This is a genomic window from Yersinia sp. J1 (genome assembly GCF_050586585.1).
GTDB lineage: Bacteria > Pseudomonadota > Gammaproteobacteria > Enterobacterales > Enterobacteriaceae > Yersinia > Yersinia entomophaga.
Genome location: NZ_JBOBDP010000004.1, coordinates 1 through 115,343, shown reverse-complemented (window position 1 = coordinate 115,343; position 115,343 = coordinate 1). Strand labels below are relative to the sequence as shown.

The window sequence follows — 115,343 nt, the reverse complement described above, 5'->3', positions numbered from 1 at the left end:
AGACATCGTGAGATTTCCCTTCGTCAGTTAACACCAAGTCACCGGCGACAACCGCAGCCAATGGCAGCAAATATTTCTCTCCGGTTACGGATTTACCTTCTGAATCGACAAATACTTGAGGCCGTTGTTTCACTTCGAATATAGTTAAATCGGCATCAAAGCCTGCGGCTAATACCCCTTTACCGGTCAAACGTAATGCCTGCGCGGCATTTTCTGTTACGCAGCGAATAACTTGTTCGAGGTTAAGACCAATGGTAAAGAATTTAGACATCACCGTTGCCAAGCTGTGCACCGGCCCGGTAATACGGTTGCGGCAGTAAATATCAGAACTGATGGTGTGAGGGTAAATTCCCTGTTTAATCGCCTGCTCAGCAACATCGAAACTAAAACTGGCGCTGCCGTGACCGACATCCAATAACACACCACGTTTTAATGCGCGTTGAATAGACTCCCGCAGCGTACCGGACGGGGTCAAAATACGGTTGGGTTTACCGTTATAGCAGTGGGTAATAATGTCCCCTTGGGTCAGCAAATCGGCAATTTCATCTAGATCCGGCGGATTATTGCCAATATGTACCATCAAAGGTAATTGGTTATTTTCTTGCTGGATTTCTTTGGCTCGAACCAAAGGCTTAATGCCGTTTTTCCCCACGACGCTACTGCTCATCCGAGCCTTAATCCCAATAATAAAGCCGGGATTGCGAGCGATTGCCTCGCTTACGCTGGATTTATCGATCTGCTCCATATCGGCTAATTCGTTTTGCGTCACAATGCCGGTTTTAGCGATATTTAAAAACGCGTAAACCTGTGTTTTCGCCGCTCGCGTCAAGGTATAAAAATCATCCACGTCATTGGCACCGGTACTCCCCGCGTCAATAACCGTAGTCACGCCGCTGGCCACGCCAATTAAATCCGCATCATCATGATAAATTGGCGAAGCTGGGTAGCAATGAACGTGTGAATCAATCCAGCCTGCGCTGACAAAGTACTGCCCCGCCAAATCTATGGTTGCCTTGGCAGAAAGAAAGTCGATAGGATTTTCATTACAGAGTGAAACTGAAGTAATCTTGCCGTCATCAATAACGATATCGACCTGATGCCCTTCAACCAACCTTGCCCGTTTGATAATAAAGTCATGCATTATCTTTATTCTCCGTTAAATATCCGGGTAACAAGATGTGAGTGGCTAAATGATGATGGGGCAAAATTGATCATTTAATTTCGCCCCGTAATATCAAGAAATAGCGACCGGGAATAGAGAACCTAAAATCATCGCGCCTAAAATCGCACCACCGGTAATTGGCTTGCTCCATAAATAGAACAATAATGCGCCAGCCAAAGAACCAATACCGATAGGAATAGAAGCTGCCATTGCAGAAAGAATAATCAAGGGTCCAAGAAAACGTCCGGATGAATTACCTGCGCCCATCATGACATCCGCGCCGTAAGTTGAATCACTCTGATTAATGGTGAATTTTCTAGCCAGAATAATAAGATAACCGATAGCAATGCCAATAACTAACCCAGTGACCAGTGAAGCTGCAAAATTGGCTACGGGGAAAACAAATCCAGCGCCCAATAATAATGCAGGAACCCCCAAACCTACTCCGGTTTGAATCGCCCCACCAATATCCAGAATACCTACCAGCGAGCCTTCGATAATGCGTGCGAATAAGAAGCTGGCACCGAATGCTGCTACTGCACCATAAACGCCGGTATCCATACCTGCTCGCAACATGGAAACGAAAGCCACTTCGTTAAATGCGCCAATCCCATAGAGATAATACATATGGGTACCAGCAAAAACGCCGGAAGATAATACGCCAACAAATATCGGGAATGACCAGTCGGCATACCAAAAACCGTCTTTGGTTTGTTCATCCATCATCAAGCTCCTGTAGAAATGTTATTTACCGCTTAATGCGTTATGAATGCTGTCGAGCCAGACTGGAACGCCCAGACTGAATGACTCCAGGAATTTCATGTCAAAGCCACGGAAGAAACCGCTCAAAACAAACAGTAAGACAATAACTGCCATCATGATTTTTGTGACTTTATTCCAACCGCTTTCTTCTACGCCTTTACCGATTAAAATACCCAGAACCAGACCTGGAACAGCGTTCCCCATAATTAACTGAGCCAGACCGCCAAAAATAGTGGCCCAGAAACCGGAACGACGACCGGCATCAATAGCCGCCAGCCAGAAAATAACCGGCATCACGGTATTCACCAGAATATTAGCCGCCGGTACCAATACTTTAATTGCGGTAACCTGCAATGCTTCCGGTACAGCCGAAGCGGTGGTATTTAAGAAGCTAACAACGATAACGCCAATAATGCCGCAGGCAATCGCCATTTTTTTCGGGTTATGCATGGTCTCGGCCACATTGCGATTTTTAATCATCAATGCTGCTGCACCCCAGTTAGGAATAATGCGATGGTCAACATCTTGCGTAAACGCACCCGCCGCAACGGAAGACGCCCATGCGTTAAAGAAGAAGCCCAAACCAAAGGAGAAATGCGAGGCTGGATCGCCTTCACAAGAGTTCAGTTCACCCAAGGTACGAAATGCGCCCATGCCCTGAACCGTAGGCGCATGAAACATTCGCGCTGCACCGGCACCGACGCCGACACCAACCAGTCCGCCGATGATAATCGACTTAAAAAGAATGATTAAAAACATCAGTATATCCTTTCATTTATAGCCAACGTTTTTATTTAGAGACGAAAACAACCTTATCTGTATTAATGATTGTTACGCTCACGGTAATATCTAAGGCTACGGTATAAGTCCTCTTTTCGCGGGGAAGAAAGAAGAACAGAAATTTCTCTTTTTTTACCGACTCTTCCGCGCTTAATACCTTCACGTCCTGGGGTTCAATGCGTAATAAGATATTTTGTGTCGACTTCAATACCGTATTCTGGACATGACCTAATGCGCTGGCGAAAGCCTTAGCTTTAGTATCCCCTTTCCCTTTGACCTGAACCTGGGTGGTATATTGTTCTTTCATTACGGATTGCCATGTTTCTTAATATAAGCTTCAACCAGTTTCTGACCGAGTTCTTCTTTATCCATAAAACCAAAACCTAATACTTTACAACCTTCATTTATTGCCGTTACGCCCTCTTCAATAGAGCGCATTCCGTATTTCGCTTTATAGCCATATTTAGTTTGTGCCGTAATAGCGCCTGCGCCACCGCTGCCGCAAAATGAAATACCGAGGTCAGCCTGTTCTTTATTCATCACATCGCCCAATTTCATATCTGCGGCAACGCCAGGAATCACAACAGATTTTGCCCCGGCCAACTCAATACCCTGACCGACTTTCTGACCTTTACCCAAACGGTCGCCAATCACAACGGTAATTTGACTCATAATTTTTTCTCCAAGGCTGAATTTATGAATTATTATCTTTGGCTACTTCAAAATGCACGGACAATAAATAGGCTTCCTCAATGGGCAAATTCCCCAATGAATCGACTACTTGCTGAGCCATTCTCATTGAATCTGCTGATATTTCGTCAAATAATGACTTATCCACTTCCGGCAGTGGTTCACCAGTAATAGAGCGCAGCACCATAGCCCGAATATGTGAGGTCAACATCTGCTGCTGAACATCATTGGTATAAATATTCTCGGCATTCAGCATGGCCATTATATCCGCCAATAACCATTGAGTTTTCTCAATGCCATCATCGACATCGAGTTTATTCTCAGTATTTACAGATACGGCTCCATCATTCACGCTAGCGTTCCTCTGTACTGTGCTGATTTATTTTCTGACTGCAAAGAAAAGTTCATGGCGTTAAATCTTATTCCTTTCCTTTACGCTATAGCCTTACCCTACCCCTAAGCGTAAAAAGTATGTAGCCTGTTTTTTTCCAGTTCGAAGTGGAAATAAAGTGAGCAATATTGATCCAATTCGCAAAATCCGCGGTACTGGGCCTTCCCAGTGAATTTTCACTTTTTTAAAGCTAGCGCTATCCATAAATGTTTATAAACGATAAAACAGAAAAAAACGCCGAAGAAATAACAGGAAAATATCATGCAAAATCTTAGAACTTGCGATGATTCAGCTATTTTATAAGAAGATTAAATAGGGAAAACAGGGTAAGAGAATAAATATCCTTATTTTATTTCAGCATAAAAAATGGCAATTATGGAAAATAACGAGATCAAGATCACCTTTTATCAAAAGATAAAGCAAGAAAAGCTTCGTGATCCGGATCTCTTTCTTTTCTCGCCAGAAGCGCCTAGTATCAGACTAATAATCTGATATTTTCTAACACCCCCTCTCCTATGGCGCGGGGGTGTTGTTTTTATGTTTTCTGTACTTGAATTGGAGAGTGGTATGACCAAGCCAACCATCACGATTAACGAGCTGGACGCCGAACGTTTGGATGCGTTGTTGGCACAACCTGCTTTTGCTGACACAGCGATTGCCGATGCACTGAATGAAGAGCTGGATCGCGCTGACATTCTGCCTCCGTCAGAAATACCTGCTGACGTAGTCACCATGAATAGCCGGGTTCGTTTTCGTGATTTGAATAATCAGGAAGAGCATATTCGCACGCTGGTCTACCCCGCATCGCTGAAAGATAGTAACGAACAAATCTCGGTTATGGCTCCGCTCGGCGCCGCATTACTGGGATTACATGTTGATAATGAGATTAACTGGAAACTGCCGGGTGGGGATGAAGCCCGCATTAAGGTATTAGAACTGCTGTATCAACCAGAAGCCGCCGGTGAATATCACCGTTAATACCTTCGCGTTTTAGCGATGAAGGGTGGTAGATCGTCGATCTCTCACCCTTTTATGCATCAAGTGTTAAATCCATTTACTTCTCAATACTCTTTATTCCTTAAGCGCACTCATTATTTAGCCTGACTCATTCTTTCAAGCTATAGCATCTTAACGGTATTTTTTATGGTAAGTGTTGCGGGTGTCTTTGAATTCCTGCGCCACCTTTCGCGCCTCTTCCAGCTTGCCTTGATCGGCTAAAGCCAGAGATTGATCGATTTGACCGATCAGTATGGTTAATCCATGACGATAATCTTGTACTTCTGCGCTATCTGGCGCCTTGCCCTTTAATTTAGGCGGAATGCCTTTCTGCGCATCCAACGCCGCGCTGCGCATCCCCTGTAGGCCTTGTTTGAAGCTTTCCAGCGAATCGGTTTTCAGAACCGCACTGTAATTGCTCGCAATGGTATCCATATCTTCCGCAATATCATTTGCCATTGCCAAAGTGCTAGCGCTTAGCAGTATGGCGGCCACTAACACTTTTAATTTCTGACTCATGCTCACGCTCCTTATAATTATTGTTAATAGTTTGTATCACTCATAACATAGGTGGCTAGCAGGGAAACAGGCAATAGAATTTTTGTAAAACACTGAAAATTTAATGGTAGCAGCAATGAGACATAAAAATGGCCGAGGGCATTAGCCATCGACCATTTTACTACAGATTTTTATGCCACAATATTTGAACCCATTCCCGCTAATCGAGCGTGATTAACGAAAAAAATCCAAAGGATTATTCACCAGCAATTTTCATTTCTGGAAGTAATATTGAACCGCACTGAATATTACTGCGTGTTTCAATATCACTGCCTGCGCTAACCATATTGCGCAGCATGTCTTTAAGATTACCTGCAATGGTAATTTCACTGACCGGATACTGAATTTCACCGTTCTCCACCCAGAAACCGGCGGCACCGCGAGAATAATCACCGGTTACGGTGCTTACGCCCTGACCCATCAGTTCCGTTACTACCAGGCCTCTGCCCATCTTCTTAAGCATTCCGGCGAAATCCAGCCCTTGCCCAGCAATACGCCAGTTATGGATTCCGCCAGCATGACCGGTGCTTTTCAGACCCAGTTTACGCGCCGAATAGCTGGTAAGCAGGTAGGTTTGCAGAACGCCGTCTTTCACAATTTCGCGACGCTGGGTACGTACCCCTTCGCTATCAAAAGGCGTAGAAGCCAACCCGCCCAACAGGTGCGGATGCTCTTCGATGGTCAGCCATTCAGGCAAAATCTGTTTGCCGAGATGATCGAGCAAAAAGGTAGATTTGCGATATATATTCCCGCCGCTAATGGCTGAAACCAAATGCCCAAACAGGCCGGTAGCGACTTCTGCAGCAAATAACACCGGAGCCTTCATAGTTGGCAGTTTACGCGGTGACAGGCGAGACAGGGTGCGACGAGCGCACTCTGCGCCGACCCACTCTGGGCTGGCCAGATCTTCCAACCGGCGGCTGATGCTGTAAGCGTAATCACGCTCCATATCACCGTCAAACTCTGCAATCACGCTACTGGATATCGAATGGCGACTTGAGCAATAACTTTTCAGCATACCGTGGCTGTTTCCGAAAACCTTGATGCCATAGTGACTGTTAAAACTACCGCCTTCGGTATTGGTAATGCGCTTATCGGCCTTTAATGCCGCCTGCTCGGCTCTAGCTGCCAGTTGAATGCCGCGATCGGCGTCCAACTCCGCGGGATGGAACAGATCCAACTCCGGCGCATCAAACGCCAGCAAGGATTTATCTGCCGGGCCTGCATAAGGATCCGGCGAAGTATAGCGAGCGATATCCAACGCAGCCTGGACGGTGCGGGCCACTGCGTCTGGATTCAAATCAGTGGTGGACGCGCTGCCTTTCCGCTGCTGGTGATAAACGGTAATCCCCAGCGCACCATCGCTGTTGAACTCCACGTTTTCCACCTCGCCAAAGCGGGTGCTGACGCTAATACCCGTAGTTTTAGTAACGGCGACTTCGGCCGCATCCGAACTGGCGCGAGCCAGTTCCAAAGCTTGTGCAACAGCTTGTTCCAGCGTTTTACGCTGTTCTGCAACTTGAGTGACTACTTTCATCGATCTGCCATAATTAATGAGATAATCGTTCAGGAAAGTGCCGTGACGGCGTAGTAATACGACGATTTACACGGATAAAATGTAGAGCGCCATGGCTTTGAGTCTAACAGGATCTGCGTACAATTTCGCAGAAAGCCAACAACCTGATAGGATTAGCCTCTTTTTAAGGAATGACACCATGAACAAACAGCCCGAAGACTGGCTAGACGAAGTCCCAGAAGATAAAAATGAAGATGATGATGAGATTATCTGGGTCAGTAAAAGTGAAATTAAACGCGATGCCGAAGCGCTGAAAGATCTGGGCACCGAGCTGGTAGAGCTGGGCAAAAACGCGCTGGAAAAAATCCCGCTGGACGAAGATCTGCTGGCTGCCATTGAACTGGCGCAGAAGATCAAAAAAGAAGGCCGTCGCCGCCAGATCCAATTGATCGGTAAAATGCTGCGCGCCCGTGATGTTGAACCCATTCAGATCGCACTGGATAAGTTAAAAAACCGCCATAATCAGCAGGTTTCGCTGTTCCATAAACTGGAAGTGCTGCGCGACCGATTGGTAGAGGAAGGTGATGACGCGGTGCCTACCGTGTTGGATCTGTATCCCGATGCCGATCGCCAGCAACTGCGTAGTTTGATCCGTAATGCCCAGAAAGAAAAGGCAGCCAACAAGCCGCCAAAAGCATTCCGTCAAATCTTCCAGTACCTGCGTGAACTTTCCGAGAAGCAGCTATGATCGGACGGAGCCGGGAGTCTGCCACAGACCCCGGTTCCGACTAACAAATATTAAAGCGTAAACTGCCAGACAATTCTTCTTCCGCCTCTTCGAACAGTAGAATAATCGCGCCAAAACGCCGTTTCCGGCGGTGATTGAGATGAATAAACTCAATTTCCACCGGTAAACTGATAGCTCCGGTTACCGTATCCCACAATGCATCCAGATTGGCGCCGAAATCTTCGCCCAAAGAAAACTTCTGCGAAAAATCGTGATAAAATGCGGGAAGATCCGCGATATGGTCAAAATCAAACGTCACTTTCACCATCTTCTCACTCCACCCGAACAAAATTCTTATAATGATCCTGAGTCAGATAAATCAGGCCATCATTGGAATAGAGCAGCCGATCCGTTCCCCGATGGCCACACTGATAGTTGACGTCCGCTTCACGCCATATCCGATTATTCGCCTTGGGTAACGAACCTTCACGGTTTGAAAAACGATCGCCACCGATAGCTTTCCCCGGTAATACCTGGCATAAATTGCCGTCTTTCGGATTCCAACCTTGCTCACGCGCCTGCTTTTTCGTGATATAAAAATCCGGCAACCGGTTGTTTTGTTTTAGGTATTTCACCACTTTTTCATGCTGGGTCAGTTGGTCGATAGAGTCAGTTCGGCTGACTTTATTACTCTGCTGATGGCTACGCGTCTGCTCCTGACTATCGGCCTGCGCTATCACCGGTGTTGACGTCGGCACAGAGGCCGGCGCTGTTCCCCGCTCGTTTCCCTGAATGACCGCGACAATTAATACCACCGCCGCCGCCAGAATTCCCACCAGACGTTTGTTCATGATTTTCCCAATCAATTTGCTCGGCTAAAAAAGAGAGCTGACGCCGATGAGCGCCAGCGCTTTTCCGTTGATTTATTGGCTATAAATTACCTAAATGTAAGGTTTTCACTTCCATAAACTCATCCAAACCCAGCACCGAACCTTCACGACCCAAACCAGATTCTTTCACACCGCCAAAAGGCGCTAATTCAGTAGAAACCGAACTATCGTTAATGCCGATCATGCCGCTTTCCAGCGTCTCGGACACGCGGAATACTCTTTTCAAATTTTGAGTATAGAAGTAAGCCGCCAGACCGAAAGGTGTGTTATTCGCGCGCTCAATCACTTCTTCTTCGGTCTTGAAACGGAAGCAGGCTGCCAGCGGGCCAAAAGTTTCCTCACTTGCTACTTTCATCTCTTCGGTAGCCTCGGCAATGACAGTAGGCTGGAAGAAGTTGCCACCCAATGCGTGACGTTCACCGCCCGCCAGCAGACTCCCGCCTTTCGCCAATGCGTCCTTGACGTGATCCTCAACTTTTTTTACGCCAGCAGAGTTGATTAGCGGCCCCAGGTTTACCCCTTCATCCATCCCGTTGCCGACTTTAAGTTTTTTCACTTCGGCAGCCAAACGGGTGACAAACTGTTCGTAAATACCATCCTGAATATAGAAGCGATTGACGCAGACGCAAACCTGACCAGCATTGCGGAATTTGCAAGCCATAGCTCCGGCAACTGCCGCATCCAGATCGGCATCGTCAAAGACGATATAAGGCGCATTTCCCCCTAATTCCATCGAGATTTTCTTCATGGTTTCTGCGGCGTTGCGCATTAGGGTTTTGCCAACCTCGGTGGAGCCGGTAAAGGAAATTTTACGCACTTTCGGGCTGGCCATAATGACATCGCTGATGGCGTGAGTGTCGCCAGCAACGCCATTTAACACGCCGGCCGGCACACCGGCTTTCTCTGCCAGAGCCAGCAGTGCGAAAGCAGAAAGCGGAGTGTTATTGGCAGGTTTAATCAAACCGGTACAGCCCGCGGCTAACGCAGGACCCAGCTTGCGAGTTAGCATCGCCAGCGGGAAGTTCCACGGCGTAATCGCTGCGACTACGCCCACCGGTTCACGAGTGGCAAAGATACGCGCGCCGGTTTTTGCCGGAGGAATAATTTCACCGTTGGCACGTTTAGCCTGCTCACTAAACCACTGAATGAAGCTGGCGGCATAATCTACTTCACCCAAAGCTTCTTTCAAGGGCTTACCTTGCTCTGCGACCATTAATTCGGCCAGATACTGACGGTTTTCGACGATAAGCTGATACCAGCGCTGTAGAATCTCGGCACGCTGTTTGGCCGGCGTTTTACGCCAGGCAGGGAAAGCCTCATGGGCTGCTTTGATCGCCGCCTCGGTTTCACTTTTACCGGCTTTAGCCACCTGAGCCACCAATTCACCCGTGGCTGGGTTCAATACATCAAAGGTTTCTGCGGCCTGATACCATTTTCCACCGACATAGTAGCCAGTTTTAAACAATTCATGTTTCTGTAACGGATTATCCAGATGTGTTGAAGCGGACATCTTTAGGCCTCCTGATCGGCAAAGGGCTGCCCACAATAGGCAACGAGGAAGGGGGGAGCGTGAGTTGAGTATAGCCCTTGATGGTGGCAGGAAAACAGGCTCCCTGCCGCCAATAGCTTATTGAATGAGCGCGTGCTGGTATCTGTGCAACATATCTGCAAGACGTTTGACCGTTTGAGTAACAGAGACAGGAGCATGATATTCAACCAGTTTTTGCTGGTAATCACTTAATTCCTGTAGCAGACGGAAAAAGTAGTGGCGTCGCTTTTGCTCGTTTTTCGACGTCATCACCCGATCGGCGGTATGGCGAATCTGTTTATGGAAGGCGCTTAACTCGGCGTTGACTGGAATCTCGGTATTATTCAGCCTTTGATGAGCGACAATCAGCAACAGAGCCAAACGGTACTTGGCGATATCACCGGGGAACATCATCAGCAATTGGTTGAGCTGCTGATATAACGCTGGCAAATGGTTATCGCTGCGGCGGGCTTGGTTAGTGGTCAGAGCCGCCACCGCGCTGTACACAAAACGGTTGAGCAACGTTCTACCGGTACGCACTTTAGCGTTATCACGAATCAGCAGCAGCACGATCAGAGAAACAAAACAGCCGACCATCTGGCCGAGGGCGCTATCCAGAAACAGGCTAACGTTGAATTCCATGGGGTTGCTGAGCACCAAAATGTTAATAGTACCCGCCAGCGTGCCCAAGGAGCCCAGCCGCCGTTTCTGCACTTCCACGCCGATAATAAATGCCAGTAACCCCAAGCTAATGCATAACAGCAGTAAACTTTGCTGAGTCGAAGGCAGAATAAACATGAAGTACAGCGCTCCCATCGGCAACGCCATTAACATACCGATGAGAAAGTCCATCGCCACCATGCGCGGATTGGGCGTTCGCATCGCCAGAGAGGTTACAACCGCTATCATGACCATACAGCCCGCCCCCGATGTCCAGCCGGTCCACAACCAGAACAGGCCGCCGATCGCAGTAGCAATACCGGTGCGTAGGCCATTGATCATCGCGTGATGGCCCTCCGCCGAGGTGTGTTTTATTTCAGGCTCGGTGGTTAACAGCTCTTCTTCAACGCTGCTAATACTGCTGTTGGTATGAATGCCCTTCGCCAGCAATAAATAGCGAGTGGCGGCACCAACCCAGCTACTGATGGTCAAAGGCACGGCACTACTGTGACTACCCGCGAAATGCTGACGTAACACTTTCATTTGCTTATGAATATCGCCGCAGTTATCTGCGGGTGTACTCAGTAGCGCTTTCAGTTCATCGGTTAGATAATCAGGATGATTAATCAAAATCAAATAGGTTTCACAGGCCTGAGTAATCATAGCGAGGGATTGGCCGTGTAACGCCTGTAAGCGGCGATCGCAGCGCTGCCAGCGTGAGGATTCCATCATCAGATAGCTACGCATCCCTTTCAATGCACTGGTATTTTTCACCAAATCATTCCACGCACGGTCGATATCTTCTTTATCCGCAGAGTGGATGCACAAATGCAGCAGGTGATACTGATCCACCAGCAGTTTATCGATCAGTCGATCGATATCCTGTTTGATGGATCGCGGAGAAAACAGCAGATCCGCGATCACCGCACAGACGATCCCCAGCACAATCTCGCTACAGCGTTCCACCGCAAACTGCGGCGTTAGCAACGGCGTTTCTCCGGTAGTCACAATGATGATCAATGCGGTGTAGCCAGCCAGACCGAAAGCGTAGGAATTCTCGACTTTCACCAGCGAGGAAATCCAGGTACAGACACCAGCCCAAACACAGCACAGTATTAGCGTCAGTACCGGTGCTCTTATGGTCAGAACGATAATGATCAGGCCACCAATACAGCCAATGAATGTGCCAATAATCCGCAGCCAGCCGCGGTGACGAATAGCGCCGGAAAAAGGTTCGCCACCGGCAGCAAAGGCTGGTCCAGCAGCAACAATCGCCGCCGTCATCACCGACCAACGCGGAGTTTCCAACTGAAAATGGAAGCCCAGAAACAGCGCCGCTATAATGGCAAAGCTCAGTTTGAACGCAAAGCGATAGCGGATAAACCTTTGGCTAGTGAACATACTTCCCCTTAGCCGAACTCACGCAGGCGATGCATTAGCTGAATCAAACCCGAAGCATGGCTTGGCTCGCGACCATTCGGCCCGGTAATCACTACGGTGGCAGTGGTGCCCGCAGGATACGGATGCTGTTGATCTTCCTCATCTAAACGAACTTTTACCGGCACACGCTGAGCTAAACGAACCCATTCCAGATTATTATCGATCGTCGCCAGCCCCTTACTATCGGCCTTGCTGCTGCTGTTAGTCACCCCTGCGGATACGCTATCGACGGTGCCGTGCATAATACGATGACTACCCAACGGGGTGATTTCGACGCGATCCCCTCTGCGTACACCTTCCAGCTTGGTTTCTTCCAGATAGGCCAGTACGTAAAACGTGTCTTTTTTCACTAGCGCTACCGCAGTAGCGCCTCGGGTAATAAATTCACCAGCATGAACATTCAAGTTAGTGACCCAACCCTGAGCTGGCGCACGCACCGTGGTTCTTTCCAAATCGAGTTTTGCCAGATCGCGCACCGCGATGGCTTTTGCCAGTTGGTGTCTGACGGTTTGCAACACGTTGGTGGACTGATCGATTTCTTCCTGTGACAAAGCCTGCACCCCTAAACGCAGACGACGGCTGGACTCACGCTGTTTCTCCGCCGCTAATGTTTGATAGTAGGCCACATCGGCTTCGGCACTGGCCAACGCCTGCTCGTAACGGGGACGATCGATAACAAACAATACCTGACCTTTTTCTACCAATTGGTTATCCACCACCGGCACATCGGTAATTAAACCGCTGACGTCGGGCGCGATGGCGACCACGTCGGCGGTAAATTTGGCATCACGAGTCCAGGGGGATTCGGTATAAAACGCCCAGATTTTAAAAATGGCCATTACGGCCAGCAGTACCACAACCAAGGTGATACCGATTCGGATTATTTTTATCAGAAATGTACTCACGGTAACCTCAGGAAAAGAAACGAGACGTTAAATAAAAAAGGCAACAGAACAGCGCCGTATTAAACAAAGCCGGGTGCCAGACAAATTCATAAATACCCGTCGGCTGTAAAACCCGACGCAGCAGAAAAAACAGCGCCAGAGAAATCAGCAACTCGAGAAATATCGGTGGAAAAGACAGACCGAAAACAACCATCACCGGAAGCAAACTCATTCTTTTATCCTTATTTTTTGGGTACCGGTTGGTTTACCCTACCGCTGGATTTATACCGTCGAGTGAAAGGTCACCGTTCGCTCGACCGATCGCGGCACTAACCTGAAATAACTATCAGGTGCCTGAAGTGTTAAACTTGCTGGTATCTGTCAGAGGAAGGTGCGAGGACAACTGAGGCGGTGCGTATTAACACCGAAGGTTATTTCTCCCGACCCCTTATATTAGCCTGCTTATTATCAACTGATCTACAATCTGTGATCTAAATCACTTTTAAGCCAGAGTTAACAATTCATTCAGAGAGAACAATGGAACGATTAAAACGGATGTCGGTTTTTGCCAAAGTCGTAGAGTGTGGTTCCTTTACCGCCGCCGCCCGGCAGTTAGGCATCAGCGTTTCTTCCATCAGCCAGACCGTATCCAAACTGGAAAATGAGCTACAGGTCAAACTGCTTAACCGCAGCACGCGTAGCATTGGGCTGACCGAAGCGGGTCGTATCTATTATCAGGGCTGTCGCCGCATGCTACAGGAAGTGCAGGAAGTGCATGAGCAGCTCTATGCTTTTAATAATACGCCAACCGGCACATTACGCATTGGCTGCTCCTCAACCATGGCACAAAACGTGCTGGCAACCATGACCGCAGATATGCTGAAAGCTTATCCTGGCCTATCGGTCAATTTGGTTACCGGGATTCCGGCTCCGGATCTGATCTCCGACGGGCTGGATGTGGTGATCCGCGTTGGGGCTTTGCAGGACTCAGGCCTATTCTCTCGTCGTCTGGGATCGATGCCGATGGTGGTTTGCGCCGCAAAAAGCTATCTGGCTCAACACGGTACGCCGGAGAAACCCGCGGATATGGCGAATTTTTCCTGGCTGGAATACAGCGTTCGCCCTGATAGCAACTTCGAACTGACCGCACCGGAGGGAATTTCCACCCAGATATCGCCGCAGGGACGTTTTGTCACCAATGATTCGCAAACCATGATTCGTTGGCTCAAAGCCGGAGCCGGTATCGCCTATGCGCCGCTGATGTGGGTTATTGATGAAATTAAACGGGGAGATGTGGAAGTGCTGTTCAACCGCTACCATTCAGAACCACGACCGGTTTACGCTTTGTATACCGAAAAAGACAAAATGCCGCTGAAAGTGCAGGTATGTATTGATTATTTGACGGAATACTTCAAGCGCGTGGCTGAAATTTATCAAGGATACCGCTGAGTAAATCTGGCCTCCCCAAGCGAGGAGGCCAGCGAAAATCAGGCCGTGCCGCCGACGGTCAGATTATCCAGTTTCAGCGTCGGCTGGCCGACCCCCACTGGCAGACTCTGCCCTTCTTTACCACACACGCCCACGCCTTTATCCAGCGCCAGATCGTTGCCAACCATCGAAATTTGCTGCATCGCCTCAATGCCCGAACCAATCAGCGTGGCACCTTTCACCGCGTTGGTGATTCGGCCATTTTCGATCATGTAGGCTTCCGAGGTAGAAAACACAAACTTACCGGAAGTGATATCAACCTGCCCACCGCCAAAATTCGGCGCATACAGACCGTATTCCACGCTAGCGATGATGTCTTCCGGCGTGGATTTACCAGCCAGCATGTAAGTATTGGTCATACGTGGCATTGGTAAATGCGCGTAAGACTCACGACGGCCGTTGCCGGTCGGCGCGACACCCATCAAACGTGCGTTCAGCTTATCCTGCATGTAGCCTTTCAGAATGCCGTTTTCAATCAATACGTTGTATTGACCCGGAACGCCTTCGTCATCGATAGCCAGTGAGCCACGGCGGCCTTGCAGAGTGCCGTCATCCACCACAGTGCATAGCTCTGAGGCCACGAGCTGCCCCATTTGACCGCTGAATACCGAGCTGCCACGACGGTTGAAATCGCCTTCTAGACCGTGACCAACCGCTTCGTGCAGCAGCACGCCCGGCCAGCCTGCGCCCAATACAACCGGCATAGCGCCAGCCGGAGCCGCCACAGCGAACAGATTCACCAAAGCCATACGAACAGCTTCTTTGGCATAGGCGTCGGCACGGACATCCCCATCAACCGGTTCTAAGAAATAGTCATAGCCGAAACGACCGCCGCCGCCGCTGGCACCGCGTTCACGTTTGCCGTTGTCTTCCACCAGCACACTGACAGACAAACGCACCAGAGGCCGCACATCGGCGGCCAGCGTGCCATCTGTAGCCGCAACCAGAATCAATTCATATACGCCGGTCAGACTGGCGCTCACTTCCTGCACCCGCGCATCTGCGGCGCGCGCCACTTTATCGACCCGATGCAATAGCGCGATTTTTTCTTCACGCGGCAAGCTTTGCAGCGGATCGAGCAGAGGATACAGCGAAGCGTGGGCAATCTCGCCCAAGGTGTGAACTTTACCGTTCCCATTATCACGCACAATACTGCGGGCAGCCTGCGCACTTTGGTGTAAAGCATTCAGGGTAATTTGGTCGGCATAGGCAAAACCGGTCTTTTCACCGCTGACCGCACGCACGCCAACCCCTTGATCGATATTGTAAGAGCCATCCTTGATGATGCTGTCTTCCAACACCCATGCCTCGTGATAGCTGGACTGGAAATATAAATCCGCATAATCCAGGCGGCGTTCAGCCAACTGACCCAGAACTGAGGAAAGATCCTGATGGGTCAGTTTGTTAGCAGCGAGTAACTGCTCACTGACAAACGAGAGGCTCATATTATTTTCACTCTTTATTGGATGAAACTTCATTGAATGGCGGCACCAGACTTGGCTGGAAGCGATTATGCTGCATCACCGGCATCTGCTTACGTATTTTTTGCAGGCCATTAGCCTCGACCCTCACTTTCAGGGCAGAAACGTTATCTGGATTCTCGATTAATACCTTGCCCCAAGCGTCAACGGCCATCGAATGACCCCAGGTTCGACGGGTTAACCCATGGCTGCCAACCTGTGCCGGCGCCAATATCATACATTGGTTCTCAATAGCCCGCGCCCGCAGTAACACTTCCCAGTGAGCTTCACCGGTAACTCGGGTAAATGCCGCCGGAACGGAAATAATTTCCGCCCCTTGCGCGCGCAACGCCTGGAATAACCCAGGGAAACGCAAATCGTAACAAATGGTCATGCCCAAACGCCCAACCGGCGTATCGACTACGGTTAGATGCTCTCCCGGCTGATAGGTATCAGACTCACGATAGTGTCCGTGTGTATCATTGATATCCACATCGAACATATGAATTTTGTCGTAGCGCGCCTGCAATTCACCCTGATCGTCAAACAGCAGGCTGCTCGTGGTAATGCGATCCGGAGACTCACGGCTAATCATCGGCATCGAGCCAACCAGCAGCCAGACGCCGTAACGGCGCGCCATTTCACGGATGGCCTGCTGTAACGGGCCATCATTGTGACGCTCGGCCTGTTTACGATAAGCCGCAGAATCGGCAAATAACAGCGCATTTTCTGGCGTCATCACCAATTTAATGCCCGAATTCAACTGCTTAATCTGTTGCTCTATCTGAGCTAGGTTAGAACGGGTTTGCTCACCGCTACAAAGCTGTAAAAGTGCAACATTGGCATTTTTCATGGTGCCTTATTCTCCTTTAGCTGGCGTAACACCTCATGGATATCCGGCTGATCCAGACTACCGGTTATCTGATATCGAATCAGAGATATTTTACTCCACAACGGCCCGAGCACTTTGGTGGCCGCAAAAACCGCCGCCCCAATCACCGGGTTAATCACAAATGCCGTAGCCACACCGACGGTCGCGGATATTTCCGGCGTAATAACGGCTTCCATGTTGATTTGGCGTTTCACCAAATCAACACTGCCGTTCATGGCGATATCTGCCGCCAGACCGTCGATCAAAAGATCGTTAGTATGCACCACGCCAGATTTCACGCTGGCGGTGCCGCGAATCGAATCAAAGGCAAAGTCACGGCTGAAGGTATCGCTGAAATCCAGCTGTAGTTTACGCAACAATGCGTCGAAGCTGACCAGCCGCAGCAGTTGCCCGGCGCGGCCTCCGCCCAGATTCACCATGGCACCTTTGCTTAGTTTGGCGCTCAAATTGCCATTAAGGGTTTCAATTCGCGGCTGCCAAGGCACGCCCTGCCACGCCAGCGTTGCGTTGCCGTCAAAAGGTGCATCTTTGAGCGGCGTGCTAATACCGAAGAATGACAGAGTGTCATCGATTTTACTGCCAGAAACCTTCATCCTAACCGACGTGTTATTGCCTTCCGCACTTTGCTGCCATTCGCCGTTAACCGCCATGCGAGCCTTAGCGACCTCAATCAGGCCATTCTTAAGACTTAACACTTTGTTGTTATGGGAGATATCGGCGCTCACTTTGCCAATATTCTGCCCCATAACCCAGCATTCTTGACAGCGAAGCTGCAACGCTGGCCAATCGCGGAACGAAACATCATGACTTAGTGGAGAATCTTGCAACGCCGCTTTTGACAAAGGTTTATCAACATCTTGCGCCGTCCACTGCGGGTTGTAGTAGAGATAGCGAATATCTGCCCGCCACGGCCCGCTGCTGGCTACGCGCACGCTGCCATCCACTTCGCGCCCTTTGGCGCTAATATTTGTCCCATTCAGCTGCGGCTCAATCCGCAGGGTCAGATTATGCCAAGCCTGGCCGCCTAGCAGCAGTTCTGGCGTTTGTAGCTCAATGCGAGAAGGTAATGTGAACTGGCTCTGGCTGGCCGATTTTTTACCGATCATGGATGACGCCTGCGGAGAGGCTGATGCTAGCGCAGGGCCAATTAGCGCCAGCCAACGTTCCCCATCCAAAGGGGGCAAATTCACCACCAACCCTTTTTCAGCAGGTAATGGCGGGACTTTTTTGCTGTCGGTTTGCCAGACCGCTTTACTCAATTCGACTTTCTGATCTTTTAACAACCATTGACTGTTAAAATGATTCGTTCCTGCCGCTGAACCAGAAAGCGTGAATCCATTGAGGCCACCTTTGGCCTGAACGCTCACCGGCAAAGATTCACCGCCTTGAGTATCTAGCGGCGGCGGTAAGCGACTGCTCACTTTCTTTAGGTCTGCGTTGACATCTACCAGATAACTTGGCTCCCCGTGCTTCGGCAACTGCACCGCAACTTTGCCCTGCCAACCGAAGCTACCCTTCAGCTGTTTGGCTATTTCAGCGGGAATCTCGGTGATTTTGGCTGGAATCCAGTCACCGCGCAGGTTAACCCCAACCTGAAAGTTGTCTTTTTGCTCTTCCGTGGTGAAATTTACCGTCAGCGGCTGACCAAACCAGTTAGCCGATATTTCATCGCTCGACAGATTGCCATCGCTAAAGCGGAATTTACCGCTGACATTTTCCAACTGACTTTGCAGTGGCTTAATCAATAAACTGTTGTTGTGCAGCGTCACTTCACCGGTAGCGTGCGTGATATTGCCTTCTACCAAGGGAATATCCAGATGTAAGCGCCCACTTACACCCCCACCAACCTGGAGTTCATCCAATGCACTCCCCACGGAATCATGTAGCGGCGTATCGTTAAAGTAATCATGAACATCCGAGCCTAGCCCCGCTACCTGCGCATCAACAAACAGGCGTTCTTTCAGATAATCAGGAATATTGGCGCTGATATTGGTGCCGGTGACATTCCCCAGCATTGCCCGCGGTGCATTCATCCACAGGCCGTCATTGAGGAAATTCAGGTCGATAGCCAGATTTTCCAGCGCTGGCCATTCCGGTTGGAACTGGAAGGTCGCATTACGCAACGGAACATAAACCTGGAATTGACCCTCGTTATGGGTATAAGGGAAATAATGTGGATTACCGTTATAGACCAACGTGGCGTTATCCACCTGCCCGCCCTGAATCGCGCCGGTCAGATAATCCACCAACGCTTTCCCCATCAAAGGCTGAGGGAAGTAACGCCAGGCATCTGCGCCGTCATACAGGCGGATACCGGCCAGAATATTCAGCCACGGCTGGCCTTTTTCCGGCTGTTGATAACGGAAACTACCGTTTGCCCACAAAGACTTGGCTTTTACATCCAGCTTATCGCTCCACAGCTCCCAGCCTTTATCATCCATGCGCCAGTCAATGTCGCCCTGAGCGCTGCTGACTTCCAGCGGTGCGCCAAACATGTCACCGTAAGGCAAAATGCTGTCGTGCAGATTTACCGCCAGACGCCCATGGCTGACGGAACCGCTCAATGTGCCAGAGAAATGATTCACGCCCGGTAAGAGTTCCCAATGCTGCCAGCTGACATCTTGCCATTTAGCCTGAAAACGGGTCAATTCTGGCTGTTTTAGAGGAATATCCAGCGCCAGCGCATTCAAATGCCCCTGCGGTTTTAAATCTCCCCAACGGGCCAGTAAATCCGGGGTAAACAAAGAAATGGTCGGTAACAGCGGCCCAATTCGCTCTAACTGAAGGTCTTTGGCACGAAGGCGTAATTCTTCCGGCTGATCAGGGCCCAGCAGTTTATTATTTTCCGGCAACCACAGCGCCGACAGGCTCCCTTGCGGCCACGCCTGGCCGTCAGTGGTTAAATTCAGCTGTGGGGCATCAATCTGCCAGCCATTTCCCTGACGGCGCGCGTCCACTACCAGTTGATCGACAGCGAGCTGATGGGGTTCACCTTGAGTAGTCCAAGCGGCTTGCCCTTGTTTTAGCAGCACATTCCCACTGTAAATATCGCCGCCTTTGAGCGTCAGCCAAGCTGCCAGACTAAATTCGGCGCTGTCTAATCCGGTATTATTATGCAACCAGCGGCTGATCCAAGGCTTCACGTCAATATTATCAGCCTGCATATATACAGTGCCGTTATTCAGAATGCCCTGATCGTCGTGTAAATCCATCCGTACCTGAACCACGCCGTGCTGGCCATTAATCGTCGATAGGCTGATCTGCCCTTCGGCGCGATGGCGGTTACGCGAGTTAAGCCAGGTTAACTGAGGAATTTCCAGCTCGGCGCTGGAACCAGAAGGGGTAAGAAATGAAATGCGGCTGTTACGCAGATCGAAATGATCCAACTGACGCAGAAAAATATCGGTGAAGTGGCTGGATTCAAAAGAACGGTTCTGATCACCCGGATTAATCAGCGGACGATCCAAATCCAGCTGTAGCTGATGGAACGTCATATCCCGTAGCTGCCAGCGCCAGTGCAGCAAAGATTGCCAGACATCCAGCGCTAGCGTGATGCGCTGAACCTGCAATTTGGTATCAGGCAACTGGGCGCGCAGATCCCGTACTTCCAGCGTCGGGCCAAAAGTTTCCCAACTGCCTTGAATAAAACCAATTTCCAGCGGAATTCCGCTGACGGCCTGAATCTTAGCCTGTAGCTGCGCACGATAGTCGTTGAGCTGCGGCAACATCAAACGAAGCCCACTCACCAACAATGCCACCACAACAATCATTGTGGCGCCTGTCGCTAACAAAATCCTGGGCAGTCGCCTCACGCATCTCTCCTTGCTTCCCGCTGCAAGGGGCGCAGCGGAAATTTATTACATCATCACCACGTCAAACTGCTCTTGGCTGTAGAGCGGTTCAATTTGAACTTTTACCTGCTTACCGACGAAAATTTCCACTTCGGCCAGCGCATGGGATTCTTCGCTCTTCAGCGCTTCCCCTACCGCAGGTGAGGCATAGACCAGGAATCTGTCGGTATCATAGGCATGGTGAACCCGCACGATTTCTCTCAGGATTTCATAGCATACCGTTTCGACGGATTTGACCGTGCCGCGACCGTGACAAGTAGGACAATCATTACACAGCACGTGCTCAATACTTTCGCGGGTGCGCTTGCGGGTCATCTCCACTAATCCTAGCTGAGAGAAACCGTTAATACTGGTTTTCACTCGATCTTTGCTCAGCGCCTGCTCTAATGAGTGTAATACACGGCGACGGTGCTCTTCATTACTCATATCAATAAAATCAATGATGATTATCCCACCGAGGTTACGCATTCGCAGCTGGCGAGCAATGGCCTGAGTGGCTTCGATATTAGTATTGAAAATGGTTTCATCGAGGTTACGGTGGCCGACAAATGCCCCAGTGTTGATATCGATGGTGGTCATAGCTTCAGTTTGGTCGATAATCAGGTAACCACCAGATTTCAATTCAACTTTACGCTCCAGAGAACGTTGAATCTCGTTTTCTACATCATACAGATCGAAAATAGGTTGTTTGCCGGAATAGTGCTCCAGCTTATTGGTCATTTCTGGAATATATTCGCGGGTAAATTCGATCAGTTGCTCATAGGTCTGGCGGGAATCGACCCGAATGCGATCCAAGGCCGCGCCCGCAAAATCCCGTAGAATTCGCTGCGCCAGAGCCATTTCGCCGTACAGTTTGCATTTAGTTTTATCACGTTTTTTACGCAGCTGTACTTTGGCCCACAGACGTTTTAAAAACGCCGCGTCCGCGGATAACTCTTCTTCACCAATACCTTCGGCGGCGGTACGGATAATAAATCCGCCCTGCTCATCGCAATAGCTGGCCACTGTATTTTTCAGACGATCGCGCTCAGCTTCGCTTTCAATACGCTGAGACACACCAACGTGCGCCGCTCCGGGCATCAACACCAGATAACGAGAAGGCAGCGTGATATCCGTAGTCAGGCGCGCGCCTTTGGTGCCCAGCGGATCTTTGACCACCTGCACCATGAGATCCTGCCCCTGACGTACCAGTTCAGCGATATCACGTACATTGAAATTCTTTTGCTCATCCCCAGCCACGCATTCGGTGTGGGGCATAATGTCTGAAGCATGAAGGAAAGCCGCCTTATCCAGGCCTATATCGACAAAAGCCGCCTGCATTCCAGGCAAAACCCGGCTAACGCGACCTTTGTAAATGTTACCGACGATGCCTCTTTTCGCTTCACGCTCAATGTGAATTTCCTGCAGGATGCCACCGTCGATGTAGGCAACCCGCGTTTCAGACGGTGTAATATTGACCAGTAATTCAGCTGTCATGTATTCCTCTCACATCACGTAGCGCGAAAAAATGACTCAGTAGTTCATGGGTTTCTACCAACGGCAGGCCGACAACGGCGTGATAACTGCCTTTAATCGCCCTGACGAAACAACCACCCTTGCCCTGAATACCGTAAGCGCCCGCTTTGTCCATCGGTTCACCGGTAGCAATATAGTCACTGATTTCTTGTTGAGATAACACGCGGAATGTCACATCTGTCACGACCATTGTGCCGAGTAAATCCTGTTTATCGGCTAATGCAACGGCGGTCATCACCTGATGCTGCTGCCCGGACAACGCACCCAACATTTGCGCGGCATGAACAGCATCTCGCGGTTTTTCCAAAACCTGTCCATTAAGCACCACAATGGTATCGGCACCGAGTACCGGTAAATCCCACTCGGCAACCGCCACTCCGGCGCGCGCTTTATCTTCAGCCAAACGTCGGACATAGTCCTCGGCGGCTTCCCCCGGATTACGCTGTTCCTCCACTTCCGTTTTCAGTATTTCAAACGGTAAATCGAGAAGCGCGAGCAGTTCACGCCGACGGGGAGAACCTGAGGCCAGATAAAGGGCTGTCATTGGAAAAATCCTTATTGCACCGCAAACTTACGGCGAATCTTACGCATTAATAAGAATAGCCACGGCCATAAGATACCGTTAATTAAACTACTCCAGAAAACTTCAGGTCGGAACGAAACGTTAATCACTAAGAATTCTGACCAGAACACCACAACATCCATGGTTAGCGACAGAAGCATCACGATTAATGCCTGCTGCCAGAGCGCCATATTGCGGAATAACTGAAACTTAAAGGCCACCAGATAGGCAATGATGCTCAATGCCAACGCACGCACGCCAAGAGTTGAACCTAAAATCAGATCCAAAATCAGGCCGAGAATAAAGCCGCTGCCAACGTTAACCCGATGAGGCAATGCCATAACCCAGTAAATCAGGATCAACGTCAGCCATGACGGGCGGAACATATAAATTTCTTTTGGCCACGGCATCACCTGTAGCACCATTGCAATCAGGAATGATAGCCAGATAACCCAGCGCCCATTACTGGTGTAACGGTTCATGGCGTCGCCCTTACCGCTGGCGCGTTCGCCGGAGGCGGATTCAAACTGGCTGGCGCCGGTGGGCCGACCATTTCGCTGGCGCTTGGCAATACCTGAGGCATCATCTGCATCAGACGCTCATTAGCCACCCGATGTACTTCATTCGGCGGCAACGGCAAATCGCCATTGCGATCCGCGCCCCACAGCAACAGCAAATAACGCAGACGCTGTAAATCGGCCATTGGACGAGCCTGAATAACGGTATAGGCGCGCTGATTATCGACTTTAACCGAAGAAACCACCGCCACCGGATAACCTTCTGGGAAACGTCCACCGAGGCCAGATGTCACCAAAACATCACCAACACGAATATCAGTATTGCTTGGCAAATGTTCGAGCAATAAGTCGTCGCTACAGCCGCCACCGGCAGCAATAACGCGAATGTCATTACGCAAGACTTGAATCGGTAGCGCGTGGGACGCATCGCATATCAACAGCACGCGGCTGGTGAATTTGCTGACCGCCACTACCTGCCCGACCACGCCTTTATCACTGATCACCGGCTGGCCTTCATACACGCCATTATCGGTGCCCTTATCGATCACCACCTGATCGCTATAAGGATCGGTGCCGCTGGAAATAACCTGCGTCACCATTTTTTGTTCGTCCTGACGCAGCGGAGAGCCGAGTAACTCGCGCAGACGTGAGTTTTCCTGCTTAAACTGGCCAAGCAACTGTAGATCGGTATTTTTAAGCAACAGTTCCTGACGTAACGCACGATTTTCCAGCTCAAGCTGTTGGCGCGTTGCGATGGTTTCTGAAACGCTGTCTAAAACTTTACGTGGCCCATTGGCCAGAAAATAGAAGGGGCTAACTGCGGTGTCCATATAGGTACGAATTTTAACGAACGTACCGAGCCGGCTATCGACAATAACCAGCGCAATGGCTGCAAGAACGGCGAAGAAAAGTCGCAGTTGCAGGGATGGACCCCGGCTAAAAATCGGCTTCATAAATTATGCGTATTCCTCGACAACAAAAAGGAGGCACTAAACCTGATGATGCAATACCTTCATCCGATCCAGCCCTCCTTTTTTGGCTGACTATTCTTCGCTGAACAAATCGCCGCCATGCATGTCGATCATTTCCAACGCTTTGCCACCGCCGCGAGCTACGCAGGTCAGAGGGTCTTCTGCAACCACAACCGGAATGCCTGTTTCTTCCATTAACAAACGATCCAGATTACGCAGCAATGCGCCGCCGCCGGTTAACACCATGCCGCGTTCGGAGATATCGGAGGCCAATTCTGGTGGACACTGTTCCAGAGCAACCATAACCGCGCTAACGATGCCGGTCAGTGGCTCTTGCAGAGCTTCCAGAATCTCGTTGGAATTCAGAGTAAAGCCGCGCGGAACACCTTCTGCCAGGTTACGGCCACGGACTTCGATTTCCAGCACTTCATCACCCGGATACGCCGAGCCGATGCTGTGCTTGATACGTTCAGCCGTTGCTTCACCGATCAGAGAGCCATAGTTACGACGCACATAATTAATGATCGCTTCATCAAAGCGGTCACCACCGATGCGTACAGAAGAGGAGTAAACCACACCGTTCAGTGAGATCACCGCCACTTCCGTAGTACCGCCACCGATATCCACAACCATTGAACCGGTTGCCTCGGAAACCGGCAGGCCAGCACCGATTGCAGCCGCCATTGGCTCTTCAATCAGGAACACTTCGCGAGCACCGGCACCCTGGGCTGATTCACGAATTGCACGACGTTCTACCTGGGTAGCACCGACTGGCACACACACCAATACGCGCGGACTTGGGCGCATAAAGCTGTTGCTATGAACCTGTTTGATAAAATGCTGAAGCATTTTTTCGGTCACGAAGAAATCGGCGATAACGCCGTCTTTCATCGGGCGAATCGCGGCGATATTGCCAGGAGTACGCCCCAGCATCTGCTTGGCATCATGACCCACAGCTGCAACGCTTTTGGGGGAACCGGCACGATCCTGGCGAATAGCAACCACCGAGGGTTCATTCAGTACGATGCCTTGTCCTTTTACATAAATCAGGGTATTGGCGGTACCCAAGTCGATGGACAAGTCGTTGGAAAACATGCCACGAAATTTCTTAAACATAACGAAAGGATAATCCTGCAAGCTGGGGGCGAAAAATAAAATCCGCCTACTTTACCAACCACACGGAGCAGCGACAAGGCGCAAAAACGTCCTACTCCGGTGAAAAAGTGGCTACGTTATTCCAATCAAGTTCCGCTGAATAAGGTATATGCACTAAAACCCTTGAATAAAGGCTCATTATACCCCCCAGTCGACGCGTCGAACGGTGTAACACAGCACATAAAATCTAACATTTAACCTGATTTACCGCCGGAAGTAAGTGCCTACCAACGGTCTACGGAAATGGCTGGGACATTCTACGTTAATTTTTGCTCAACGATCAGGCTAAACATGGCCCTGTTACGAATATTTTTTCTGCTCTGGGTTCAAAAGCATCGGCGCAGCAAAAAAATTGCCCTGTCCGCCATAAACCCCTTTCTGTAGCAGCGTTTCCCATTCTTCCCTGGTCACCACTTCTGCGGCAAAAACTTTAACATTCGTACCGGCACAGGCACCAGTAAGACTTTGCACAAATAGCTGATTTTCAAGGCGGACATCAATACTTCTTACCAATCCCGGATGTAACTTAATCATTTCCACCCGCAAAGACTTAATATATGAGGTACTGACCACCGTCAATCCGGCCTGCGAAACCATCAATCTACAACCTAACCCTAATAACAATCGAATCACAGGGCGTAGGGCCTCAATATGTTGGCAGACATCCGCCTCAGCCAGCTCAAAGATAATCCGCTGACGGTAACTTTTCCGGCACTGTAATAAGGTATCCCGTAGCCAACGCTTAAAGGAACGTTGCAATAATGAATCAACGCTTATGGAAAATGCCAGCGTTTCATCCGGCCACAGCGCCAACAAAGGAATTATCCGACCTATTTTCTGTCGATCATAACGTTCGGCCAACCCGAGCAAACGTACCAACGGAGTAAACTCCGCCGCTATCAGCTCTTGTTCGCCATCAAATATCCGGCTGATGATTTCACGGTGATGAATTTTTCCATCACAGGTAATGACCGGTTTCTGATACAACCTAGGGCCACCGTTAACCAGCGTTTTTTCCAGCAATGTTCGCCACTTAACGCTACCGCGTCCTTTCTCCGGCACCTGATTGTCATAGACATACCAGCTATTGCCTCCATACAACGCCGCATTTTTGGTAGCTTGTCCAGCATTATCCATAATTTGTTCCGCCGCCTGCCCGTGGCGATAGGCCACGATACCAATATTGAGCAAAGCGTCGCGATCGATAATCTGCGGCGCTGGCATGGCACCCGCCACATGAACCAACTGTGCCGCCATCACATCGGCGTCTTTCAGAGTTTTATGCGGTAATAAAATGGCAAAATCGCTGTTGGCGTAGTGAGCTAGCAGTGCGGAAGGATAACGGTCGACAAAAGTGGAAAGCAGATTCACCATCGAATGCATCAATTCCTGCACCCGTGATTTGTCGTAAACCTCACTTAACGCATCAAAATCGGGTAAGTGCACCATCATCACTACGCCGTGGGCACCGGGTTCTTCAAGCTGGGTAGTCAGCTGATTATCAAAAAACAGCGCGTTATTCAGGCCGGTTTTAGCGTCCTGTGCGGCATAGGAGCGAATCAAAGTATCCAATTGGCTGCGTTCTTCACGCATTTCCGCCAAATCCAGCAGCAAACGGTCGAGAGCATGGCTGGCATAAGGCGGCCACTCATGAGTTTCACCGCGCAGTACATTCTCACGCTCGCCGTTGAGAATACGTCGCGCTCGGTTCTCCAGTTGCTCCTCACCTGCCGTTTGTTCCCGCAGCCAGCGAAAACTTAAAAACAGAATGACCGCAATCATCGCCACCGCCAACGACAAAATCACCGCTGCATACATTGAACGAGTGTAACTGGTGAGCGGATCGATATAAGTCAGGCGCATCGAACTGCCGGGCTGCTGTAATAATGGAAGAGACAGTTCGCGATAGCCGCTATTGGTATCCCAGGCGGTATAAGTAGGAAGGACTTTCAGATAAAACAATTGATGCTGCGAATTTTCAACGCTGATTTCAACCACGCCAATAGCGCCCATCATCAACGGCAACCAGCTACGCGGAACTTCAGGTGGATCGGTTAGTAAGGATTGATCGTACGCGGTCACGATAGTATTAAGGCGATGTTCCATTTTTTTCTGGCATAAGTAGAAAAAACTGAACGTACTCCCTAACAACATTAAACACATGGCCAATACGACCAGTAATGCCATAAACGCAGAAAGTTTGGTTGTAAATCGCATCCCTCAGCCTTGCCTACCGCAGTTAAATGGAAAGTATTCCTCACTCCTTTAGGGCAGGTACTATATGATAAAACCGACCACGGACGCTGGTTTTTTAATGTTTTATACGACAAAAACGCAATTTTTTACGAAATTCGCATCCATTGCCTCATCCTTACCCTGCATAAAGCATAGTCACTGATATAAGCATCGAGGCCAAATTTGTCCTCGGTCAGCCTTCGAACTTGATGTTTCCGGTATAGTCACCCAACCTGATGAATACGAAATTTTCGATCGTTATTAGTCGATCGTTCGTTATTAGTCGATCATTGTTAACGGCACTTCTTAGGGAGCCTCTAATGCGCGCACTGTTACTCGAACAGCACGATGGCAAAACCTTGGCCAACGTCCGTGATATTTCACCGGAACAACTGCCTGCGGGTGAAGTCACGGTTGATGTCAGTTGGTCTAGCCTGAACTACAAAGATGCACTGGCGATCACCGGTAAAGGCAAAATCATTCGTCAGTTCCCTATGGTGCCAGGCATTGATTTCGCCGGAACCGTTCACAGCAGCGAAGATCCGCGTTTTCACATTGGCCAGCGGGTATTGCTGACCGGCTGGGGCGTAGGCGAAAACCATTGGGGCGGGCTGGCAGAACAGGCGCGAGTACAGGGTGAATGGCTGGTTCCGCTCCCCGCAGGTTTGGATGCGCGCAAAGCGATGATTATCGGTACCGCCGGTTTCACTGCGATGCTGTGCGTGATGGCGCTGGAAGAAGGCGGAGTCACACCAGAAAGCGGCGAAATTGTGGTGACCGGTGCCAGCGGCGGCGTGGGCAGTACTGCGATTGCTCTGCTTTCAGCTCTGGGCTATCAGGTAGCCGCTATCAGTGGCCGTGAAGCGAATAACGACTATTTACTGTCACTCGGAGCCAAACGGGTTCTGCCGCGTAGCGATTTCAGCGATGCATCTCGTCCGTTGGAAAAACAGCTATGGGCTGGCGCTATTGATACCGTCGGCGACACTTTACTAGCCAAGGTGCTGGCACAGATGAACTATAACTCTACCGTCGCCGCCTGCGGTCTGGCCGGGGGTTATAAACTGCCAACCACGGTAATGCCTTTTATCCTGCGCAACGTGCGTTTACAAGGTGTAGATTCTGTCATGACACCGCAACCGCGCCGTCGGGCTGCCTGGGAGCGTCTGTTGAAAACGTTGCCAGAAAGCTTCTATCAACAGGCTGGACGTGAAATTACGCTAGAACAGGCTCCTGCGGTAGCAGCCGAACTGATGGAAAATCAGGTTACTGGCCGAACCTTGGTTAAAGTTCGCTAATTAGCCCATTAAAATAGAGTCATTTCATTGGGCGGATGTTTCGTTCGCCCAATCTCAGAAATTTCATATTTTCTGCTAACCTCTCGCTTTTACAGCCTTTTCACACCATGCTTTATTCCATTACGGTCAGTATGACTTTCTCTGCCCGATGGAGTAATCACATGAGCAAACAACGCAAATTAACCGAATCTGACGTCACGCCGGAAAGCGTGTTTTATCAACGCCGCAAGGTGCTGCAAGCGCTGGGTATTACCGCCGCCAGTCTGGCATTGCCGGTTTCGGCTCAGGCTGACCTACTGTCTTGGTTTAAAGGTAAAGATCAGCCCAAGGCACCGGCAGGCAAGCCGCTCACCTTCAGTAAGCCGCCAGCCTATCATCCTGACTGGGAACTGACGCCGGAAGACAAAGTGACTGGCTACAACAACTTCTACGAATTCGGTCTGGATAAAGCTGACCCGGCCGCTAACGCCGGTGGATTAAAAACCGGCGATTGGCAGATTCGTATCGATGGTGACGTCGCCAAACCAATGACGTTGAGCATCGACGATTTGCTCAAACGCTTCCCGCTGGAAGAACGCATTTATCGTATGCGCTGCGTGGAAGCCTGGTCGATGGTGGTGCCTTGGATCGGTTTCGAGCTAGGAAAACTGCTAAAGCTAGTCGAACCCACCAGCAACGCGCGCTATGTGGCATTCCAAACCTTGTACGATCCGGATCAGATGCCGGGACAGAAAGATCGCTTTGTGGGCGGCGGGTTGAAATATCCCTATGTAGAAGGTTTGCGATTAGATGAAGCGATGCATCCGCTGGCCTTTATGACACTGGGCGTGTACGGCAAAACGTTACCACCACAGAACGGCGCGCCGCTGCGTCTGATCACGCCGTGGAAATACGGTTTTAAAGGCATTAAATCTATCGTTCATATTCGACTCACTCGCGAACAGCCGCCAACGACCTGGAATCTCAGCGCGCCGAACGAGTACGGTTTCTACGCTAACGTGAATCCCAATGTGGATCATCCGCGCTGGTCGCAGGCTACCGAACGCTTTATCGGTTCCGGCGGGATTTTAGACGTTAAGCGCCAGCCAACCCTGCTATTTAACGGCTATGCCGATCAGGTGGCTTCGCTTTATCGCGGCATGGATTTGCGGGAGAATTTTTAATGCGTCTGAGCCTGAAACAGGTCAAAGGGTTGAAAGTAGCAATCTGGCTGGCCGCCTCATTGCCCTTCTTCTGGCTAATTTTATCCGTCGATCAGGGCTGGTTCAGCGCCGATCCGTCCAAAGACATTCAGCATTTTACCGGGCGCATGACTCTCAAGCTGCTGCTGGCCACCCTGTTGGTGACACCGCTGGCTCGCTATGGCAAGCAGCCGTTGCTGATGCGCTGTCGCCGCCTGTTGGGAGTATGGTGTTTTGCCTGGGGAACCCTGCATTTAGCCAGTTATTCAGTGCTAGAGCTGGGGCTGTCCAATATCGGTTTGCTGGGGAAAGAATTAGTTACCCGCCCCTATTTAACTTTAGGTATTATTAGCTGGCTATTACTGTTCGCACTAGCAGTTACATCGACACAGTGGGCACAGAGAAAAATGGGACCTAACTGGCAAAAATTGCATAATTTCGTTTATCTCATCGCCATCCTGGCACCGATTCACTATCTTTGGTCGGTCAAAACTTTATCACCCTTGCCGATAATTTACGCAATCGCAGCAATTATTTTGTTAGCACTGCGTTATAAAAAATTTCGCCAATGGTGCCGCTAAATGCTGGGACTTCACCCTCTTCTACCCCAGATAATCCGTTAGGCTTTGTATAGTTCACCATGTTTCTTATTGAATATCTTCGCTGATAAGACCAGTATTTAGCTGCTAATTGCTACGATATCATTATAATGCTCCACCTTAGTTCCGATCGTAGTGGGAACTTCACCGTTAACAGGTGACAAATCGGTGGCATCAGGCTATTTTTGACGATGACGAACTAATTGCCGGAGATACCAGCATAATGGCGGACAAGTTTCACATTTTGCTTCTGAACGGCCCGAATTTAAATCTGCTTGGCTCTCGCGAGCCAGAAAAGTATGGTTACACCACGCTGGCAGAGATTGTTAACGGGTTGGAGACACAGGCTCAGAATTTGGGTGTTGCGTTATCCCATCTGCAATCCAATGCAGAACATGCGCTGATAGACAGAATTCATCAGGCACGGGGCAACACTGATTTCATCCTGATTAACCCGGCGGCGTTTACGCATACCAGTGTCGCTTTACGCGATGCTCTGTTAGGCGTTCAGATCCCGTTTATCGAGATCCATCTGTCTAACGTGCATGCTCGGGAGCCTTTCCGTCACCATTCATATCTCTCCGATATTGCGGTTGGCGTGATCTGCGGACTCGGCGCAGACGGCTACAACTTTGCTTTACAGGCAGCGGTCAATCGCTTGTCAAAATCCAATTAATTGCAACGCAAAAGAGTACGGAATCACACTCATGGATATTCGTAAAATCAAGAAACTGATCGAACTGGTAGAAGAATCTGGCATTTCCGAGCTGGAGATTTCAGAAGGTGAAGAATCAGTACGTATCAGTCGTGCTACAGCCGCACCAAGCTACCCAATGATGCAACAGCCTTATGCTTTTGCCGCGCCACAGCAGCCAGCATTGGCTAACGCTGTAGCACCGGCACCGGCTGCTGAAGCCGCTGCACCCGCAGCCATCAGTGGTCACATCGTGCGCTCCCCAATGGTCGGTACTTTCTACCGCACCCCGAGCCCAGATGCTAAAGCCTTCATCGAAGTAGGTCAGAAAGTTTCTGCTGGTGATACCCTTTGCATCGTTGAAGCGATGAAAATGATGAACCAAATCGAGGCAGACAAATCCGGTACTATCAAGGCCATTCTGGTCGAGAACGGTCAACCGGTTGAATTCGACGAGCCTCTTGTCGTCATCGAATAACGAGGCGTTCCATGCTTGATAAAATCGTTATCGCTAACCGCGGTGAGATCGCGCTACGTATTCTGCGAGCTTGTAAAGAGCTGGGCATCAAAACCGTAGCCGTTCACTCCTCTGCGGATCGCGATCTGAAACACGTTCTGTTGGCTGACGAAACCGTGTGTATCGGTCCGGCAGCGTCAGTCAAAAGCTATCTGAACATTCCTGCAATCATTTCAGCAGCAGAAATCACCGGCGCGGTGGCTATTCACCCTGGTTATGGTTTCCTGTCCGAAAACGCAGACTTTGCCGAGCAGGTAGAGCGTTCAGGTTTCATCTTTATCGGTCCTCGCGCCGAAACCATTCGTCTGATGGGCGACAAGGTTTCCGCAATCAGCGCCATGAAGAAAGCCGGTGTACCTTGTGTGCCGGGTTCTGACGGCCCGCTGAGCGACGACACCACGCAAAACAAAGCTTTCGCCAAACGCATCGGTTATCCGGTGATCATCAAGGCGTCCGGCGGCGGCGGCGGTCGTGGTATGCGCGTAGTGCGCAACGACAAAGATCTGGAAGAATCCATTAACATGACTCGTGCGGAAGCCAAAGCGGCTTTCAACAACGACATGGTTTACATGGAAAAATACCTTGAGAATCCGCGCCATATCGAAATTCAGATTTTGGCAGACGGTCAAGGTAACGCGATTTATCTGGCTGAACGCGACTGCTCTATGCAGCGTCGTCACCAGAAAGTGGTTGAAGAAGCGCCAGCACCGGGCATCACCAGCGAAATGCGTCGTTATATCGGCGAACGCTGTGCAAAAGCCTGTGTGGAAATCGGCTACCGCGGCGCAGGTACTTTTGAGTTCCTGTATGAAAACGGCGAGTTCTATTTCATCGAAATGAACACCCGTATTCAGGTTGAGCATCCGGTTACCGAAATGATTACCGGCGTCGATTTGATCAAAGAACAGCTACGCATCGCGGCAGGCCAGCCTCTCTCCATTAAACAGGATGAAGTGAAGGTTCACGGCCATGCGGTCGAGTGTCGTATCAACGCTGAAGATCCAAATACCTTCCTGCCAAGTCCGGGTAAAATTACCCGTTTCCATGCGCCGGGTGGCTTTGGTGTTCGTTGGGAATCTCATATCTACGCTGGCTATACCGTGCCTCCGTACTACGATTCCATGATCGGCAAACTGATCACTTACGGTGAAAACCGTGACGTGGCAATTTCCCGCATGAAAAATGCTCTGGCAGAGCTGATCATCGATGGCATCAAAACCAACGTTGAACTGCAACAGCGCATTATGAATGACGAAAACTTCCAGCACGGTGGCACCAATATCCACTATCTGGAGAAAAAACTTGGGTTGCAAGAAACCTGATTTTATTTCGCCTGAAAATCAAGGCCGGTTAATACCGGCCTTTTTTATTTTCTGATCAAACAGGGCTAGGCAAACGCCGCGCTTGCCGTAAAATCCCCTACCCTTGTTAAACTCAGAACCGTCAATACCCACGGGAGAATGAATGGACACGAGATTTGTTCAAGCCCACAAAGAAGCGCGCTGGGCCTTTGGTCTGACTCTGGCCTATCTGGCCGGCTGGTTATTGTGCGCCTATTTTCCTGGCGATGTGCCGGGGATGACCGGGTTACCCGCCTGGTTTGAAATGGCCTGTCTGGCCCTGCCACTGCTATTTATTGTGCTGTGCTGGCTGATGGTTCGCTTTATATTCCGCGATATTCCGCTGGAGGACAGTGATGCAAACTGATGTCGTCCTGCCATTAGTTGCCTATCTGGCATTGGTTTTTGGCCTTTCTATTTACGCATACACCCGGCGACAGACCGGTAATTTCCTCAACGAATACTTCATCGGCAACCGTTCGATGGGAGGGTTCGTATTGGCGATGACTCTGACCGCCACCTATATTAGCGCCAGTTCATTTATCGGCGGGCCGGGAGCTGCTTATAAATACGGCCTCGGCTGGGTATTACTGGCGATGATTCAGTTGCCAGCGGTGTGGCTGTCGCTAGGCGTACTGGGTAAGAAGTTTGCGATTCTGGCGCGTCGTTATAACGCCGTAACTCTGAATGACATGCTGTACGCACGCTATCAAAGTCGTTTACTGGTGTGGCTGGCCAGCCTGAGCCTGTTAGTCGCCTTTGTCGGTGCCATGACGGTGCAGTTTATCGGCGGAGCGCGTTTACTGGAAACCGCTGCGGGTATTCCCTACGATACTGGGCTGCTGATCTTTGGCGTTAGTATCGCGCTCTATACCTCCTTCGGAGGTTTCCGCGCCAGCGTATTGAATGATGCGCTGCAAGGGCTGGTGATGCTGGTAGGAACCATTTTACTGCTGGTTGCGGTGGTTCACGCCGCCGGCGGCCTGCATAAGGCGGTCGATACGCTACAACACATCGATCCGGCGCTGGTTTCCCCGCAAGGTGGCGACGGTATCCTCGATTTGCCGTTTATGGCGTCATTCTGGATTCTGGTGTGCTTCGGCGTCATTGGCCTGCCACATACAGCAGTACGTTGCATTTCCTATCGAGATAGCAAAGCGGTTCACCGTGGCATTATTCTGGGCACTATTGTGGTGGCGATTTTGATGTTTGGTATGCATTTGGCTGGCGCATTGGGCCGGGCGATCCTGCCAGATCTGAAAATTCCGGATCAGGTTATTCCTACGCTAATGATCACTGTGCTACCGCCGTTCGCCGCAGGGATCTTCCTCGCCGCGCCTATGGCGGCCATTATGTCGACCATCAATGCTCAGCTATTGCAGTCTTCCGCGACTATCGTCAAAGATTTGTACCTGAATTTCCGTCCGGAACAGATCAAAAACGAGCGTAAGCTGGCTCGTATTTCCAGCATGGCCACGCTGGTTCTCGGCCTGCTGCTATTGCTGGCAGCCTGGCGTCCGCCGGAAATGATTATCTGGCTGAATTTACTAGCCTTTGGCGGTCTGGAAGCGGTATTCCTCTGGCCGCTGGTTCTGGGGCTGTATTGGGAACGCGCTAACGCTCACGGTGCTCTTAGCTCAATGATCGTCGGTGCGGTATGCTATACGCTACTTGCCAGTTTCGACATTAAGATCGCCGGATTGCACCCGATCGTGCCGTCACTTGTGCTGAACTTGCTGGCGTTTTATATCGGTAACCGGTTTGGCGACAGAGCGCGGGCGCGACAGCCTGTCGTCGCCAACGCTGAATAAATCGCTATTTAACGGTATTATTTACCGAAACCTTATTGACAAAAACCGGTCCAAAAACGCAAGTTGCGGAGCGGTTTTAGAAGAGAAAAGCTATGCCTTGGATCCAATTAAAGTTAAACACTTCCGGTAATCAGGCCGAATCCCTCGGGGACGCGCTGGTTGAGAGTGGCGCAGTATCCGTCACCTTCCAGGATACCCACGATAATCCGGTATTTGAGCCGCTGCCGGGGGAAACCCGTCTGTGGGGCGATACTGATGTGATTGGCCTGTACGATGCCGAAACCGATATGGCTGAAGTGATCGCTATGCTGGAATACAACCCGCAGTTAGGCAAAGGCTTCGCCCACAAAATTGAACAACTGGAAGACAAAGATTGGGAACGTGAGTGGATGGATAATTTCCACCCAATGCGCTTTGGCGAGCGCCTGTGGATTTGCCCAAGCTGGCGCGATGTGCCAGATCCAACCGCCGTTAACGTGATGCTCGATCCCGGTTTGGCCTTCGGTACCGGTACTCATCCCACCACCTCTCTTTGTCTACAATGGCTAGACGGGCTGGATTTGGAAGGTAAAACTATCATCGATTTCGGCTGTGGCTCCGGCATTCTGGCCATTGCGGCTCTGAAGCTGGGTGCCAGCCGCGCTATCGGCATTGATATCGATCCGCAGGCCATTCAGGCCAGCCGCGATAATGCGCAGCGTAATGGCGTTTCAGAGCGTCTGGAACTGTATCTGCCGAAAGACCAGCCGACGGATCTGTCTGCCGACGTCGTTGTCGCCAATATTCTGGCTGGCCCACTGCGCGAACTGGCTCCGTTGATTAGCGTGCTGCCGAAAGTCGGCGGTCATTTGGGTCTGTCTGGCGTACTGGCGACTCAGGCTGCCAGCGTTGCTCAGGCTTATGAAGATAAATTCGCGCTGGACCCAGTGGCAGAGAAAGAAGAATGGTGCCGCATTACCGGCGTCAGAAAATAATCCCCACGCTATTTATCCCCGCTTACGGCCTCACTACGCCGCTGGCGGGGTTATTTCCCCCGTCGTCATACCCAAGCCCGCCTTTTACACTTAATCGCTGTGTGAGCTTTCTGCTGCGTTAACATGTCTTTGTTGCAGCTGATAGCGACGCGTCATGTTTTTTCCTCAAAGTGAGAGCTTTCTCACAGGATTTATGGGGTTATTACTGTGGTTTAACGCAGTTTTGCTTACTAAATCAGCAGTATCGATCGGTGTTAAAAGAAGTTTCCAGTCAATAATCAGGGTGTTTAGCAGAAAATATTGTCGTACATAAAACAACCAATAATCTATAACTGCATGTTTAATATGAATAAATAATTATTATTACAAGATTAGCTGGCTATTTATTGCTATTTTTAAGCCAATTGGTCAAAGTTTGGCCTTTCATCTGAACGTAAAAATGCGTAATATACGCGCCCTTGCGGACACAGTATGGTCATTCTTTGTCTATGCACATTGGACACTTCCAGCTTAAAAATTGCCTGATTGCCGCCCCGATGGCCGGTATAACAGACCGACCCTTCAGAGCCTTATGTCATGCGATGGGGGCTGGGATGGCTGTATCTGAAATGCTCTCCTCCAATCCGGAGGTGTGGCGGACGGATAAGTCGCGTCTACGCATGGTCCATAGCGATGAGCCCGGTATTCGTACCGTGCAGATAGCCGGTTGCGATCCGGATGATATGGCAGCGGCCGCCAGAATTAATGTGGCGGGCGGCGCTCAGATCATTGACATCAATATGGGGTGCCCGGCCAAGAAAGTGAACCGTAAGCTGGCAGGATCTGCATTGTTGCAGTATCCCGATCTGGTTAAACAGATCCTCTCCGCAGTCGTTAATGCGGTAGATGTGCCTGTCACGCTGAAAATTCGGACTGGTTGGGCTCCGGAACACCGTAACTGTATAGAGATTGCCCAATTGGCCGAAAGTTGTGGTATACAAGCCCTGACAATTCATGGCCGAACCCGTGCTTGCCTGTTTAATGGTGAAGCGGAGTACGACAGCATTCGGGCAGTTAAGCAGAGTGTTTCCATTCCGATTATCGCGAATGGCGACATAACTGACCCGCATAAAGCCAGAGCGGTACTTGATTACACTGGGGCTGACGCCCTGATGATAGGCCGTGCCGCTCAGGGGAGACCCTGGATCTTCCGGGAAATCCAGCATTATCTGGACACTGGGGAACTGCTGCCACCGATGCCACTTGGCGAAGTGCAGCGTTTGTTAAACGGGCATATACGGGAATTGCACGACTTTTATGGTCCAGGCAAGGGATTCCGTATTGCACGTAAGCACGTATCCTGGTATCTCCAGGAGCACGCCCCAAACGACCAGTTTCGGCGCACATTCAACGCCATTGAGGATGCCAGCGAACAGCTGGAGGCGTTGGAGGCATATTTCGAAAATCTTGCGTAAACAGAAAAAAGAGCTGACAGAACTATGTTCGAACAACGCGTAAATTCTGACGTACTGACCGTTGCAACCGTAAACTCACAAGATCAGGTGACTCAAAAGCCTCTGCGTGACTCGGTTAAACAAGCACTGAAGAACTATTTTGCTCAACTGAATGGTCAAGATGTAAGTGACCTGTATGAGTTGGTACTGGCTGAAGTTGAACAGCCATTGTTGGACATGGTGATGCAATACACCCGTGGCAACCAAACCCGTGCTGCCCTGATGATGGGCATCAACCGCGGTACGCTGCGTAAAAAATTAAAAAAATACGGCATGAACTGATACTAGTCAGTTAGGTTGTTGTTTAAAAAGGCGTACTCCACACGGAGAACGCCTTTTTTATTGCCTGTAAACTGCCCGCTGTTCTGAGATAAGGAGAACAACCTCGCAAAAAACAAATGATTCCTTCACTAATTAAATGGTCAATCATACTTATACAATCACAACCCTTCGTGGTAAGGTATTTTTTAGAAAAAGTTATCGCAATGTTCTGATTTTATTATTTAAATTGGTAAATATCATGTATTCTTTGTCGTCCCCGCCCATCGGGCAACCTGATAGTGCTGTATCAATCTTATCGATTCACTCAATCACTTTTCAGTCATTCAATAAGTTTCTGGTTACTAACGAGCTATATTAATTACAGCCCAAATTCTGCCTATAGCGCGGACTATCGAATATAAGGTAGATACTATAAATAATAACGCCGGTGGTTGGACTATTAATGAATCGCTGAAGGCCTGTGAATTACCTGCAAATATCAAAACAGGTTTTGCTGGCGTGACTAAAAACCTGGTTGGAGCGGAATGCGTTCCGGTATTATATGCTGCCAAGCAGAGAGGCAACGGTACCAACCCTACGCTGATTTGTGTGCAACCCCTTTCAGAAAAAGGCACGAGCAAACATCTTGTAACATTTATCCTTCAGGAATCCTTGGATAAAAAGTCAGCAGCGCCCTATCACGCCTATCGTTAAATAATTCAGTTTATTGATGGAGTTAAATAATGGAGTTAAATAATGCAGGTAAATAACAGAGATAAATAATAGAGATAAATAATAGAGATAAATAATAGAGATAAATAGTCATTTTTATATTTTCAATTTGATTACCGCAACTAAATACACCCGCCCCTCGACAATTATTTTTGTCGGAATGGCTGCTTATTTTATTTATTAATGAAAAATCACTGCAACGGCAGTCTCTTAGCAAATCAGACAACGTCATCCTAAATATCCTGCAATGGGTAGAACAGAACGTTATTTCCCCTTGAGTTTGATTAATTAATCTCTTTATTTCACTCAGGAGATATATGTTATACTTGCCCAAAGAGCCGCTTCTCGCCTGCCAACTGCCTCCGATTGAGACCCGAAACACCGCGCGATCCCCGCTTTTAATGTAAAGATTCTGTCAATTATTGGTTTGATGAAAACGATAAGCGACAACTGGTGTCTTAAATAATGTACCGCTAACGAGTTATTTCCTTATGCGTTACACATTCGCTCCTAACGCATAATGATTGAGTTAACATGATAAAACCCCAAAAGTTCCAGCTTTCGCTGCTTCATCCTCGCTATTGGCTAACCTGGTTTGGTCTCGGCGTCCTATTTTTACTGGTTCAGTTACCTTACCCACTGCTGCAAAAGCTCGGCGTGTGGCTGGGCCGGACTTCAATGCGTTTTCTGAAACGCCGCGTCTCCATTGCCCGCCGCAATCTGGAACTGTGTTTCCCGGATATGGATAAGCAAGTGCTGGAACGCACCATTGTCGGCAACTTTGAATCCCTGGGCATGGGGCTGATGGAAACCGGAATGGCCTGGTTCTGGCCTGATTCGCGGGTTAAACGCTGGTTCACCGTTTCAGGCCTGAATCACCTGAAGAAAGCGCAGGAAGGCAACCGAGGCGTGCTGGTTATCGGCGTACACTTTATGTCGCTGGAACTCGGCGGCCGCGTGATGGGCCAATGCCAGCCGATGATGGCGATGTATCGTCCGCACAACAACAAAGCAATGGAATTTGTACAGACCTGGGGTCGTATGCGTTCGAATAAAGCTATGTTGGATCGTAAAGATCTGCGCGGCATGGTACATGCATTGAAAAAAGGCGAAGCCGTCTGGTTTGCACCTGATCAGGACTACGGCCCGCGCGGTAGCGTATTTGCCCCGTTCTTTGCCGTCAATCAGGCCGCGACTACCAGCGGTACTTTCATGCTGGCTCGTCTGGCCAAACCGGCGCTGTTACCTTTGGTGCTACTACGCAAACCCGATGGCAGTGGTTATGACCTGCTGATTCAGCCAGCGCTAGAAGATTATCCGATTGACGATGAGCAAGCCGCCGCCTGTTATATGAATAAGGTGCTGGAAAAAGAGATCTTGCGTGCGCCAGAGCAATATCTATGGCTGCATCGCCGCTTTAAAACCCGCCCAGCGGGTGCGCCTTCGCTGTATTAGCACCATCTGAATAGCAAAAAACCGGCGGAGCCGGTTTTTTATTGTCTGAAGAACGCCAAATCGCGGCTACTTCGCCGTTTTATCTTCTACGCGATAGTCCGAAAGCGATGAGAACGTGCGGGTTGCTTCATCCAGCACATCAATAGAACCGGTTTCAATATCATAAACCCAACCGTGTAAGCGCAAACGCCCCTGCGCTGTCGCCAATGCCACCGACGGGTGAGTTTTAATATTCGCCAGCTGCGCAATCACGTTCTCACGTACCAGAGAATTCAGCCGATCTTTGGGTGAAACATGCGGCAACGCGGCATTGACCAGCTTGGCCGAATCCGCATGACGCAACCAGGCTGCGACCGCAGGCAGATGATCCAAACACTGACACTCGGCAATCGCGCTCATGGCACCACAGTTTGAATGCCCGCAAATTACCACATCGGTAACGCCTAGCACTGCCACAGCATATTCTACCGTCGCGGAAACACCGCCAGGCTCAGGCCCGTAAGAAGGCACAATATTTCCGGCATTACGAATGACAAACAGCTCTCCCGGCTCCCGTTGAGTCAGCAGTTCCGGCACCACGCGGCTATCAGAGCAAGTCACAAACAGCGCGCCGGGACTCTGTGTATCGGCCAGCTGTTTAAATAGCTCAGAACGCTGTGGAAACACTTCTCGTTGGAACTTCAGAAAACCGTCAATAATATCTTGCATCATATCTCTCCTCGCCCGTTCAACGCTGGCCCACGCCAGCACGCTGGCAAGTTTTGTCGCTTACCATAATAAATATCCTATCAGCGGCGCGCCTATTACGGTAATAATTCCAGCCAACATCATGACTAGGCTAGCGACTACCCCTTCCTGTTGCCCCATTTCATAAGCTTTGGCCGTTCCTGCACCGTGGGAAGAGGCGCCCAAACCGGCACCTTTTGCTAAACCGCTACGCACCGATAGCCGCAGAAACAGCAAATCGCCTACCGCCATACCGAATACGCCGGTAATCACCACAAACAGTGCGACCAAATCGGGCTGTCCACCCAACTGTTTCGCCGCTTCCAGCGCAAAGGGCGTGGTGATAGAGCGCACCGCCAGACTGCGCTGCACCTCTTCCGAGAGCGTCAGCAGCTTCGCTAGCCATACCGAACTGGCTACCGCAACGGTAATCGCAGTTATCACTCCTGCGCTGAGAGAAAGCCAGTGACGACGAATAATCGACAGATTCTCATACACCGGTACCGCAAAGGCGATAGTGGCTGGACCAAGTAGCCATAACAACCAATGGGTTTCTCCAATATAATCCTGATAGGAAATATGAGTAACCACCAGCAATAACACCAAAATCATGGGTGTCAGCACGAGTGGCATGAGCAGCAAGGAACGGCGACGAAGATAGAGTTTCTTATTGGCAAAATAAAGCCCCAGCGTCGCCAAAAAGCACAGGATACTGATAATAAAGTCATTCATGATGAGCTGATTTACGCCGCTGTAGCCAGATTTCAAACCGATAGACTCGATCGACCACTAACCCGGTAGCGGCCAGTGTCAGCATGGTACTCACGGCGATAACGGCAAAAATCTTCCAACCCTCAACCATTAATAGCTGGGAATAATTCACCACGGCTACCACCGCCGGAACAAAGAACAGCAGCATTTCTGCCAATAACCAGCGAGAACCGGCTTTAACCCAGCCCATCGGCATAATGCGTAATACGATCAGCGTCAGTAGCAACAACATACCTACGATATTGGCTGGCAGTGGCAAATGGAAAACCCGAACTAATTGATCGGCAATCACAAAGAGCCCAACGTATAACGCCACTTGAACCGGCACCTGTATGCGTTGGAGGAAAGACGGCGCAAAACTGCGTAACGCCAATGACATGAGTGAACCCCAATGGGAAAGATTTTACAGCATCCAGTATAGGCGCGCGGAAAGCTTGCCAAAAATGAATTAAAATTATCTTAATCATGCCAAATTGGCATACTTAGGGTGATGCTCAAGCTACCAGCCAATTTTTGGGGAATACAGATGGATATCCGTACCTTACGCTACTTTGTCGAGGTCGTACGCCAGCAGAGCTTCACTCGCGCCGCAGAGAAGCTGTTTGTCACTCAGCCAACTATCAGCAAAATGCTGCGCAATCTGGAAGAAGAGCTGGAATGCAGTCTGTTGATTCGCGAAGGTCGCCGCCTGCATTTAACCGATAGCGGTCAGGCCGTTTATCAGCGCGGTGTCGCCATTTTGGATCAGTTTCAGCAGTTAGAAGCCGAGCTGGAAGATATTGGTTCGCTGAAAAAAGGCCGCCTGCGCCTGGGCATACCGCCGATGGTCGGCACCCAAATGGCGGTATTAATCAGCGAATTTCGCCAAAGTTACCCCGGTGTAGAACTCCGTATTGCCGAATTCGGCGGCCTGACCGTCCAGCAGGCAGTGCTTTCCGGCGAGCTGGATTTAGCGCTTACCGCCCTGCCCGCCGATGCCGATTTGCCTCTGACTTCATTACCATTATTCAGCCATCCACTGTGCGTGGTGGTGCCGCGCACGCCCTTTTGGCTGAACCGAACCACCATTAGTATTCCCGAATTGGCAGAACAGTCGATCCTGATTTATAACGAGGATTTCGCGCTTTATCGCCAGTTGATGGACGCATTCTCCGCTAACGGATTTTCACCGAAAATTGCCGTTCGCAGCGGTCAATGGGATTTTCTGGCTGCGATGGTGCAGGCCAATATCGGCATTGCCATTTTGCCGGAGCCTATCTGTCAGCGGTTGGATAAGAGTACGTTACTGTGGCTTCCGCTGGAACCTTTACTCCCTTGGCAACTGGGGCTGATTTGGCGCCAGGGCAGCTATTTGTCCCACAGCGCGCAGGCGTGGATTGCCCGTTGTCGAGAATTCTGGCCCAACGGCTCGTTATTAGGAAAAAAACGGGAGAGTTAATGCGAGGCTGAGTGACGGGAGAAACGAGCGGAGCCTGACGACTCCGCTCATTAAGGGAATTAACCTTCTTTTTCTATCAGCAAGGCTTCCAGCAAATCCAAATCGTGCAGTAGCTTTTGCAGCGTTTCGTTGCTAATTTTCTGCGTCGCGCGCAAATGGTAAAGCTCGCCGCGTTCTGCCCGTAACGCGGTTAAACGGAAGCGACGCTCCAGATTCTCTATCAGCAAGGTATTTTCGATTTCGTCTTTACTGCCAGTGCGCCGCCGCAAAGTCCCGATTACCCGCGAACTGACCTCCTTCAGCAATTGCTCGTCAATATTCTCTTCCGTACTGGCCGCCAGACGTTCTTCCATCTTATTCAGGCTAACAATAGCCACTTCGGCCATTGCGGCCTTGGCGGCGCGAATTTCTTCACGGCTGACGCTTTTATCCCCAACCACGACGCCGCGTAGCAACAGCGGCAAGGCAATTACCCCCATAATCAGCGAGAAGAGAATGACACCGGTTGCGATAAATACCAGTTGGTAACGCGATGGGAACGCGGTGCCATCGCTCAGTAATAACGGAATGGACAACACACCGGCCAGCGTAATCGCCCCACGCACGCCAGCAAATGAGGCGACCCATAACTCACGGGTGGTGTACTCACTAAACAACAGCGGGCGTTTTTTCATGACTCGCTTACTGATGCGTTTCATCAGCCACAGCCAGCTAAAACGCAGCATCAGCAGCGCCACATAGATAATGGCGACGTCGGCAAACAGGTTCCAGGTTTGAATAGTTGGATCCAGCTCGGCCTGTAGAATCGAGGTTTCCAGAATCCCCGGCAGTTGCAGACCCAACATGATAAACACCATGCCGTTGAAGACGAATTCCAGCATCGACCATACGCTATCCGCGCGCAGGCGCATTGCCAAAGGCGCATTACGAATGACGCCGGACTGACTGATGGTCATCCCCGCAGCAACCGCCGCCAGAATCCCCGATACGCCAATATGTTCAGCAATCAAATAAGAGGCAAACGGCAGTAATAGCAGGAAAACGATTTGCGTCGCTGGATCGTCACCGCTCCAGCGGCTCATAATACGCAGCGATTTACTGTACAGCCAGGTTACGGCCACACCGGCCAACAGCCCGCCAATCGCCACTTTCAGGAACTCTAGCGTAGCGCCAGAAACGCTGAAGATCATGGTGCCCATCGCCACGGCAATAGCAAACTTCAACGCCACCAGACCAGAGGCATCGTTCATCAAGGCTTCGCCTTCCAGCACGCCCATGATGGATTTTGGAATGCGCCCTTTGCCCACAATACCGGACAGCGCCACGGCATCGGTTGGCGAAAGCACGGCAGCCAGCGCGAAGGCGGCAACCAGCGGAATCCCCGGAACCATCCAATAGATCAAATAGCCAACGCCAACGACCGTAACCAGTACCAACGCCAAGGCCAGACCGAAAATCTCCCGACCGTGATGAATAAACTCGCGGGTAGGCGTTTTCCAACCGTCGGCAAACAGCAACGGAGGAATAAACAGCACCAGGAATAGCTCGGGATCGAAATTAACGTGCAACCCAAAGTGGGGCCAGGCGAGCAAAGCACCACAAACGATTTGCATCAGAGGGAGAGGGATTTGAAACGGCAACATCCGGGTGACAACACCTGAGAGTGATACCACCAAAATCAGGATGAGGATTGTAAAAAAGATTTCCATGCTTTCCTTAGACTCAACGCGACTTAAGTTCTGATCTTACCCACACTCTTCAAGGGGCGGGGGGCCTGATAGGTGATAGTAGATCACTTTTTTCTTCGCGGGGAAAAAACCTGTTACTGACAGCAGCAAAAGCATAAACAGCGGGGAGTTTGACTAAAAATAGCGGTAAGGAGAGGCGATTACCGCTCCTTACCAGCCAGATGAAACAGTTAAATCAGATAGCCCAGCCGCCGGCATAGAATGCCACCAGCGCGATGGCAATAATCACGGTGCCGATATTCAGCTTACGCCATTCGCCAGAGAAAATACGGCCAATCACCAGAGAGCTGAAGCCCAGCATAATGCCGGTAACGATGTTGCAAGTCAGTACGATAAACACCGCACACAGCAGGCCAGACATCGCATCAACAAAGTCGCTGAAATCCAGTTTGGCTACGTTGCTCAACATTAATAAACCGACGTACATCAGAGCCGGTGCCGTAGCGTAGCCAGGAACCAGATAAGACAGCGGAGACAGGAACAGAATCAGCAGGAATAAAATACCGACTACCGTTGCCGTCAAACCTGTTTTGCCACCCGCAGCGGTACCTGCCGCAGATTCGATATACACCGCCGCCGGAGCCGCGCCGACCAAACCGGCAAAAATGCTGCTCACCGAGTCAGACGTTAAAGCTTTACCGCCGTTGATAATCTGCCCGTCTTTATCCAACAGATTAGCCTGCCCCGCCACCGCCCGAATCGTACCGGTGGCGTCAAACACCGCCGTCATCACCAGCGCCAGTACGCTTGGCAACACCACGGGCTGCAAAGCCCCCATAATATCCAGACTGAAAATCAGCGAGTCGCCGTTGGCATCAGCCAGACTTGGCATCGCAAACAGACCTTGGTAAGTCACGCTTGGATCAAAAATCAAGCCAATGATTGAAATGGCGATAATCACCAGCAGAATGCCACCTGGCACCCGCAGTTTCTCCAGACCAAAAATCACCGCCAGACCCAATAACGTCATGATCACCGGGAAAGAGGTGAAAGCGCCCAACGCCACAGGCAAACCTTCCAGCGGGTTTTTAATGACCAGACCGACACCGTTGGCAGCAATCAGCAGTAAAAACAGGCCAATACCAATCCCTGTACCGTGAGCGACGCCCATCGGCAAATTACGCAGAATCCAGGAACGAATGCCCGTTACCGAAATAATGGTGAACAGTACCCCCATCAGGAATACCGCGCCTAAAGCCACGGGAATACTGATGTGTTGACCGAGAACCAGACTGAACGCGGTAAAAGCGGTCAGAGAGATGGCGCAGCCAATGGCCATCGGCAAGTTCGCCCATAAACCCATTAACAGAGAGCCAAGCCCGGCCACCAGACAGGTTGCGACAAATACTGCCGTCGGCGGAAAACCGGCTTTGCCTAACATGGCTGGCACAACTATGACCGAGTAAACCATGGCCAAAAAGGTTGTCAGACCGGCCAGAACTTCTTGGCGCACATTGGTATTGCGTTCGCTCAGTTTAAAAAATGCATCCAACGCGCCTTTCGGCTTTATACCGTCGTTCGCTTGAGGATTGGTGCTAGACATGGTTATGTCCCCTGTGTGTCAACAAATAGCCTGCACGCGGTTCCGACAAAATCGCTTTCATTACTGAGCATCCATCGAGCTATTTCCCCGAAATAGTCACGCTGGAAAGAAAAGCAAACGATTAGCTGGCTGCGCGCATAACCGAAAAAAAGTAAGGTTTATTCAAGGCAAACGATTATCTAGCCATCCATAGTGACTAATCAACACCAGATAGCGACATTTAATGCATTTTATGACATTAAATAGCCATTCTCAGAAATGTGCGGGGGATCTCATCCATAGAACGCCATTTTTATGTCGTTAAAATTGGGCAAAAGCCTGGGTGAGAATAATAACGAAAATGCCAAACGGCACGAGCGGGGAATAATCTGGATCACCGGTTTCCACAAAGTTCGGCCAAAGCCGCCAAGGGGAAACCGGTTTTTTATCACTGGCTGACGAAACGGCTCTAGCGAACCAGTTCGAATTTACCGCCACGCTCTACCGCACGTTGGTATGCTGGCCGGCGGTGAATCCGCGCCAGAAAATCTTGCAGTTTCGGGTAGCGGGATAGCCCTTTTCCTGCATCGATAGCCTCAATGGGGAAACTCATCTGCACATCTGCCGCACTAAAATCTTTGCCAGCAAACCACTTATTGGTACTCAAGTGCTGTTCCAGATAATCCAGATGCGTGGCGATCTGCTTATCCAGATAATTTTTCTGCACTCCTTTGCCGATTGCTCCCGCCACCGGACGCAGTAACCACGGCATCGGCGGGTGTCCCAGACGACCAAAGATCAACTTCATCACTAACGGCGGCATCAGTGAACCTTCGGCATAATGCATCCAGTAACGATATTGTTGGCGGTCGTAATGATCTGTCGGCTTGAATTCACCTTGAGCATCATATGTTTCCTGCAAATACTCAATAATGGCTCCCGACTCCGCCAAAGTCATATCTCCATCGGTAATCACCGGCGCTTTTCCCAGCGGGTGAACCTTTTTCAACTCACGCGGAGCCAGCAGGCTGCCCGCATCACGCTGATAGCGTTTTAGGTCATAGGGTACTTGCAGCTCTTCCAGCATCCATAAGATACGCTGAGAGCGAGAATTATTCAGATGATGAACTATGACCATAAGAAAACTCCAGAGTAGAAAAGCAGAGATCGGAAAAACTGAGTATAGCCGAGGATAATCGCCAACTTTTATTACCTTGCTAATCAGCTGATAAAAGATTGTTCAGCCAGTCGGCCATAAAGGAACGCCACAGGCCAATATTCCGCTTCAATGTTATATCAGAGAGCATCACTTTGCGGTAAACGGATTCGCCATGAGAATAAATAGGCGTTGGCGATATTTTACTTAGAGGAAGGAAGATCGATAAACTCTTGCTCAATCAGGTATTTCTTGTCACTTAGCATGGTTAGCGCGCCCTGAAGCGTTGCTGATATCCCAACCAGATCACGCCATTCCACCAGACTGTTTTTCCAGATATATTTCCACCCTTTCTTGCCTTTGATGTAGGTTAACTGGAGTAGCTCAATCTGCACCTTATCTACCGAAGCGGCTGATAAATAAATGCGCCGACCTTTCAGTTCATAAATCAGTTTAGCCCTAAGCCCAGCCGACAAATCCGCATTAAAGCTGGCGCAAAACGATGCCAGTATCCCTTCAAGATCATCTAATTCCTCCATACCGCTAATCATCCGCACTCCCCTTGCTTAACTTGCATGATTGAAAGCCTGTTTGCATCCTATCCTTGATGTTATTGAACTCCCGGTCTTCATCGGTCCTATCAAGATAGGGATCCTGAATACACCCGAGATGATGTTGGCCTGTTGTTATCTCTATAGTGGTTATGTCAGCCAGAGCCGCCTGAGGGTGTTATCATTGCTCAAAACTTATCATGACATCCAGCCCGATAAATGGAGTCCAGCGACCAATGACTGACGATTTTAACCGCACCGCCAAGGTATTATCCGTATTTGACTTTGACGGCACGCTGACACACCACGATAGTTTTATCCCTTTTTTGCAGTTTGCTTTCGGCAAAAGATACTTTGTCCGTCGTCTGGTAAAACTAGTATTACCTACCATTAAGTGTCTTCGACGAGAACTTACGCGGGATGAGCTGAAAGAAGTGCTGATCAAAACCTACCTGACCGAGGTTGAGGATACATGGGTCCGGCAAAAAGCCGAAGAGTTCTGTTCTCTTTACTGGAGCAAATTAATGCGCCCTGCCGGGCTGCTGGCAGTAGCCACGGAAGTGAACTCCGGAGCCGAAGTCACGCTATGTTCCGCTTCACCGGCAATGGTACTGCAACCTTTTGCCGACAAACTCGGCGTTAAACTTATCGGTACTCAGCTTGAGGTAAAAGACGGTTTACTGACCGGGCGCATCAGCGGCCATAACTGTCGCTGCGCGCAGAAGATCAAACGTCTGGAAAGTGTGTATGGAAATCTGGCTGATTATCACCTGAGAGCCTGGGGAGACACCCGAGGCGATTACGAGCTGCTGGCCGCCGCTCAGGAGCCGCACTGGCGGCATTTCCATCCAGTCTGGTCTAAAAAGAAATCTCGACTGGCGAAATTACGCCAGACCAGCTTAAACCCGCCGCATCAGTAATAGCTCATACCTATCAGATAATGCGTAATGCGCCCCGACTCAGGGGCGCCCAAAATTATAGAATGCGCTCAGCAACAGCGGCATCGTGCCAGTCCTTAAACTCCTCTAGGAGCAGGTCATAAAGCCGGTCTTCTTTTAACGTGGCAAAGTTATCGATAGCAAAGAAATGGGTGTTATCCATCCGACGCTCAGTAAAGCTATCCAACTTTTCCAGAATTCCGTAATTTGTCCCCCCCAGCCCAACGAACTTCCAAAAAATCGGGTAATTGGCCGAGCGTCGTATGGCATTCTTGATTTCTCGGGTTTTACTGATCCCACCGTCAGTAATAAAAACCACATACACCGGCAGCTCACTGCTTTTAAAGAAATCGACAATTTCTTCCATTACCGGTGGCTCATTGTTGACGCCGCCCAATCCAGGCAAATTCTCCCACGTCGTACGTTTAGATGTATTTTGAATAGAATCAATATAACCATCGAGATTATCTAGCGTGACATCCGGATATTTACGGTGCCGCTCAGCAAATCCCCAAACATCCATCGAGCCATCGTCGTCAAACTGTACGGCTAATACCGCGATACGATCTAGCACTGCCTGGACATTTCCTCGATTAAATTGCCCCTTCATCGAACCTGATGCATCCAGCACAAAAGCCACTTTTGCTTGCACTGATTGTAGTTTGTATTTATTCAGGCTAACGACGGCATTTTTTGCCAGATTGACCAAACGAGGCGCTTTTTGTTCGAGCTTTTTCTCCAGGCTTACTGTTGGCGTTGAGGTTGAGGTTGAGGTTGAGGTTGAGGTTGAGGTTGAACGAGCTGGCGGTGGTGTCGTTGCGATATCAACGCCAAAATTGATCGCCAGCGGTTCCAGCCCACCGTTGAATCCTTGCCCAAGTGCTCGCAGCTTCCAATGTCCGCTATATCTGTATATCTCCGCCACGATCAGTGCTTTTTCGCTACGCCCGGAGGTTTCTACAGTAAATAAAGCTACATTGTCAGTCTCTGTCTCAGCGGAAAAATGTAGTTGTTGAAGGCTGGCAATGGAGTCCTGCCCATCAATAACCAATGTAATGGCGACCTTGCTGATTTCGGCATCAATCTTGGAAAGATCCAACGTGATTACGCTGTTTTGCGCTGCACTTTGTAAAGTCAGACTCCCATCCGCCGCTACCGGATGATTGAAAAAGAAAAAATCATCATCTCCTCTCACTTTTCCGCTGGCGGTCAATAAAAAGGCTGAGGTATCAACCTCGCTTCGGAAAGAAGGAGTTGTTGGGTAAGAAAGTGTCAGTTTGAGTGAGTTCTGAGTTAACGCGATGTTCTGGCCAGCCTGAAGATGCATATCTAAAGTCCTTGGTTCCATATCAAACTACAGTGGTCATTTTCCTATTATTTACGGGTTTTACTCATAAAAAACCCCGGTAATCACCGGGGTTTTTTATCACTGCGGAAATTAGACGTTTACGCCGTGCTGGGAGGCCAGCGCAGATAAACCGCCAGCAAAACCCTGCCCTACCGCTTTGAATTTCCACTCGGCACCGTGACGGTACAGTTCGCCGAAGACCATCGCCGTTTCGGTAGAAGCGTCTTCAGACAAATCGAAACGAGCAATTTCAGCGCCAGAATCGTTGTTGTAAACACGCATGAAGCTGTTGCTCACCATACCAAAGTTTTGTTTACGACCTTCGGCATCGTAAATAGTGACGGCAAAGACCAGTTTCTTCACGTCAGCCGGAACTTTGGCCAGATCGATTTTAACCTGCTCATCATCGCCGTCGCCTTCACCGGTGCGGTTGTCGCCCTGATGTTCAACGGAAGCACAAGGGCTGAGTTTGTTATTGAAGAAAATGAAGTGAGCGTCAGACAGCACTTTACCGTCTTCACCGACCATAAATACGGATGCATCCAGATCGAATCCCTGACCGTCGGTCACACGAGAATCCCAACCCAGGCCAACCATAGCGATGTTCATGGTGGGTGCTTCTTTAGTCAGGGATACGTTGCCGCCTTTAACGAGAGAAACTGCCATTTTAAAGCTCCTGCTTATAATTGGATTATTGGGCAACGACTTGCTGCCCAAGTATTAAACGGTGGCGATTAGAACGCGTTAATACCGTACTGTGCGCAGACGGAAGCCAGACCGCCAGCGTAACCCTGACCTACTGCACGGAATTTCCACTCTGCGCCGTGACGGTACAGTTCGCCGAACAGCATGGCGGTTTCGGTGGAAGCATCTTCGGTTAGATCGTAACGAGCAACTTGAGTCTGGTTGTCATCATTGACCAAACGGATAAATGCGCCAGAAACCTGACCAAAGTTCTGACGGCGAGTTTGTGCGTCATGAATAGTGACTACGAAGACAATTTTGTCTACGTCAGCTGGAATATGATCCAGCTTGATTTTCAGGGATTCATCATCGCCATCGCCTTCACCGGTACGGTTATCACCGGTGTGAACCACCGAACCATCGGCAGATTTCAGGTTGTTATAGAAAATGAAGTCTGCGTCGCCGCGTACTTTTCCGTTTGCAGCCAGCAGAAATGCTGATGCATCAAGGTCGAAATCCTGACCATCGGTAGAACGTGCATCCCAACCCAGTCCAATCAGGACATTCTTCATGGTTGGAGCCGCTTTGCTCAGGGAGACATTACCGCCTTTAGATAAAGAAACGCTCATGTGAGTAACCTCTTGAGTTGATATTTTTCGAATTCAAATTCAGGAATCGGGGATCAGTTCCCCTTTTCTTCCTCAGGGTCCGGTTTGCCAGGGAACATTACGCTGGCAATGATACCTACCGCCAGCACACCCAGAACCACAAACAGACTCGTGGTGGCTGAAATGTTGTAACCGTGGTGCCAAATGTGATCTGTTGCATTCAAACCCAGTTTCGCGGCGATGAAGAACAGCAACGCAACAACGGCCTTTTCGAGGTGAACCAGATATTGTTTCAATGCTTCCAAAACAAAATACAGCGTACGCAGACCCAAAATAGCGAACATCATGGCGCTGTAAACAATCAGAGGCTCGCGGCTGACGGCAATAATTGCCGGTACGGAATCGAAGGCAAACATCACGTCAGACAGCTCGACTACCGCAACACACAGCATCAGCGGGGTTGCGTACAGTGCGGCTTTGGTTCCACGCCCTACGGTAACGTCCTGATTTTCCGGCTTCGCCAGTTCTTCATCAACTTCTTTCTGATTCAGCAAGAAAGCATGACCTTTCAACTTCGGCCAAATCGGGAAGAAGCGTTTTACCATGCGATAAGCCAGATGCTGCGAATAATCTTCAATTTCATCGCTTTCGCCGCCGCTTCTCAGCATCATCACCGCTGTCCAGGCCACAATCAGCGCAAACACGATTTCAACATAAGGCCCAAGGCTCAATAGCCCGGTACCGATAGCGACGAAAATGCCACGGAAGAAGATTGCCCCGATAATCCCCCAATAGAGAACCCGGTGACGGTAACGGTCCGGCACCGAGAACCAGGAGAAGATCGCCATCATGACGAACAGGTTATCGACCGAGAGGACTTTCTCCAACGCATAACCCGTAACGAACAGGCTGGCAACTTCCGCGCCGTGATGAAGATATAGGAAGCCGGCAAACACCATCGCCACAAAGATCCAGAAAATAGACCATAAAGCGGCGCTTTTCAGCGAAATAGGCTTGTCATGGCGGTGCATGAACAGGTCGATAAAAATGGCTCCCACAGACAAAGCAATAAAGACAATGACTGTTTCAGTTGGGAAGCCGATATGCGTGGATACCATATATAACCCTTACCAAATACTTATATTCAGAGGCCGAATTCAGCAGGCTCAAAGCCCAGTGCGACGGCGATTTCACGAACTGCCTGTTGTTCATTCTGGTCAAAGTCACCGTCACTTTTCGCGACGGCAATCCCGACTCGAATCGCCAACTGAGCGGCTTCAGGCTGATCTTTCAGAGCAAGAATGTGCTTCATGGTTTCCCCTTTGCCAATTTCGAGATCGAAATCGAAGCTGGAAACCAGTTTGTTAAAGAATTCAATAACCTCAGAGGTATCAAACACACTTAACTCATCGGATGCGCGCAGAAAACCAATCATCTTCTGTTTTTCTTCCGCGCTAACGCCGTCGCTGGAAACCGCAATACGTGCACACACGGCCACGGTACCTTGCATGAATTTTTTATTTTTGAAGCGACTAACCTGCTTAGTCAGCTCCGCACGACCCGTATTGAATGCGCCTTTAACTTTGTTGAAAAAACTCATTCTGTATTCCTTATTATTGTCTGAAATTACTTTGAACCCGCTTTCCAACGGAATCCCCAGCCAAGCGCTTTATCCATATCGCTGTGGTCTTTAAAGAACTGGTTGATACGTTCAACTTTGATCGTTCCCTGCTCGTTGACCAACCGGGCAATGGCACACATGTTGCGGCTGTTTTGCCCCTCGGTCATACGCGTTTCTATCGGCGGTTGATCTGGAATATGGATAGTGACGACGCCGTCGGTATTATCCCAGCTCGCGACACCTTCGTAGATAAAGGCGAAAACCAATACCTGACGAATATTCTTCCATTCCCGACCGTTGATATGCAGCCATTCGCCCTCTGATACATCCCCGGTACGATCGTCGCCCTGCAATTGCACGAAAGGTTCCTGATGGTACGAACCAAAGCCGTTCCCCAAAGCCTGAACCACCGACTTATGGCCATCATCCAACTCGACGAAAGCACCTAAATCCAGATCGACACCTTTCTTCGCGCTAAACATGCTGCGCAGGCCGGAGGAAGAGCTGCCGCGATGCCAGTTCAGGTTAATGCGGATTTCGCCAAAGTTGTCACGCTTCGCGAGGCTTATCGCCGGTTTATCTTTGGTGAGGGAAACTTTGCTCAGGTTGATCTTAGCCGGAGCGGGCGTGGGTGCTGGAGCCGGAATCGGCGCAGGTGCAGGTGCAGGAGTATCCGCAATATCGACGCCAAAATGCTCAGCCAATGGCTTAAGACCGCCGTTGAAGCCCTGCGCGATGAAGCGGAATTTCCATTCGCCGTTACGGCGATACAGTTCGCCCAGAATCAAAGCGGCTTCCTGACGGCCAGTCAGTTCTACGTTGCCGCAGATCAGCACGTCGTTTCCATCCTCAACCTGCACCGACAAACGTTGCAGACCAGAAACGGTCTGATTGCCATCGCAGGTCACCGTAAACGCCACTTTCTCAACGTCTGAACGCAATCGCGTGACATCCACGGTAAACAGAGTGTCGTTGCCTTGAGCAACCAAACTAACGGTGTTGTCGTTATTAACAGGCTGACCGTAAAACACCATATCGGCGTCACCCTGCACTTTTCCGTTGGCAAACAGCCGAAATGCAGAGGCATCGACGGGTGCGCCGGATAACACTCTTACCGTCAATGACTTAGAAGGTACGGGGGCATTGCCCCCTGGAGTCATATTCATTAGCGCACCACGGTAGCAACAATATCCGAATGCATATCGTCAATAGTCCGACCGCGGCAGGCGTGACCATGAGCGGTAAAGTCCCATTGCCCGTTGTTACGGCGCAGTGACGCAATAACAATACCGGTATGAGCCCCCTGGTCGGTTAGCTGGTAACGAGCCATTTCTTTATTATTTCCCCGATCCACGACGCGGCAGAATGCGTTATCTACGTCATTAAACGTCTGGCCGCGAAAGCTGTTAACGGTGAACGCGAGGTATTCAACCTGATGTGGTAAGCGGTTCAAATCCACGCGAATCACTTCGTCATCGCCGTCGCCTTCACCAGTCAGATTGTCGCCGGTATGAACAACGGAGCCGCAAGACGACTCTAATTTACGGAACCAGATAGTATCGATGGTATTACCGGATTTATCCATTAATACACAACCCGCATCAAGATCAATGGAATTATTTCCGCCAAAAAGGCTGCCTAATAACCCTTTTTTCTTAATTGGATCCCAGCCTAAACCAAATTGAAGTTGGCTAAGAGAAGAAGATTGTTTACTCAGTGAGACCGTCTGGTTTTTGCTTAATGAAACCATATTTTATATTCCTTCAACAGGATATGAAAAATAACCACATTTTTTACATTAAAGTCGTGAATCCAAAAATCATATCATGATGAAGTTCTTGAACAAGTTAATTTTTAGTCATTATCGTTAACAAATCATTTATTTGAATGATATATAAGATATTTTATTTTTATATCCTTAGCGGAATAAGCTTTTTTGCCATCTAAAATCTTTTCATATCTTTACATTATAAACACAAAAAATATAAGTCATAATATGATTGACATACAAAAATAACGTCCATAGACTCTCGGCTATTTAATTCGCCTGTCGGCCCTGCGTGGAAATAGATATCAATGGCACATAAAATTTGGCTTATGGAAGGTTTGTCCTCCCAACGGGATATTATTCAGGGCATTAATACTTTCGCTAAAAATAAAGATACGGACATTTTCGTTATTGCTTCCCACCGTAATGAACGTAATGAAATTCTGTCGCAGGCGGACTTGGCAGTACTGGAGCCAAAAGAAGAAGAACAGCGCCTTTCTTTTATTCTCTCACTGGTTAAAAGACTTGATATTCAGGCCATCCATACCGGGCGCAATTCCCTATGGTTCGAATCCCATCGCAACGAAATTGAATGTTCCGGCGTAAAACTCACTACCGGAGCCCATAGCGTGGCGCGGCTTGAACTGGCGGATGACAAAGTGAGTTTTGCCCAGTTTATGGAGCAGCAAAACCTGCCGGTCGTGCCTTCTATTCGCGTGGAATCACTGTCCGAATTATTCCATTTCATCACCCACTCTCCCTTTGGTTTAAAACCTTTGTGCGTAAAACCGGTAAAAGGGATTTATGGCATGGGATTCTGGCGCTTCGATGACAAGGTTTCGGCTATGGCGGCGTTTACGCATCCGGAAAACCGCAGGGTGAATCCGCACTTGTATCTTCGCGCCCTCGAAGAATCGGATAGTTTTGAACCGCTGGTGTTGATGCCCTATCTGCCTGGCCCGGAGTACTCCGTTGATATGTTGGTTGAGCGAGGAAAAGTGCTGGCGGCGGTGGCTCGTCGTAAAGAAGGTGCTCTTCAGTCTCTGGAAAACGCAGGGGAAGCTTACGAGCTGGGGAGAGCCTGTGCCGAGGCCATGCAGGCTGACGGACTGGTCAACGTCCAAACCCGCCACAATGACAGCGGCAAACCCGAGTTACTTGAAATCAATATGCGCCCTTCCGGCGGCATCGGCTACACGCGATTCAGCGGCGTCAACCTGCCGGGTTTGTTTGCCCTGCGCCAACTGGGATTAATGAGCCAGCAAGAAGTGATGGACGAAGTCCGTAGCGCATTCACCCCCGCTATCGTTCGATCCATTACCGACGTTGTGCGTTATAGCCCAACCTTGACCAACCTACTCCCGCAGGAATAGTCACCATGAATAATCACTCTGGCCTTCAGATATACCGCAGAGAGCTTTCCTGCGGCACTCTGAGTGTGACGCCAACCGGAGGCATCACCACCTTCGACGACCTGTTCGAAATAGCAGAAAGGCGTAATCCTAAACGGGCATTTCTTTTTGTCAGCAAAGTGCTTGGCAGACATATACCGGTTTCGCCGACGGTAATGCGTTCGGTTTACCGTCAGTTAGGGGAACAAATTCCCTCCCTGACGACAGGGCCGGTGCTGTTTATTGGCATGGCTGAAACCGCCGTTGGCCTAGGAGCCGGAGTGTTTGATGAAATTCGACACCGTGTGGCCGAGCCGGTCTATCTCACCTCAACCCGGCATCCGGTAGAGGGCGAGTTACTGTGTGAATTCAAAGAGAACCATAGCCACGCCACCGATCATTTGATTTACCTGCCGCAAGACGCCGAGCTGCGCCGCCGGGTATTACAAGCCAAAACCGTGGTTTTAATCGACGATGAAGCCACCACCGGAAATACCTTTATTAACCTGCTCGCGGCATTAAGAGAGACTGCGGGTCTACACCATATTCAGCAGGTGATTGCGGTCACACTGACCGATTGGAGCGGTAGTTCCATCGCGGAACGCTGCCCGCTGCCGGTGCAAACCGTTTCCTTGGCGCAGGGAAACTGGCACTGGGAGAAAAATCCTGACGCACCTGTGCCAATCATGCCTTCTGTGAATATCACCGCTTCCGGCAACGTCCCGATAACCGGTAAACAAAGCTGGGGACGGATCGGAATGAATGAGCCTGAGAATGATCTTGGGCTATCCATTCAGACGACGGAAGGAGAAAAGCTATTGGTATTGGGAAGCAGCGAATTTGTCTGGGAACCCTTCTTACTGGCGGAGCGGCTGGAAAAACAGGGAGCAGAGGTCAAATACAGTTCAACGACCCGCTCACCGATTGCCACCAGCTTCGCGATCGAATCGGCCATTGCCTTCACCGATAATTACGGATTAGGCATCCCTAACTTTGTCTATAACGTGGCTCATCAGCGTTTTGACCGAATCTTGCTATGTATCGAAACGCCGACAGAAAGCGTCGATCCCGCACTGCTGGAGGCGCTGAAAAAAGTGGCTCCCTCCGTTGAGGTTATTTCCTATGAATAAGCCGGTTATTTTTTCCGATCTGGATGACACCCTGTTTCAAACGCGCCGCAAGATGGTGAATGAGCTGGATTTGCAGCCTTACCGCACCGGTGCCTTGGATCGCAGCCTGGAACCGCGCAGTTTTATGACGGAAGAACAGACCATGCTGGTGGATTGGATGCTAGAGCATGCCGAGCTGATTCCCGTCACCGCGCGAGGAACCGAGGAAATCGCTCGGGTCACTATTCCGTTTCGTTCATGGGCCGTGACCACTCATGGTGCCGTGATTCTCGATCCTCAAGGCCAGCCGGACGAAGGCTGGAAAACGCAGATGCTGGCGGCTTTACAGCCTTACGCAGAAAAGCTAGTCACTATGCAGCGTCAAATGACCGAACTCATGGAAGCCAGAAATATCAACGGCTGGGCGCGGCTCAATTACGAATATAACCATACGCCGATCTATCTGGTGATGAAGCATCGGGACAGCACCAAACTGGATGAGCTAAACGCGATTGGCGATGAAATTGAACAGATTTTCTCAACCGACGGTTTCTATATTCATCGCAACAGCAACAATATTGCCTGGCTACCGGAGCCGGTAGAGAAAGGGTTGGCGGTCACTTATTTACTGAACAAACTGCGGGAGGAACGGGGCGTATTTCCGGTTATCGGGCTCGGTGACAGCCTGAGTGACCACCGTTTCATGAAACTCTGCACCTGGTATGGATTGCCTCGCCAGAGCCAGTTTGCTGAAAGCATCGCCAGCAAAATCTTTGGAGAAAAATAATATGCATGATTTCATCCCTTTTTCCGGTTCCTATCTACCGGAAGACGTTCATTTCCTGCTGAAACCGGTCGAAATCGAAATGACACCGGTGGAACAAAAAGAACGGTTGATTCAGTCTGGCGCACGCCACTATTCGGAAATGCTGAGTCAGGAACCGGAGCCAACCTCTTGGCACTTAGATTTATTCACCCGCGCTCTCGATAACGGCGCAGATCGTCTTGCCAAAGAAGTGGTGATGCTGGCTAAGGCCTTGATTCAACGTTTCGGCGATACGCCGATTGTATTAACCAGCCTGGTGCGGGCAGGTGTCCCTCTGGGCGTTATGCTCCACCAAACGCTGCGGGCAATGGGAAAGGAATCTCATCATTACGGCATTAGTATTATCCGCGACCGCGGTATTGATACCGTTGCGTTAGATTGGATTGAAGCTCGCCACGGTACCGAAGGCATTGTTTTTATTGATGGTTGGACGGGGAAAGGAGCGATTACCGGCGAGTTAGTGCGTTCGCTAAAAGATCGGCCAGGCTATCCAGAACAGCCTCGTTTAGTGGTGCTGGCCGATCCCTGCGGATGTTCGTGGCTTGCCGCCAGCGACGACGATTGGTTGATTCCTTTCGGCATCATGGGCGCACCGGTTTCCGGCTTAATCTCTCGCTCGATCTGGTCGGCAGAAGGGCTGCACGGCTGCGTTCAATGCGATCACCTCAGCCAATATGAATGTAGCCGTAAGCTGGTGGATACCGTAGCGGCATCTCGCCAGACCTTAGATCTTGCCGCCATCCCCGCCAGCGATTGGGATTCTCAGCAAAAAACCTATCTAAAGCAGCGCAGCGCACAAGTTATCAGTGCGCTGGCAGAAAAATATCAGATTTCCAGCGTCAACCGTATTAAGCCCGGCATTGCCGAAGCCACGCGCGCTGTATTACGTCGTGTGCCTGATCATGTTCTGGTGCGCTCCGTCAATGACCCTGATGTCGCTTTGCTGGTTTATCTCGCCCGCGAGAAAGGAATAACCATTACCGAAGTCGGTGACGAGATTGGTCAATACCGCGCAGTCACAATCATTAAAAAGGTACTCTGATGAACAAACGGCTCTCCCCTTGGCATTTGGGCGCGACATTGTATATGCCTGCTACCCGCACAGACATTGCCGAGGCCATCTTACATAACAAAATTAGTGGGTTACGCTCGCTGGTTATCTGTCTGGAAGATGCGGTAAACGAAGCTGATATTCCCACGGCTTTAATCAATTTACGTGAGCTGCTAGCGGTTCTCGCTCAGGCCAAGGCTACTGATGGCAATAGCCATTGGCCGCTGGTTTTCATTCGCCCAAGGCATATTGAAATGGGGCAATGGCTAACGGAAAGTCTGGATCTCAGCCCGATCGATGGGTTGGTATTGCCTAAATTCACTTTGGCGTCATTGCCCGAGTGGTGGGCAATCATACGAGATAGCCATTTATGCATGATGCCCACGCTCGAAACCGAAGAGGTTTTCGACGTCGTTCAAATGCGCCAGCTTGCCAGTGAGCTACAAGCTCATCCTTGCCATCAGCGTATTATTGCTTTGCGTATTGGGGGCAACGATCTGATGAATGTGATTTCTTTGCGACGAACGCGTGATTTCACTTTGTACGACGGCCCTATGGGTTATGTGATTAAGATGCTGGTGGCCGTTTTTTCCTCGCGGGATTTTGCCCTAACAGCGCCGGTCTGCGAACACATTGATGACCATCAGGTGATGAATAAAGAGCTGGCTCTTGATATGGCTCACGGTCTGGTTGGGAAAACAGCCATTCATCCTAATCAAATCAGTAAGATAGAACAGGCCTTAATGGTATCACCCACGGATTATGCCGATGCATTACGTATCCTGAACTCAACCCAGGCCGTATTTAAATCTCAGGGATCAATGTGTGAACCCGCAACCCACCGTCGCTGGGCCTCCGGTATCCTCGCTCGCGCTCAGGTTTATGGTATTAGTGCGGAACCGGGGCAAGACGGCGTACGTCTCATGACCGTGACTCAGAACAGCTGAAGGGAACAGCATACTGATTTATCTTAAATTTAGGATCTTCCTGATATTATACACGCCGCAAAGATCGAAAATACCGAGTTGGTTGGCCTCCTGTGGCACAAAAAAACAGGGGAAACCATCTTGGCTCGAAACAGGATTATCTGTTGAGGCTGGCCGGAGTCGTCATTTATGCACTACTCTTTGAAGCGGTGAACATCTCAGGATTAACCAAATGCATCAGCAAGATAACGGGAAACCATCTGGTTATCAGGAAGATGTCCACCGTCTTTATCTTCCCGGCAATAGAATTCTTGACCATGAATGCAGGCGGTAACTAACTATGCAACTCAGCACAAAACAGGCTCGAATCTTCACACTGGCAAATATTCTGGGTTCGGGAAAACCAGTCTCTGCCATTCGAATTATTTCGTCCCTTGATTGTTCAGAGCCTACGCTGACCCGCGCGCTAAAAGAACTGCGTGAATCCTATTCAGCTGAAATAAAGTACAGCAAAGCCACTCATTCTTATCAGCTGGTTAGCCCCGGGAATCTGGATAAAAAAGCCTTACGTAGTATGGCCAAAGTACTAACCGCCCACGCGGAGTCAAAAAACAACGAGGTGGTTAGTCGAGTGTTTCTTGATAAGGATAAAAAGCGAGCGGTGTCGCTTTCGCTCAAAGGATCTATCTTACGTAAAATAGATAAACTGTCCCGATTGATCGAATCCACCCGTAGCGAAGCCGTAGAAATGCTTGCCAATAACTGCATTGATGATTTGATCCGTCATCTCCAAACCGCCAAAAAAGAGAAATAATTGCCGGTTTCTCAAAAAGAGGATGAATTAGTCTTTGAAGGCCAATTCATCTCCCCGGTACGCCTGTAATCTGCCCGTAACCTCTAGCGCCAAAACCAAGACTCTAAAAAAAGTGAAAGCGTATTGCGGCATTTCAGTCAAAGCCCGTATCCGATTGCAACTGCCAGAAACGAAAAAACCCAGCGATTACGCTGGGCTTTGATGTTTTATCTGTCTTTAGATGACGCCGATAAGAACCCGAGGATCAGAACGGGATATCGTCATCAAAATCCATTGGTGGCTCGTTGCCGCCCTGCTGCTGTGGCGCTGGAGCAGACTGCGCCTGACGTGGAGCCTGGCCGCCGCTGAACTGATTGCCACCCTGAGGTTGCTGAGGCTGACCCCAACCGCCCTGTGCGCCATCGTTGGAACCACCCTGCGCGCCGCCAGCAGGAGCACCGCCGCCTTGACGACCACCCAGCATTTGCATGGTGCCGCCAACGTTAACAACCACTTCCGTGGTGTAACGTTCCTGGCCGCTTTGATCCTGCCATTTGCGAGTTTGCAGTGCGCCTTCGATATAAACCTGTGAACCTTTACGCAGATATTCACCAGCCACTTCTGCCAGCTTGCCGAACAGCACTACGCGATGCCACTCGGTTTTCTCTTTCTGCTCGCCGGTTTGCTTGTCACGCCAGCTTTCGGAGGTGGCCAGTGTGATGTTGGCAACTGCCCCACCGTTCGGCATGTAACGGACTTCCGGGTCTTGGCCCAAATTCCCGACCAAAATCACTTTGTTTACGCCTCTGCTGGCCATGTGAACTCTCCTGATGAAGTAAATTTGTACAGTATAAACGAGTAAGTTTAACACGCTAGAGCCTAAACGGCACTGCCGATCGTTACTGCGGGACACATTCCAGTTTAGCAAAACAATCAGCCTGAATTGCAGCCATATACTGGATATTCATTCAGGTTTTTTTGTGTCATAATTATCCGTTTCGTACTGGCCGTGTCCTTTTTCTGGCGTTGCAAAGTGCATTTTTTACATTAGGCTGCGCAATAAAGGACACGGTGAGAGGCTCAGTTTAATCCGGGAAATGTTTGTATGGATAATATCGAAGTTCGGGGCGCTCGCACCCATAATCTCAAGAATATCAACCTGATTATCCCGCGCGACAAACTGATTGTTGTCACCGGCCTGTCTGGCTCTGGTAAGTCTTCACTGGCGTTTGATACCTTATATGCCGAAGGCCAGCGCCGTTACGTTGAGTCTCTTTCCGCCTATGCGCGCCAGTTTCTGTCATTGATGGAAAAACCGGACGTTGACCATATCGAAGGTCTGTCTCCGGCCATTTCTATCGAACAAAAATCTACGTCTCATAACCCGCGTTCCACTGTCGGAACCATTACCGAAATTCACGATTACCTGCGCCTGCTGTTCGCTCGTGTTGGGGAGCCGCGCTGTCCGGATCATGATGTTCCGCTGGCGGCGCAGACCGTCAGCCAAATGGTTGATAACGTGCTGGCACAGCCGGAAGGTCGTCGTCTGATGTTACTGGCTCCGGTGGTGCAGGATCGCAAAGGCGAACACACCAAAACGCTGGAAAACCTGGCGACACAAGGCTATATCCGCGCGCGCATCGACGGCGAGGTTTGCGATCTTTCCGATCCGCCGAAGCTGGAACTACAGAAAAAGCACACCATTGAAGTGGTCGTGGATCGTTTTAAAGTGCGGGAAGATCTGGCTCAGCGTCTGGCAGAATCCTTTGAAACGGCGCTAGAGCTATCCGGCGGCACCGCGATCGTGGCCGATATGGACGATGCAAACGCCGAAGAACTGCTGTTCTCCGCCAATTTTGCCTGCCCAATCTGTGGCTACAGCATGAGCGAGCTGGAACCGCGCCTGTTCTCCTTTAACAACCCGGCCGGTGCTTGCCCGACCTGTGATGGCTTAGGCGTACAACAATTCTTCGATCCGGATCGCGTGCTACAAAACCCTGAGCTCTCGCTGGCTGGTGGTGCAATTCGCGGTTGGGATCGCCGCAATTTCTATTATTTCCAGATGCTGCGTTCACTGGCAGAGCACTATAAATTTGATATTGAAGCCCCGTTCAATTCCCTGAGCGCGGAAACGCAAAAAGCAGTGCTGTACGGCTCCGGCAAAGAAAGCATCGAATTCAAATACATGAACGATCGTGGCGATACCACGGTACGCCGTCATCCGTTTGAAGGCGTGTTACACAACATGGAACGCCGTTATAAAGAAACGGAATCCAGCGCAGTTCGGGAAGAACTGGCGAAATTTATCAGCAACCGCTCCTGTGCTTCTTGCCACGGTACTCGCTTACGTAGAGAAGCGCGCTATGTGTTTGTGGAAAACACCACGCTGCCGGAAATTTCCGAATTAAGCATCGGCCACGCTCTGACCTTCTTCCAGAATATGAAACTAAGCGGCCAACGCGCCCAAATTGCGGAAAAAGTCCTGAAAGAGATCGGCGACCGGCTGAAGTTTTTGGTCAACGTCGGTCTGAACTACCTTTCCTTATCACGTTCCGCCGATACGCTATCCGGCGGCGAAGCCCAGCGAATTCGCCTAGCTAGCCAGATTGGAGCCGGTTTAGTCGGGGTCATGTATGTGCTGGATGAGCCGTCCATCGGCTTGCATCAGCGGGACAACGAGCGCCTGCTGGAAACATTGATTCACCTGCGCAATCTGGGCAATACCGTCATTGTGGTAGAGCATGACGAAGATGCGATTCGCGCCGCAGATCATGTGATTGATATCGGCCCAGGCGCTGGCGTTCACGGTGGGCAAGTGGTGGCAGAAGGAACCGTCGATGACATTATGGCGGCTCCAGAATCCTTAACCGGCCAGTTCCTTAGCGGAAAGCGGGAAATTGCGGTTCCAGCGCAGCGTGTTCCCGGCGATCCGAGTAAGGTGTTGAAGCTAATCGGCGCTACCGGCAACAACCTGAAAGACGTGACCTTAACTCTGCCGGTTGGCCTGTTTAGCTGTATTACCGGCGTATCCGGTTCGGGCAAATCAACGCTGATTAACGACACTTTGTATTCCATTGCACAGCGTCAATTAAACGGCGCTACCATTACCGAACCAGCACCATACCGTGATATTCAGGGTTTGGAACATTTCGATAAAGTCATAGATATCGATCAAAGTCCTATTGGCCGGACTCCACGTTCCAACCCGGCAACCTATACCGGTATCTTTACGCCTGTGCGCGAATTATTCGCCGGGGTTCCTGAATCTCGCACCCGCGGCTATAACCCAGGCCGTTTCAGCTTTAACGTGAAAGGTGGGCGCTGCGAAGCCTGCCAGGGCGATGGCGTAATTAAGGTGGAAATGCACTTCCTGCCAGATATTTACGTCCCTTGCGATCAGTGCAAAGGTAAACGCTATAACCGTGAAACGCTGGAAGTGAAATACAAAGGCAAAAACATTCACGAAGTATTGGAAATGACCATCGAAGAAGCGCGGGAATTCTTTGATGCGGTACCTGCGCTGGCGCGTAAGCTGCAAACCCTTATTGACGTTGGGCTATCCTATATTTGTCTGGGGCAATCAGCGACGACGCTGTCCGGCGGTGAAGCGCAGCGCGTGAAACTGTCGCGCGAGCTATCCAAACGTGGCACAGGGCAAACCCTGTATATTCTTGATGAACCGACTACCGGCCTGCATTTTGCCGATATTCAGCAATTGTTGGCGGTATTACACCAGCTGCGCGATCAGGGCAATACCATCGTGGTAATTGAGCATAATCTGGACGTGATTAAAACCGCAGACTGGATTGTGGATCTTGGCCCGGAAGGGGGCAGCGGCGGCGGTGAGATTTTAGTATCAGGTACACCGGAAACCGTTGCTGAGTGCGAAGCTTCTCATACCGCGCGTTTCCTGAAGCCACTTTTGGCGCGTAAATAAAAGCGCAATAAAACGTGCTATCGGGGGGCGAGTTCATCGCCTCCCGCTCTGCTGACTCTCTAAGATCAAGCGCGTAATTCTTGCCGAATCTGTTCCGATAAACCTTGTAATACCAATTGATAAGAGCCATCAATCAACGCATAGAATTGAGAATTTGGCAGCTTTCCATCCAGAAACACCGTGTTCCAGTGCGCTTTATTCAAGTGATCACTCGGCACGATCTCCGGATGCTTTCCACGCAGTTGTTCTGCTAATTCCGGACTACTTTTCAATGAAATAGCAGGACGCCCCCGTACCTCGCTAACCATGGCAAACATCACATCGCCAACCTTAATCTGATTCGCCTGCCACTCTTCATGATCGCTTTGTTCCGCTCCCGGTTTAGACAGACAGTATTCGAGTAATGTCGAATTATTCATTCGCTTATCTCCTGTTATCTGGCCGCATTCAGCCATAAAAACCGACTATTCCAAAGACGGATTTCCTCAGAATAGTAGCCAGAGAGCGTTAGATTTTCGCTATCCGGTTTTCTGATCATGCAGTAATGCCGTGAGATTTACTGTGATCGATAGATAGACCTGACATTCCTGGCATTAATGATGACACCTACTATCAGTATATTCTTTAATCATCCCACCACAACCCACGCATCAGGAATAGGCCATCACCTTCTGTTCCTCAATAGAAAAGGGCGATATCTCTATCGCCCTTAGGTACCCAACACAATCAGATCAGCGAAAATTCACTCGCCATCTGTTGAGTATTTAAACAAAACGGATTTACTGCACGGCGGCAAACGCAGCGGCTACCTGCTGAACATTTTGGTGATTAACCCCAGCCATGCACACACGGCCACTCGCGATCAGGTAAACACCGAATTCTTCTCGCAGACGATCCACCTGCTGTTCAGTAAAACCGGTATAGCTAAACATGCCGCGTTGAGTCAGCAAATAATCGAAGTTACGCTGCGGCAGCGCTACTTTCAGTGCCGCGACCAGAGTGTTACGCATTTCCAGAATACGGGTGCGCATTTGCTCGACTTCATTGCGCCACTGGCTGCTTAATTCTTCGTCATTCAAGACCTTAGCCACAACCTGCGCACCAAAGTTCGGTGGGCTGGAATAGTTGCGGCGAACAGTAGCTTTGAGCTGCCCCAACACGCGGCCTGCGGCTTCTTCGCTTTCACATACCACGGATAAGCCGCCAACACGCTCGCCGTACATTGAGAAAATTTTAGAAAAAGAGTTGCTGACTAAACACGGCAAACCTTCCGCGGCCATCTGGCGAATGGCATAGGCATCTTCATTCAGACCAGCACCAAAACCTTGATAAGCAATATCGAGGAATGGGATCAATTCCCGTTCTTTGGCGATCCTGATGATCTGATCCCACTGATCGTTAGTCAGATCCGAGCCGGTCGGGTTATGGCAGCACGGATGTAACAGCACAATGCTTCTTGCCGGTAACTGCTGCAAAGTGGCCGACATTGCCTCGAAATTAACGGCTAACTTTTCATTATCAAAGTACGGATAGGTGTTCACCTTAAAACCCGCACCGCTGAAAATTGCAATATGATTTTCCCAGGTTGGATCGCTGACCCACACTTGAGAATCCGGGAAGTAGTGGTACAGGAAATCAGCCCCTACATTCAACGCGCCAGACCCCCCTACGGTTTGAATAGTGGCTATACGACTTTGTTCCAGCATCGGGTGATCTTGCCCAAACAGCAAATGCTGAATAGCAGAACGATAAGCCTGCAAACCTTCCATCGGTAAATAGACCGACGCAGCCTGTGGCTGAGCGCTCATTTGCGCTTCCGCTGTGGCTACCGCCTGCAATTGCGGGATCACACCCTGAGCATCGTAATAAAGCCCAATACTCAGGTTAACTTTATGCTCTCTGGTATCGGCTTTAAAACTTTCCATCAGCGAAAGGATGGGATCACCTGCATAGGCATCTACATTCTGGAACACGGCATTACTCTCCTTAATTAGGTGCAACCAAAATAGCACTAACTTACCCTGCCAGGCTACTCAGGAATAAAAGCGTTTACTGAAAGTAATAAATAACTTTACCTCATGTTTTATAATGTAATTATTAGGATTCTCTCTCTAAAAAACTCAGGAATGAGAAAATAATAATCAGTGAGGTATTCGGCTCTGACTAAAACGAAAAAGGCGCACATATCGCTATGCCGCGCCTTCAGATGACTTGCTAAATCATGCTCGGTGAAACTATTCGCCGATATATTCCATTGATACGCGAGACGTTAGTTTGGTAATCAATTCATAAGCGCTGATACCGGTAGCGATAGCCACTTTTTCCACTGGCAAATCCGCTCCCCATAGCTCCACTTCATCACCCACTTTATCCCTAGAATCCGGGCCGAGATCGACAGAAATCATATCCATAGAAACTCGTCCAACGAGTGGCACTTCGCGACCATTCACCCACACCGGCGTGCCGGACGGCGCGCTTCGCGGATAGCCATCGCCGTAGCCCATCGCCACTACGCCTAAACGCGTATCCCGCGGGCTGATCCAGGTTCCACCGTAGCCAACCGGTTCACCGGTTTTATGCTCGCGTACCGCAATCAGACTGGATTTCAGCGTCATCACCGGTTGCAGACCAAAATCGGCTCCGGTTTTCTGCTCCATCGGGGAAACACCATACAATATAATGCCTGGGCGAACCCAATCGCGATGGGATTCCGGCCACAGCAAGATTCCGCCGGACGCGGCAATTGACTGTTTACCCGGTTTCCCAGTGGCAAACTCATCAATGCACTGAATTTGCAGTGTTGTTGCCGAGACTTCCGGTTCATCTGCGCGGCTAAAGTGGCTCATAATATTCACCGGCTGAACCACATTCGAGCAAGCGCTCAGGCGCTGATAAAACGCTTCGGCCTCCTCCGGACGCACACCCAGACGATGCATTCCGGTATCCAGTTTCATCCAGACATTAATCGGATAAGGTAAATCTGCCTGTTCTAATGCTTCCAATTGCTCAACGCTGTGGATGGCCGTTTCGATATGATTGACCACTAATACCGGTAAATCCTCAGCGGAAAAGAAACCTTCCAGCAATAAGATAGGTTTCACGATCCCGCCGGAGCGCAGCATAAGTGCCTCTCCGATACGAGCGACGCCATAACAATCAGCATCTTGTAACGTGCGCGCAGTTTCTAACAGCCCGTGGCCATAAGCGTTTGCTTTCACAACGGCAATCAGGCGGCTTTGCGGCGCCAGACGCCGAACCTGTTGCAAGTTATGTCGCAGAGCGCGGCGGTCGATTACTGCGGTTGCCGCTTTCATTTTCTATCCTTAATTATCAATATGTACCCAAGAAAATTGGAGCTTCAGCTCAATTGAAGACGAACCACCTAATAAGCTGAATTAAGCAAGAAATTCATGTAAATGAACGTTAACTAACTACCTTAAAACTCCAGATTCGCTGGGGATTATTCGTCGTCGTATTGCGGACCGGCATAATTATCAAAGCGCGACCACTGACCGTTGAAGGTCAAACGAACCGAACCGATCGGACCATTACGTTGTTTACCCAAAATGATTTCTGCGATGCCCTTCATATCGCTATTTTCGTGATAAACCTCATCGCGATAAATAAACATGATCAAGTCGGCATCCTGCTCAATCGAGCCAGATTCACGTAAGTCGGAGTTCACCGGCCGCTTATCGGCACGCTGCTCCAGGCTTCGGTTAAGCTGAGAAAGCGCCACCACCGGTACCTGTAGTTCTTTCGCCAACGCCTTGAGGGAGCGAGAAATTTCCGCAATTTCCAAAGTACGGTTATCAGAAAGCGCAGGTACCCGCATCAATTGCAGGTAGTCGATCATAATCATGCTCAGGCCACCGTTTTCACGGTAAATTCGCCGCGCTCGCGAGCGCACTTCCGTCGGCGTCAGGCCCGAAGAGTCATCAATATACATATTGCGTTTTTCCAGCAGAATACCCATGGTGCTGGAAATACGCGCCCAATCCTCATCATCCAACTGACCGGTACGAATGCGGGTTTGATCGACGCGAGACAGGGACGCGAGCATACGCATCATAATCTGGTTTCCGGGCATCTCCAGACTGAAGATAAGCACCGGTTTGTCCTGCATCATTGCCGCGTTTTCGCAAAGGTTCATGGCGAAAGTGGTTTTACCCATCGACGGACGCGCCGCCACGATGATCAAATCTGATTTCTGTAAACCCGCGGTTTTCTTATCCAAATCCTGATAGCCGGTAGAAACGCCGGTCACGCCATCATGCGGGCGCTGATAAAGTTGCTCAATACGCGCAACGGTATCTTCCAGAATCCGGTCGATACTTTTCGGACCTTCATCTTTATTGACGCGGTTTTCCGCAATCTGGAATACCTTGGATTCGGCCAGATCCAGTAGATCTTCACTGGTACGCCCTTGAGGATCGTAACCGGCATCAGCGATCTCGTTTGCGACCGAAATCATTTCGCGTACTACTGCACGTTCACGAACAATATCGGCATAAGCGCCGATGTTCGCCGCACTTGGCGTATTTTTTGACAACTCGGCCAGATAAGCAAAACCGCCGACGGACTCCAGATCCCCTTTCTGTTCCAATGATTCGGAAAGAGTGATCAAGTCGATCGGCTTGCTCATTTCCAGCAAGCGTTGCATTTCAGTAAAGATCCGGCGATGAGGGCGACTGAAGAAATCGTTGCTGGTAACTCGTTCGGAAACGTTGTCCCAGCGTTCGTTATCCAGCATCAAACCGCCCAACACGGACTGCTCTGCCTCCAGCGAATGAGGCGGGAGTTTCAGCCCTTCCATCTGGCGGTCTCGTGGCTCTGTCGTATTGTTGGTTGGTTTTTTTCCTGCCATGAAGAGTGTTCTTTACCCGGTTGAGAATAGAAAATATAACGACCCAGTATACGCGATGATAGGCAGCGAGTAATTATATACCCGTTGAATTAGCTATCGCATATCGGTATTAGCCTCATGGTTATAAAGGTGGAACCGCCAACATCTTAGCTGTAGGGTTAAATGACTTCCATTATGAGGATTTCACATGGCCAAGCGTATTCAGTTTTCCACAACCGGCGGTCCCGATGTGTTGCAATATATTGATTTTACGCCAAAGGATCCGGAAGAACATGAGGTGCAGGTGGAAAATAAAGCCATCGGCATTAACTATATTGATACCTACATCCGCAGCGGTTTATACCCGCCAGCCCAGCTTCCAAGCAGCTTGGGAACCGAAGGGGCGGGAGTTATCAAAAAGGTCGGTTCGGCGGTGAGCACTTTAAAAGTAGGTGATCGCGTGGTGTATGCACAATCAGCCCTTGGTGCTTACAGTGAAATTCATAATGTTCCAGCCGAAAAGATCGCTCTGTTGCCAGATAACATTTCTTTTGAGCAAGCAGCGGCCTCATTTCTGAAAGGGTTGACGGTGCAATATTTGCTACGTCAAACCTACGAAATCAAACCAGGAGAAACCTTCCTGTTTCACGCTGCCGCCGGTGGCGTCGGGCTGATTGCCTGCCAATGGGCAAAAGCGCTGGGAGCCAGACTGATTGGAACCGTAGGCTCTGACGAAAAAGCCGAGTTGGCAAAAGCGGCAGGAGCCTGGGCCACAATAAACTACGCTAAAGAAAATATCTCGCAACGGGTTATCGAGCTGACTCAAGGGGAAAAAGTAAAGGTTGTTTATGATTCCGTCGGAAAAAGCACTTGGATTGATTCACTCAGCAGCCTGCAAAAGCGCGGCTTACTCGTAAGTTTCGGTAACGCTTCCGGCCCGGTTACCGGCGTGGATTTAGGTATTCTCAACCAGAAAGGCGGACTTTATGTTACTCGGCCATCGCTAAATTGGTATGTTACCAATCGGCAGGAACTTGAGCAGGCCAGCAGCGAGCTATTCTCACTGATTGCCTGCGGCGCGATTAACGTCGATGTAGCACCAGAGCAGAAGTTTCCACTGAGTCAAGCCCAACGGGCGCACCTGATGCTGGAAGGCAGGAAAACCACCGGCTCCAGCCTTCTCATTCCTGGAAACTAACGATTAACTGACGTTTATTTTCGGCAATTATCCTGATTTCAGCCAGTAAAAAAGGGTTCCCGCAAAGGAACCCTTTTTTATAACGCATTGATACAGTGTAGGGGTACAGCAGTGTATTCCGACGGGAAAGAGTGCGGCTTATGCCACTATTGTTATTCCCGGCGAAGATGAAAATATTGATACAAGAAACTATCGATTCGCATCCTAGCAGCCAGTTCAGGCAAAAAAAACGCTTTAACCGCAAATTAGCGGATAAATGTTTCAAGCTGTGATCACAACCGCAAAACCTCTGTTCAACTTTTCTTCAGTTGCATTTATTTCATGTGGTTTACACAAGAAAAACTTATCTTAACATTTTGTACTTTCTGCCATTTAGCCGACAGAAGCCGATCGATATTCCATCAATTATATTAGTAGCGACGAATAGTCGGATTCTGCATAGCGCGCCAGATCCATACAATCGCAACGGCTAAAATCAGCCACGGTAATAACTTAATCATCATCACAAATAACCCACCGACCATCATAAAAGCAGCCGCAACCAGCAAAGCACCTAAAATGCCCAGCAGGGAAATACCGGTCACCATCAGCATGATGAAAAAACCGATAACAAAGAAAATCTCTAACATGGTTGGCTCCTCAATAATTGTTATCATCCAAAATATTGGATAATGCTGATTGGGTATTACAAGAAGCGTGCCAGCTTATAGATAAGGGCTAATTGACTGAATTAAATAGAGATGAACAATTGTAGCCCGCTAAAGAACATAACGGGCTTGGTCATTTTGACTAACTTATAGTGAATTATGTTGAGGCTGTTTCACTAACGATAGGGCTTTCTCTACCACGGAAACATCGGCGCCAGGCTTATGAGCATTCTCGCTTAAATGGCGGCGCCACTGACGCGCACCGGGAATGCCCTGGAAGATGCCCAGAATATGTCGGGTGATATGGCCTAAATAAGCCCCACGCGCTAATTCTTGCTCAATGTAGGGATAGAGAGCCTCTACCGCCGCTACACTATCCGTAATCGCCGCCTGTGGATCGAAGAGTTCGCGGTCTACCTGCGTCAAAATACTCGGATTTTGATATGCCTCGCGGCCAATCATCACGCCATCGAGATATTTGAGGTGTTCTTTCGCTTCATCCAAGGTTTTCACGCCGCCGTTGATGGCGATGGTCAACTCGGGGAAATCACGCTTTAGCTGATAAACTCGCGGATAATCCAGAGGTGGCACTTCACGATTTTCCTTCGGACTCAAACCGGATAGCCAGGCTTTACGCGCATGAATAGTAAACATATCGCAACCGCCCTGCTCTGAGACTTTCTGCACGAAATCACACAAAAACTCGTAGCTGTCCTGATCGTCAATGCCGATTCGGGTTTTAACCGTTACCGGTATGGAAACCACATCGCGCATCGCTTTAACACAATCGGCAACCAGCTCCGCTTCCCCCATCAAACAGGCACCAAAGCGACCGTTTTGCACCCGATCGGAAGGGCAACCAACATTCAGATTAATTTCGTTATAACCACGCTGTTCCGCTAGTTTCGCGCAATGGGCTAACGCCTGCGGATCGCTGCCGCCCAATTGTAGCGCTACCGGATGATCTTGCTCACTGTAAGCCAGATAATCAGCCTTGCCGTGGATAATGGCACCAGTGGTGACCATTTCCGTGTAAAGCAGCGCCTGTTTGGTCAGCAAACGGTGGAAATAGCGGCAGTGACGATCCGTCCAATCGAGCATCGGCGCGACGGAGAAACGTTGTAATGGGTAGCCTGAATGACCAGTTTGGGCGTTAGATACAGTCTGATTTTCGTGCATGTGCGGTGAGTTTCATCGGTTGTTATTACGTCAATTCCCGCTGTTTTGGTTGCATAGCAAATCATCAGTGGGCTGGAATGCGGGATTATACCATAGAACCTAAGGACGCATTCCAGCGCAATAATCTTACGACTTAACCTATTGATCTATGCGGAAATGTGACGCGGATAGAGGTAACTCACGGCGCCTATCGGCGATCACGCGGAGATATGTTAAAATTGCACAAATAATAATGTTGCGGGACGATTATCATGACTTCAATCAACCAAGAAAAGCTGCTTGCTCAGGCCGAAAGCCTGTGTAAACAACGAAATGTACGGCTGACTCCGCAACGTTTGGAAGTTTTGCGTCTGATGGCACAGCAACCGGGCGCAATCAGCGCTTATGATCTGCTGGATTTATTGCGGGTTTCCGAGCCTCAGGCTAAGCCGCCAACCGTCTATCGCGCTTTGGATTTTCTTTTAGAACAAGGATTTATACACAAAGTTGAGTCGGCAAACAGCTATGTGCTGTGCCATCATTTTGAGGAGCCGCTGCACACCTCAGCGCTGTTTATTTGCGATCGCTGCGGTTTGGTAACGGAAAAAACCACCGTTGGTATTGAAGAAGCCTTAGCTTTGCTGGCGAAACAATCAGGTTTTGCGCTGCGTCACAGCGTGGTAGAGGCTCACGGCCTTTGCGCCACGTGCGGCGAAGTCGAAGCCTGTGATAGCCATGAACATTGCGATCACGACCATAGTCTAGTGGCAAAAAGAAAGTAACCTTGGAAAAGTAACCCCTGGTGCAGAAATCATTTCTGTCGTCATACGGCGGCAGAAATAAAATAAAAAATGGTTTGTCGTCATGACTCACTGTATTAATTAACATTGTATTGATTGACATTAATTATAACCAACACTGGAAGTGTCAGCACCTCCTTGTGCTTGCAACATCTTAATATAAAACATGTAAACTTGATGATATTAAATTATATTTTAATAAATAACTCTATTTATAAAATATCGACACATTTAATAACACCGTGGAGGGAGGTAAGTTTTATATTCATATATTAATACCAACTCAGGTTACCAGCGATATTTGGTATGATCTTCCCAAGCTTTCACTTCTTTTTCCGCAGCTTCCTTCTGATAACCGTATTTTTCCTGAATTTTACCTACCAGCTGTTCGCGTTTCCCTTCTATCACCTTCAGGTCATCATCCGTCAGCTTGCCCCATTTCTCTTTAATTTTCCCTTTAAACTGCTTCCAGTTACCGTCGGCTTGATCTTTATTCATAATATCTCCGTTAACTTTTGTTAGCTCAGTTTATTTAATTCCTATTAATATATAGGCTAATATAATTACCAGTAAATTAATAAGACAATCTTAAATTGAATCGTTGTCTTATTCTTACCGTGAAATAACTATAGCAGAGCATTCTGCCGATGGCTAAATTAGTACTATGGAATAGTAATGAAATAGTAGGCAGGCTAAGAAAACCTCATATTATTCTGTATTTAAATCAGCAAGTAACTCGTTATTATCGGATAGTTCTCAATATTACTAAAACACTGTCATGTGAGTGATTAACCAATATATATGCCTTCATTTCTGATGAGATACAGGATTATTTGAGTCGTAGCACACATAATAAAACCCCAATGAAGGGGCTTTATTTAAGGGATAAAATCAATTGCTATTAACGCTAACTACCGCAGGTAGGAATACGTGGTTCGTTAAATCCAGTCGCCATTGCGGATAACGCCAACGGCTAAACCTTCGATAGTAAATGTTTGCTCGCGCAGATCGACGACGATGGGCTGAAATTCACTGTTTTCAGGCAGCAACTGAACAATATTACCTTGTTTTTTCAGACGCTTAACAGTAACTTCATCATCAATACGCGCCACCACAACCTGCCCATTGCGCACATCCTGAGTTTTATGAACCGCAAGCAAATCACCGTCCAGAATACCGATATCTCTCATAGACATACCGTTTACCCGCAGCAGAAAATCAGCATTAGGCTTAAACAGCGAAGGATCAACTTTATAGTGACCTTCAATATGCTGCTGCGCTAACAGCGGTTCGCCCGCAGCAACCCGGCCAATCAGCGGCAGGCCTTCTTCGTCTTCCATTAATAGGCGAATACCACGAGAAGCGCCGGAGACGATCTCAATCACCCCTTTACGCGCCAACGCCTTTAGATGCTCTTCTGCGGCATTAGGCGAACGGAACCCCAGACGCTGCGCGATCTCGGCACGTGTCGGTGGCATGCCCGTTTGCGAGATGTGATCGCGAACCAAGTCGTAGACCTGTTGCTGTCTGGTAGTAAGTGCTTTCATTCCGCCCCCTGTTTGTTTATACAGTTTAGCTGTGAGTATATACAGCCAAACCCCTATTGGGAACCGAAGAGTGAATAAAAACAGGGATTAATGGCTGTATTGTTCTTCACCACTATTTGCTCTTTCCCTGAACTATGCCAAATTCAAGTATTGCCACAGCACAGTAGCCCAAATAAATACCGCCAGCAGGATAGTGATGAGCACTGCGGCGGACCCCATATCCTTTGCCCGACCTGAAAGGTCATGCAGCTCGCTGCCAATCCGGTCAACAACCGCTTCAATCGCACTGTTGATAATTTCAACCACCACCACCAAGACGACAGATCCGATCAATAAAATTCGCTCTATGACTCCCACATCAAGCCAGAAGGCCAGTATGATAGCGATGACGGCCACCACGGCCTCCTGCCGGAAAGCGGCTTCATTTTTCCAAGCAGCGGTTAACCCTTTCACAGAATAACCTGCCGCTTTATAGATACGGGTTAGTCCTGTTGATTGATTAGCCATGAGTTATGTACCTTTTTATTGGATTGATAATAGTTTCGCTGCTTCCATCAGTCTGATCACCACAGATCTCAAAACGAGTTTCTGGTATCCTTGCGGCGAATTGCTAACAAGAGGCTTCACGTTGTTATGTCAGGTTGGCGTAAAATATATTATAAGTTACTGAATTTACCACTTAAATTGTTGGTAAAAAGCAAGGTAATCCCCGCAGATCCTGTGACTGAACTGGGGTTAGACCCGTCACGTCCAATTTTGTATGTTTTACCTTATAACTCTAAGGCTGATTTGCTGACATTGCGAGCGCAGTGCCTGGCACAAGATCTTCCCGATCCGTTGATTCCACTGGAAATAGACGGTGCACAGCTGCCAAGTCACGTTTTCATCGATAATGGCCCACGGGTATTTCGCTATTATGCCCCGAAGCAGGAATCGGTAAAATTATTCCACGATTATCTGGATCTGCATCGCAATAATCCTGAGCTGGATATTCAGATGCTACCGGTATCAGTAATGTTTGGCCGCTCTCCGGGCCGGGAAGGTCACGGTACACCACATCTGCGCGTACTGAACGGCGTACAAAAATTCTTTGCCGTACTGTGGCTGGGTCGCGATAGCTTTGTGCGATTCTCGACTACCGTTTCCCTGCGCCGCATGGCCAGTGAGCACGGCACTGACAAAACCATCGCCCATAAGCTGGCCAGAGTCGCGCGTATGCACTTCTCTCGTCAGCGTTTAGCTGCCGTTGGCCCAAGTCTGCCGGCACGTCAGGAGCTATTTAAAAAGCTGCTGGCGTCAAAAGCTATCGAAAAAGCGGTGGCTGATGAAGCGCGTACCAAGAAAATTTCCCACGAAAAAGCGCAGCAAAATGCCATCAATTTGATGGAAGAGATTGCGGCAAACTTCTCTTATGAAGCCGTGCGTTTATCCGATCGCGTGTTGAGTTGGACCTGGAACCGTCTGTATCAGGGCATCAATGTTCATAACGCCGAGCGCGTGCGCCAATTGGCACAAGATGGCCACGAAATCGTGTATGTCCCCTGCCATCGTAGCCACATGGACTATCTGTTGCTGTCCTACGTGCTTTATCATCAAGGCCTGGTACCGCCGCATATTGCTGCCGGTATCAACCTGAACTTCTGGCCGGCTGGCCCGATTTTCCGTCGTTTAGGTGCCTTCTTTATTCGCCGTACCTTTAAGGGCAACAAGCTGTATTCCACCGTGTTCCGTGAATACCTAGGTGAGCTATTCACCCGTGGTTATTCCGTTGAATACTTTGTGGAAGGTGGCCGTTCACGCACCGGTCGGCTGCTGGAACCCAAAACTGGCACCCTGTCGATGACAATACAGGCCATGCTACGCGGCGGCTCCCGCCCTATTACTCTGGTGCCAATTTACATCGGTTACGAGCACGTAATGGAAGTTGGGACATACGCCAAAGAACTGCGCGGCGCGACCAAAGAGAAAGAAAGCCTGATGCAAATGCTGCGCGGTCTGCGCAAACTTCGCAATTTGGGTCAGGGCTATGTGAACTTTGGCGAACCTTTGCCATTGACTACTTATCTCAACAACAACGTGCCAGACTGGCGTGATGCTATCGATCCAATCGAAGCTCAGCGCCCAAGTTGGCTGACTCCGGCGGTTAACGATTTAGCTGCTAAAATTATGGTTCGTATCAATAATGCCGCAGCGGCTAACGCAATGAACTTATGTTCTACCGCGCTGCTGGCATCGCGTCAGCGTTCATTGACTCGCGAGCAACTGTTGGAGCAACTCGATTGCTACCTGCAACTGCTACGCAATGTGCCTTACGCCAAAGATGTGACCGTACCGGATAAAACGCCGGAAGAGTTGCTGAACCACGCGTTGAAAATGAATAAGTTCGAGGTAGAGAAAGACAACATCGGTGACATCATAATCCTGCCACGTGAGCAGGCGGTGTTAATGACTTACTACCGTAATAATATTCAGCACTTGCTGATGCTGCCTTCACTGATTGCTAGCATGGTGATGTACCATCGCCGTATTACTCGTTCCGAGTTATTACGCAAGATCGGTATGATTTACCCAATGCTGAAAGCCGAGCTTTTCCTGCATTATACCAAGGAAGAACTTGCGCCAACGCTGGATACGCTGGTTAACGAACTGGCGCGCCAACAGTTGATTTGCGATAAAGGCGATGAATTAGTGTTGAATCCAGCGCGTATTCGTCCGTTGCAGCTGCTGGCCGCTGGCGTGCGTGAAACTCTGCAACGCTACGCAATTACGCTCTCTTTGCTCAGCGCAAACCCAAGCATCAATCGGGGCGCGCTGGAGAAAGAGAGTCGCATCATGGCGCAGCGTCTTTCCGTACTGCATGGTATTAACGCGCCGGAATTCTTTGATAAGGCCGTATTCTCCACGCTGGTTGCAACTCTGCGCGAAGAAGGCTATATCAACGATATTGGCGATGCGGTGCAGGAACATACGCTGGAAGTTTACAATATGCTAAGCAACCTGATGACGCCGGAAGTGAAGCTGACGATTGAAAGCGTCAGTATGCCTGCCGAGACAAATCAGTTACCTGCTCCAGATAAACCAGCAGAATAATTTCCAGATAGCTGAATAAGCAAAGGGCCAGATAATATCTGGCCCTTTCTATTTGTATCATTTGGGGTTTAATTCAATGACCAATAGCTCAACAGAATCCCAAGGAACAGAACCAAACCAACGTAATTATTATTCAGGAAAGCCTGGAAACAAGGTTCACGCTGACGTTTAGCAATCATTTTCTGCTGATGAATAAATAGAGCGCCGGCTAATAAAACGGACCAATAGAACGCCCCGCCTAAATGCATCAGATAACCGATAATCACCATCAATAACAACGTAGCCAGTTGCAGCAACCCGACGATGAGGCGGTCATACTGACCGAATAGAATAGCCGTGGATTTGACGCCAATTTTTAGGTCATCGTCCCTATCTACCATCGCATACAGCGTGTCATAAGCGACGGTCCAGCAAATATTCGCCAACAGCAACAACCAACATACCAGCGGCAGGCTTTCGCTTACTGCGGCAAAACCCATTGGAATCGACCAGCCAAATGCCGTGCCTAACACCACCTGCGGCAAGTTGGTTACCCGCTTCATAAAGGGATAAATCCAGGCCAGTGCCAGCCCCACCAGAGATAGCCAGATGGTCATACTGTTTAAGGTCAGAACCAGCCCGAACGAGATCAGCACCAGTACGCCAAACAGGATTTTGCTTTCTTTTTCGCTCACAGCGCCACTGGGCAATGGCCGTGAAGCGGTGCGTTTTACGTGTCCATCGATTTTACGATCGGCGAAATCATTCACCACACAGCCTGCGGCACGCATCATAAACACGCCCAGCACGAACACGATCAGAATTTTTGCATCAGGAATACCGCGTCCTGCCAGCCATAACGCCCATAATGTTGGCCACAGTAACAGCAGTGAACCAATAGGCTTATCAATTCGCATCAAACGGCAATAGGCGCGCCATTTGCTTTGAAGAACACTTCCATCCAATTTATTTATCTCCCAAATCTTTGCTCATAGTCACACCCTGGAAAGCTGATATAACGGCGACGCTGGCAAGAATACTTCCGTCAGCAACAGGGGTTTCCCAGACAGGCGTAAAAGTGAACGGCGCGCCCAAAGCTTTTCCTGTAACCCCGTTTGGATATAGTCTCGCGTCAGAGCATCGCCACTGAACAGATAGCGCCCTAGAGGCACCGTTCCCAGATCCACCAGCGCACGATCGGAGCCAGAAAGGGTTTCTTCTGGCACCACCGTCCGCCCCAATAACCAAGGCTGAGCATCACCGAACAAAATAACTTCTCTCAGCCAATAACGCTGGCTTATCGGCAAATGTTCCGCCTCTTCACCCAGTTCATCGCGAGTAATAAAACATTCCAGCTTTGGTTCGATATGTACCCGTTGGCAATGTTGCTCAAAACGGCGGGTCATTGACCCCAGCTCCATCAACCAATCGGCAATATCGGCACTGAGATTAGGCTGATCAATAGATCGCCATTGAATAGGTTTTAGAATTGATACCTCGCCGTATGACATTCGGCTCGCTCCCGCCGGGGATACATCTGGCTCCCCGCAATTGGTCAACATGGGGCTATTGTAGCGCAGAAAGCCCTTGGGGTAACACGTCGAGTAGCATCTGATGATCATAACGACAACAGTGAGTTAACTGCGTCACATTTGCAGAATGCATTAGGTAAATTGATCTAATTAAGAGAAATAAGGTTGAGAAAGGGAAGAACGCGATAACCATCATAAATCATCGCCAAAGATGTCGCAGATAAAATCAGTCGGGGTATACATTCGTACGTAAACCAAAATCCACACGCGCAGTAGCCGCCATAGATCACAAAGAAAAAAGGTGCGCCACGGCGCACCAATCATCCAGCCACATTCGGCAGCGCTGGGTATCTAGCCCTTGCCTTTGACGCTGCCAATAAAGGTTTGACGCGCGGAGGTTGAGCCTAGTTTTTCCGCTTCATTCAGCAGTTTCAGCGCTTTATCCACATCGCCCGCTTTTACCGCATCTTTGATCGCCTGATTGAAATAGCTTTCGGTATCGTTAAGCATTGGCTCGGTCGGTTTACTCACCGGAGCCGGTGCGGCTGCCACTACGGGCTGAGTATTTCCGACCACGACAGGAGCGGGCGCGGCTGGCTGAGTGAAACCAATCATAATGTTGCCCATGCTTTGTTCCGCAGTGGCTTTGATTTTCAGCACACCAGTCGGAGCATGGCTGGCGATAGGATCGGGAATATTTGGTACTGCGTTACCTACGCCTTGGGCATAGGCTTTGGCCGGATCGAGCAGTTGAGTCGTTTTTGCCAGATCCTGTTTGGTGGTGTACACCAGCAGGTAGATTTGTTTTTGGCCTAATGCTGGAGTCAGTTTCAGTACGCCTTCAAGACGATCGAAACTCATGATGCCGGCTTTTTCGTAGGTAAAATAGCTGGCTGGATAGTAGGCCGCCGGGCGCATTTGTTCGTCCAGCACCACGACGCTTGGAGAGTAGAGTTTATTATCCACCACCTGACTACTCAGCGTGACTTCCATCGAACCGCGATCGGCTGGCAACGCGAAAGCGGCTACCGCACCTTCAATTTCACCCTGAGAAATATGCGGGCTGGCGTTGGTCAGTTTGATTTCCTGCGACGCCGGTGGAACTAACGGTTGCCACGGCAAGCTTTGTAAAGTCGATGGACTAATGCTCGGTGCAACCGAAACATTGGCCGGAGAAATAGTAGAAGCGGCCTGCACTGCCAGCGGCGCAGTCAAACCCAAGGCCAGAGACAAACAGAGTGACAGCAGATTCTTTTTCATTGTTATACCCTCATAGATTGAGCGTCAGCGCTAACTCCGCACGGGCAAGGTCGGCAAAGTTAACCAATCCATAACCCTTTATGTTTCAATCGGCTTTAAGGTGGCGATTTGAAATTTATCGGGTTATCACTTGATCTTGCTTTAAAAAATCAAACAGCCGCCCCGAAGGACGGCTGCGTCACTGCTGTTACCACCAGGCTTCGAATTGTGCGCCGAAGGTTACTTCGTTGTTTTTACCACGGCTATCGGTGCCGATAGTGCCGTTCTGCGCCAGCCCGAGGTCAGGACTGCCCTTAACGTTATCGTAGCCCCATTTCTCATCCCAGTTTGCATAGGTTGCAAACACGCGGATGGCCGGACGAGACCAGATGCTATCCCCCGCCTGCCATTGTTGAGCCAGAGTCAGTTTGTACTGGCCGTTACGGTCGCCGGTACGCTGAGATTTCACGTTGTCGTAGCCTGCTTCCAGTAAGGTGCTCATGATCGGCGTCCATTTATACATTGGGCGCACGCCCACACTGTACCAAGTGGTGCCGTTTTTGTTATCCCAATCGGTATCCTGGTATAAAGCGACGTACATCATGTCCCATTTTTCAGCCAGATTAATGGCACCGTGGTCAATAATACGCAGCATACTGCCGTTGTTATTCACCAGAGAGCCCTGTGAATGGCCGCTGTTCCATGAGGTCATCGAATCGGTGGCGTACTGAACCACAAATTTGTTAAAGCCGCCGAACATGCTTTGAGTATGTTCCGCCGTCAGCAAGACGCCGTCTTTGGTCGCATCTTGTGCCAATGCATAACCGTCCTGAGTATTAGCGCGACCGTAGTCCACACCGAACTCAAGCGTACCGCCTGGGTTGGTTTCCAATCCGGCTAAACGCACGTCAAACACGTCATTAATGGTTTTATCTGCATCTTTACGCTGATTATCGATCCAGGCGCTGGAGCCACCGGCTTCAGAGTTACGGGTTGCGGCCAAAGACAGCTTGCCGAAGCCCAGATCGATGTTTTCCAAACCTGCACCTGGGCCGGAGATATCCCAGTAGTAGAAGTCGATCATGTGAACGTCATGACGTTGATAGAAGCGTTTACCTGCCCACATGGTGGAACCCGGCAACCATTCGATCAGATTCTTACCCTGCACGTTGGCTTCACGGAAAGCGGGATCCGTTGATTCCCAATCGTCACGCTGTGATACGGAATAGGCTACGTTGGTATCGAAGTAGAAGCTTTTATCCCCTTCTTTCCACAGTTCCTGGCCTAATTTGATTTCCGCATAGGTTTCACATTCGTTGCCCAAACGGTATTTAGTTTGAGCGCCGGTGGTTTTGAAACATTGTTGCTCACCGCCGCTCCCTGTCCAACCGATACCAGAACGTGCATAACCGTGGAAATCTACGGCCATCGCTTGTGTTGACAGAACACCAGCGGCAACAGCCAGTGCTATCGGTAACTTGCGCAGAGTAGTCATCAGAAATCTCCTGTTTAATTTGCCTAACGGCGTGCGTGCTTTACATTCACTGTCAGTAGACGCCCGGCTCTTGATGCAGCCGTTGACACGCAGAGCCATCTTCACGGAACAGATGACAGCGATATGGCGGCAGCCCGATGGCGAATGTTGCACCTTCTTCTACCAGCACCACGTCGTTCTGGCGGTAAACCAGGTTCTGACGTATTGCGGGGATTTGGATATGAATCTGTGTTTCATTGCCCAGTTGCTCTACTACCTGAATCGGGCCTTCCAGCGTGACTTCCGATTCGCTGCTTGGCAGCAGATGCTCCGGTCGAATACCCAGCGACATATTGGCGCCGACCTGTACGCGATCGCCTTCCACCGGTAGCCAGACCAACTGGCGGTTCGGTAGCTCGATTTGTACCTGACGAGGCTCAACGGCGGTCACTTTCACTGGGAGGAAATTCATTTTTGGCGAACCGATAAAACCGGCGACAAAGCGGTTGGCCGGGTAGTGATATAGCTCCAGCGGTTTACCCACCTGCGCCACGTTACCGGCATCCAACACCACGATTTTGTCTGCCAGCGTCATGGCTTCGACCTGATCGTGCGTAACGTAAATCATGGTGCGTTGCAGGCGCTTGTGAAGTCGGGAAATCTCAATGCGCATCTGCACCCGCAGCGCGGCGTCCAGGTTGGATAAGGGTTCGTCCAGCAGGAACACATCCGGTTCAGCCACCAGCGTACGACCAATAGCGACTCGCTGACGTTGCCCGCCGGACAAGGCTTTTGGCCGACGATCCAATAGGTGCGCCAGTTGCAGCACTTCAGCGACCTGATTAACTCGCTGGTTAATTTCAGTTTTTTTGGCACCGGCCAGCTTCAGGCCGAAAGACATGTTTTCCGCCACCGACAGATGGGGATAGAGCGCATAAGACTGGAATACCATGCCGATGCCGCGTTCTGCGGGCGGCACTTCGTTCATCCGTTTACCGCCGATCAACAACTCGCCAGCGGTAATATCCTCAAGACCGGCTATCATGCGCAGCAGCGTTGATTTCCCGCAGCCTGACGGACCGACAAACACCACAAATTCACCATCTTCGATCTCCAGATTGACGTCTTTGGAGATCACGACCTCACCAAAGGCCTTATAAACGCCGCTTAGCGTTACGTTAGCCATGCGTTACTCCTTTGCTTGCGCAAACAACTTTTTCATGTGAATCCGATTGAAGAAAAATGGCGGAAGCAAAACCCGGCATAACCCAGCGATGACTCCCAGCACTCTGATGACTTTCTCTCTGCGCGCCGTGCCGCCATGCCACTGGCAAGGTTGCCTCGGACGGCGTCGCCGTCTGAGTATAAGGCTGCAAATTGATCAGCGCTTCAACACATTGATCTTGCTGGGTAATAAATAATCTGATTACGCCGTTCTGCTGGCTGATTTCAGCCAGTTGCCCTTGTTGAATCACCGGCTGACGGCGTAGAGCCAACAACGTTTGGCAAAAGCGCAGGGTGGAATCAGGATCCTGCTGCTGGCGGCTGATGGCCATAGCGCGATGTTCAATAGCCACACGCTGATACCAATGAATCTCTCCGGACGTAGCCTGCTCTGGCGCTTCGTGCCACGGCATCGGCGTCTGCGCACCTTGTGGTTCCTGTAGCGAAGCGGCGTGAGGCAAGCCCAGCTCTTCCCCTTGGTACAGCGCTATAGGCGCGGGCAATAGCGCCAGCAAGGTCAGAAAAGCGTCTGCGGAGCGAAGATCGCCCTGCCCCCAGTTGCTCACTACCCGTGGCCGCTCGGCGTCGCCGGTGCTCCACACGGACTGAGAAAGCGTGGCCCGACGCTCGGCTAATACCGACACCAGTTTTTCCGAACTGAACGGCACCACCTGCTGAGCCAAGGCACCTTGCAATAGCGGTTGCTGTAACGCCTCGGAGCCTGCGTTGCTCTGTGGGTTAATCCACACCGCCAGGCCTTGTTCGGCTAACCGCCGAGCCGTCTGCTCGCAGGGTTGCATATCCTGTGGCACAACCAGCCCATCAATCGATAAGGCGTTCAGATAAGTCAGTGCTCTCAACAGGCCGCGATAATCCCCCATGCCGTCGCCGTTTCCGTCACGGAAACTGATCGGGTGAACCCGATACAACGTAGGATGAGGAACGGCACGCGCTGGCAACATAGTCCTGGCCCTGCAAACTGTGGTTAAAATTGATGCTGCTGATACTGCGGGAATGCCGCAATTTGGTAATCATCCGTAACAAAGTTTTTCATGGGGGAGGAGATGGGAGGATGAGAGAGGTAAGGGGGTAAGCGAAAGTTCCCACCGAAAGACAAATTCGTGATCCTGCTTACAAATTTCGACCGGTATTTTTGTGGCTAACCCCACAGAATAGGCAGCAGTGTTAACTGGGTCACAATAACCTTGTCGGGGGCGTAGACGGGGGGAGGATGAGACTGTGTCCGGTTGTGACCCAATATGACAGCGTACTAAATTGCAGCGCACCCACATTATGACGCTGTCGCTGCCACCTCGCACTGTGACTCACAGCTACCCGATAAGCGGCTATTGATTCACACGAAAGTCGGTGCCCACAAAATTGGATAAAAGGATTGGATTATGACTCACAGTTTCATGAAGTCCGGCGTTGGTAAGACCGCTCGAGTCCTGGCGCTTTCCGCGCTGACCACGCTGGTACTTTCCTCTTCCGCTTTTGCCAAGATTGAAGAAGGTAAGCTGGTTATCTGGATCAATGGCGATAAAGGCTATAACGGTCTGGCAGAAGTGGGTAAAAAATTCGAGAAAGATACCGGTATTAAAGTCACCATCGAACATCCCGATAAACTGGAAGAGAAATTCCCGCAGGTTGCGGCCACCGGCGACGGCCCTGACATTATCTTCTGGGCTCACGACCGTTTCGGCGGCTACGCGCAATCCGGCCTGCTGGCCGAAGTCCATCCATCCAAAGCCTTCCAGGACAAACTGTTCCCATTCACCTGGGACGCGGTGCGTTTCAACGGTAAGCTGATCGCCTACCCAATCGCGGTGGAAGCGCTATCGCTGATTTATAACAAAGACATTATTAAAGACGCGCCAAAAACCTGGGAAGAAATCCCAGCGCTGGATAAAGAACTGCGGGCCAAAGGCAAAAGCGCCATCATGTGGAACCTGCAAGAACCCTACTTCACTTGGCCGGTTATTGCCGCTGACGGCGGTTATGCCTTCAAGTTTGAAAACGGCATCTATAACGTGAAAGACGTCGGTGTTAACAATGCCGGAGCCAAAGCTGGCCTGCAATTCATCGTCGATTTGGTGAAAAACAAGCATATCAATGCCGATACTGACTATTCCATCGCTGAAGCCGCCTTTAACAAAGGCCAAACCGCGATGACCATCAACGGCCCGTGGGCGTGGTCAAATATCGACAAGAGTAAAATCAACTACGGCGTCACGCTATTGCCGACTTTCCACGGCCAGCCGTCTAAACCTTTCGTCGGAGTATTAAGTGCCGGTATCAACGCCGCCAGCCCGAATAAAGAGTTAGCCACTGAATTCCTGGAAAACTACCTGTTGACCGACCAAGGCCTGGCTGAAGTAAATAAAGACAAGCCGCTGGGCGCCGTGGCGCTGAAATCCTTCCAAGAGCAGTTGGCGAAAGATCCGAAGATTGCCGCCACCATGGATAACGCCACCAAAGGCGAAATCATGCCGAATATCCCGCAGATGAGCGCATTCTGGTACGCCACGCGCAGCGCGGTATTGAACGCAATCAATGGTCGACAAACTGTAGAAGCCGCATTGAACGATGCCGCGACTCGTATTACCAAGTAACGGCTCTGCTCGTTAAAGGGGCACGGATTCCGTGCCCTGATAAATTCTTCACGTCAGATCGCAGTGCTGTAGTCGCTACAGAATGGCCAAATAGTCACAAAAGGGACCCGTTATGCAGTTATCCCAAACCGAAAGTTATGGACGCAAAAAGAAAGTCGCCTGGTGGCAGAGTGATGCGCTGAAGTGGCTGGCTATTGGCCTTATCAGCCTGTTTACCTGCTATCTGATCATATTAATGTATGCGCAAGGTGAATATCTTTTTGCCATAGTGACGCTGATTCTGGTTAGCCTTGGGCTGTACGTGTTTGCCAACCGTCGCGCCTATGCCTGGCGCTATGTTTACCCCGGCGTGGCCGGTATGGGGCTATTCGTCCTGTTCCCGCTGATTTGTACCATCGCCATCGCCTTTACCAACTACAGCAGCACCAACCAGTTAACCTTTGAGCGGGCGCAATCCGTATTGATGGATCGTCAGTTCCAGACCGGAAAAACCTACGGCTTCGGCCTCTATCCTGCGGGCAATCAATGGCGTTTACAGCTCACCACGCCGGATAGCGATCAACTTTTGATATCTGAGCCTTTCAGCCTCGATGGGCTGAGCGAGCAGCGAGTTAACGTCGCTCCGGCCAACACTGAAGCACAGGGTGAACGCGCCTCTTTGCGAGTGATTACTCAAAACCGTCAGGCGCTAAACCAATTGGTCGCGGTATTGCCTGATGGCGGCGAACTGCGCATGAGTTCACTGCGCCAATTTGCCGGAACCAGCCCGCTGTATGCGCTTGGTGCAGACGGCAGGGAGCTGATTAATAAGCAAACAGGCGTTATTTATCGGCCCAATATTGCAGAAGGCTTTTATCAGGCCGTCAACGCCGATGGACAGTGGGAAAATGAAAAACTCAGCCCCGGCTTTACCGTCACTATTGGCTGGAAAAACTTCCTGCGCGTGCTGCACGATGAAGGCATCCAAAAACCGTTTATCTCAATCTTTGTCTGGACCATTATTTTCTCGGTTCTGAGCGTGACCTTTACTGTCGCCGTGGGCATGGTGCTGGCGTGCGCAGTACAATGGGACGCATTGAAAGGCAAAGCTATTTACCGAGTGATGCTGATTCTGCCCTATGCGGTGCCGTCCTTTATCTCCATTTTGATTTTCAAAGGGTTATTCAACCAAAGCTTCGGTGAAATTAACCTGATGCTGAGCCACCTGTTTGGTATCAAACCGGCGTGGTTTAACGATCCTCTGACCGCCAAGAGCATGATTTTAATCGTCAATACCTGGCTGGGTTATCCCTACATGATGATTCTGTGCATGGGATTATTGAAAGCCATCCCTGACGATTTATACGAGGCTTCCGCAATGGACGGTGCCGGGCCGTGGCAGAACTTCACCAAAATCACCTTCCCGCTGCTGATCAAACCGCTCACGCCGCTGATGATCGCCAGTTTTGCCTTTAACTTTAACAATTTCGTATTGATTCAGTTATTGACTAACGGCGGCCCGGATATGATCGGCACCACAACGCCGGCAGGGTACACCGACTTGCTGGTCAACTACACCTACCGAATCGCTTTTGAAGGCGGCGGCGGGCAGGACTTCGGCCTCGCGGCGGCAATTGCCACCCTGATTTTCATATTGGTAGGCGCGTTAGCGATACTGAATCTGAAAGCCAGCAAAATGAATTTTGATTAAGGAGGAGAGGCAGATGGCCATGGTTCAACCTAAATCCCAGCGTTTGCGTCTATTGGGTACCCATTTTCTGATGCTCTGCTTTATCGCGCTGATTATGTTCCCGTTATTGATGGTTATTGCCATTTCACTGCGACCCGGCAACTTTGCTACCGGTAGCCTGATTCCAGACCAGATTTCCTGGGAGCACTGGAAGCTGGCATTGGGGATGAGCGTGACTCACGCCGATGGCAGCGTGACGCCGCCGCCGTTCCCCGTGATGCTGTGGTTGTGGAACTCGATTAAGATCGCGGTGATTACCGCCGCCGGTATTGTCACCCTTTCCACCACCTGCGCCTATGCCTTTGCGCGTATGCGTTTCAAAGGAAAAAGTAGCCTATTGAAAGGAATGCTGATTTTTCAGATGTTCCCTGCAGTGTTGTCACTGGTAGCGCTGTATGCGTTGTTTGACCGACTCGGCCAATATTTACCGTTTATTGGGCTGAATACCCACGGCGGCGTGATTTTCGCCTACATGGGCGGTATCGCGCTGCACGTTTGGACCATTAAAGGCTATTTTGAAACTATCGATAACTCGCTGGAAGAAGCAGCCGCGCTGGATGGTGCGACGCCCTGGCAAGCATTCCGATTGGTGCTGTTGCCGCTGTCGGTACCGATTCTGGCGGTGGTGTTTATCCTGTCGTTTATTGCCGCCATTACCGAAGTACCGGTGGCCTCTCTATTGCTGCGAGATGTGAACAGTTACACGCTGGCGGTCGGTATGCAGCAATACCTCAATCCACAAAACTACTTGTGGGGTGACTTCGCCGCGGCGGCAGTCCTGTCGGCCATTCCAATTACCGCGGTGTTCCTACTGGCACAGCGCTGGCTGGTGGGCGGATTAACCGCTGGCGGGGTGAAAGGTTAGTCAGAATCGTTTTGCTGGTACAGGTGTCTGTGTCGGGTGACTGCACCAGTTGGTTACAAAGCATGCCACTGCTTACTTTGCTGTAATTTACCCTGGTACTGTGTCTTTATGGCGGCCTATATGGCCGCCATTTTTTATGCCTATTATTGTTTACTCGCGTTTTAGTCGCTCGGTATTGGCCAGATATAACGTCACCACCAGCAGCAGAATCGACGCCGAATACACCAGCGTATCAATAGGGTTCTCGTGATCGACAATAATCAGCCGGATAATGGCAGTTATTCCGATATAGATAAAATAGCGTAGAGGGAAGTGATAACCTGACTCAAAGTACTTCACTATCAATGCGATAAACTCGAAGTACAGGAAGTAGATCACTATTCCTTCGATCAACTTATAGGATGAGGTTTCCTGATTATTGGTAAACAAAACCTGCCCAAGATGAAACGTCTCTTTAATCAGAAAGACCACCAAAATAGCGGCCAACGCGATCAAGCCAACGTTTAATAAACGCTGTAGATTTTTAGCTACCCATTGAGAACGCGAATTTTTCGCCATAGATACACCCAGAGAAAGAGGGGGAAACAGTCTGAGGCTAACACAAGGCCAAGCCTCAGACCGAAAAAAGGCCCCTTACATCAGTAAGAGGCCAATAATAAGCACGGATCAAAGAGCTTTAGCTCTCTAGCTTAACGCCAGTTCTTGAAACGGTTAATCAACGCATTGGTTGAGCTATCGTGGCTGGTCACCGGCGCATCATCCGCCAGCTCAGGCAGAATGCGGTTAGCCAGCTGTTTGCCCAGTTCTACACCCCATTGGTCGAAGGTGAAGATATTCAGGATTGCGCCTTGAGTAAAGATTTTGTGCTCGTACAGAGCAATCAACATCCCCAGGCTGAACGGAGTAATCTCGCGCAGCAAGATGGAGTTGGTTGGACGGTTGCCTTCAAAGACTTTGAACGGTGCAACGTGCGCCACTTGCTCCGGCGTTTTACCTGCGGCGGCAAATTCGGCTTCCACTTCTGCCCGCGATTTACCGAAAGCCAAAGCTTCGGTTTGCGCGAAGAAATTAGACAGCAGCTTAGCGTGATGGTCGCTCAGCGGATTATGACTGATAGCTGGCGCGATGAAATCGCAAGGAACCAATTTAGTGCCCTGATGAATCAACTGGTAGAACGCATGCTGACCGTTGGTGCCCGGCTCGCCCCAGATGATTGGGCCCGTTTGGTAACCAACCGGATTGCCATTACGATCCACATACTTACCGTTAGATTCCATGTTGCCCTGCTGGAAGTAAGCCGGGAAACGATGCATATACTGGTCATACGGCAGAATCGCTTCGGTTTCTGCGCCGAAGAAATTGTTGTACCAGATGCCGATCAGTGCCAATAGAACCGGAAGGTTTTTCTCTGCTGGAGTTTCGGCAAAATGACGGTCCATAGCATGGGCACCGCTCAGCAACTGCTCGAAATTCTCGAATCCAACGGACAGAGCAATAGACAGGCCGATAGCAGACCATAGTGAATAACGGCCGCCTACCCAGTCCCAGAACTCAAACATATTGTCGGTATCAATACCAAACTCGGCTACGGCTTTACCATTAGTAGACAGCGCAGCAAAGTGTTTTGCCACATGCGCTTCGTCCTGTGCAGCAGCCAGGAACCAGTCGCGAGCGCTGTGCGCATTGGTCATGGTTTCCTGAGTGGTGAAGGTTTTAGATGCGACCAGGAACAGCGTGGTTTCCGGGTTCAGCGGTTTCAACGCTTCGGCCATATGGGTGCCGTCAACGTTGGAAACAAAATGCATATTCAGATGATTTTTGTACGGCCGTAGCGCTTCGGTCACCATGTAAGGGCCAAGGTCTGAGCCACCGATACCGATGTTCACTACGTCGGTAATCGCTTTACCGGTGTAACCTTTCCATTCGCCGCCGATCACGCGGTCACAGAACTGTTTCATTTTAGCCAGCACCGCGTTCACTTCTGGCATTACGTCTTTACCATCGACCAGAATCGGGGTGTTGCTGCGGTTACGCAGGGCAACGTGCAGTACGGCGCGATCTTCGGTACGGTTAATTTTTTCACCGGAGAACATGGAGTTAATCGCACCGGCCAGATCGGTTTCTTTTGCCAGTGCCTGGAGTTTTTCCATAGTTTCAGTGGTGATGCGGTTTTTTGAAAAATCTACCAGCATCTGGTCGTCAAAAGTGGCAGAAAATTTCTCAAAACGCTGCTTGTCCTCGGCAAACAGATCGCGGATTTGCACATCTTTCATCTGTTCAAAGTGTTGTTCTAACGCTTTCCAGGCAGCGGTTTGACTAGGATTTACATTTTTCATAGCGACGCTCTTCTAGGCTTAAGGATAATGAAACGAATGCGTTAATTGTATCCTGTTAACCTGTGATTGAGATCTCTTTTCTTGCGATAGGTAATAACTCTCGATCAGAAAAGATCCCCATTCCCTTTTTAAGGGCAAAATTCCTATACTTCAGGATAACAACCTGTTACTGAGGTTGTGTAACTGTCACAGGTATGTGGCAGATTAAAACATACCCACTTTTGCTTAAGATTAAAAAGGTTGTCGCTATGGAATTATCTCCCCCGCTAATGTTGGTGGTGATTGGTCTGAGTTCATTATTGGCGCAGTGGGTCGCCTGGTTATTACGCTTACCGGCGATTCTTCCGCTGTTATTGATGGGTATTGTACTTGGCCCGCTGGTGCACTGGGTGCAGCCCGATTTGCTGTTTGGCGATTTGCTGTTCCCGCTTGTTTCCCTGTCCGTTGCCATCATTTTATTTGAAGGCGCGTTAACTCTGCGAGTGGAAGAGATTCGCGGTTTGGGCGGCGTGGTACGCAATCTGGTTACCGTGGGAATGTTGGTGACATTTTCGGTTATCAGCGTGGCCTGTTGGTGGCTACTGAATTTCCCTCCAGAATTGGCCGCGCTAATCGGAGCCGTCACAGTGGTGACCGGCCCGACGGTTATTGCTCCGTTAATGCGAGTGGTGCGCCCAAAATCTACGATTAATCAGGTGCTACGCTGGGAAGGGATTGTCATCGATCCGGTTGGGGCGATATTCACTCTGCTGGTTTTTGAATTTATTGTCCTGAAACAGAATGCAGAATCTTACACTCACCTGTTCTGGACGCTGGGTATTACCGCCGCGGTGGGTTTGATCGCCGGCGCGCTATTTGGCTATTTATTAGGATTGGCGCTGCGCCGCGTCTGGCTACCTCGCTATTTGCAAAACCTGGCGGTACTGGCAATTATGTTGGCCGCGTTTGGTATTTCTAACGCCATTGCCGATGAGTCCGGCCTGCTTACCGTCACGGTAATGGGCATCTGGCTGGCAAATATGCGCGATGTCGATACCAGCGATATTCTGGCTTTCAAGGAAGAATTATCTGCGATTCTGATTTCCGCTCTTTTTATTATTCTGGCGGCGCGGTTGGATATTCATGCTCTATGGAACATGGGTTGGCCGCTACTGATTTTACTGGCGGTAGTGCAGTTTATTGCCCGTCCGCTGTGTATCGCCGTTTCGACCTGGCGATCCAGTCTCCATTGGCGCGATCGTCTGCTGTTGTGCTGGATCGCTCCGCGAGGTATTGTCGCGGCGGCGGTCAGCTCATTATTTGCCCTAACTTTACAGCGTAATGGCTACGAAGGAGCGGATAAGCTGGTTACGGTAGTTTTTGCGATTATTATCGGCACCGTCGTGCTGCAAAGCCTGACCAGCGGAATAATGGCGCGCTGGCTGCGGGTTCAGCAGCAAAAGCCGCGCGGCGTACTGATTGTCGGGGCCAATAGCGTGGCGCGCATGCTGGCGCAGGCGTTGCTTAAACTGAATATTCCAGTGCTGGTCACGGATAGCAGTTGGGAATATTACCGCCTGGCGCGTATGGAAGGCATTCCGGCCTATTATGGTCACGCTTACTCAGAACATGCTGAAAACTATCTCGATCTGAGCGAAACCGCGCAGGTTTTGGCGCTATCTCCCAATCGCCACCAGAATGCGCTAGCGGTGTACCATTTTGGCCATATCTTTGGCGATAGCCATGTGTTCGCCATTCGTTCCGGCACGCTACAAAAAGGGCGAACCAATGCGGAAAGTAGCCGATTCCGCCGCCACGAAGTGCTGTTCGCGCCAGAAGCCACTTATGGCCGCTTAAGCAGCCAGATTGCCAAAGGTGCCACCATCAAAGCGACCAAACTCAGTGAAAACTTTGGCTGGCTGGAATATCTGGAGAAACATCAGGGCATTATTCCACTATTTTATCAGCGGGAAGACGGCACTTTGCAGCCAATTAGTGCCGGCGTGGCTCCCGCTGTGCCCTGCACTTTGATAGCCTTGGTACAGGACGATAATTCATCGGCAAGCCGCTGATTACCCAAGAAATCACTTCAACCAGAGGGAAGGCCAGGCGTCTTCCCTTTTTATTATAAAATTGACGAATAAGCGCTCGGTCAGAAAAAATTTTTATTGTTAACAATTGGTGACATCGTTGGAAAAACCGCTATTTTGCAGATAATCCCAATACATTGCCCTCGCCACGCCACAGATTCCCCCACTAGGCTGAAAACCGGCAGTATGAAGGTGAAAAAACCTCATTGTGCCGCCGTTGACAGCGGCCCGAGAACCCGTTATTCCTAAACACCTACTTACGCAGCATTGCGTAAGCCAGAAGAGGTGCGTCGCCCAGGTAGAGTGTCGGAGGAGCCGTAATCCGCTGAAGACATTTGAGGGGGAGCGACGCCGAGACGTGATGACTTCGGCTATCACCACGTCGACTACAGGGGCTGAATCCCCTGGGTTGTCACCGGAAACCGTTCATTTAGAATGGTTAGCAAGGTGGAGCGCTTCTGGGTGTACCCTAGCGTAACTCTTATGCTTGTGCCCCCTGTCTCCCGCTCTTCCCTTGTGCCAAGGCTTATGTATTTAGATGACCACCCTGCGCGGTGCATCCCTGACACGAGGTTTTTTAGATGATTCATGCAGCATCCCAACAGGCTACCGTCGTCGCCAAATTTGGTGGAACCAGCGTCGCCGATTTTACCGCCATGAGCCGCAGCGCTGACGTGGTTCTGTCTCATACCGATGTTCGCCTGGTCGTTCTCTCGGCCTCCGCCGGTGTTACTAATCTGTTGGTCGCCCTTGCCGAAGGTTGCGAGCCAGAACAGCGCGCCTTTCATCTGGATGAAATTCGCCATATTCAATATGCCATTCTCGATAACCTGAAAGAATCCAGCGTAGTACGTGATGAAATTGACCGTATGCTGGACAATATCGCCATGTTGTCCGAGGCCGCCAGCCTGGCGACATCCACGGCGCTGACGGACGAATTGGTTAGCCACGGCGAACTGATGTCTACGCTGCTGTTCGTTGAAATCATTCGCCAACGCGACGTTGCCGTGGAATGGTTCGACGTGCGTAAAGTGATGCGCACCAATGATCGCTTTGGTCGAGCAGAACCCGATACTCAGGCATTGGCCGAACTGGCTCGAGCCCAGCTGGCGCCGCGTCTGGCCGAAGCTATTATTGTCACCCAAGGCTTTATCGGCAGCGAAGCTAAAGGCCGCACCACCACTCTTGGCCGGGGCGGCAGTGACTATACCGCCGCATTGCTAGGTGAAGCTTTGAGCCTCAGCCGCGTTGATATCTGGACTGACGTTCCAGGCATTTACACTACGGATCCGCGCGTGGTGCCTCAAGCTCAGCGCATCGATAAAATCGCTTTTGAAGAAGCCGCTGAAATGGCAACTTTTGGCGCTAAAGTCTTGCATCCCGCCACCTTATTGCCCGCCGTTCGCAGCGATATTCCCGTGTTTGTTGGTTCGAGCAAAGATCCGGCCGCCGGTGGCACCTTAGTCTGCAATAAAACCGAAAATCCGCCGCTGTTCCGCGCGCTGGCATTACGTCGTAAACAAACGCTGGTGACCCTACACAGCCTGAATATGCTTCACGCTCGCGGTTTTCTGGCGGAGGTTTTCAATATTCTGGCGCGCCATAATATTTCCGTTGATTTGATCACGACCTCGGAGGTCAGCGTGGCGCTAACGCTGGATACCACTGGCTCCACGTCAACCGGCGAAAGTCTGCTGACCACGTCTTTACTGACCGAGCTATCCTCCCTCTGTCGGGTGGAAGTCGAGGAAAATCTGGCTCTGGTGGCGATTATCGGCAATCAGCTTTCTCAGGCTTACGGCGTTGGGAAAGAAGTATTTGGCGTATTAGATCCATTCAATATTCGTATGATTTGCTACGGTGCCAGCAGCAACAATCTGTGCTTCCTGGTTCCTGGCGACGATGCCGAACAAGTAGTCAAAACCCTGCACCATAATCTGTTCGAATAGATAATAACAATCAGCCGGGTGGATACCGCCCGGCACCTTCTCTGCACAACATCACCAGATAACAGGACATCGCATGCTTGCCAAAGTCACTCGCTTATTCCCGCTCTGGCCGGTTTTACTGTCTATCGCTGCCTATTACACTCCCAGCACCTTTACGCCGATCGGCCCCTATATCGGGCCATGACTTATGCTAATCATGTTTGCCATGGGCGTAACGCTGCGGTTAGAAGACTTCAAACAAGTGCTTTCGCGGCCTGCCCCGGTGGCTGCGGCAACTTTTTTGCATTATCTGATTATGCCGCTGGCAGCCTAGATACTGATACTGGCAATGCTATTCCGCATGCCGCCGGATCTTTCCGCTGGAATGGTTTTGGTAGGTTAGCGGAACAGCATCTAACGTTATGATTTATCTGGCCAAAGGTGATGTGGCTTTATCTGTCACTATCTCTGCGGTTTCAACGTTGGTTGGCGTATTCGCTACGCCGCTGCTCACCCGTTTATACGTCGATGCCACAATCAGCGTAGACGTAATGGGTATGCTGAAAAGCATCCTGCAAATCGTAGTCATTCCGATAACTGCCGGATTGGTTATCCATCACTGTTTTACCAAGACAGTTAAACGTATCGAACCCTACCTGTCCGCTCTCTCGATGGTATGCATTCTGACCATCATCAGCGCTGTAGTTGCGGGTAGTCAGGGACATATTGCATCTGTTGGATTCGTGGTGATTATGGCCGTTATTCTGCATAACGGTATCGGCTTGCTCAGTGGCTATTGGGGCGGAAAACTATTCGGCTTTGACGAATCAACCTGCCGCACATTAGCTATTGAAGTTGGTATGCAAAACTCTGGGCTAGCGGCCACATTAGGCAAAATCTACTTCTCTCCATTAGCTGCGTTTCCGGGGGCTCTTTTCTCCGTCTGGCACACTCTTTCCGGTTATCTCCTCGCCGGTTATTGGTCAGGACGAGCAATCAAAAAAGCAGCATCAAATGATAAATTAACTAAATAAAGTTGTCGTACCCGATAAATTTCAGGTGCGCTCTCGATCTAAATACAAAGACTTACGCGCGTTTACCTTAAATGTCCTCTACGAAATTTCACATTCCCATCTGCACGGGTTGTCAGCTATTACCATTTCCCCTATTATCCACCCCATAGAAATGAGTTAGGATTCTTCTGACTACAAAGAATAAGATTAATAGTAAAAACAAAATTAATCTTTATAAGAAAAAATAATACTTACTTTTCAATTTTTATAAATTTTACAAACACCATGGAATTAACCCTTCTAAAAAGAGTCATTCCATTTAGTCATTCTACGCATTTAATAAGTCATTAATTATCTGCGCCAACATCGCAGATAAAGGCTACCTGAAAAAGGTGAACTGACGCTTCAAGCCATTTGAGGCTTCTCTGTTATTTGCTATTTAACCTTTTCGAGCAAGAGGTAGTCTTGCCCCGACGCATTAAATAAAGGACAGAAACAGTACCAACGTCTTTATATGGCGTGACAGACTGTCTCTCATAATAGGATTAAATGATTAAAAGATACTCCGCATTTTTATTGCTTTTGAGCGCCAGCGCTCAGGGGAATACTTTGCCTAATATGGGTGACTTCTCCCCTATGAGCGAATCTCGTCGTGCATTGCAGGATAGCTCGCGTACCGTTCACGAAATAATGGATGAACGTCGCTACCAACAGTTAAAGAAACAAAACCTGTTGGATTCCGAAGCTGAAATGCATCACATGGCTTTACCTATGTCGGCGCAATGTTTACCGATCAATGGCGTTTATTTACGCGGCGTCACTCTATTAAAAAACAGTGACTTAGAATCGATCGCTACTTTACCTGAAAATTGCATCAGTAGTAACGATATTAATCAACTTACCCGTGAAATCACGCACTTATATATAAGCAAAGGTTACGTTACTGCCAGAGTTCAATTTATCCAGCCTAATCAGGATGGTGAACTGGGTATTAATGTCACCGAAGGTTTTATCGAGAAAATTATCGGTGGTGACCACTGGGTTAATAGTGATTTATTATTTCCTGATTTAGTCGGAAAACCGCTTAATCTGACACAGCTTGATCAAGGATTAGATCAGGCGAACAGGCTGCAATCCAATACAACTAAATTAGATATTTTACCCGGTAAAAAAGACGGTGGTTCTATTGTTCGATTGAACAATGTACATACCAAATCATGGCTTTTATCTGGAAGTATGGATAATTACGGCCAGAAAAATACCGGAAAATGGCTGGCTCGGACTTCTGCCAGTTATGATAGCCCATTGGGTTTATCTGACTTCGTTAGCTTAAATGTCAGTAGCACATTAAAAGATCCGCAGCAGCGCTATAGCCGTGCCTACACCATGCTGTATTCCATACCTTACGGTGCCTGGACATTTAGCGGATTTGCCAGTTTCTCTGATTATTTAAATCATCAGAAACTAGCGATTAATACCGTTAAATTAGACGGAAATACAAAACAATACGGCCTGCGTACGGATTATGTGTTTCACCGGGATCAAGACCAAATTGACTCACTGAGCGCACAACTTACCTACAAAAACGTTAATAACTATTTTGAGTCATCCAAGCTACATATCAGCAGCCCAACGCTGACGGTGCTGGAATTGGGTGCCAGTCATATGCAAATTCTACCGCGCGGCCTGCTTAGCCTGAATGCCACGGTAGAGCAAGGCATGCCGTGGTTTGGCTCAGAGCGGAGTAGTGGCCGCAAACCTGCCGGTTATCCGGACGCACAGTTTACCAAAGCCAAGGTTTTCGCCAGTTTAAGCCAGCGCTTTACCCTGTTTGATAACCCGTACCAATTGACCAACTCGTTCTACGGCCAGCACAGCAAAAACTCTCTACCGGGCGTGGAATGGATCAGCCTGACTGACCGCAGCGCAGTACGCGGCTTTAGTCATAGCACCCTTTCCGGCGATAACGGTTGGTATCTGCAAAATACGCTGTCTCGCACAGTTCCAGTGGGCAATACCACTTTTACTCCACGTTTAGGGGCAGATGTAGGGCGAGTACAGGCACGTCTTAGTCAGCAAAGCTGGCAAAGCAGCGCAGGCCTCAGCGCCGGAGTGACCTTCCGTTATCAACGGTCATTAATTGATGTGGAAGCCAGCCGTGGCTGGATTCTTTCCGAGCATAAAACCCCCGTTGATCCGGTACAGGTTCTGGCCCGTTTCTCGTACACCTTTTAACGATCCTTTTATTGATTAATAACACCAGTAGTTAACGTTATAAAAACGGAAATATCTAGGAGATACACGGATGAAAACTAAAAAATTCAAACTGTCACCCGCAGGAAAACTGGTTGCCTCTTTGGCGATTATTTTCGCCTCATTGGGTGCAGCCTACGCCGCCGATATCGTCGGGGCCGGTGACGCAGCCCATAACCCAACCATCAGCAGCGCTGCCAACGGCGCTGCGGTAGTCGACATTGTTGCTCCTTCAGCATCAGGTTTGTCTCATAACCAATACGATAGCTTTAACGTCAATAAACCCGGCGCAGTGCTAAATAACTCCTTAACCGACGGCACCTCTCAACTGGCCGGTCAGCTTAATGCCAACGCCAATCTGGGCAGTAACGCTGCAAAAATCATTCTGAATGAAGTGATTAGCCGTAATCCTTCTTTACTATTAGGGAAACAGGAAATCTTCGGCATGGCCGCTGATTATGTGCTTGCTAACCCGAACGGTATCACCTGTGATGGCTGCGGTTTTATCAATACCAACCGCTCTTCGTTGGTGGTAGGGAATCCGCTGGTTGAAAAAGGGGAGCTGAATGGCTTTAACACCTTCAACAATACCCATGCGCTCTCAATAGGCAAAGGCGGACTGGATGCGGATAGCGCTCTGGATCTGATTGCACCACGCATCAGCGCCGAAGGCCATATTTCCTCACCGGAGCAGGTTTATGCTCTGACCGGCGAAAACCGTGTCTCAGCCAAAGGCGAGATTCTGGAAAGCAGAAACACTCAAAAAGCGGGCGCATTAGACAGCTACTACCTTGGTAGTATGCAAGCTGGCCGTATTCGCCTGATCAGCACAGCCGAAGGAAGCGGTGTCAAAATCGGCAATGAAATCGATACCTTTCGTTTAGCTAACGGTCAGGTCACCGTTGGGGATATCGATGTTGCATCGAAAGGCAATCTCGAGTTAGAGGCAGCCAAATTAAAAGGCGCCGATATCAGATTAACGGGTAAAAACATCGTATCCAAAGGCAAAATCATCTCCGATAGTCACAGCCGTAATGATAGCGATAACTACGATACCTGGTGGAGCGGCAAATACGTTAACAACCGCGATAGCAGCCAGCGCCTTCAGGAAACCAGCATTTCAGGTAATGATATTTCGATTGTTGCCAAGCAAAACAATACGCTGACCGGCGCATATGTCCAAGGCCGCGATGTCACTCTGCAAGGCGCTAACCTCAAGCTAGATGGGCAAAAACTCACACAAACCGACGGCCATACTGATAATCGGGATCGTGGTGCCTGGCGTCGCAATACCAATAAAGAAAACGAGAAAGTTGAACAAGTTGGCACTGAGATTCATGCACATCGAAATGCAAAATTAATGGCTGACGAAGGCGATATCGTGATCAGCGGTAGCCAGGTCTATGCCAACAACGATCTCAGCATCAATGCAAAAAACGATCTGCATCTATCGGGTTTAACTGAATCACAAACCGTCCGCGAAAATGGCAAACGTAAAAATGACACCAGCAAATTACTGACGGGTAGCTGGTCCAATAGCACTACGACGGAAAATCTTAAAACCGCAAAACTCAACGCCGTAACCGGTAATTTAGGCCTCTCCGCGGGCGGTAATATCACCAGTAAAGGCGCGGAAGTTCGAGCTAAAAAAGACCTGATTGTCACCGCAGACAAACAAATCAATATCGATGTACAGAAAACAGCCAACCAGAAAACCGTGAAGAACGATATCGTGGTTTGGGGCGGTATCGGCGGCGGAGATGATAAGGATAATGGCAATAAGAAAGAAGTCAGCCATGCCTCTGATTTTTCTAGCAATGGGAAACTTCTGGTATCCGGTAATCAAGGCGTTAAGGTTACTGGTAGTAAAGTCACCGCCAAAGAAGGCGCATTCGTTGAAACCAAGAATGGCGGTCTGGTCATTGATAACGCCATTAGCTTAACCACCGAGAAAGTGGATCAACGCACCGGTACCGTTTTCAATATCACTAAAGATTCGAAGAAAGCGAATAACTCTACCGAGCAATCTACCGGTAGCGAACTGAAATCTGATGCAGATTTAAAACTGTTTAGTCAGCAAGATACGACTATCGTTGGCAGTCTGGTCAATAGCGCCGATGAGTTAGGGATTAAAACGCTGGGCAATCTGAATGTTAAATCAGCCGTTGAACAGCAAAAGATTGACGAAAAAACCACATCGCTGAAAGTCGATGCCTATGCCAAAGAACATAGCGATAAACAATATCGTGCCGGCCTGCGCATTGAGCATACCAGCGAAACAGAAAAAACCGACAGCACCAAGAATAAAGCGGCAACCCTCAGCGGCGGCAGCGTAAAAATCGAATCCGATAAAGACGTTACCTTTACTGGCTCGAAACTGGAAACGACCAAAGACGACGCTAAAATCAGCGGTAATAACGTTGCTTTTCTGGCTGCAGAAGACAAAACCACCAGCGACAAAACCAGCACAAAAGTTGGCGGCGGCGTTTACTACACTGGCGGTATTGATAAAGCGGGCAGCGGTGTAGAAGTTGGCTATGAAAATAGCAAAACTCACACTGACGCGAACAAAGCCGCGGCATCCAGCTCCAACGTAGCGGGAAACTTTACCGTTGAGGCAAAAGGCGATCTGACCAACCAAGGCACTCAGCATAAAGTGGGGGAGAAACTGACGCAGGAAGCAGCGAATGTGAATAACCTCGCAGCTAAAAATACCAAAAACAGCAAAACTGAAACGTTAACAATCGGTGCTGAAGTCGGCGCTAACGTTGATTACAGCGGCATTACTCGTCCGGCAGAAAAAGCGATTGATAAGATTGCTAAACTGGACATTCTCGGTGCCGCTAACGATTTGGGTGATATTGGCCTGCCGAACCTTGGTATCGATGTCGGAGCCAACGGCAGCAGCAGCGATGTCACTAAAAACAGCTCAAAAGCGCTCGTTACTTCCGTTCAGGCTGGCAGCGTTGCCACGAAAACCACAGGCACAGTGAAAGATCAGGGCACGCAATACGAAGCCACTAAAGGCGGCGTAACCATTGAAGCCCAAAGCCACACCAGCGAAGCGGCAGCCAATACTGAAACCGTTAATAGCCGTGAGACCAAAGGTAACGCAGATCTACGTGTTTATACCTCCACTGGCAGCGATATCAGTGCCGATGCTAAAGGCGAAGGCGGTACTACCCGTAGCGAAAAAGACGCCAGCAACGCGGTCACCGGCAAGATTAAAGCGGCCGATGGCATTAGTATCAAGGTCAAAGAGGACGCGACTTATCAGGGCACCTCTCTGGACGCAGGCGCGGGTAAAACCAGCGTCAAAGCCGGCGGGGACATCAAATTCGATCAGGCCACGGATACCAGCAGCGAGAACCATAAAGGCTTTAACGTTAAGCTTTCTGCCAAAGGCGGCAGCACGCCAGAGAGCAACAACTTCGGCATTGGTTTGGGCGGCGGTATAGACAACGGCAGCAGCAGCACTTCCGATGCCAAAGTGAGTCAGTTGGCGGGTAAACAAGGCGTAGAACTGGATTCCGGCCGTGATTTAACGCTGAAAGGCAGCCAGATTGGTAGCAAAGAGCAGCCAACCGGCAATGTCACGCTGAAAGCCGCGGGCAAGGTTGATTTGCAAGCAGCTGAATCCACCAGCAGCAAGGAAAATACCAAGCTGTCTGGCAACATCAATGTCGGCACCAGCAGTACCGATTCTGAAACCAAGAGCGGCGGTGGTTTCAATCTGGGCGGCGACGTTAACTTCGATAAAGTTGATGAATCAGCCACGACTCGTCAGGGTAGTAAAATCGACAGCAAAGGGACGCTGAAGATTGAATCCGGCAGCGATGACAAACAGGCTATCCATTTGCAAGGCACCGAAGTCACCAGTAAAGCAACGGTTCTGGATGCTAAAAAAGGTGGCATAGTGCTGGAGTCAGCGCAAAACGAAGAGAAGAAAAACAACTGGAATTTGGGTCTGAAAGGCAGCGCAGGCATTTCTCAATCTTATGATAAGAATGACAAAGGCGTAGTCGACAGCGAATCTGGCAAAGACTCTCATAACGTTAGCGCGGGTATCAACGTCGGCGTTGAGAAAAAAGATGCGGTTAAACAACAGAATACCAAGATTAATACCGGTAATCTGACGTTGAACAGCGGAAAAGACACCACGCTGGCTGGTGCCACAGTGACTGCGGATAAAGTGAGCGGGGATGTAGGTGGCGATCTGCGTGTCGAAAGCCGCAAAGATCGTGAAACCGGTGTCAACGTTGGCGTGGATTTAGGTTTAAGCCACACCAATAAAAAAGAAGATAATCTGGTAACTCGCGTTTCTGATGCCAGCCCGGTAGGGAAGGAAAAAATCAAAAACGCCTTGGAAACCAAAGCTAACAAAGCCTTTGATAAGGTTGAAGATAAGTACAATAAGTTCGCTCACAAAAACGACCCTAAGCAAGACACCACCAATGCCGTGAGCTTTAGTAAAGCCAACGATAAAGTGACCTTGCCAGAGAAATTGGTTGAGGAAAAAACTGACAGCGCGGTTTGGGATAAAGGCGCTCGTTGGGCGGGTAACAAAGTGAAAAACAAAGTCGTTGGCCCGGCAGAAGAAATTGGTCTGGATGGTCACTTCAAAGTTAACGCTAACGTGGTAAATAACGATGCCATTAACGAAACCTCAGCGATCAGCGGTAAAGAAGGCGTAACGCTGAACGTGAAAGGTAACACCTTGTTAAACGGCGGAAAACTGAGCAGTGATCAAGGCAAAGTTGAACTGAAAACCAAAGCTCTTGAGTTACAGGAAGTCAAAGGTAACAACTATCAGGGCGGCGGCGGCTTTAACCTTGCGCCAACCGTTTCTGGTTTGCTCACCGGCGGTGCGAAAGATGTATTGAGTGGCAACACTCCGTTTATTCAGGCCCATACCAAGTCTGAAAACCGTGATGTAAAGGGTGGAATTGAAGAAGGCAAAAAGGATGATAAGGCTGAAGAAACCGAGTAATCAAAGCTGAATCAAAGGGGTTTTAGGGACATTATCTGCGCCTAAAACCCCACCTGAACATGAAAAACCGGCGCTGCCTATCTGGCACGCCGGTTTCTTTTAGCACTCACACTCATTTATCAATCTGCATCGTAACCCAGATTAGGGGCCAGCCAGCGCTCGACTTCGGCTATCGGCATCCCTTTTCGCGCCGCGTAGTCTTCTACCTGATCTCGCTGAATCTGCGCTACGGCAAAGTATTTGCTTTCTGGATGGCTGAAATACCAGCCTGAAACCGAGGCTCCTGGCCACATGGCGTAGGATTCAGTCAGTTTCATTCCGGTGTGAGTCTCCACGTCCAGCAGCTTCCAGATTTGCCCTTTTTCCGTGTGTTCCGGACAGGCCGGATAACCCGGAGCCGGACGAATCCCCTGATAGTTTTCCCGCACCAATTCTTCATTACTCAGGTTTTCATTTGGCGCAAAGCCCCAGTACACCTTGCGCACCCGCTCATGCAGATATTCGGCAAAAGCCTCCGCCAAACGATCGGATAAGGCTTTAATCATGATTTTATTGTAATCATCATGCTGAGCATCGTAAGCCTCCGCCAGAGCATCTTCCTCCAGTCCACCGGTCACGGCAAAAGCGCCGATGTAGTCAGCTTTACCGCTGGTTTTTGGCGCAACGTAATCCGCCAGACAATAATTAGGGAAGTCATTTTTTTCCGTTTGCTGCCGCAAATGGTGGCTCACCAGCAGCACGTCATCGCGACGTTCATCCCGATAAATCTCAATATCATCACCCACCCGATTGGCAGGGAACAGACCCACCACGCCTTTAGGATGCAATGATCCTTCTGATGAGAGCTTATCCAGCATCTGATTTGCATCAGCAAACAGACGCTTAGCCTCTTCTCCCACCACTTCATCTTCCAAAATGCGCGGATACTTGCCGGCCAACGACCAGGTCATAAAGAATGGTGTCCAATCGATATAATTTCGCAGTGTTTCAATGCTGGCTTCGACCTGCTGAACCCCAAGCTTATGGACTACCGGCGGCGTATAATTTTCCCAGTCAATCACCGTAGCGTTATCCCGCGCAGCTTGCAGGCTGACCGGCGGCGTCCGCGGTTTTTTACGCGCATGCTGAATACGGACGGTTTCATACTCTTTGCGAGTTTTAGCAATAAATTCGTCCCGTTGCGCGTCCGAAAGCAACGCCGATACCACCCCAACACTACGAGAAGCATTAGAAACGTAAGTGGTTGAGCCGCTGTAGTTTTGCTCAATCTTAACCGCCGTATGCGCTTTGGACGTGGTTGCGCCACCAATGAGCAACGGCAAGGTAAAGCCCTGGCGTTCCATCTCTTTGGCTACGTTAACCATTTCATCCAGCGACGGGGTAATCAGACCGGATAAACCGATAATATCGACTTTTTCCTCTCGCGCAGTGCGCAGGATTTTCTCGGTTGGCACCATGACACCCAAATCGATAATTTCGTAGTTATTACACTGTAGAACCACGCCAACAATGTTTTTACCGATGTCATGCACATCGCCTTTAACCGTCGCCAGCAGGATCTTGCCGGCGGTGGTGCCTTTCTGCTTACTGGCCTCAATATAAGGTTCCAAATAGGCCACGGCCTGTTTCATCACCCGGGCGGATTTCACCACCTGTGGCAGAAACATTTTGCCCTCGCCAAACAAATCACCCACCACGTTCATGCCGGCCATTAACGGGCCTTCAATCACTTCAATCGGTCTGTCGGCTTCCTGACGAGCCTCTTCGGTATCCAGTTCGATAAATTCGGTAATGCCTTTCACCAACGAATATTCCAACCGTTTCACCACCGGCCAGCCTCGCCATTCCGCCTGCTGCACCGCAACTTCATCACTTTTGCTGCCACGAAACTTTTCGGCGATATCCAGCAGTCGCTCGGTGCTGTCATTACGGCGGTTCAGAATCACATCTTCAACCGCATCACGCAATTCATCGGATAAATCGTCGTAAATTGCCAATTGACCTGCGTTGACTATCCCCATATCCATGCCGCTGCGAATGGCGTAATACAGGAAAACCGCATGGATCGCTTCACGTACCGGGTCGTTGCCACGGAACGAGAAAGAAACGTTGGAAACGCCGCCTGAAATGAGGGCGTGAGGCAGCTCGCCTTTAATATCCGCACAGGCCTCAATAAAATCAACGGCATAGTTATTATGTTCTTCAATACCAGTAGCAACAGCAAAGATATTTGGGTCAAAAATAATATCTTCCGGCGGGAAGCCGACGGTTTCCGTCAGCAGCTTATAGGCGCGACGACAAATCTCGATTTTGCGCGCGCGAGTATCGGCCTGCCCAGCTTCATCAAAAGCCATCACTACCATGGCCGCACCGTAACGACGTACCAATTTAGCGTGATGAATAAAGGCTGCCTCGCCTTCCTTCATCGAAATCGAGTTAACAATTCCTTTGCCCTGAATGCACTTAAGCCCCTTTTCGATCACGTCCCATTTCGAGGAATCGATCATGATAGGTACGCGGGCAATATCCGGTTCACCGGCAATCAGATTCAGAAAACGCACCATCGCCGCTTCCGCATCCAACATGCCTTCATCCATATTGATATCAATGATTTGCGCACCGCTTTCTACCTGCTGGCGAGCCACATCTAAAGCTTCAGCGTATTTCTCTTCCTTAATCAGCCGTTTGAAACGAGCAGAGCCGGTCACGTTGGTTCGTTCGCCCACGTTGACAAATAACGTATTGGCATCAATGGTTAAGGGTTCCAACCCAGCCAGACGGCAGGCGACCGGAATCTGCGGTAATGCGCGCGGCGGCATGCCAGCGACGGCTTTTACCATCGCGGCAATATGACGCGGCGTAGTCCCACAGCAGCCACCAACGATATTCAGAAAGCCTGATCGCGCCCATTCAGCGATATGCTCAGCCATTTCTTTGGCGTCCAGATCGTATTCACCAAAAGCATTCGGTAAGCCAGCGTTGGGATGAGCACTAACGTAACACTCTGAAATTCTGGATAACTCAGCCACATACTGGCGTAACTCATCCGGCCCCAAAGCGCAGTTCAGGCCGAATGACAGCGGTTTTACGTGGCGCAATGAATTATAAAAAGCTTCGGTGGTTTGCCCGGAAAGCGTGCGGCCAGAGGCATCGGTGATGGTGCCAGATACCATTACCGGCAGCACCACGCCCAAGGCTTCAAATTCGGTTTCTACCGCAAAAGTTGCGGCTTTGGCGTTCAGGGTATCGAACACCGTTTCAATCATAATAATATCGACGCCGCCCTCCACCAGCGCTCGGGTGGATTCGCGGTAGGCTTCCACCAATTGATCGAAGCTAACGTTACGGAAAGCCGGATCGTTAACCTTGGGAGAAATAGAGGCAGTTCGGTTAGTCGGGCCAAGCACACCGGCAACGTAGCGCGGTTTATCCGGCGTTCGGGCGGTCCATTCATCGGCGCAGAGTCGGGCTAGTCGGGCGGCCTCGTAGTTAATCTCTGCCGAGAGCGACTCCATTTGATAATCCGCCATAGCAATGGTGGTGGAGTTAAAGGTATTGGTTTCAAGAATATCCGCACCGGCTTCAAGATAAGCATTGTGAATGGCGGTAATCACTTCGGGCTTGGAGAGAACCAATAGATCGTTATTTCCTTTCAGATCGCTCGGCCAATCCGCAAAACGTTCTCCGCGATAATCGGCTTCTTCCAGACGATAGCTCTGGATCATGGTGCCCATGCCGCCATCTAATACTAAAATACGTTTTGCCAGCTGCTGGTGCAGTTTTTCTACTCGATTTGTCACTGTCGCCTCTTCGCCTCGATGCCCTGCCAAATATCATCCCAGCCCATATTTCAGAGCCGTTTAACCTATCGGAACTGCTGCAAAAGCCAGCAAGCCATCCTAGCACAAGTTATAAGGCTAATGAGTCGACGGGAAGTTGAGACTTTTTCAGGTAGAAATCTGCACACATCGGATGAGCGTTTTGGCCCATTAGCATGCATAATTATAAAACGAAAATGAATTCCATTATATTTCCAGGGAGCTGATTTATGACGATACCGATTCCCATTAAACGGGGAAAGAAAACAAAGGCTAGTGGAGCTACATCAGCAGCGGCTACCGGTCAGGTTCAATCATTGACTCGCGGCCTTAAATTACTGGAATATATTTCCGAATCCCAAGGTCAGGTTGCTCTGACGGATCTGGCACAACAGGCCGGTTTACCTAATTCAACGACTCACCGCTTGCTGACTACTATGCAACAGCAGGGCTTCGTACGTCAGGTGGGAGATTTAGGGCTGTGGACCATGGGCGCGCAAGCGTTTGTCGTTGGCAGCAGCTTTTTACAAAGCCGCAATCTACTGGCCATGGTACATCCGATTCTGCGGCGTTTGATGGATGAATCCGGCGAAACCGTCAATCTGGCGGTATTGGATCACAGCGATTATCAGGCGATCATTATCGATCAGGTGCAATGTACCGCGCTGATGCGTATGTCTGCTCCTATTGGCGGTAAGCTTCCCATGCATGCTTCCGGTGCAGGAAAAGCGTTCTTGTCGACTCTGTCAGATGAAAAGCTGGTGCAGCTACTCCATAAAAAAGGTCTGCACGCCTACACCCAACACACCCGCACGAATCCGGTCAGTTTAAAAGAGAATTTGGCGCAAATTCGCAAGCAGGGCTATTCCTTCGATGATGAAGAACATGCGCTGGGCTTGCGTTGTATCGCTGCCTGTCTGTATGACGAACATCATGAAGCCTTCGCCGCTATCTCTATTTCTGGGCCGGTTTCACGCATCACCGATGACCGCGTGACCGAGCTAGGGGCGCTGGTTATTCACGCCGCCAAAGAAATTACGCAATCCTACGGCGGCGGTAATCGCTAAGTAAAATGCCTCACTCGCGCGCCGCTAGTGGGGCAAAAATCACCCTATAATCCGTTGTGAGAAGCGCTGCTTACGCCGATAGGCGAAAACATCCTCCACATGCCCATGACGAATACGCTGTTGCAAACCGCGCCAGTATTCAGCGTGGAATAAATCCTCGTGCATCTCTTCAAAGCAGGCTCTGACTTGCGGATCGCTGCAAAGAAAATGGCGGAACTCTTCAGGAAAAACATCATTTGGAGAAACGCTGTACCAAGGCTCGCTAGCCATTTCGTCCTCCGGATAGCGCGGCGGAGGAATATCACGGAAATTCACTTCGGTCATATAACAAATTTCATCGTAATCGTAGAAAACGACGCGTCCGTGGCGCGTGACGCCAAAGTTTTTAAACAGCATGTCGCCGGGGAAAATATTTGCTGCGGCTAGCTGTTTTATCGCATTGCCGTATTCTTCAATCGCGTCCCATAACTGCCGCTCATTAGCCTGCTCCATATAGATATTCAGCGGTATCATGCGCCGCTCCATATACAGATGCTTAATCACAATTTGGTCGCCTAAATCTTCCAGTTTTTCCGGCACTTCCAGCCGTAGCTCGGCCAGCAGTTCCTGACTGATACGATTCTTATCGATAACAAAATTTTCAAATTCCTGAGTATCCGCCATGCGCCCAACGCGGTCATGCTCTTTAACTAACTGATAGCACTCCTGCACTCGCGCCTGGCTGACCTCTTTTTGCGGAGCAAACTGGTCTTTAATCACTTTGAATACCCGATCGAAGGACGGCAAAGTAAATACCAGCATGACCATGCCTTTCACCCCTGGAGCAACAATAAACTGCTCATCGGATTGATGCACATAGGTGAGATATTCGCGGTAGCTTTCGGTTTTTCCGTGCTTTTGACAGCCTATCGCCATATACAATTCGGCGGTAGATTTGCCCGGTAAAATTTCCCTTAGCCATTCCACCATCGCCGCTGGCAACGGGGCATAAACCATGAAATAGGAGCGAGCGAAACCAAACACAATACTGGCCTCGGCTTTGCTGGTCAGGCAGGTGTCAATAAATAATGCTGCCGATTCATTGTGATGAATCGGCAGTAAGAACGGATGTACTCCGTCAGACAATCTGAGCTTTCCCACTAGCCACGCCGCTTTATTACGATAAAACAGTTCATTGGCGATCTGGAAGCGAGCGGTAGCCAGTTGCTGCGGGCTAAATGCCTGTTGGAGCGCAGCAACGATATATTCAATGTCTCTGGGCAGATTTTCCCAAGGTAAACGAAGGGGTAAATCATTCAATATCGTCTGCAACATCGCAGATAAACCCAGCTCTGGCGTAAAATCCCGCGCCAATGGCCGTGGAATATCGCGAAAACGTCGTTCCGGCTGGGAGCTGAAAACAAAGAGCTTGTCCTGAGTTAACTCACGGTGTTTAAACAGGCGGCAATAAACCGAGTTAAAAAAGCTTTCGGCTATTTCGAAACGTGGATAATCCGGCAATAGATCGGTATAGATAGCTTTTACCCGCGCCAGAAATTCGGCGTCAAAACTTCCGCTACCGGTAATGCGTTTTAGTTGCTCCACCACCAGTCCAACGTGGTGATCATAGAGATGAATTCGCTTTTTCATGGCTTGCTGAATCGCTTGCCAGTCGGCCTGCTCAAAGCGCTGCTGAGCGCCTGCGGTCACTTCCAGAAAGCGGCCATACTGTGCATCAAAACCCTGCAAAATAGTTTGGGCGATTAACTGCTCTAAGCTTATTGCCATGCTCACCTCCCGCTACACGGAACAGAGCCTGCATACGCAGGCTCCGGTTAACAATGATTGCTAGTTCGGCAGTAGGATTAGAACTGCTGCTCTTCTGTCGATCCGGTCAGCGCCGTTACTGAAGATTCGCCACCCTGAATGATATTGGTCACTTTATCAAAGTAACCGGTCCCTACTTCCTGCTGATGGGAAGCAAAGGTATAGCCACGATCCACCGAGGCAAATTCAGGCTGTTGCACTTTCTCTACGTAATGCTTCATTCCTTCGCCCTGAGCATAGGCGTGCGCCAGGTCGAACATGTTGAACCACATGCTGTGAATACCGGCCAGCGTAATAAACTGATATTTGTAGCCCATTGCAGCCAGATCTTCCTGGAAGCTGGCAATTTGCTTATCGCTAAGATTCTTTTTCCAGTTAAAGGACGGCGAGCAGTTATAAGCCAGCAATTTACCTGGGAATTTAGCGTGAACCGCATCGGCAAAACGCTTCGCCAGCGCCAAGTCCGGCGTAGAAGTTTCGCACCACACCAAATCTGCATAAGGGGCATAAGCCAGACCACGGCTAATCGCCTGCTCAATACCGGCGTGAGTGCGGAAGAAGCCTTCGGCGGTACGTTCGCCGCTGATAAATTCACGATCGTAAGGATCGCAGTCGGAAGTCAACAGATCCGCCGCATCAGCATCGGTACGAGCGATCAATAAGGTCGGTACACCCAATACGTCCGCCGCCAAGCGCGCAGCAACCAGTTTCTGAATAGCTTCCTGAGTTGGTACCAATACCTTGCCGCCCATGTGCCCACATTTCTTCACTGCCGCCAGCTGATCTTCGAAGTGAACGCCCGCTGCACCGGCTTCAATCATGGCTTTCATCAGTTCAAAAGCATTTAACACACCGCCAAAACCAGCTTCCGCATCAGCCACAATCGGCAGGAAATAATCGGTATAACCTTGAGTACCCGGCTCGATATTATTCGACCATTGGATTTGGTCAGCTCGGCGGAAACTGTTATTAATGCGTTTAACTACGGCAGGAACCGAATCTACCGGATATAAAGACTGGTCCGGATACATGCTGGATGCGGTATTGGCATCTGCCGCGACCTGCCAACCGGACAAATAAATAGCTTCCACACCGGCTTTAGCCTGCTGCAAAGCCTGACCGCCGGTTAATGCGCCCAAACAGTTGATGTAGCCTTTACGAGCGCCACCATGCAATAAATCCCACAGTTTTTGCGCACCGTGCTGCGCCAGCGTGCATTCTGGATTGACCGAGCCGCGCAATTTAATCACTTCTTCAGCGCTGTAAGGACGGGTAATCCCTTCCCAGCGCGCTGATTTCCAGTCTTGTTCCAATTGCTTGATTTGTTGAGCACGAGAGGTAGTCATTGTTCTTATCCTTATTATTAATTTGTAGGGTTATGCCAGCAGCGCGTAGCCAGGCAGGGTCAGGAAGTCGATCAGCTCGTCTTGTGTTGTTATACGTTCCATCAACTGAGCGGCTTCTTTAAAGCGGCCGGAATCAAAGCGTTCGGAACCAAGCTCTTGCTTAACAACCTGCATTTCTTCACTCAACATTGTGCGGAACAATTCTTTAGTGACTTTTTTCCCGTTACTCAGGGATTTTTGGTGGTGAATCCATTGCCAGATAGAGGTACGGGATATCTCAGCCGTCGCAGCATCTTCCATCAGTCCATAGATAGGTACGCAGCCGTTACCGGAGATCCAGGCTTCAATGTATTGCACCGCCACGCGGATATTGGCGCGCATACCTTCTTCGGTTCTTTCACCAGAACAGGGCTCTAGCAATTCAGCGGCGGTAATAGGTTTATCCTGTGCACGACTCACTTCCAATTGATTCGGACGATTCCCTAATACGCGATTAAATACTTCCATCACCGTATCTGCCAACCCCGGATGCGCAACCCAGGTGCCATCGTGGCCATTAGTGGCTTCCAATTCTTTATCGGCTCGGACTTTATCCAACACCCAAGCGTTCTTCTCTGCGTCTTTACTCGGAATAAAGGCCGCCATTCCCCCCATAGCCAACGCACCGCGCTTATGGCAGGTTTTTATCAGCAGGCGAGAGTATGCGCTGAGGAAAGGTTGAGTCATGGTGACGGATTGACGATCGGGCAAAACGCGATCGCTATGATTCTTCAATGTTTTGATATAGCTGAAAATGTAATCCCAGCGTCCGCAGTTAAGGCCAACAATGTGGTGACGCAGGTGATATAGGATTTCGTCCATCTGAAACACTGCAGGCAATGTTTCGATTAATACCGTGGCTTTAATGGTTCCCTGCGGCAAACCAAAGCGCTGTTCCGTAAAGGTAAAGACGTCGCTCCACCAGGCAGCTTCTTGGTAGGACTGCATTTTGGGCAGATAGAAATAAGGGCCACTACCATTCGCCAGCAGGTGTTCATAATTATGTAAGAAATAAAGGGCGAAATCGAACAGACCACCAGAGATAGCTTCTCCCTGATAAGTCACGTGTTTTTCAGGTAAATGCAGGCCGCGCACTCGCGCAATCAAAACCGCCGGATTTGGTTTTAGCTGGTAAATCTTGCCTGATTCATTGGCATAAGAAATAGTTCCTTTCACCGCATCATGCAGGTTAATTTGACCTTCAATCACTTTATCCCAACTCGGTGCCAGCGAATCTTCAAAATCTGCCATGAAGACTTTCACATTAGCATTCAGCGCGTTAATCACCATTTTGCGCTCTACCGGGCCGGTTATCTCAACCCGACGATCCTGTAAATCAGCAGGGATATTCTGAATTTTCCAGTCACCATTGCGAATGGAAGTGGTTTCCGAAATAAAGTCCGGCAATCTGCCATTATCAATGCCATGTTGCCATTTCTCGCGTGCAGCAAGGAGTTGACAGCGACGTTCTGAGAATTCAGCAACCAATTCCGTTAAAAACTCGATGGCCTGAGCGGTCAATACCTGACGCTCCGCAGTGGAAAACTTCTGCGTGAAGACTAACTCCGTGCCTACTAACTGTTGTGTCATTACCCTTTCCTCATCCCAATCTGACGGCATATACACCAACGCACAAGCGGCGTACTTACCGCCTGAGACGCATTTTATGAGTCATTGGCGGCAAGATTTTCTGGTCGTTTTTCACCCCAACAGAATTAAGAATAATCAATTAATCATGAAAATCAAAAACGATTTCCATTTTTATATTAAATATTTATTTAATCTTTATTTATCAATTGATTAACACAAATAACAAAATACACACTTCAGGAAAGGCATTCCATAAATGACAAAATTCCGTTGTAACATATTGTTTAATATAGAGATTAGACCAGTTGGAAAGGGATTGTTTATGCAGAATAGCAGAAGAAATGGTTAGGCGGCATCGATTCAGCCGCCATATAAAGATGAAATCAGTCGAGAGTCGGGTTCATTTGACGTAGATCGAACGGCGTAATCTGATAGACATAATAATTGAGCCAATTGGCAAATAATAAGTGTCCATGGCTACGCCATGAGGCTAATGGGCGCTGCGTAGGATCATTCTGTGGGAAGTAATTCAGTGGGACAGCAGGTTCCAGACCCGCAGCCCGATCCCGCGCATATTCCCCTGCCAGCGTATCCACATCGTATTCCGGATGGCCGGTAACGAAAGCGACTCTTTTATCCTTACTGGCAAACAGATAAGCACCGGCCTCATCGGAAGCCGCCAGAATATCCAGATCGGTGTATTGCTGCAAAATCTCAATCGGAAAATCTGCATAACGGGAATGAGGGGCAAAGAAGCTTTCATCAAAACCACGGGTCAATAACGCCAAAGGTTTCAGGGTTTGATGGCGATAAATCCCAGACAATTTTTCCTTACGAGTTAGTTTGGGAATCCCATAGAGAATGTTTAAGGCGGCCTGCACTGCCCAGCAGACAAATAGCGTTGATGTCACATGATCCTTGGCCCAGGTGATAATGCGTTCTATCTGCGGCCAATAGGCAACATCGCTGAAATCCACTAACCCAAGAGGAGCGCCGGTTACGATAAGTCCATCAAAATTCTGATTTTTAATCTCTTCAAAATCGCAATAGAAGTTATTCAGATGCTCCGCTGGCGTATTTTTCGATTCGCGGCTATCCACTCGTAGCAATTGAATATCCACTTGCAGGGGCGAGTTCGACAGTAAACGTAAAAACTGATTTTCCGTTTCTATCTTCTTAGGCATTAGATTCAGCACCAATACTTTTAGCGGTCGAATTTCCTGAGTTTTAGCTCTTGATGAAGTCATCACAAAAACATTCTCATTACGCAAGAAACTCACCGCAGGTAGTTCATCAGGGACCCGAATTGGCATGCCTACATCCTCAATATATCCGTTTATACGTTTAGACTTCCAGACACCTGAAGATAACTTTTTCCAAATACAAAGTCGAGTGATCAACAACAACCTGAAAATGTTTCATTGCGGTATTAAACCAATGCGCTGCTGTCCTTTACTTCCGCAGCGCGGCCTCGCATTTAGCCTGATTGCAAAATCACCCTCAATGATAGGAACAAATAACCAAAAAACATAAATATTATTTAGCTATTGGCGCACCAGTGAAATTGGTTAACATCGTATAAAACTGACTAATCATGCATATTAACAACAATAAATAGACAAAATCAGTGAGTTATGGTGATTATATTGGCAATATTGCATCATCAAAGGCGATACAGCCACTCAATATCCTAGCACCGGATTAATTAAAATAATTAATGCAGTTATTCTGGGCGCCAGAGAGTGACTCGTTACTTATAAAACCAAGGAAGTATTAAGATCTCACCAATGGCTCTATTTTATAAAGGTTTATATTTATAAGGTTGCTAGATTGTGGCGACAAGTGACGCCGATAAATCGAGGAAACTACTCAGAGTAGTGCTATATAGATTTAGAGAAAGTTAAAATAGGTGCGTATTACTGCTGATATTTTGACAAATTCAGATACAAAAAAGGCCATCCGTTAGGATGGCCTCGTTTGTTTATTTGATACCTGGCAGTGTCCTACTCTCGCATGGGGAGACCCCACACTACCATCGGCGCTACGGCGTTTCACTTCTGAGTTCGGCATGGGGTCAGGTGGGACCACCGCGCTATTACCGCCAGGTAAATTCTTTTCTAAGTGCCGAACTTAAACCCATATAACTGGTGCTGATACCCAGAGTCGAACTGGGGACCTCACCCTTACCAAGGGTGCGCTCTACCAACTGAGCCATATCAGCACAACTAAATTTGATGCCTGGCAGTGTCC

The 115,343-nt window shown here is 49.7% G+C and carries 96 protein-coding genes, 1 tRNA gene, 1 rRNA gene, 1 pseudogene and 1 riboswitch (2 of these 100 only partly in view); of the genes and pseudogenes, 36 read left to right on the top strand and 63 right to left on the bottom strand.

Translation table 11 applies throughout. The features are described 5' to 3' along the window. Positions 1–6, bottom strand: partial view of a DgaE family pyridoxal phosphate-dependent ammonia lyase gene (locus tag ACQ4OC_RS08995; RefSeq protein WP_120805657.1) — the start only. The gene continues 1,107 nt to the left of window position 1, outside the view; the window shows 6 of its 1,113 coding nt (coding positions 1–6); it begins with the start codon at positions 4–6; the stop codon falls past the left edge of the window. Beyond that, positions 1–1,141, bottom strand: partial view of an amidohydrolase/deacetylase family metallohydrolase gene (locus tag ACQ4OC_RS08990; RefSeq protein WP_064515390.1) — the 5' portion only. Its footprint begins 11 nt before the window's first position; the window shows 1,141 of its 1,152 coding nt (coding positions 1–1,141); its start codon is at positions 1,139–1,141; the stop codon falls past the left edge of the window. The genes ACQ4OC_RS08995 and ACQ4OC_RS08990 overlap by 17 nt, the downstream gene beginning before the upstream one ends. Positions 1,142–1,234: 93 nt before the next feature. Further along, on the bottom strand, positions 1,235–1,885 hold the full coding sequence (locus tag ACQ4OC_RS08985; protein ID WP_064515392.1) for a DUF4310 family protein: 651 nt from the start codon (positions 1,883–1,885) through the stop codon (positions 1,235–1,237). 21 nt (positions 1,886–1,906) lie between these two features. After that, complete coding sequence (locus ACQ4OC_RS08980; protein ID WP_049597934.1) at positions 1,907–2,683, bottom strand: DUF4311 domain-containing protein; 777 nt, start codon at positions 2,681–2,683, stop codon at positions 1,907–1,909. Between the two features lie 31 nt (positions 2,684–2,714). Further along, the gene (locus ACQ4OC_RS08975) at positions 2,715–3,011 is read right to left on the bottom strand and encodes a DUF4312 family protein (protein WP_430971108.1); all 297 of its coding nucleotides are present in this window, start codon (positions 3,009–3,011) and stop codon (positions 2,715–2,717) included. Continuing rightward, positions 3,011–3,376, bottom strand: a complete 366-nt coding sequence (locus ACQ4OC_RS08970; protein ID WP_430971107.1) for a glycine-rich SFCGS family protein — start codon at positions 3,374–3,376, stop codon at positions 3,011–3,013. Before ACQ4OC_RS08970 ends, ACQ4OC_RS08975 begins: the two co-directional genes overlap by 1 nt. A 22-nt stretch (positions 3,377–3,398) precedes the next feature. Further along, positions 3,399–3,746, bottom strand: a complete 348-nt coding sequence (locus ACQ4OC_RS08965) for a PRD domain-containing protein (protein WP_064515398.1) — start codon at positions 3,744–3,746, stop codon at positions 3,399–3,401. 606 nt (positions 3,747–4,352) lie between these two features. Between ACQ4OC_RS08965 and rnk the strand changes: the two genes are divergently transcribed. After that, positions 4,353–4,763: a nucleoside diphosphate kinase regulator gene (gene rnk / locus ACQ4OC_RS08960; RefSeq protein ID WP_064515400.1), complete on the top strand. Its 411-nt coding sequence runs from the start codon at positions 4,353–4,355 to the stop codon at positions 4,761–4,763. Positions 4,764–4,913: 150 nt separating this feature from the next. Here rnk and cybC read toward each other — a convergent pair whose 3' ends face one another. Continuing rightward, positions 4,914–5,300, bottom strand: coding sequence for a cytochrome b562 (gene cybC, locus ACQ4OC_RS08955; protein ID WP_430971106.1), 387 nt, complete (start codon positions 5,298–5,300; stop codon positions 4,914–4,916). Positions 5,301–5,535: 235 nt separating this feature from the next. Beyond that, the gene (pmbA, locus tag ACQ4OC_RS08950; protein WP_064515403.1) at positions 5,536–6,876 is read right to left on the bottom strand and encodes a metalloprotease PmbA; all 1,341 of its coding nucleotides are present in this window, start codon (positions 6,874–6,876) and stop codon (positions 5,536–5,538) included. Positions 6,877–7,054: 178 nt separating this feature from the next. Here pmbA and yjgA point away from each other — a divergent pair, with 178 nt between their 5' ends. Then, the gene (gene yjgA, locus ACQ4OC_RS08945; RefSeq protein ID WP_064515405.1) at positions 7,055–7,603 is read left to right on the top strand and encodes a ribosome biogenesis factor YjgA; all 549 of its coding nucleotides are present in this window, start codon (positions 7,055–7,057) and stop codon (positions 7,601–7,603) included. Positions 7,604–7,643: 40 nt separating this feature from the next. Here the strand turns inward: yjgA and ACQ4OC_RS08940 are convergent, their stop codons facing one another. From ACQ4OC_RS08940 to aaeX, 6 genes are all read right to left on the bottom strand, one after another. Then, entirely contained in the window at positions 7,644–7,910 is a 267-nt protein-coding gene (locus ACQ4OC_RS08940; RefSeq protein WP_064515407.1) for a barstar family protein, read from the bottom strand. Between the two features lie 4 nt (positions 7,911–7,914). Beyond that, complete coding sequence (locus tag ACQ4OC_RS08935) at positions 7,915–8,433, bottom strand: ribonuclease (RefSeq protein ID WP_064515409.1); 519 nt, start codon at positions 8,431–8,433, stop codon at positions 7,915–7,917. Between the two features lie 79 nt (positions 8,434–8,512). Then, a complete protein-coding gene (locus ACQ4OC_RS08930) occupies positions 8,513–9,982 on the bottom strand; it encodes an NAD-dependent succinate-semialdehyde dehydrogenase (RefSeq protein WP_120805648.1) in 1,470 nt (489 codons plus the stop codon). A 117-nt stretch (positions 9,983–10,099) separates the two neighbouring features. Next, complete coding sequence (gene aaeB / locus ACQ4OC_RS08925; protein WP_064515413.1) at positions 10,100–12,061, bottom strand: p-hydroxybenzoic acid efflux pump subunit AaeB; 1,962 nt, start codon at positions 12,059–12,061, stop codon at positions 10,100–10,102. An 8-nt stretch (positions 12,062–12,069) separates the two neighbouring features. Further along, on the bottom strand, positions 12,070–13,005 hold the full coding sequence (gene aaeA / locus ACQ4OC_RS08920) for a p-hydroxybenzoic acid efflux pump subunit AaeA (protein ID WP_064515415.1): 936 nt from the start codon (positions 13,003–13,005) through the stop codon (positions 12,070–12,072). A 7-nt stretch (positions 13,006–13,012) separates the two neighbouring features. After that, positions 13,013–13,216: a p-hydroxybenzoic acid efflux pump operon protein AaeX gene (gene aaeX / locus ACQ4OC_RS08915; protein WP_064515417.1), complete on the bottom strand. Its 204-nt coding sequence runs from the start codon at positions 13,214–13,216 to the stop codon at positions 13,013–13,015. 305 nt (positions 13,217–13,521) lie between these two features. Here aaeX and aaeR point away from each other — a divergent pair, with 305 nt between their 5' ends. Next, positions 13,522–14,433, top strand: a complete 912-nt coding sequence (gene aaeR / locus ACQ4OC_RS08910) for an HTH-type transcriptional activator AaeR (RefSeq protein ID WP_049597964.1) — start codon at positions 13,522–13,524, stop codon at positions 14,431–14,433. Between the two features lie 38 nt (positions 14,434–14,471). On the opposite strand, the gene tldD is transcribed toward aaeR, so the two are convergent. From tldD to csrD, 9 genes are all read right to left on the bottom strand, one after another. Then, entirely contained in the window at positions 14,472–15,917 is a 1,446-nt protein-coding gene (gene tldD / locus ACQ4OC_RS08905; protein WP_064515419.1) for a metalloprotease TldD, read from the bottom strand. Between the two features lie 7 nt (positions 15,918–15,924). Then, a complete protein-coding gene (gene nit1, locus ACQ4OC_RS08900) occupies positions 15,925–16,785 on the bottom strand; it encodes a deaminated glutathione amidase (RefSeq protein WP_064515421.1) in 861 nt (286 codons plus the stop codon). Then, positions 16,782–20,636 carry an AsmA2 domain-containing protein YhdP gene (yhdP, locus tag ACQ4OC_RS08895; RefSeq protein WP_120805646.1) on the bottom strand — a complete coding sequence of 1,285 codons (3,855 nt, stop codon included), beginning with the start codon at positions 20,634–20,636 and terminating at the stop codon, positions 16,782–16,784. The genes nit1 and yhdP overlap by 4 nt, the downstream gene beginning before the upstream one ends. Before the next feature lie 45 nt (positions 20,637–20,681). Then, entirely contained in the window at positions 20,682–22,151 is a 1,470-nt protein-coding gene (gene rng, locus ACQ4OC_RS08890; protein ID WP_064515425.1) for a ribonuclease G, read from the bottom strand. Beyond that, on the bottom strand, positions 22,141–22,734 hold the full coding sequence (locus tag ACQ4OC_RS08885; RefSeq protein WP_064515427.1) for a Maf family protein: 594 nt from the start codon (positions 22,732–22,734) through the stop codon (positions 22,141–22,143). The genes rng and ACQ4OC_RS08885 overlap by 11 nt, the downstream gene beginning before the upstream one ends. Positions 22,735–22,745: 11 nt before the next feature. Further along, positions 22,746–23,234 (bottom strand): rod shape-determining protein MreD, encoded by a 489-nt coding sequence (gene mreD, locus ACQ4OC_RS08880; protein ID WP_049597977.1) that lies wholly within the window; start codon positions 23,232–23,234, stop codon positions 22,746–22,748. Then, positions 23,231–24,223: a rod shape-determining protein MreC gene (gene mreC, locus ACQ4OC_RS08875; protein ID WP_049597978.1), complete on the bottom strand. Its 993-nt coding sequence runs from the start codon at positions 24,221–24,223 to the stop codon at positions 23,231–23,233. Before mreC ends, mreD begins: the two co-directional genes overlap by 4 nt. Before the next feature lie 90 nt (positions 24,224–24,313). After that, a complete protein-coding gene (gene mreB, locus ACQ4OC_RS08870) occupies positions 24,314–25,357 on the bottom strand; it encodes a rod shape-determining protein MreB (protein ID WP_002228205.1) in 1,044 nt (347 codons plus the stop codon). A 339-nt stretch (positions 25,358–25,696) separates the two neighbouring features. After that, complete coding sequence (gene csrD / locus ACQ4OC_RS08865; RefSeq protein WP_064515429.1) at positions 25,697–27,613, bottom strand: RNase E specificity factor CsrD; 1,917 nt, start codon at positions 27,611–27,613, stop codon at positions 25,697–25,699. A 338-nt stretch (positions 27,614–27,951) separates the two neighbouring features. Here csrD and ACQ4OC_RS08860 point away from each other — a divergent pair, with 338 nt between their 5' ends. From ACQ4OC_RS08860 to lpxP, 12 genes are all read left to right on the top strand, one after another. After that, positions 27,952–28,929 carry an MDR family oxidoreductase gene (locus ACQ4OC_RS08860; RefSeq protein WP_064515431.1) on the top strand — a complete coding sequence of 326 codons (978 nt, stop codon included), beginning with the start codon at positions 27,952–27,954 and terminating at the stop codon, positions 28,927–28,929. Between the two features lie 161 nt (positions 28,930–29,090). Further along, positions 29,091–30,092: a protein-methionine-sulfoxide reductase catalytic subunit MsrP gene (gene msrP, locus ACQ4OC_RS08855; protein ID WP_064515433.1), complete on the top strand. Its 1,002-nt coding sequence runs from the start codon at positions 29,091–29,093 to the stop codon at positions 30,090–30,092. After that, positions 30,092–30,691 (top strand): protein-methionine-sulfoxide reductase heme-binding subunit MsrQ, encoded by a 600-nt coding sequence (msrQ, locus tag ACQ4OC_RS08850; RefSeq protein ID WP_064515435.1) that lies wholly within the window; start codon positions 30,092–30,094, stop codon positions 30,689–30,691. Before msrP ends, msrQ begins: the two co-directional genes overlap by 1 nt. 241 nt (positions 30,692–30,932) lie before the next feature. Continuing rightward, positions 30,933–31,385: a type II 3-dehydroquinate dehydratase gene (gene aroQ / locus ACQ4OC_RS08845; protein WP_049597986.1), complete on the top strand. Its 453-nt coding sequence runs from the start codon at positions 30,933–30,935 to the stop codon at positions 31,383–31,385. Positions 31,386–31,416: 31 nt separating this feature from the next. Continuing rightward, a complete protein-coding gene (gene accB, locus ACQ4OC_RS08840; RefSeq protein WP_064515437.1) occupies positions 31,417–31,881 on the top strand; it encodes an acetyl-CoA carboxylase biotin carboxyl carrier protein in 465 nt (154 codons plus the stop codon). 11 nt (positions 31,882–31,892) lie between these two features. After that, positions 31,893–33,242 carry an acetyl-CoA carboxylase biotin carboxylase subunit gene (accC, locus tag ACQ4OC_RS08835; RefSeq protein WP_064515439.1) on the top strand — a complete coding sequence of 450 codons (1,350 nt, stop codon included), beginning with the start codon at positions 31,893–31,895 and terminating at the stop codon, positions 33,240–33,242. Positions 33,243–33,384: 142 nt separating this feature from the next. Beyond that, positions 33,385–33,627 carry a YhdT family protein gene (locus tag ACQ4OC_RS08830; protein WP_064515441.1) on the top strand — a complete coding sequence of 81 codons (243 nt, stop codon included), beginning with the start codon at positions 33,385–33,387 and terminating at the stop codon, positions 33,625–33,627. Beyond that, positions 33,617–35,071 carry a sodium/pantothenate symporter gene (panF, locus tag ACQ4OC_RS08825; protein ID WP_064515443.1) on the top strand — a complete coding sequence of 485 codons (1,455 nt, stop codon included), beginning with the start codon at positions 33,617–33,619 and terminating at the stop codon, positions 35,069–35,071. The genes ACQ4OC_RS08830 and panF overlap by 11 nt, the downstream gene beginning before the upstream one ends. A 92-nt stretch (positions 35,072–35,163) precedes the next feature. Further along, a complete protein-coding gene (prmA, locus tag ACQ4OC_RS08820) occupies positions 35,164–36,045 on the top strand; it encodes a 50S ribosomal protein L11 methyltransferase (RefSeq protein WP_430971105.1) in 882 nt (293 codons plus the stop codon). Between the two features lie 488 nt (positions 36,046–36,533). Then, positions 36,534–37,499, top strand: a complete 966-nt coding sequence (dusB, locus tag ACQ4OC_RS08815) for a tRNA dihydrouridine synthase DusB (RefSeq protein ID WP_071925585.1) — start codon at positions 36,534–36,536, stop codon at positions 37,497–37,499. A 24-nt stretch (positions 37,500–37,523) separates the two neighbouring features. After that, entirely contained in the window at positions 37,524–37,820 is a 297-nt protein-coding gene (gene fis, locus ACQ4OC_RS08810) for a DNA-binding transcriptional regulator Fis (protein WP_002210061.1), read from the top strand. Between the two features lie 1,245 nt (positions 37,821–39,065). Further along, entirely contained in the window at positions 39,066–39,986 is a 921-nt protein-coding gene (gene lpxP / locus ACQ4OC_RS08805; protein ID WP_064515448.1) for a kdo(2)-lipid IV(A) palmitoleoyltransferase, read from the top strand. A 66-nt stretch (positions 39,987–40,052) separates the two neighbouring features. On the opposite strand, the gene ACQ4OC_RS08800 is transcribed toward lpxP, so the two are convergent. The 3 genes from ACQ4OC_RS08800 to ACQ4OC_RS08790 are packed head-to-tail and all read right to left on the bottom strand — an operon-like array spanning position 40,053 to position 41,862. Then, positions 40,053–40,694, bottom strand: a complete 642-nt coding sequence (locus ACQ4OC_RS08800) for a carbonic anhydrase (protein ID WP_064515450.1) — start codon at positions 40,692–40,694, stop codon at positions 40,053–40,055. Positions 40,695–40,754: 60 nt separating this feature from the next. Beyond that, the gene (locus tag ACQ4OC_RS08795) at positions 40,755–41,444 is read right to left on the bottom strand and encodes an LrgB family protein (RefSeq protein ID WP_120805642.1); all 690 of its coding nucleotides are present in this window, start codon (positions 41,442–41,444) and stop codon (positions 40,755–40,757) included. Then, positions 41,437–41,862: a CidA/LrgA family protein gene (locus tag ACQ4OC_RS08790; protein ID WP_064515454.1), complete on the bottom strand. Its 426-nt coding sequence runs from the start codon at positions 41,860–41,862 to the stop codon at positions 41,437–41,439. Before ACQ4OC_RS08790 ends, ACQ4OC_RS08795 begins: the two co-directional genes overlap by 8 nt. 147 nt (positions 41,863–42,009) lie before the next feature. Here ACQ4OC_RS08790 and ACQ4OC_RS08785 point away from each other — a divergent pair, with 147 nt between their 5' ends. Further along, positions 42,010–42,921 (top strand): LysR family transcriptional regulator, encoded by a 912-nt coding sequence (locus tag ACQ4OC_RS08785; RefSeq protein WP_120805638.1) that lies wholly within the window; start codon positions 42,010–42,012, stop codon positions 42,919–42,921. Positions 42,922–42,980: 59 nt separating this feature from the next. Here ACQ4OC_RS08785 and ACQ4OC_RS08780 read toward each other — a convergent pair whose 3' ends face one another. From ACQ4OC_RS08780 to ACQ4OC_RS08765, 4 genes are all read right to left on the bottom strand, one after another. Beyond that, complete coding sequence (locus ACQ4OC_RS08780) at positions 42,981–44,630, bottom strand: Na+/H+ antiporter (protein WP_064515458.1); 1,650 nt, start codon at positions 44,628–44,630, stop codon at positions 42,981–42,983. A gap of 214 nt (positions 44,631–44,844) precedes the next feature. Continuing rightward, complete coding sequence (locus tag ACQ4OC_RS08775; RefSeq protein ID WP_064515460.1) at positions 44,845–46,212, bottom strand: NCS2 family permease; 1,368 nt, start codon at positions 46,210–46,212, stop codon at positions 44,845–44,847. A gap of 448 nt (positions 46,213–46,660) precedes the next feature. Then, positions 46,661–47,329, bottom strand: a complete 669-nt coding sequence (locus ACQ4OC_RS08770; protein WP_064515462.1) for a glutathione S-transferase family protein — start codon at positions 47,327–47,329, stop codon at positions 46,661–46,663. Positions 47,330–47,550: 221 nt separating this feature from the next. Continuing rightward, entirely contained in the window at positions 47,551–47,898 is a 348-nt protein-coding gene (locus ACQ4OC_RS08765) for a hypothetical protein (protein ID WP_064515464.1), read from the bottom strand. A gap of 236 nt (positions 47,899–48,134) precedes the next feature. Here ACQ4OC_RS08765 and ACQ4OC_RS08760 point away from each other — a divergent pair, with 236 nt between their 5' ends. Continuing rightward, positions 48,135–48,818 (top strand): HAD family hydrolase, encoded by a 684-nt coding sequence (locus tag ACQ4OC_RS08760; protein WP_064515466.1) that lies wholly within the window; start codon positions 48,135–48,137, stop codon positions 48,816–48,818. Positions 48,819–48,873: 55 nt separating this feature from the next. Here the strand turns inward: ACQ4OC_RS08760 and ACQ4OC_RS08755 are convergent, their stop codons facing one another. From ACQ4OC_RS08755 to ACQ4OC_RS08725, 7 genes are all read right to left on the bottom strand, one after another. After that, positions 48,874–50,163 carry a VWA domain-containing protein gene (locus tag ACQ4OC_RS08755; RefSeq protein ID WP_430971104.1) on the bottom strand — a complete coding sequence of 430 codons (1,290 nt, stop codon included), beginning with the start codon at positions 50,161–50,163 and terminating at the stop codon, positions 48,874–48,876. A 111-nt stretch (positions 50,164–50,274) separates the two neighbouring features. Further along, complete coding sequence (locus tag ACQ4OC_RS08750) at positions 50,275–50,850, bottom strand: TerD family protein (protein WP_064515470.1); 576 nt, start codon at positions 50,848–50,850, stop codon at positions 50,275–50,277. 68 nt (positions 50,851–50,918) lie between these two features. Next, on the bottom strand, positions 50,919–51,497 hold the full coding sequence (gene terD / locus ACQ4OC_RS08745) for a tellurium resistance membrane protein TerD (protein ID WP_064515472.1): 579 nt from the start codon (positions 51,495–51,497) through the stop codon (positions 50,919–50,921). Between the two features lie 53 nt (positions 51,498–51,550). After that, positions 51,551–52,594 (bottom strand): TerC/Alx family metal homeostasis membrane protein, encoded by a 1,044-nt coding sequence (locus ACQ4OC_RS08740; protein ID WP_064515473.1) that lies wholly within the window; start codon positions 52,592–52,594, stop codon positions 51,551–51,553. Positions 52,595–52,620: 26 nt separating this feature from the next. Next, positions 52,621–53,076 carry a tellurite resistance TerB family protein gene (locus ACQ4OC_RS08735; RefSeq protein ID WP_064515475.1) on the bottom strand — a complete coding sequence of 152 codons (456 nt, stop codon included), beginning with the start codon at positions 53,074–53,076 and terminating at the stop codon, positions 52,621–52,623. Between the two features lie 26 nt (positions 53,077–53,102). Then, the gene (locus ACQ4OC_RS08730) at positions 53,103–54,263 is read right to left on the bottom strand and encodes a TerD family protein (protein ID WP_430971103.1); all 1,161 of its coding nucleotides are present in this window, start codon (positions 54,261–54,263) and stop codon (positions 53,103–53,105) included. Further along, entirely contained in the window at positions 54,263–54,847 is a 585-nt protein-coding gene (locus ACQ4OC_RS08725) for a TerD family protein (RefSeq protein ID WP_064515478.1), read from the bottom strand. The genes ACQ4OC_RS08730 and ACQ4OC_RS08725 overlap by 1 nt, the downstream gene beginning before the upstream one ends. Positions 54,848–55,173: 326 nt before the next feature. Here ACQ4OC_RS08725 and ACQ4OC_RS08720 point away from each other — a divergent pair, with 326 nt between their 5' ends. The 6 genes from ACQ4OC_RS08720 to ACQ4OC_RS08695 all read left to right on the top strand — a co-directional run bounded on the left by ACQ4OC_RS08720 (position 55,174) and on the right by ACQ4OC_RS08695 (position 60,982). Continuing rightward, positions 55,174–56,238, top strand: coding sequence for an ATP-grasp domain-containing protein (locus ACQ4OC_RS08720; protein ID WP_120805632.1), 1,065 nt, complete (start codon positions 55,174–55,176; stop codon positions 56,236–56,238). Positions 56,239–56,243: 5 nt separating this feature from the next. Further along, complete coding sequence (locus ACQ4OC_RS08715; protein WP_120805630.1) at positions 56,244–57,386, top strand: phosphoribosyltransferase domain-containing protein; 1,143 nt, start codon at positions 56,244–56,246, stop codon at positions 57,384–57,386. Next, complete coding sequence (locus ACQ4OC_RS08710; protein WP_064515484.1) at positions 57,379–58,152, top strand: hypothetical protein; 774 nt, start codon at positions 57,379–57,381, stop codon at positions 58,150–58,152. The genes ACQ4OC_RS08715 and ACQ4OC_RS08710 overlap by 8 nt, the downstream gene beginning before the upstream one ends. A 1-nt stretch (position 58,153) precedes the next feature. Then, positions 58,154–59,233, top strand: a complete 1,080-nt coding sequence (locus tag ACQ4OC_RS08705; RefSeq protein ID WP_120805628.1) for a cysteine protease StiP family protein — start codon at positions 58,154–58,156, stop codon at positions 59,231–59,233. Next, entirely contained in the window at positions 59,233–60,189 is a 957-nt protein-coding gene (locus ACQ4OC_RS08700) for an HpcH/HpaI aldolase/citrate lyase family protein (RefSeq protein ID WP_064515488.1), read from the top strand. The genes ACQ4OC_RS08705 and ACQ4OC_RS08700 overlap by 1 nt, the downstream gene beginning before the upstream one ends. Positions 60,190–60,508: 319 nt before the next feature. Next, on the top strand, positions 60,509–60,982 hold the full coding sequence (locus ACQ4OC_RS08695; protein ID WP_064515492.1) for a hypothetical protein: 474 nt from the start codon (positions 60,509–60,511) through the stop codon (positions 60,980–60,982). Positions 60,983–61,226: 244 nt separating this feature from the next. Here the strand turns inward: ACQ4OC_RS08695 and ssb1 are convergent, their stop codons facing one another. After that, on the bottom strand, positions 61,227–61,778 hold the full coding sequence (gene ssb1 / locus ACQ4OC_RS08690; RefSeq protein WP_049598032.1) for a single-stranded DNA-binding protein SSB1: 552 nt from the start codon (positions 61,776–61,778) through the stop codon (positions 61,227–61,229). Between the two features lie 288 nt (positions 61,779–62,066). Between ssb1 and uvrA the strand changes: the two genes are divergently transcribed. Further along, on the top strand, positions 62,067–64,898 hold the full coding sequence (gene uvrA, locus ACQ4OC_RS08685) for an excinuclease ABC subunit UvrA (RefSeq protein WP_430971102.1): 2,832 nt from the start codon (positions 62,067–62,069) through the stop codon (positions 64,896–64,898). Positions 64,899–64,963: 65 nt separating this feature from the next. Here the strand turns inward: uvrA and ACQ4OC_RS08680 are convergent, their stop codons facing one another. From ACQ4OC_RS08680 to dnaB, 4 genes are all read right to left on the bottom strand, one after another. Next, complete coding sequence (locus ACQ4OC_RS08680; RefSeq protein ID WP_120805624.1) at positions 64,964–65,317, bottom strand: MmcQ/YjbR family DNA-binding protein; 354 nt, start codon at positions 65,315–65,317, stop codon at positions 64,964–64,966. Positions 65,318–65,677: 360 nt separating this feature from the next. Further along, the gene (locus ACQ4OC_RS08675; RefSeq protein ID WP_064515497.1) at positions 65,678–66,871 is read right to left on the bottom strand and encodes an amino acid aminotransferase; all 1,194 of its coding nucleotides are present in this window, start codon (positions 66,869–66,871) and stop codon (positions 65,678–65,680) included. Between the two features lie 261 nt (positions 66,872–67,132). After that, a complete protein-coding gene (gene alr / locus ACQ4OC_RS08670; protein ID WP_064515499.1) occupies positions 67,133–68,212 on the bottom strand; it encodes an alanine racemase in 1,080 nt (359 codons plus the stop codon). Between the two features lie 146 nt (positions 68,213–68,358). Further along, positions 68,359–69,765 (bottom strand): replicative DNA helicase, encoded by a 1,407-nt coding sequence (dnaB, locus tag ACQ4OC_RS08665; protein WP_049598040.1) that lies wholly within the window; start codon positions 69,763–69,765, stop codon positions 68,359–68,361. A 187-nt stretch (positions 69,766–69,952) separates the two neighbouring features. Here dnaB and ACQ4OC_RS08660 point away from each other — a divergent pair, with 187 nt between their 5' ends. Further along, entirely contained in the window at positions 69,953–70,942 is a 990-nt protein-coding gene (locus ACQ4OC_RS08660) for a quinone oxidoreductase (protein ID WP_064515500.1), read from the top strand. A gap of 410 nt (positions 70,943–71,352) precedes the next feature. On the opposite strand, the gene pspG is transcribed toward ACQ4OC_RS08660, so the two are convergent. Together pspG and dusA are read right to left on the bottom strand one after the other, a co-directional pair. Continuing rightward, entirely contained in the window at positions 71,353–71,571 is a 219-nt protein-coding gene (gene pspG / locus ACQ4OC_RS08655) for an envelope stress response protein PspG (RefSeq protein WP_064515502.1), read from the bottom strand. Between the two features lie 165 nt (positions 71,572–71,736). Continuing rightward, on the bottom strand, positions 71,737–72,768 hold the full coding sequence (gene dusA, locus ACQ4OC_RS08650; protein ID WP_064515504.1) for a tRNA dihydrouridine(20/20a) synthase DusA: 1,032 nt from the start codon (positions 72,766–72,768) through the stop codon (positions 71,737–71,739). Positions 72,769–73,019: 251 nt separating this feature from the next. Between dusA and zur the strand changes: the two genes are divergently transcribed. Then, positions 73,020–73,529, top strand: a complete 510-nt coding sequence (gene zur / locus ACQ4OC_RS08645) for a zinc uptake transcriptional repressor Zur (protein WP_064515506.1) — start codon at positions 73,020–73,022, stop codon at positions 73,527–73,529. 306 nt (positions 73,530–73,835) lie between these two features. On the opposite strand, the gene ACQ4OC_RS08640 is transcribed toward zur, so the two are convergent. The 3 genes from ACQ4OC_RS08640 to ACQ4OC_RS08630 form a co-directional block, all read right to left on the bottom strand. Continuing rightward, positions 73,836–74,045: a CsbD family protein gene (locus tag ACQ4OC_RS08640; protein ID WP_049598049.1), complete on the bottom strand. Its 210-nt coding sequence runs from the start codon at positions 74,043–74,045 to the stop codon at positions 73,836–73,838. 440 nt (positions 74,046–74,485) lie between these two features. After that, positions 74,486–75,094, bottom strand: a complete 609-nt coding sequence (lexA, locus tag ACQ4OC_RS08635; RefSeq protein WP_049598050.1) for a transcriptional repressor LexA — start codon at positions 75,092–75,094, stop codon at positions 74,486–74,488. 132 nt (positions 75,095–75,226) lie between these two features. Beyond that, positions 75,227–75,601 carry a diacylglycerol kinase gene (locus ACQ4OC_RS08630; protein WP_064515508.1) on the bottom strand — a complete coding sequence of 125 codons (375 nt, stop codon included), beginning with the start codon at positions 75,599–75,601 and terminating at the stop codon, positions 75,227–75,229. A gap of 126 nt (positions 75,602–75,727) precedes the next feature. On the opposite strand from ACQ4OC_RS08630, the gene plsB reads away from it, so the two are divergent. Next, positions 75,728–78,184 carry a glycerol-3-phosphate 1-O-acyltransferase PlsB gene (gene plsB / locus ACQ4OC_RS08625; protein WP_064515510.1) on the top strand — a complete coding sequence of 819 codons (2,457 nt, stop codon included), beginning with the start codon at positions 75,728–75,730 and terminating at the stop codon, positions 78,182–78,184. Between the two features lie 68 nt (positions 78,185–78,252). On the opposite strand, the gene ubiA is transcribed toward plsB, so the two are convergent. From ubiA to ACQ4OC_RS08595, 6 genes are all read right to left on the bottom strand, one after another. After that, entirely contained in the window at positions 78,253–79,128 is an 876-nt protein-coding gene (ubiA, locus tag ACQ4OC_RS08620) for a 4-hydroxybenzoate octaprenyltransferase (protein ID WP_064515511.1), read from the bottom strand. A 30-nt stretch (positions 79,129–79,158) separates the two neighbouring features. Further along, positions 79,159–79,674 (bottom strand): chorismate lyase, encoded by a 516-nt coding sequence (ubiC, locus tag ACQ4OC_RS08615; RefSeq protein WP_064515513.1) that lies wholly within the window; start codon positions 79,672–79,674, stop codon positions 79,159–79,161. A gap of 372 nt (positions 79,675–80,046) precedes the next feature. Further along, positions 80,047–80,955 (bottom strand): maltose operon protein MalM, encoded by a 909-nt coding sequence (gene malM, locus ACQ4OC_RS08610; RefSeq protein ID WP_430971101.1) that lies wholly within the window; start codon positions 80,953–80,955, stop codon positions 80,047–80,049. A gap of 187 nt (positions 80,956–81,142) precedes the next feature. After that, complete coding sequence (locus ACQ4OC_RS08605) at positions 81,143–82,429, bottom strand: maltoporin (protein ID WP_064515519.1); 1,287 nt, start codon at positions 82,427–82,429, stop codon at positions 81,143–81,145. 52 nt (positions 82,430–82,481) lie between these two features. Next, positions 82,482–83,594 (bottom strand): maltose/maltodextrin ABC transporter ATP-binding protein MalK, encoded by a 1,113-nt coding sequence (gene malK, locus ACQ4OC_RS08600; RefSeq protein WP_064515521.1) that lies wholly within the window; start codon positions 83,592–83,594, stop codon positions 82,482–82,484. After that, the gene (locus ACQ4OC_RS08595) at positions 83,587–84,594 is read right to left on the bottom strand and encodes a hypothetical protein (RefSeq protein WP_120805615.1); all 1,008 of its coding nucleotides are present in this window, start codon (positions 84,592–84,594) and stop codon (positions 83,587–83,589) included. The genes malK and ACQ4OC_RS08595 overlap by 8 nt, the downstream gene beginning before the upstream one ends. A 438-nt stretch (positions 84,595–85,032) precedes the next feature. Here ACQ4OC_RS08595 and malE point away from each other — a divergent pair, with 438 nt between their 5' ends. The 3 genes from malE to malG all read left to right on the top strand — a co-directional run bounded on the left by malE (position 85,033) and on the right by malG (position 88,838). Beyond that, complete coding sequence (gene malE, locus ACQ4OC_RS08590; RefSeq protein ID WP_064515523.1) at positions 85,033–86,244, top strand: maltose/maltodextrin ABC transporter substrate-binding protein MalE; 1,212 nt, start codon at positions 85,033–85,035, stop codon at positions 86,242–86,244. A 112-nt stretch (positions 86,245–86,356) separates the two neighbouring features. After that, the gene (malF, locus tag ACQ4OC_RS08585) at positions 86,357–87,934 is read left to right on the top strand and encodes a maltose ABC transporter permease MalF (protein WP_064515525.1); all 1,578 of its coding nucleotides are present in this window, start codon (positions 86,357–86,359) and stop codon (positions 87,932–87,934) included. Positions 87,935–87,947: 13 nt separating this feature from the next. Continuing rightward, on the top strand, positions 87,948–88,838 hold the full coding sequence (gene malG, locus ACQ4OC_RS08580; RefSeq protein ID WP_049598118.1) for a maltose ABC transporter permease MalG: 891 nt from the start codon (positions 87,948–87,950) through the stop codon (positions 88,836–88,838). A gap of 150 nt (positions 88,839–88,988) precedes the next feature. On the opposite strand, the gene psiE is transcribed toward malG, so the two are convergent. Then, complete coding sequence (gene psiE / locus ACQ4OC_RS08575) at positions 88,989–89,396, bottom strand: phosphate-starvation-inducible protein PsiE (protein ID WP_064515527.1); 408 nt, start codon at positions 89,394–89,396, stop codon at positions 88,989–88,991. Positions 89,397–89,527: 131 nt separating this feature from the next. Next, positions 89,528–91,174 (bottom strand): glucose-6-phosphate isomerase, encoded by a 1,647-nt coding sequence (gene pgi, locus ACQ4OC_RS08570; RefSeq protein ID WP_430971100.1) that lies wholly within the window; start codon positions 91,172–91,174, stop codon positions 89,528–89,530. Between the two features lie 248 nt (positions 91,175–91,422). Here pgi and ACQ4OC_RS08565 point away from each other — a divergent pair, with 248 nt between their 5' ends. From ACQ4OC_RS08565 to ACQ4OC_RS08545, 5 genes and pseudogenes are all read left to right on the top strand, one after another. Then, complete coding sequence (locus ACQ4OC_RS08565) at positions 91,423–93,225, top strand: cation:proton antiporter (RefSeq protein ID WP_120805613.1); 1,803 nt, start codon at positions 91,423–91,425, stop codon at positions 93,223–93,225. A 290-nt stretch (positions 93,226–93,515) separates the two neighbouring features. Continuing rightward, a riboswitch (Lysine riboswitch) is annotated at positions 93,516–93,709 on the top strand. Between the two features lie 115 nt (positions 93,710–93,824). Continuing rightward, positions 93,825–95,192 carry a lysine-sensitive aspartokinase 3 gene (gene lysC / locus ACQ4OC_RS08560; protein WP_120805611.1) on the top strand — a complete coding sequence of 456 codons (1,368 nt, stop codon included), beginning with the start codon at positions 93,825–93,827 and terminating at the stop codon, positions 95,190–95,192. Between the two features lie 73 nt (positions 95,193–95,265). Next, positions 95,266–96,205 (top strand): annotated as a pseudogene (panS, locus tag ACQ4OC_RS08555) (ketopantoate/pantoate/pantothenate transporter PanS). A gap of 528 nt (positions 96,206–96,733) precedes the next feature. Further along, complete coding sequence (locus ACQ4OC_RS08550; RefSeq protein ID WP_064515534.1) at positions 96,734–98,419, top strand: ShlB/FhaC/HecB family hemolysin secretion/activation protein; 1,686 nt, start codon at positions 96,734–96,736, stop codon at positions 98,417–98,419. A 70-nt stretch (positions 98,420–98,489) separates the two neighbouring features. Then, complete coding sequence (locus tag ACQ4OC_RS08545) at positions 98,490–103,427, top strand: hemagglutinin repeat-containing protein (RefSeq protein WP_064515536.1); 4,938 nt, start codon at positions 98,490–98,492, stop codon at positions 103,425–103,427. Positions 103,428–103,546: 119 nt separating this feature from the next. On the opposite strand, the gene metH is transcribed toward ACQ4OC_RS08545, so the two are convergent. After that, a complete protein-coding gene (metH, locus tag ACQ4OC_RS08540) occupies positions 103,547–107,227 on the bottom strand; it encodes a methionine synthase (protein WP_128821803.1) in 3,681 nt (1,226 codons plus the stop codon). Positions 107,228–107,475: 248 nt separating this feature from the next. On the opposite strand from metH, the gene iclR reads away from it, so the two are divergent. Beyond that, a complete protein-coding gene (gene iclR, locus ACQ4OC_RS08535; protein ID WP_064515540.1) occupies positions 107,476–108,312 on the top strand; it encodes a glyoxylate bypass operon transcriptional repressor IclR in 837 nt (278 codons plus the stop codon). A gap of 39 nt (positions 108,313–108,351) precedes the next feature. On the opposite strand, the gene aceK is transcribed toward iclR, so the two are convergent. From aceK to ACQ4OC_RS08505, 6 genes are all read right to left on the bottom strand, one after another. After that, on the bottom strand, positions 108,352–110,079 hold the full coding sequence (gene aceK, locus ACQ4OC_RS08530) for a bifunctional isocitrate dehydrogenase kinase/phosphatase (RefSeq protein WP_430971099.1): 1,728 nt from the start codon (positions 110,077–110,079) through the stop codon (positions 108,352–108,354). Positions 110,080–110,156: 77 nt separating this feature from the next. Then, positions 110,157–111,464 (bottom strand): isocitrate lyase, encoded by a 1,308-nt coding sequence (aceA, locus tag ACQ4OC_RS08525; RefSeq protein WP_064515544.1) that lies wholly within the window; start codon positions 111,462–111,464, stop codon positions 110,157–110,159. A 30-nt stretch (positions 111,465–111,494) separates the two neighbouring features. Next, positions 111,495–113,093, bottom strand: coding sequence for a malate synthase A (aceB, locus tag ACQ4OC_RS08520; protein ID WP_430971098.1), 1,599 nt, complete (start codon positions 113,091–113,093; stop codon positions 111,495–111,497). Positions 113,094–113,476: 383 nt separating this feature from the next. Beyond that, entirely contained in the window at positions 113,477–114,406 is a 930-nt protein-coding gene (gene metA / locus ACQ4OC_RS08515) for a homoserine O-acetyltransferase MetA (protein ID WP_064515549.1), read from the bottom strand. Between the two features lie 677 nt (positions 114,407–115,083). Continuing rightward, a 5S ribosomal RNA gene (gene rrf / locus ACQ4OC_RS08510) occupies positions 115,084–115,199 on the bottom strand. Positions 115,200–115,238: 39 nt separating this feature from the next. Beyond that, positions 115,239–115,314: transfer RNA gene (locus tag ACQ4OC_RS08505), tRNA-Thr, on the bottom strand. Positions 115,315–115,343 lie beyond the last annotated feature (29 nt).

Coding starts and splice junctions, on each gene's coding strand:
- msrQ (WP_064515435.1), top strand. CDS start 30,092: ATGCGTCTGAGCCTGAAACAGGTCAAAGGGTTGAAAGTAGCAATCTGG.
- ACQ4OC_RS08770 (WP_064515462.1), bottom strand. CDS start 47,329: ATGGTCATAGTTCATCATCTGAATAATTCTCGCTCTCAGCGTATCTTA.
- ACQ4OC_RS08695 (WP_064515492.1), top strand. CDS start 60,509: ATGCAACTCAGCACAAAACAGGCTCGAATCTTCACACTGGCAAATATT.
- pspG (WP_064515502.1), bottom strand. CDS start 71,571: ATGTTAGAGATTTTCTTTGTTATCGGTTTTTTCATCATGCTGATGGTG.
- ACQ4OC_RS08720 (WP_120805632.1), top strand. CDS start 55,174: ATGGCACATAAAATTTGGCTTATGGAAGGTTTGTCCTCCCAACGGGAT.
- ACQ4OC_RS08970 (WP_430971107.1), bottom strand. CDS start 3,376: ATGAGTCAAATTACCGTTGTGATTGGCGACCGTTTGGGTAAAGGTCAG.
- accC (WP_064515439.1), top strand. CDS start 31,893: ATGCTTGATAAAATCGTTATCGCTAACCGCGGTGAGATCGCGCTACGT.
- ssb1 (WP_049598032.1), bottom strand. CDS start 61,778: ATGGCCAGCAGAGGCGTAAACAAAGTGATTTTGGTCGGGAATTTGGGC.
- ACQ4OC_RS08780 (WP_064515458.1), bottom strand. CDS start 44,630: ATGGAAATCTTTTTTACAATCCTCATCCTGATTTTGGTGGTATCACTC.
- ACQ4OC_RS08760 (WP_064515466.1), top strand. CDS start 48,135: ATGACTGACGATTTTAACCGCACCGCCAAGGTATTATCCGTATTTGAC.
- ubiC (WP_064515513.1), bottom strand. CDS start 79,674: ATGTCATACGGCGAGGTATCAATTCTAAAACCTATTCAATGGCGATCT.
- ACQ4OC_RS08975 (WP_430971108.1), bottom strand. CDS start 3,011: ATGAAAGAACAATATACCACCCAGGTTCAGGTCAAAGGGAAAGGGGAT.
- ACQ4OC_RS08715 (WP_120805630.1), top strand. CDS start 56,244: ATGAATAATCACTCTGGCCTTCAGATATACCGCAGAGAGCTTTCCTGC.
- ACQ4OC_RS08605 (WP_064515519.1), bottom strand. CDS start 82,429: ATGACTACTCTGCGCAAGTTACCGATAGCACTGGCTGTTGCCGCTGGT.
- rnk (WP_064515400.1), top strand. CDS start 4,353: ATGACCAAGCCAACCATCACGATTAACGAGCTGGACGCCGAACGTTTG.
- csrD (WP_064515429.1), bottom strand. CDS start 27,613: ATGCGATTTACAACCAAACTTTCTGCGTTTATGGCATTACTGGTCGTA.
- dusB (WP_071925585.1), top strand. CDS start 36,534: ATGCACATTGGACACTTCCAGCTTAAAAATTGCCTGATTGCCGCCCCG.
- psiE (WP_064515527.1), bottom strand. CDS start 89,396: ATGGCGAAAAATTCGCGTTCTCAATGGGTAGCTAAAAATCTACAGCGT.
- ACQ4OC_RS08735 (WP_064515475.1), bottom strand. CDS start 53,076: ATGAGTTTTTTCAACAAAGTTAAAGGCGCATTCAATACGGGTCGTGCG.
- ACQ4OC_RS08545 (WP_064515536.1), top strand. CDS start 98,490: ATGAAAACTAAAAAATTCAAACTGTCACCCGCAGGAAAACTGGTTGCC.
- ACQ4OC_RS08885 (WP_064515427.1), bottom strand. CDS start 22,734: ATGACAGCCCTTTATCTGGCCTCAGGTTCTCCCCGTCGGCGTGAACTG.
- msrP (WP_064515433.1), top strand. CDS start 29,091: ATGAGCAAACAACGCAAATTAACCGAATCTGACGTCACGCCGGAAAGC.
- plsB (WP_064515510.1), top strand. CDS start 75,728: ATGTCAGGTTGGCGTAAAATATATTATAAGTTACTGAATTTACCACTT.
- aroQ (WP_049597986.1), top strand. CDS start 30,933: ATGGCGGACAAGTTTCACATTTTGCTTCTGAACGGCCCGAATTTAAAT.
- aaeX (WP_064515417.1), bottom strand. CDS start 13,216: ATGAGTTTGCTTCCGGTGATGGTTGTTTTCGGTCTGTCTTTTCCACCG.
- iclR (WP_064515540.1), top strand. CDS start 107,476: ATGACGATACCGATTCCCATTAAACGGGGAAAGAAAACAAAGGCTAGT.
- ACQ4OC_RS08800 (WP_064515450.1), bottom strand. CDS start 40,694: ATGCAAGATATTATTGACGGTTTTCTGAAGTTCCAACGAGAAGTGTTT.
- ACQ4OC_RS08550 (WP_064515534.1), top strand. CDS start 96,734: ATGATTAAAAGATACTCCGCATTTTTATTGCTTTTGAGCGCCAGCGCT.
- ACQ4OC_RS08795 (WP_120805642.1), bottom strand. CDS start 41,444: ATGAATGACTTTATTATCAGTATCCTGTGCTTTTTGGCGACGCTGGGG.
- ACQ4OC_RS08595 (WP_120805615.1), bottom strand. CDS start 84,594: ATGTTGCCAGCGCGTGCCGTTCCTCATCCTACGTTGTATCGGGTTCAC.
- pmbA (WP_064515403.1), bottom strand. CDS start 6,876: ATGAAAGTAGTCACTCAAGTTGCAGAACAGCGTAAAACGCTGGAACAA.
- ACQ4OC_RS08750 (WP_064515470.1), bottom strand. CDS start 50,850: ATGGCAGTTTCTCTCGTTAAAGGCGGCAACGTATCCCTGACTAAAGAA.
- terD (WP_064515472.1), bottom strand. CDS start 51,497: ATGAGCGTTTCTTTATCTAAAGGCGGTAATGTCTCCCTGAGCAAAGCG.
- mreD (WP_049597977.1), bottom strand. CDS start 23,234: ATGAACCGTTACACCAGTAATGGGCGCTGGGTTATCTGGCTATCATTC.
- aaeB (WP_064515413.1), bottom strand. CDS start 12,061: ATGTTCACTAGCCAAAGGTTTATCCGCTATCGCTTTGCGTTCAAACTG.
- aceK (WP_430971099.1), bottom strand. CDS start 110,079: ATGGCAATAAGCTTAGAGCAGTTAATCGCCCAAACTATTTTGCAGGGT.
- ACQ4OC_RS08940 (WP_064515407.1), bottom strand. CDS start 7,910: ATGGTGAAAGTGACGTTTGATTTTGACCATATCGCGGATCTTCCCGCA.
- ACQ4OC_RS08710 (WP_064515484.1), top strand. CDS start 57,379: ATGAATAAGCCGGTTATTTTTTCCGATCTGGATGACACCCTGTTTCAA.
- ACQ4OC_RS08785 (WP_120805638.1), top strand. CDS start 42,010: ATGGATATCCGTACCTTACGCTACTTTGTCGAGGTCGTACGCCAGCAG.
- metA (WP_064515549.1), bottom strand. CDS start 114,406: ATGCCAATTCGGGTCCCTGATGAACTACCTGCGGTGAGTTTCTTGCGT.
- ACQ4OC_RS08630 (WP_064515508.1), bottom strand. CDS start 75,601: ATGGCTAATCAATCAACAGGACTAACCCGTATCTATAAAGCGGCAGGT.
- lexA (WP_049598050.1), bottom strand. CDS start 75,094: ATGAAAGCACTTACTACCAGACAGCAACAGGTCTACGACTTGGTTCGC.
- ACQ4OC_RS08640 (WP_049598049.1), bottom strand. CDS start 74,045: ATGAATAAAGATCAAGCCGACGGTAACTGGAAGCAGTTTAAAGGGAAA.
- malE (WP_064515523.1), top strand. CDS start 85,033: ATGACTCACAGTTTCATGAAGTCCGGCGTTGGTAAGACCGCTCGAGTC.
- ACQ4OC_RS08755 (WP_430971104.1), bottom strand. CDS start 50,163: ATGCATCTTCAGGCTGGCCAGAACATCGCGTTAACTCAGAACTCACTC.
- cybC (WP_430971106.1), bottom strand. CDS start 5,300: ATGAGTCAGAAATTAAAAGTGTTAGTGGCCGCCATACTGCTAAGCGCT.
- ACQ4OC_RS08930 (WP_120805648.1), bottom strand. CDS start 9,982: ATGTCCGCTTCAACACATCTGGATAATCCGTTACAGAAACATGAATTG.
- malG (WP_049598118.1), top strand. CDS start 87,948: ATGGCCATGGTTCAACCTAAATCCCAGCGTTTGCGTCTATTGGGTACC.
- pgi (WP_430971100.1), bottom strand. CDS start 91,174: ATGAAAAATGTAAATCCTAGTCAAACCGCTGCCTGGAAAGCGTTAGAA.
- ACQ4OC_RS08790 (WP_064515454.1), bottom strand. CDS start 41,862: ATGTCATTGGCGTTACGCAGTTTTGCGCCGTCTTTCCTCCAACGCATA.
- fis (WP_002210061.1), top strand. CDS start 37,524: ATGTTCGAACAACGCGTAAATTCTGACGTACTGACCGTTGCAACCGTA.
- ACQ4OC_RS08860 (WP_064515431.1), top strand. CDS start 27,952: ATGCGCGCACTGTTACTCGAACAGCACGATGGCAAAACCTTGGCCAAC.
- ACQ4OC_RS08700 (WP_064515488.1), top strand. CDS start 59,233: ATGAACAAACGGCTCTCCCCTTGGCATTTGGGCGCGACATTGTATATG.
- ACQ4OC_RS08980 (WP_049597934.1), bottom strand. CDS start 2,683: ATGTTTTTAATCATTCTTTTTAAGTCGATTATCATCGGCGGACTGGTT.
- aaeR (WP_049597964.1), top strand. CDS start 13,522: ATGGAACGATTAAAACGGATGTCGGTTTTTGCCAAAGTCGTAGAGTGT.
- aceB (WP_430971098.1), bottom strand. CDS start 113,093: ATGACACAACAGTTAGTAGGCACGGAGTTAGTCTTCACGCAGAAGTTT.
- dusA (WP_064515504.1), bottom strand. CDS start 72,768: ATGCACGAAAATCAGACTGTATCTAACGCCCAAACTGGTCATTCAGGC.
- malM (WP_430971101.1), bottom strand. CDS start 80,955: ATGAAAAAGAATCTGCTGTCACTCTGTTTGTCTCTGGCCTTGGGTTTG.
- malK (WP_064515521.1), bottom strand. CDS start 83,594: ATGGCTAACGTAACGCTAAGCGGCGTTTATAAGGCCTTTGGTGAGGTC.
- accB (WP_064515437.1), top strand. CDS start 31,417: ATGGATATTCGTAAAATCAAGAAACTGATCGAACTGGTAGAAGAATCT.
- ACQ4OC_RS08680 (WP_120805624.1), bottom strand. CDS start 65,317: ATGAATAATTCGACATTACTCGAATACTGTCTGTCTAAACCGGGAGCG.
- alr (WP_064515499.1), bottom strand. CDS start 68,212: ATGAAAGCGGCAACCGCAGTAATCGACCGCCGCGCTCTGCGACATAAC.
- ACQ4OC_RS08935 (WP_064515409.1), bottom strand. CDS start 8,433: ATGAACAAACGTCTGGTGGGAATTCTGGCGGCGGCGGTGGTATTAATT.
- panF (WP_064515443.1), top strand. CDS start 33,617: ATGCAAACTGATGTCGTCCTGCCATTAGTTGCCTATCTGGCATTGGTT.
- ACQ4OC_RS08730 (WP_430971103.1), bottom strand. CDS start 54,263: ATGAATATGACTCCAGGGGGCAATGCCCCCGTACCTTCTAAGTCATTG.
- mreC (WP_049597978.1), bottom strand. CDS start 24,223: ATGAAGCCGATTTTTAGCCGGGGTCCATCCCTGCAACTGCGACTTTTC.
- malF (WP_064515525.1), top strand. CDS start 86,357: ATGCAGTTATCCCAAACCGAAAGTTATGGACGCAAAAAGAAAGTCGCC.
- ACQ4OC_RS08775 (WP_064515460.1), bottom strand. CDS start 46,212: ATGTCTAGCACCAATCCTCAAGCGAACGACGGTATAAAGCCGAAAGGC.
- uvrA (WP_430971102.1), top strand. CDS start 62,067: ATGGATAATATCGAAGTTCGGGGCGCTCGCACCCATAATCTCAAGAAT.
- lysC (WP_120805611.1), top strand. CDS start 93,825: ATGATTCATGCAGCATCCCAACAGGCTACCGTCGTCGCCAAATTTGGT.
- dnaB (WP_049598040.1), bottom strand. CDS start 69,765: ATGGCAGGAAAAAAACCAACCAACAATACGACAGAGCCACGAGACCGC.
- rng (WP_064515425.1), bottom strand. CDS start 22,151: ATGACAGCTGAATTACTGGTCAATATTACACCGTCTGAAACGCGGGTT.
- aceA (WP_064515544.1), bottom strand. CDS start 111,464: ATGACTACCTCTCGTGCTCAACAAATCAAGCAATTGGAACAAGACTGG.
- ACQ4OC_RS08705 (WP_120805628.1), top strand. CDS start 58,154: ATGCATGATTTCATCCCTTTTTCCGGTTCCTATCTACCGGAAGACGTT.
- mreB (WP_002228205.1), bottom strand. CDS start 25,357: ATGTTTAAGAAATTTCGTGGCATGTTTTCCAACGACTTGTCCATCGAC.
- ACQ4OC_RS08725 (WP_064515478.1), bottom strand. CDS start 54,847: ATGGTTTCATTAAGCAAAAACCAGACGGTCTCACTGAGTAAACAATCT.
- ACQ4OC_RS08765 (WP_064515464.1), bottom strand. CDS start 47,898: ATGATTAGCGGTATGGAGGAATTAGATGATCTTGAAGGGATACTGGCA.
- nit1 (WP_064515421.1), bottom strand. CDS start 16,785: ATGAAAAATGCCAATGTTGCACTTTTACAGCTTTGTAGCGGTGAGCAA.
- prmA (WP_430971105.1), top strand. CDS start 35,164: ATGCCTTGGATCCAATTAAAGTTAAACACTTCCGGTAATCAGGCCGAA.
- ACQ4OC_RS08985 (WP_064515392.1), bottom strand. CDS start 1,885: ATGGATGAACAAACCAAAGACGGTTTTTGGTATGCCGACTGGTCATTC.
- yjgA (WP_064515405.1), top strand. CDS start 7,055: ATGAACAAACAGCCCGAAGACTGGCTAGACGAAGTCCCAGAAGATAAA.
- zur (WP_064515506.1), top strand. CDS start 73,020: ATGACTTCAATCAACCAAGAAAAGCTGCTTGCTCAGGCCGAAAGCCTG.
- ACQ4OC_RS08660 (WP_064515500.1), top strand. CDS start 69,953: ATGGCCAAGCGTATTCAGTTTTCCACAACCGGCGGTCCCGATGTGTTG.
- lpxP (WP_064515448.1), top strand. CDS start 39,066: ATGATAAAACCCCAAAAGTTCCAGCTTTCGCTGCTTCATCCTCGCTAT.
- ACQ4OC_RS08830 (WP_064515441.1), top strand. CDS start 33,385: ATGGACACGAGATTTGTTCAAGCCCACAAAGAAGCGCGCTGGGCCTTT.
- ACQ4OC_RS08565 (WP_120805613.1), top strand. CDS start 91,423: ATGGAATTATCTCCCCCGCTAATGTTGGTGGTGATTGGTCTGAGTTCA.
- tldD (WP_064515419.1), bottom strand. CDS start 15,917: ATGAGCCTCTCGTTTGTCAGTGAGCAGTTACTCGCTGCTAACAAACTG.
- ACQ4OC_RS08740 (WP_064515473.1), bottom strand. CDS start 52,594: ATGGTATCCACGCATATCGGCTTCCCAACTGAAACAGTCATTGTCTTT.